The following is a 115343-nucleotide window of genomic DNA, read 5'->3' as shown; positions in this document are numbered from 1 at the left end:
TTTAGATCCGTAACAAAGCCATTTTCGAGTGTAAAGGCCACATTTCGTTCCTCGCCATCCTTGAGGTAGAAACTTCGCATCAGCCCTGTCTGAAGAAAAAAGATATGTTTGCATACCTGACCAGGTTGCAGGAGTAGATCACCTTTCGGTAGTTGATGCTCAATCAGTACGTTCCTAAGGAGGAGCCAGGCGTCTTCCTGTAGCGGCATTACTTGATTCATGGCAATATACTGACTTCGCATAGCAGGAGGTTATTAGTTGAGGGGTAGCTAGACATATAATCCGTTTAAATGTTATATCCTTACTTTGGCGGTCTGAATGGCCAGGTAATCAAGTTATGAAGATATTGCTCGTTGAAGACGAAGTTAGTTTAGCGTCATTTATCAAAAAAGGACTGGAGGCCGAATCCTTTAGTACCGACCTCGCCTATGATGGTTACGTCGGCAAACAACTATTCCAGAAAAATGAGTATGATGCCGTTATTCTAGACGTGAACCTACCTTCCTTAAACGGGTTTGACCTGTGTCGGCTCATTAAACGGGAGAACGAACGAACCCCGGTTCTGATGCTGACGGCGCTGGATACCCTAGATGATAAAGTTAAAGGCTTTGACGCGGGGGCGGATGATTACCTGCCCAAACCCTTTGCCTTTAAGGAACTGCTGCTGCGGATTCGAGCCATTACAAAACGCCATGTGCTTCGTCATTCTACTGTCTTGCGCTTGGCCGATCTAACCCTGAATTTAGATACGAAAGTGGTTACCCGCGCCGAAAAACGCATTGAGTTAACATCCAAAGAGTTTGCCTTGCTGGAATACATGCTGCTGCATAAAGGCAAAATCATTTCCCGCGCCGAACTGGCCGAACGGGTCTGGGATACGGACTTTGATTCTAATACCAATGTCATTGATGTCTACATTAACTACCTCCGCAAGAAGATCGATAAGGAGTTTTCCTCCAAACTCTTACACACTGTAATCGGCATGGGCTACTCGCTACATGAATCCTAACCGAATGTAAACGTCGCCGACGGTCATGTTAATCCGACATAAATTAACGATCCTCTTTACGGCGATCGGTCTGGCCATCCAGATTGCCTTTACCAGCTTTGTCTACACCTTTTACTCGGTTTACCGGGAGCAGGGATTTACAGTACGTTTGCAGGGCAAAGCCCGGCTATTTGGGCGGGTCATGATTTCCCGTCATTCCAGCCAAGGCGTTCTGGATCGCGCCCTGAATGCCACGGATCTGCAAACCCTCACCGAAGAGCATATCAGCATTTTTGATCAGCAAGGCAACTTGGTGTTTACCAACCAGGCGCCCGCTTACGTGCAAAAAGAAGCCCGCTTCATTCCGGCACTGGCCAAACAAACCTCCATTCAATTTACCATCAACCGCAACGAAGGCGTTGGAATCGTGTACCGGGACCGGGACCTGCCCTATTCCATCTTTGTAACGGGTTATGACCGACTGGGCCATTCCAAACAACAGAACCTGCTGGTTATTTTGCTCGTCGCTAATCTGGGGGGCTTTTTGCTGATCATGATTTCGGGCTGGTACTTTGTGGGCCTGTTTTTGCGTCCCCTTGCCAACATGGTCAGCCGGGTTAGGGGCGTACAGGCCGACGCCCATTTGACGTTTCGATTGAATGAAGGCAACCAAACCGATGAAATTGCCCAGCTGGCCATGACCTTCAACCAGTTATTAACCCAGCTTCAAACCACCTTCGAGAACCAGCGGCAGTTCGTTTCCCATGCCTCCCATGAACTGCGTACGCCCTTAACGACCGTGCTGGGTACTCTCGAAACCTCCCACCAGTACGATACCAATCCCGCCGACTGGCGAATCAGTATGGAGGTGGCCATGCGGGAACTGACCAAGCTGGTCAAGTTGACCAATAGCCTCTTGAAGCTAGCCAACACGGGCGACGGTTCGCTGGCCATGAGCCCGATTCGACTGGAGGAATGCGTGATGAGCGCGGTTAGTCAGGTCAAGCAGAAGCGAGCCGACTGTACCGTTTCGTTTCAGTTTGGGCAGATGCCCGCCGACGATTTTTTCGAGGTCATGGGCAATGAAATCCTGCTGACGACGGCCCTGCAAAACGTCATCGACAATGCCTGCAAATACTCCCGGCAGGTCGTTTTGGTCGATCTGTTCACCCAGCCGGCCAGTGCCCAACACGTCATCACCGTTACCGATCAGGGCATCGGTATTCCTCTCGACGATCAACCCCATGTGTTCGAACCCTTGTACCGGGGGCAAAATGCGGGGCAGGCGGAGGGGTTTGGCGTAGGGCTGGCCATCACCCAGCAGATCATTCTGCGTCATCAGGGCAAAATAAGCCTGGTTTCATCCCCAGCGACAGGTACCATCGTGCGCATCGAACTACCCGCTTATGATGCCAAAGCCCTTCGGGCGGCTTAGCTTGACGTTTCGATTAGCCCCTGAATTCCCCATTCTAATGAATTCTAATCTCCGCCTAAGACGGCTCTAATCCCGCACCATCATCTTTGTCCCGGGCTTAAACGTCGATCGGGTTATGAAGCGAACTGCCTCCACTAATTTCTTTGTGCTTATTCTGGGGATCGCGCTCCTGGCATCACTGGGCGTAAACATCTACCAGTTGTATAGCCGGAGTGCCTTCTGGCCACCCGATGGGGAGGTCGTGGACCGGGAAGCTGAATCCACTCAGTTGCTCCAGCAATTAGCCAGCTGTAGTCAGGAAAACACCCGAAAAGATAGCCTCATCGCCGTGCTCAAACAACGGTCGGCGATTACTAGGTACTCTACCTTGTCCAGCCAACAAGGACCCTAATCGACGTGGCTAGCTGATTTCTAAGGTATTCCTGGTTCACCCTGATACGTCTCGTTTATGAACATCTCGTTGCCAAGTCGATGGCTTACTGGCCTGCTGCTGATCAGCGCTGGCATTGTGTCGGCTCAAACTAATCCCGTTGATTCCGTCCTGACGCTTGCCAGAGCACTTGATCTGGCCGTGCAGAATTACCCATCCATTAAAAATAAACTCACCGAAACCCAGGCAACACAAGCGGATCTGGCTGCGCGGAAAGCCAGTTTTTTGCCCGTTGCCTCGTTTCAGGCACAGGCCTTGTACGGGACGTCCAATAATGTACGGGGGGCTACCTTTCCTAATGAAGGGTCGACCAATTCAGTTTCCAGCGGGGTTAAAGCCAATGGACCAACAACCGATGCAGTATGGGGCAGTTTAAGCTCCCTAAACGTTAACTGGAAGGCGATCACCTTTGGTCGTAACAAAGCCGAACTAGCGTTGTCCAAATCGGCGATTCAGCGGGCGAATGCCGATTATTATCAGGAACTGTTCGTTCACCGGGTTCGCGTGGCCGATACCTACCTGATGGCATTGATTATCGACCAGACGGTCAAAGTGCAGGCAGCTAATCTAGCCCGGATCGACGCTTTCCGGACCGTGATGCAGGCCAATACCCGCTCGGGCAGACGGCCCGGTGTTGATAGTGTACTGGCCGATGCCGAAGTAGCTAAAGCCCGGCTGCTACTGATTGAGAGTCGCCGAATAGCCCAGCAGCAACGGGTGCAACTGGGCGAGTTTATGGGCTTGCCTGGTTCGACGTTCCGGCTGGATACCAACACCTTTCAGGTTGCCTTACCCCCCGATTTCCAGTTTTCAGCCGAAAAGCTGGCCAATCATCCGGTATTGTCCTACTTCCGACGGCAGATTGAGTTTAGCCAGGCCCGTGTGGAAGCTATCCGAAAATCCTATTTACCCGCTATTGCTTTGAATGGCTCATTCTGGGCCAGGGGATCGGGGATCAGCGATAACACCACCCCAGAAGGCAATTTCATTTATAACCCATCGCTGGGGGCCGGTTTACCGTTCCGGGTGGCTAACTATTTTGTGGGCGTGAGTACATTTTGGCGCTTCAGTGATCTGTTTCGGACCCGTCAGGAAACCAAGGCGCAAGTCATGCGGACGCAGGGGGATCAATACCAGTATGATCAGGAAGTGCTCCGCATCAAAGCCGAACAGCAAACAGCCGATCTGCAGATTCAGAACGCTTACGAGGCAGCTCAGCAGGCCCCCGTCCAATTGGGGGCGGCACGGGCAGCCTATGAACAGGCGCAGGCCCGGTACACGGCAGGCCTATCGAACGTGTACGAATTTACCCAGGCGTTTACCTTGTTGAACCGGGCTGAGATCGACCAGTTCGTCACGACCAATAATGTCTGGCGGGCGCTCCTACTTAAATCCGCTGCCGAAGGTGACTTGACCAATTTCATTAAACTGACTACGAAATAACCCCGCTTTAGATGAACCAACTCATCGCGTCTGCACTCACCCGACCGGTCACCATTGTGGTGCTGGTACTGGGCATGCTGGTGTTCTCGGTCATGGCCGTGCTGAACATCCCCGTCGATATCTTTCCCAAACTCAACGCCCCCACCATCTACATCGCTCAATCCTACGGCGGCATGATGCCCTCCCAGATGGAAGGTTTTATTGCCACCCGGTATCAAAATCAGATGCTGTACGTCTCCGGCGTGAAAGATGTGGATGTCAAAAACGTGCAGGGCCTGACGCTGGTGAAATGTTCGTTTTACGAAAATACGAACATGGCCCAGGCGGCCGGGGAAGTGGCCAATCAGGTAAGTCGGGTGCTTTCCTACCTGCCCCCCGGCTCGCAACCGCCAGTCGTGGTTCGCTTTGATGCCTCCACACTGCCCGTGGGTCAGCTCGTATTTAATTCCAAGACTCGATCCCTATCGGAAATCCAGGATCTGGCGTCGACGAAGATCAGGCCCCTGCTGGCCAAGATTCCGGGCGCTTCCTCTCCGCCACCGTTCGGGGGTAACGAACGAACCGTGGTGATCAAAGTTGATCCCAGCAAGATGCAGTCCTACGCCCTGACGCCCGATCAGATTGTGCAGTCCGTGGTCAAGGCTAACCAGATTTCCCCGGCGGGGGTGGTGCGCATGAAAGACTATGCCTACATGACGCCTTCGAATTCGGTCATCAATACGGTGAGCGAGTTTGCGCAAATTCCGCTGAAAATGGGGACGGGGCCAACGGTTCTGTTGGGTGATGTGGCCACCGTCAATGACGCGGCTGACCAGACAGTCGGCTACGCCCTGGTGAATGGGAAGCGGGCCGTTTACATCCCGGTAACTAAAACGGGCGATGCCTCCACCATGGCGGTTGTAACGGCCCTAAAAGCCAAACTGGCCGAGATGCAGAGCTTACTGCCTGATGACGTGAAACTCAGCTACGAATTCGATCAGTCGGTGTATGTTTCCAATGCAGTCAGTGGATTGATGAGCGAAGGCATTATCGGGGCCGTCCTGACAGGCCTTACGGTGCTGCTGTTTCTGCGCGACTGGCGCAGCTCGCTGATTGTAGTCCTGACAATTCCCGTGGCCATCTTGGCGGCTGTGATGCTCTTGAATGCGGCTGGCCAGACAATCAACATCATGACCTTATCCGGGCTAGCCTTGGCCATTGGTATCCTGGTCGATGAAGCAACGGTAACCATCGAAAATATTCACCAGCACCTGGAGATGGGGAAACCTAAGGCCCGGGCGATTTACGATGCCTGTCTGGAAATTGCCTTCCCCGAATTTTTGATCCTGATCTGTATTCTGGCCGTTTTTGCTCCTTCCTTTTTGATGAGTGGCGTACCCAAAGCTATGTTTTTACCCCTGTCGCTCTCGATTGGGTTTGCGATGATCGTAGCCTTTTTTCTAGCCTTAACGCTCGTGCCAGTCTTATCCAATTGGTGGATGAAGGCGCATCACAAAGGGGATCATGAAGAGGCCGTGCAGGCCCTAAATTCGCAGGAAGTCGCGCAGGTAGAAAGCCATGCTCACTATGAAAAGACGACCAAAAACGAGCTGAAGGGGTTTGATAAATTCAAAGCGCGGTACATATCGCTGGTTGAAACGCTGTTACGCCATCGTACGCTGGTGATCAGTTGTTACGTCCTGATCACGTTTGGATTAGCTGGTTTACTGTTTATGAACATTGGTCAGGATATGCTGCCCAAAAGCAATGCCAAACAATTCCAGGTGCGGGTCATTGCGCCCCAGGGCATGCGCATCGAACGGACAGAGGAGCGGGTTCAGCAGGTACTGGGCATCATTGAGCAGTTGGTCGGCAAAGAAAACGTGGAAATTTCGTCGGCGTTCGTCGGCATGACCCCGTCCAGTTACGGGACCAGTAATCTCTACGTGTTCAACGCCGGGCCTCATGAAGCAACCGTGCAGGTAGCGCTGAGTGAAGAATATTCCGGCAATATGGATGTCCTGCGGGATAACCTGCGGGCTGCTGTGCGAAAACAATTGCCGGGCGTGGGTATTTCCTACGAGCCCATTGAGTTGACCGATAAAATTATGAGCCAGGGCGCGTCAACGCCGATTGAAGTGCAGGTCGGAGGGAAAAGCCTGGAAGATGGCCAGGCGTACGCCAAACGGTTGCAGGAGGGGCTCAAATCCATTCCCTATCTGCGCGATATTCGCATCAAACAACCCCTGAATTACCCCACCCTGGATATTCAGTTCGATCGAATCAAAGCGGCTCAGTTTGGCCTGACCGCTGATGATATTTCGAAAAGCCTGGTAGCAGCCACCTCGTCAAGCCGGTTCACCGCCAAGAATCTCTGGCTGGATCGAAAAACCGGCTATGCCTATCAAGTGCAGGTGCAATTGCCCGAATACGAAATGAGTTCGGTGGAAGACATGGAAAATATTCCTCTGGTGAAAGGCCAGCTTCGCCCGACGCTAGGCGATGTGGCGACCATTCACCGGACAACCGTCCCGGGTGAATATGACCGCAGTGGGCCACGACGGTTGGTGACCGTATCGGCTAATATTTTCAATAAAGATTTAGGGACGGCCACGCGGGATGTGCAACAGGTGATTGATGGCTTAGGCACCCCACCCAAGGGGACCGTGGTGGATTTGCAGGGGATGGCTCAGCTATTGCGCGATACGCTGGGCAGTTTGCAAACGGGTCTAGGACTGGCCATTGTGGTTATTTTCCTGATGCTGATGGCCAATTTCCAATCGTTTGGTGTGGCCTTCGTGGTGCTGTCAACGATTCCAGCGGTGCTGGCCGGTTCGCTGGGGCTGCTCAGCCTGACGGGTAGTACGCTTAATCTACAATCCTACATGGGCATCATCATGTCGGTAGGGGTATCGGTGGCCAATGCGATCCTGTTGATCACCAATGCCGAGCAATTACGCCTGGTTTATAACGACTCCACCAAGGCGGCTCTAACGGCAGGGAGCATGCGTCTACGACCCATTATGATGACCTCGCTGGCCATGATTGCCGGGATGATTCCCATGGCCTCGGGGCTGGGTGAAGCGGGGGATCAGTCGGCTCCGCTGGGACGGGCGGTGATCGGAGGACTGTTTTTCTCGGCGTTTGCGGCCCTGTTAATTCTACCCGTCATTTTTGCCAGTGTTCAGGGCAGAGCCTCCGTCAAATCAGCCTCATTGAATCCCAATGATGAAGAAAGCGAGTTTTATGATGGTATTGACCCACTGAAAAAACAACTCTTAACCACGCACCCCAACTAATCTGCCCAAGGCCTGATGTTCGGTCCGGTTAGTATGACCGGTCTCTGATAGCCGGAACACCGAACGTTAGGCCGGGCACCACTTATTCGATTCTTATGAAAAACCTGTTGTATTACAGTGTGCTGCTGCTCGGAACGGTTTGTTTCCTACCGGCCTGCACCTCGAACGAAGAGTCAAAAACATCAACTGGAGAAAAAGCAGAAGCGAGCCCCGAGGTTGCCTTCCAGACGGTTCCGGTTTCCATTAAGACCCAGGCTAAACAACTGGCGTTGCCAGGCGAATTGAGTCCCTATTACGATGTAGCTCTCTACGCCAAAGTGAACGGCTTTATTAACCGTATGCCCGTTGATGTAGGCGATAAAGTACATCGGGGTCAGGTATTGGCCATCATGGAAGCGCCCGAACTGGAATCGGAATTAAGCCGGACACTGTCCGAACTAACAGCCGCCAGGGGTCGACTCAACATCAGTAAAAGCAATTACCGGCGTCTGGTGCAGGCCGCTAAAACGGCGGGAGCAGTAGCTCCCCAGGAGCTGGATCAAGCCCAGGCGGTTGTTATGGGGGATAGTGCCAATTTGATTAGCCAGCAGCAACGGGTCGCGGGAGCCCGGCAGATGAAGCAATATTTGTTACTTACGGCTCCCTTCGATGGGGTGGTTACCGAACGCATTCTGAGTCCTGGCGCGCTGGTAGGACCGACTCAGAAAGATGCGCAGCCAATGCTGAGACTTAAAGAAATTGGGCGGTTGCGCCTGCAGGTAACCGTGCCGGAAGTGTATGCGGGCCAGATACGGCAGAATGCGCCCGTGACGTATTCGGTAAATGCCTTTCCGGGCAAAGTATTTAGGGGTAAGATTAACCGAATTTCTTATAACGTCGAACGAAGTGTGCGGGCTGAACTGATTGAGATCGAGGTAAAAAATCCGGGACTGCAACTTATGCCGGGGATGTACGCGACGGTCGGCTTTCCGGTTCAACGGCAAAGTAAAAGTCTGTATGTGCCCAAAACAGCCGTGGTCATTTCGATGGAAGGCAGCTACGTAATTACGGTAATAAATGGAAAAACGCATTGGGTAACCGTTCAAACCGGCAATGAGTCAAACGATCAGATCGAAGTGATTGGCAATCTCAAGTCTACCGATCAGGTGCTCGTCAATGGATCGGATGATATTCGGGATAATATGGCAATTAAAACCGTTTCAGAACCGAAAGTCGCGCGTCACTAAATGAGAAACACCCTGGCAGGAGTTTGGCAAGAAGAAGGGAGACCATTCGATTTCCAGGATTGACAACCGTCTAGCTGATCGCCACCAATAGCATCCTTTCCGCTTTGATTTCCATCAGGAAAGTCAGAGGCTAACCGAATTCATCTAAACCCCAAAATGCTTATTTCTCCACGCATTGGCTTCCTGCCTGGTGTCATTATCTGGACGGCAAAAGCGGAACTGTTTCGCGCCGGACCGTTTGTTATAACCTGGTATGGGCTTTGTTTTGCCCTGAGTTTTATAATTGGCCTTAAGGTTATTACCTATATTTTTAATCAGGAGAACAAACCAACGCGGGAAGTAGATTCACTGCTGCTGTACCTAGTCATTTCAACAATCGGCGGTGCCCGTCTGGGGCATTTCCTAATCTATGAACCGACGATGCTTTGGCAACATCCGCTGGAAGTACTGCTACCCCCGTACCGTAGTTTAGCCAGTCATGGAGCCGCAATTGGTATTTTACTAGGTTTGTTTTTCTATACGCGTACCCGGCAAGAGCCCGGAGAATCCTTTTTGTGGGTAGGCGATCGGATCGCTATCGTAGTGGCATTAAGCGGCTGTTTTATCCGGCTGGGCAATCCGATGAATTCCGAAATTATTGGTCGACCAACACGTGTACCCTGGGGATTTATCTTCGTTAACAACACGGAGTATTCTAACGTGCCGCGCCACCCAGCCCAATTGTATGAAGCCCTGACCTGTCTGCTTTTGTTTGGTGTACTGTTGTGGATCTGGTTCCGCGATAAGGCGTCCCTCCCCCACGGTTTATTGATCGGGGTGTTTCTGACTTGGGTCTTTAGTTTACGTTTTCTGTATGAATTTATTAAAGAAAACCAGGTTCCATTTGAAGATCAGATGCGTCTGAATGTGGGTCAGCTATTAAGTGTTCCTGCCGTGTTGATTGGCGTGTTCTTACTAATCAGGAGCTATAACACCGTACTACATCGCCATTTGCCTGGATAATCTAGGTGCGTTTTGGTGTCAATAGAGATGCAGATTCTTGGAGTATTTACGTAATTGATTACGGTTTATGCGCCAGTTTACATGGTTAGGTTTGGCAACGATGCTAACCCTTTGCAGTTCACTACCTTGTTGTGGCCAATCAACGTTGGATGCCTATTTGGCTGCTCTTGACAGTAATAACCTTTATTTACGGTCGGCTCACGTATGGATTGACTCTTGCCAGGCCGCGCAAAAAGCTCAGCGTGTACCCCAAAAAGTGAGTGGGTTAAGCCAGGGGCTTTTGGTCAACCATCTCGTTAGGCCCTTTGTCAGGAACAAATAAAGTACCAGGCTCTGCGTCAGACGATTCATCGACAAGCCAGACTGAGTTATATTCAATTAATTTATCAACGAAAACAACTGAACGAACTAAACCATCGCCAACAACTTATCCGTGACCTTTTCCAAACTTTTTCCTGGCGTTATCAACTCGCCAGAACGGACTTAGTGAATCAGTTCATTCGCTTGTGGTTAGCCGATATTCAGGCAAAATACGCCCTGAAAGAGACTGATGTTACCCGACTGGAGCAAGCGCTTGTCGCGTTAAATGGTGATCGACCGATTAATTAGTCAGACACGATCTATCCAAAGCTGGTTAGAAAAAGGGGCTTTTTGTGGTGGGGGAAGACCGGTTCCGTTTATAATCAGTGGCGTAATCGATTTGAATTGCTGAAAAGAACCGTTGACCGACAAACTCACGCCTTACTAAAAATACTTTCCCTAAACCGGTTAAGCTGGACATTAAAAACAGGGCAAATGCTTCCTGAAGACTTTGTCACTCAATTTATTTATACGAGTTTTTTAATTGATCAGCGCATGCAAACGGAACGCGACCTACATCTGACAGCAATCTATTTACGGCCGCCTAGATCGGTTCGTTAAGTTCTATATTCGACCAACTATGGCCTGTTCAAACTAAAGTAAACACCTCACCCGTCTTAAAAACGATCCGGTTGGGGTTATCTTTTCATTACACTGACCTTATTTGGCTGCAATCAACCGACGATGCAGGTGCTCGGCACACCCGGTGAACTAACCAGTACGTTAGGGGAAACGTGGGCAAAAACGATCCGGACAAGTTTCCGCTCCAACCCGCTTTATATTATTACCCGAACAGGGCATCACTGGGAGCTACCGGCTGATTCAATTTGGGGATACCGTACCCAAGATAAAAAATCGTTTCGGCTTATAGACGGGGCTAGTAGTGAAGTAAGGCAACAAGGATTTCTGATGGTATACCTTACCCAAGTCTGGGGACTACCATTATTTTAGTCTGACACCCACAAGTACCATTTACAACTTGAACAAGAGAACCTGCCAGCAGGTATTCAGTCAGGATGATTGTATGATGGAGTTGCTGAATTACCTAACCAATGAGCAGCTAATTGCGACCGATTCGCACGGTTCTTATGGTCTGGCTAATTCATACAGATTTTGTCGGCCTGAAAAGAAAAAGAAATAAGGATTACGTATCTGCCTCTAAGGTATTTAGATAGCCAGTGTCGCTAACATTAAGATTTATTAGACTTTGGTTCATTTAAACGTCCGATTAAATTAGGGCAGGAGAGTGTTCGAATTCGCAGTAACGCTGGAATAACTCGATATCCCACAAAAGGAATAGTTCAAACAATTTGCTCTAAAAAGAAAACAACATATGGGTCACCCGCTACCAGCTTACTTTCTCATTAAGGCCAATGGTCTGTCGCTTTGGCAAAAGTAAGTGAGTAGCCGATATAGTCGCTGACACTATAGCTTACTTAATCTGTAATTTTCACTTCCTTAATCCGTCTCGGCAACCATACCTGCATTGGGCTTTTCCCCCGATTTGCCCAGGCGTAATACGGGATCGCAGTAATGGATTTAGGTTTTATTTGTACACTTAGCCCGTCGGTTGCTGATTCAAGGATAGATAGATTGGCTTGTATAGCAACAACAGGCTCTTCAAGCACCTGATGCGATTTCGTTGTGAACGTTGCTTTATTCGGGACAAGAATATTATAGGCCCGTTCCTGATTATCAACACCTTCTACACAGTAGACCAGAGGACCCCGTTGTAAGGCGATTCGATCTTGATCGGCTTTTACGTCAGTTCGGGCAGCTACCTGCCGAACTTCCATGGGCAATTTTACCTCTACAACATCGCCTTTTTGCCAGGTCCGGTCGATAACGGCATAGCCTTTATCCTGACGATACGTTACCGATTTACCATTCAACAGAATTTCGACTCTTTCACTGCTAATATCCGTAAACTGATATAGCTTGCCGGGCGCCGGTACGTTTTCCGACCAGCCTGGTATTCTGACATGTAAGGCATATCCAACCTTTTTCGCTGGATTAACCGTAATTTTTACGTTGCCTTCCCACGGATAATTGGTTTCCAGTTGCAGCGGCACCGTGTTTTTTCCGAATGTAAACGTCGTATTGCTGGCCACGAACAGGTTTACCCAAATTCCCTGCTCAGAGCGACCATAGATGTAATCGCCCAGTGAAGCCACCAGTCGGGCAATATTCGACGGGCAGCAGGCCGTACCGAACCATTCACTACGTCCATAATTACCGGCCGACGAGAGCGGATTACCATAGAAAAAGCGATCCCCGCTCAGGCTTATACCATCCAGCGCGCCATTATATAAACTTCGTTCCAGTACGTCGATATATTTGCTCTCTCCGGTTAACAGATTCATCCGCTGATTCCAGAATACCATGCCCACCGACGCGCAGGTTTCGCAGTAGGCCGATTCGTTGGGCAAATCAAAGTCCTCCGTGAAGCCTTCGTTATGACCCGACGAGCCGATGCCACCGGTCAGATACATATTCCGGTAAACGACGTCCTCCCAAACGGTTGTCATGGCGTTCATGTAGCCCTGGTCGTTGGTGGCGGCTGCTACATCGGCGGCACCGGTGTACTGGTACATGGCCCGAACGGCGTGCCCGGTAATTTCTTTTTGCTGCTTCACCGGTACGTCGTCCTGGCAATATTTGGGGTTCTTCCACTCATCCCAGATTTTACCCTTGCCGTAACCCCGCCCACGCTGATCCAGAAACCAGTCAGCCAGTTTCAGGTACCGGTCCTGGTTGGTCAGATGGTATAGTCGCATCAGGGCCAGTTCAATTTCCTGATGGCCGCTCACCCAGGGACGATTCGTAACTCGGAACGTTGAATCAATATGATCGGCAAAGCGAATCGCTACGTCTAACAGTTTACGCTTGCCCGTGGTATTGTAATACGCAACGGCCGCTTCAATCAGGTGACCCGCGCAATAATCTTCGTGCCGTTCCATGTCGGTCCAGCGTTTATCCAGCCCCGTCAGCGTGTAATACGTATTGAGGTAGCCATCGGGCAGTTGAGCGGCCGCAATCTTATCAATCCACTCATCAGCTTTTTGTTGAACGGCGGCATCCGGATGATTTTTGAGCGAATACGCCATCGCTTCAATAGCTTTGTAGACGTCACTGTCGTCGTAGTAGATGCCTTCGTGCTTTTCACCCTGTTTGCGGGCTACTTTTTCAAAATTGCGAATCCGCCCCGTTTTCTGTTCCGTTTGCACAATGCAGGCCTGGAGCGTGGCCGTAGCCACTTTGTCCATCTTCGGTTTCCAGAAACCATCGGTAATCATCACCTTCGAGAACCCGACAGGTTCGAATCGCTGAACCATCAATTGGGCATAGCTCGATAGGGCATTCATGCCCACGATGGCAATCGTACAGACCGATACGTGTATAGTTTTTCTTGTTGCTTGACGAGACGATGCTTGCATAAGACGTGGGTTTAACGGCATTACTTTCGAACAACCGGGAATTGTGAAATACGTAGGCTGGTACAGCCGTAGGGAATTAATATAACCTCTTCCGCTTCTTGAGCGGTTTCCAGTTGATACGTGACGCTATACGGAATCGGGCCGGTCATTTCATTATACATACCCCAGGAGGGAATGCGTTTAGCTTTTGTTTTAATGAATAAGGGTGCCTGTTCGGGAGTCCACGGGAAAGTAGAAACCGGACCTTTCTTTTCGAATTTGTACTGATCATCAAGTTTGTTGTCCGGCACTTGAATCAATGCATAATTCCAGGGGGTTGTCGGGAATACCTCATTGTAGGTAGCGCCGTAGTTAATCGGGTCTTTCTCGTTTTTAACGGGCTTAACCTCCTCACCGATTTTTAACGCATACGTAATGGGACCCCGCTCAATGGACATGGAGTTCTCGTACCAGTTGTTTTTAAAAATATGCATCGGCAGCTCCAACTCCACTACATCGCCCGATTTCCAGTCGCGCACAATCTTCACCAATTCATTACCGGGCGCTTCCTTCCAGAGTTTGCCGTTGATTTTTACGGTACCTTTCTTACACCATTGTGGTACGCGAAGGTGAAAGGGGAACGTAACGGATTTTACGCCCTGATCGACGTTAACCGTAAATTTGATGGTCTCTTCAAACGGATAACCCGTTTCTTCCTTAATTGAAACGGCCGTACCGTTACCAACCCTTGTTTTTACTTCACTCGGCGAATACACCAGGGCTGCGAGTCCATTATCCGGCCGCCCCGGCGTACCAGTAGCATACCACAGATTCTGCACAAATTTTGGCCAACCCTGGTGCATGTTCGACGTGCAGCATGGATAACCGGACAGCAAACCAAAACAAAGGTCTGTTCCGCCATGATTGTCGCCAAAGTTGCGTGGGTGTCGGGTCGCCATTACCTGGTTGGCCTGCTGAAAATACTGGCGGGTCATGAAATCGTCTGACACCTGAGCGGGTAAGGCATTAAAGGCCACTTTCTCAAGATGGTCGGCATAGGCTACGTCGCCGGTAATTTCCAGTATACTTTCCAGCGAGAACATCATTTCAACTGCCGAACATAATTCTGAACCCTGCGTTGGATTATTGCCGTGCAGGGCTTCGTCGCCCCCGTACAAACCGTGCGCCATGCCGTTGTATTTTCGGATATCGGCAAAGCCCTTCTTTGTCGCATCCAGGTATTTTTTGTCGGAATGATGCTGATAATAAATGATGGGGGCTTTGATACCTTGCGCCAGATTCACGCAATGAATACTGCCGGGTTTGGCCAGGAAGTCCGTATTCAGAAACGCATCCGTATAATCAAATGTCTGCTTATGAACCAGATCACCTAACTCGAGCAAAAACTTATCGCCCGTAATGTTATACAGCCAGTACACCACCATCAGGTTATCGCCACCCCGGTAGCGTGCCCAGTAAGTCCAGTGATCGAGCGGTTTTTCAGGAAGCTCTTTTAACTGATACTTAAAATAATTCGTCATCAGCTTGATCACGCGCTTATCTCCCGTGGCCGAATAATATTGCTTCAGAATCTTCAGCATCACCATTTTGGGCCACCAGTCGCGGCTGTTATCGCGCTGGATACCGGGCTCGGTACTGTAGTCTTTTGATGGTCCAAAGTAGCCATCCGGTTGTTGACTGTTAAGGGCCCACTCCACCCAGGGTTTTGTTTTGGCGATAAGCGCCTGATCGTCCAGAATGTAAGCAAGTGGCAAAAGACCATCGATCCAGTAGGGTCCCCGCTCCCATTGATCGCCATCCCCACCCAGCCAGCCGTTTCGGTTATTCATCACTAGTGGATACAATTCGTCCAGCTTACCGGTTGCCCCATTTTTCTGGCGAATCAGCATTTCCTTTAGCCAACCCAGCGGTTTAATGGCACCAAGTGGCAGTTCGGTATACGGATTGGTGCGTAATGGAGCCCGGTTGCCCACATAGGTTACCGGCTGGGCTTTAGTTGTTTTTACCTGGCCAACTGTTGTCAGGGCAAAACTTACCAAAAGGAGGTGAAACGTAACGTTGATTTTCATGCAGATTACTCAAATGGTGGTGGTAATTCTTTGTAAAGAAGTAGCAGTGGCCTTTTCTATACCATTCACAAAAACGCGAAGACCGATTCCTTTTCCGTATTTCATTCCGGTTTTATCGTACAGAATGGTCAGCGTTTTTCCGTGATACAGTACCCGATCTAGACAAAAATAATCCCAGGTGTTATCGGGTAGAAGCGGGTTGATAACAAGCTGATTTCCGTGTTGCGGACGTATGCCAACGAGGCCGGCTATAATATGGTCGCAAAATGTCGAATGATTATAGTCTTTACCACGTTCCCGACCGCCTTTTTTTTCAGACCAGGAACCGGTTTCCATCGTCGATAATCGGGTACGTGAAATCCAGTCACCCGTGTAGGGATTTAGATTTTCATCGATCCACGGCACCCGATCTCCATCTCGCAAAATGCGTTGCTGCGAACGGCTATAAGCGAGCAGCAGTTTCCAGAAATCGCGCTTGTCCACTACATTCTGCTTGTAATCGTTCAGTAAGTTGGCTAAGGACGTGAGGGTTATGGCAGTAGCGAAAGGCCAGCTCGGGCCATTCCACTGACATTCATGCCCCTCGTACGAGATTTTAAAACCAGGATGCCGCTGCTCCGTTGTAGTTGGTCCGTAGGGTGCCCAGAACCCATCTTCATCGGTTAATTGTGCCCAGGCAACGGCATGTTTTTCGTCGGGAATTGAAAAATACCAGGGAGTAAATCCATGCAATTCCCGAACTTCGGCTCGGGCTAATGTACCGGTTCCCCGCGGAATAACTTTGAAAAATTTGGCTTTTTCGTCCCACAATTTACCCAGAATCTGCTGGCGGATCGTGGCTGCTTTTCGAGTATACTCATCCGCAACGGTTTTATTACCCGCCATACGCGCAATGGTTACCAGAGCTTTGGCATTCCCGAACATGTAGCTATTGATCGTAGCCCGGTAGCCCTGTGATTTGGTGCCTAAAGCTCCAGACACAGAAATTTCCATCCCATCCCGATTGTCCGTTTGCCAGAACATACCCGTCGAATCCAGCCGCATCTTTTCCCACTCGGTAAAATCGGTCAGGAGGTCTGGTAGCAGATCCGTCAGAAATGTCGTGTCGGAATGCACCTTGGCAAATGAACTAATCGCATCAGTCACCCACGAACTATACGAACGTGGACTGGCCCCCGACCGGAACCAAAAACGGGCGTACTCTTTCAAATACGTATCATCCCGTAGCCAGCGGCCTTCGTAAAAATGATGCCCCGCCGGACAATTTATGGAATTATGCTTTCCAGCCCAGGAAACATCCGGTAAAAACTCGGTGATGATGTAGCCCGCGGGCGTCCGTTTAAGGTGCTTTCGGTACGTCCACCAGCGGAAGTAATACGTCTGTTCCAGTTGCTTATCCGGGCATTCGAATAACGGAATATTCTGCGCAAGGAACTCCCAGGCTTTCGCATTGGGAATCAATTGTTTATACAACTCCTCGTCGGTACTATCAAAGGCTGTTACGTACGGTTTAAACGTATCGGGTTTCAGGATAAAATCCTGTGCCCAAGCCAGTCCGCTCAGAAATTGACAGCCCAGTAAAAGGACACAAACAGTCAATCGTTTTTGCATCGTTGCGTTTTCGTTAGTCACTAAATCGACTCTTACCCAAATCTTTGGACGTAGCCAGCGCAATCACTCGCCCTTTTGTACCCACAGCATTGTAGAAGTGATACACCACGCCGTTCCACTTGATCACCCAGGGTTTGTGCGCATAGGTTTTGTCGAACGGCTCGGAAGGAGAAACGAGGTCATCACCCTGCCAGTCGGTCCAATTGACAAGATCATACGAACAGGCAAATCGCTCGAACGCATCGGACTTCCAGAATGCACCAAAGTAAAACATGACGTAGAGATCGCCAATTTTTGTGATCTGCGCATCCCCACAAATACCCGTCTGGCGAGTAATTAAAGGTTGCTGGCCATGCCGTTTCCAGTTCGTCATATTGGTAGAAACGGCCATCGCGATGGTTTCGAAGCCATTGCCCTTGGCATCTGGCTTTACGCCCTTGGCATTGTAATACATCACAAATGGGTAGCCCGTTATCTGAGCTTTATCCCGGACAATCAAGCTTTTATAGATGGTTTTGTTATCGTACCAGCGAGCATCAGCATCTACTGCCGACAGGACCGGCTGCGATAGCCGCTTTGTTTCGATCGGTTTGGCCAGGTCGTTCGTCGTTGCAATGCCAACGCCCAAACGGCCCGCTTCATACCCTTTCTCAGAACCACCCAGATACGACAGCCAATAGTGGCCTTTGTATTTTTCGGCTTCGTACGAGCCGCCCCAATCGGTCTCGACCAGCGCCACGTACCCTGCTTTCTGCGTAGCATCCCAACCGGTTTCCGCAAATGACATCAGCTTGCCCAGCGTCGTCCAGTTCAGAAGATCATCACTTTTTGCCAGCCAGGTTTCGTAGCCTTTGCCATCGAAAATGATGTAAGTCATATACCAGTTATTCTCTTTTCGGAAAATAGTCGGGCTGTCCACCATCCGACCCGAATCGGGTTGTGGCAACACGATGCCGTATTTGAAAGGCGTTTTTACCTCATCAAAAACGCTCTGCATTGTTTCTGAAGAAACAATCGCCGACGAAGGTTTCGGCTGTCCGAACGAACACTGTACACTAATCAAGAAGATGATTGTAAAAGATATCCGGCAATTGACCGTCAGGCAGCTCATACTATTGATAAGCCGGATTTTGAACCAGTTTAGCATTAGAATTAATGGCAATTTGCGGCAGTGGAAATACGGCGCGATAAGTGCCATTGGGTTTATGCGAAAGCCAGCTTTTAGTCGAATAAATGCCAAAGCGAATCATATCCCGACGACGGAAACCCTCCCAGGCAAACTCCCAGCCCAGTTCGTCCAGCATACGACCATATTTAACGGCGGTATTGTTGCCCGGATCAATCACTTTGTAATTTTCTACGTACCCATACTGATAGCTGCTGTTTTTTTCGAGATCCGCAGCCGCAACGGTTGCCTTTGCCGGCGTAGCCGTGAAGGCGCGGGTCCGTACCTGCGTAACCACCGCGGCTGCATCAGTGCCTTTCCCCGTGCGCAATAAGCATTCGGCCTGCATCATCAGCACCTGCGAATAGCGAAAGAACGGAAAATCAGTGCTTAGACTGGCCAGTGCGCCCTGCTTCACCTCAAACTTGTTCATTCGGTAGCCTTCGGCTTCTCCGGTATAAAGCCCGTCGGGGATTTCTTTGGTGAGCACAATGTTTTTGCCAGCCTGATCGTAGGAGCCTTTTAAGGGCGTAACGCCGTCGGCGGCAAACTGTGGGCCAATCATCCAGGTGGCTGCCAGCCGTCCATCGGCCGGATCATACGTATCAATGAATTGCGGAACACCTTTGGCCGAACCAGCCCCCCAAGGTGTATCCAGCATACCAAACTTGGTTTTTAGTGAAGCATGCCAGGAGAACATTTCCACATTAAAACCACCCGCTTGATTTTCATCGAACGGAATGGCAAACACAATCTCCGGCGAATTTTGATTGTTGGTGACAAACGGCGCGCGAAGGGATGTCTCAAGCTGATATTTCCCCGAGGCAATCACGTCGTTGCACTGGGTGAGGCACTCCTGCCATTTTGCTTCGCCCGAATACACTTCGGCATTCAGATAAACGTTGGCCAGCAGGGTTTTAGCGGCCCACTTGTTAAATCGACCATACAGTAACTGATTCCGATCCTCGCTCAAGGCAGGAATAGCCTCAATAAGCTCTTTCACAATAAACTGATAAATGTCTTTCCGCGCCGTTTTTCCCTTCAGTTCGTCGGAACGATCGGCAACCAGCGGCACATCGCCGAAGTTATCGCAGAGCATCCAGTAGAAAAATGCCCGAGTGGCACGTACCTCAGCCACCAAAGCCTCTTTTGTCAGGCCCGTAGGCAGAGTAATTTTTCCGATGCGGACTTGATCAATGATGCGGTTGGAATTTATGACACCGGCATAAAAATGATTCCACATATTGTTCATCTGTGGATTTTCGGAGTTCCAGGTATGCAAATGCATTCGTTTGTAAATGCCGCCATCATCCCATCCCGATGCGTTAGCGGGCATCACAATGCCGTCGGCCGTTGATTCCTGCGCCATGTAATAACTGGTATGGCTTATCAGGCTACGCATATTGGCGTACACAATGCTCATTGCCTTATACGCATCGGTATAGGCGTAAGACTCTTCCGTGACTTCGGAATAGATTTTCTCTTCGAGATCGTTGTTACAGGCACTCAGGGTAAGTCCTAAAAGCGAAACCGTAAAGAGGTATGGTTTAATGAATTTCATACTATCGGATGTTAAGGAATAGGTCTATCTATCGAGTGAACGCTAGTCGAAGTATTAGAAAGTCAGCATGGCCCCAGCGGTGTAGCTGGTTGTAGCGGGATAGCGATTTTTATCATCAACACCAGGAGCCAGCCCACCGATACTTACTTCAGGATCAATGCCTTTGTAGCCAGTTATCGTATATAGATTGGCCGTCGACAGATATACCCGGCCTCGTTTTATGTACTTGTTTTTCAGATTCAGATTATAGCCCAGTGTTACGTTGTCGATTTTCCAGTAATTCCCGTTTTCGAGGTAGTAGCTAACGTAATTGAGCGACTGATCATCGGCTAGCGGGCGTTTACCGTAGATTGGATCGTAGGCGTTGGTACGTAGATTACCGCGGGTCAGCATGACGGGCGCACTCCAGAACATTTCGGTCATGTTGAGAATCTGGAAGCCAAACGCGCCCCGCATTGTTACGTTCAGATCGAGGTTTTTGTACGTAACGGTGTTGTTCCAGTTGAGATAGCGTTTAGGTAAACCATTACCAATAATCTGCTTATCATCAGCCTGTTGCTGGGCAATAGGCTTTGGTTTTCCATCTTTCCCTTCAATAATCCAACGGCCCGCTTCGTCGATGTCGACGGTTTTAAAGCCCCAGAAATTTCCGATCGGCTGCCCAACCTGTACGCGGTGGGTAACCTGCTGAATCGGTTCGCCCGTACTACCTGTATCGAAATAGCCGCTGGCGAGTGCGAACCGATCGTTCGATAAGGACAGGATTTTATTGGCATTGGTCGAGAAATTGACCGACGTGGCCCACCGAAAGGAAGTCATCTGAATGGGCACTAGGTTCAACTGCACCTCAACCCCTTTGTTCTGCATCGAAGCCGCGTTGGCCGTAATGGTGTTATATAGGTATGGCGGTGTAGGCACCGGAAAATCAGCAATCAGATCCCGGGTTGTCCGCTGGTAAAAATCAATCGACCCCGAAACCCGGTCATTCAAAAAGCCGTAGTCTACACCCAGGTTGATTTCCTCTTTACGTTCCCAGCGTAAATCCGGGTTTGCGTTGTTCGATGGATTGATCGCCTGAATCCACTGCCCATTAATAAATGCATATGTATTAAAATTGATTCGGTTCAGCGACAGATACGAACTACCCGGCTCGGTTCCGGTTACGCCAAAACCGGCCCTTAATTTAAGGGTCGATAGTGCCCTGGCATTTTGGAGAAACGTCTCCTTTTGCACATTCCAGCCTACTGAAATAGCCGGGAAGTTGCCCCACTTATGATTAGCCCCAAATCGGGACGAACCTTCGCGCCGGATACTGGCCATCAACAGGTATTTGTTCATGAAGCTGTAGTTTACCCGAAAAAAGTAACTGATCAGCTTATTTTCCGACTGCAACGAACTTTCGGGCGCCTGGCCTCTTTTAAGAGCTAATCCCGCGCCAATGTTGTTATACGAAAAGTTATCGGTCGGGAAATCCCAGTTTTGCATGTAATAATCTTCGGTGTTATACCGACGCCAGGTGTGCCCAGCCAATAGCACGAAGTTGTGCTCTTTAATGGATTTGTTGTAATTGGCCGTCAACTCAAACAAATCATCCTGCGTCCGGGTCGTGCCACGCGAGGCAAAACCGTTTCGGCCGCTCCTTGCCGTTGAATAATGGCGCTTTGTTTCATAGTAACCGCGTGTACTATTGAACATATCCCGCGCGAACAACGCCTTGACTTCCAACCCCTCGATGGGAGCCAGCGAGATGGTACCGTAGGTTCGAAGGTTATTGTTTCGATTCTCCCCCCGCGACTCTTCGATAGCTGCCACCGGATTCATGTAATCGGTTTTATCGGTACGTTCCGTCCAGTTGCCATTGGCATCCTGAATGGCTTCTGTCGGGTTATACGTCAGCGCATTCCGGTATACCAATCCCGAGTAGGTACCTCCATCCACCGCGAAATATTTTTGCTGATAGCCACTCAGGTTAGCATTGAGTTTTAGTATCCCGTTAAACATGGTATGATTGACCTCGATTCGGGGATACAAAAAGGAGTTATCCGATTTTTTCATCACGCCATTCAGTTCACGGTATTCCAGACTCATAATGTAGTTGGTTGACCGGGAGCCGCCCCGTAAGCTAATGTTATGTACCTGAGACAGCGGCTTTTGTGTCACTTCGTTGAGCCAGTTGGTATTATTGCCATAATCCGTAGCGCCCGGCTTTTTCTGGCTCACTAACAGACGGTACTGATCGGCGTTCATGAAGCTAAGCTGGCGCGTTTGGCGCTGCGTTGTGAAATAAGAATTCACCTCGATAGTAGGCGGGGTTTCGCCTTTTACTTTTCGGGTCGTAATCAGAATGACGCCGTTTGTTCCACGCGTTCCGTAAATAGCAGCGGCCGAACCATCTTTCAGCACATCAATGGATTCAATATCTTCCGGTGCCACAGTATTAAGCGCCCCCGGTACGCCGTCGATTAAAATCAGGGGAGTAGAACTGGCATTGATGGTCGCATTTCCACGAAGCGAAATCTGAGCAGTTGAGGTAGGATTGCCATCGGGCGTGATGACGCTTAGTCCGGCTACTTTCCCCCGAATCAGTTGAGCGGCATCCTGAACTGGCCCTTTCACAAAGTCCTCGGCCTTAACACTGGCGATAGCACTGGTAATCTGCTCGCGTTTCTGCGTACCATAACCAACCACAACCACTTCGTTCAGCGTTTTCTGATCGGGAATCAGCCTGACGTCAAGAACGGTTCGGTTACCAATGGCCACTTCCTGATTCTGATACCCGACAAACGAAAAAATGAGTGTTGAAGTACCATCGGGTATATTGAGCCGGTATCGTCCATCGGCGTCGGTTGTTGTCCCTCGTGTCGAACTTTTAACCACTACGCTTACACCCGGTAGCACCTCCCCTGTTTCACTGGTAACAACCCCATTTATTACCTTGTCAAGACTTTGGATCTGGCTGGTTCCCTGCGGTGAACCAACCTGGAGCGAACTCGCCGTTGGCTGGGGTGATACAGGCAACGATTGTATGTCCTTTGAAGGCTCCTGATAGCTCGTTTTCAAGTCGGCACCTGCCATCAGAATTACGTAGGTAACCTTACTGACTTTTTTAAACCGCAGCCCAACCGGCTGTAGCATGTTGGACAAATTACGCTCAAGGGATTTGCCGGCTTGAATCTGACTGGTTGCTACGGAAATTCCTTCCAGCAATTTTTCTTCGAAAAGAATATCGACATTGTACTGTTTTTTAACCTGCATCAGCGCTTCCCGTAGGGTAAGCGTGCCTGACGACGAGGACGTATTGCTACTGGTTTTAACCCGATTTTGGGCCAGCAGCTGAGCTTGTAGGGGCGGAATATCCAATAGATATCCCGTTACTCCCGCCACTAAGACGAGAATTCGTAAGGATCGGATCATGAAAGGAAAGAGTTAGGGAATAAACTAATGAACTGGGGTTAGTACAAACGTTTCTGCCGATTGATCAGGTTGAATCGTTCGGGTAATTCGGGCATTTAGTATATCTGCGATTACGCGTAATACATCGTCGACTGTTTGAGCCTGAAACGTTCCCCCCAACGTTCGCCGGGCCAGTACAGAATCAGAAACCACTACATTGACGCCAAACTGTTCGCTTATCTGGTACGCTATTTCTGACACGGGCGTGTTTTCAAACATAAACCGATGGTGTTTCCAGGCCTGGTGAGTTGATAACGGTTGCTGATGCCGCAGGGTGAGTTGCCCTTTAGTGGACAACGTGGCCACATCGCCAGGCACCATGACAACGGGCTGGGCTTTCAGGTTGGCCAGAGACCGTAGCTGAACTTTACCCTGGTTCAAAACCACCTTGGATCCGCGTTCCCGACTATAAACAATAAATTCGGTACCCAATACCTTTACTTCGAGTTGATCCGGTGTACGGACAACAAATTGCCGGTTGTCTGGTAAATGCTGGATGGCAAACTCAGCCTCTCCCGTTAACTGAACCTCGCGATTGCCGGTCCCAAAACCAAAGCGGGGAATGGTTAATGTCGAGTGGGCATTCAGGCTCACCCGACTATTATCGGGCAACAGAATTGTCCGAACTTCTCCATAACTAGTTTCATACTGTTTATAAAACCAAAAATCACGTAGCAGATATGTTCCCAGCAGGAACAAAGCACAGGCAGCAACCCATTGGTACAAGCGAATTCGATTGCCCAGCGAACGCTCAGGAGTTTCGTGTACAAAACCAGCATCGGTACTGCTGCCAGCGCGAAGCCCGGCCAATTCCAGCGAGCGGATGTAAGCCTGATCCACGTTAGGCTTGAACTGGGTGTTCTCACGCTCCCACTCTTCCAGCCATTGAAAATATAGTTCCTTGTTGACAGGCTCCTGTAACCACTCCTGAACCAGGGTGTTCTGCAACGGCGTAGTTTTCCCTTCGAACAGATGCCGGATTGTTTGTTTCGATAAAAGCGGTTTCATACGTAGAGCGAGCTGGTTCCTAATGAGAGTGAAAAAAGTGTCTTTAACCCTTGCTCAATCATCCAGTAACCGAATGTGATCAGCACCGTAACGCATCCATATTCCCGAAGTGCCTGACGCAAAATGGACAATGCTTTTGTAATATGTCCTTCTACCGTTTTCACGGAAATCTGTAATTCGTCGGCAACTATATTGTTCTTTTTCCCCTCAAACCGACTCATAATGAATACCTTCTGACTTTGAGGAGGGAGTGAACGGATGACTTGTTCAATTTTAAGATACAACTCATTGAATTGTAATTCCTGTTGTGGCGTGCTTGGCGTTGTATCCGAAACCAGATCGGAAAAATCTTCTGTTGGAATCTCCCGGCCGAATTCTTTTCGCAAGTGCGCAAAGGCGGCATGTCGGACGATGGTAAACAGATACGCTCGATAAGAGGTAGTGACTACGTGTTGTAGTTGCTTTTGCCAGAACTGACCAAATACCTCAATGACCAGGTCTTCAGCAATCTCTTTGGTATACACAAAACGGACTGCATGACTGCAAAGTGGTTCATAATAGCGCTTGAATAGCAACTCATAGCCCTTTCGGGGATCGATTTCAAACGTTTGCTTAATGAATAACTCAGAATCAACAAATGTAGGTTGAGATGCATTCGAATCGGTATCCCCAGATCGCAGCCACTGATGTCGACCGGAGTCAGATGTATTCTCAAACGGAGTCAGGTGGTTCATGCAACAGGCAGTGAGCGGGTTTATCTATAAGAGTATTTTTTTTTCCATATACCCTTGCTCCTCCTATCACTTTTTTGAAATGATTTCTACAAATTATGCAAAAGTGGGTTGATTTCTAGTACGTTTATACCTTGTTAACTATATTGAAATCAGAGACGGTCGTAATTTGTAGCTTCTTAGGCAGAAATGTAATTAAGCAAGTACTGGCTGATATCGGTAATTACAGGGACTCGCCTAGTTGACAGTACATTATTAAGAGTAATGCTGATTGATCACTCCTGACCTAAAACTGACAATCCCTACAACCTACTGTTTTTTAGGCTTGGGCAATTTAAGAATCGTCCACGAAAACGTCCAATTCGGATATGAGCTCAGTGCGCAACTTGTAGGATATGGTATCCAAATGTATTGTATATACCAAACCCTAATTGCTACGACATTGGCTTTACCGTCGGCATCAAAATCCCGATGAAGGCAGTCGTTCTGTCGGATAAAGTCCATCATGTTAATGCCGAGAAAATAACATTGCTTGGGCAATGGAGGAGAGATGAATGTTTTTAACGATCTTTTTGACTTTCAATACCTTCAACTAGTTTTATGGAAGTCAACATACTGGTCAAGGGTGAACTAGATTACAAACCCCTCAGCCCACTTACTTAACTTGGTTAATAAGTTAGTTTGTTCTATGATAATAGTATGCTTACTTCTGGCGCTTGTTTCACTTGGCCGAGTTATTGCCCAACCTCAGGTATCGTTCCCCCTACAGCTCAGTGAAAACAGGCGCTACCTGGTCGACAGTCAAAACAAGCCATTCCTGATTAAAGAATTTTCAGCCTGGGGCTTAATTCAGGCCTTATCCGAAAAGGATGAAGCGGCTTTTCTGGACAGTCTCAACCAAAAAGGTTTTAATACGGTACTTTGTTCGGTTTTGAGCAACGCCCCCTCCCAGATGGGCGGCAATCCCCCCTACTGGCAAGGCATTTCGCCTTTAACCCTACAATGGGACTTCTCGACACCCAACGAAGCTTACTTTCAACATGTTGACCGATTTTTTAAACTGGCGGAACGAAAAGGTTTTTTTGTGATGGCCGTACCGGTGTACCTGGGCTATCGAACGGATCCTTCCCAGGGCTGGTGGGACGAAATACAGAGCAAAAACAATGACACAATCAAGATGAGGAAATATGGCCAGTTTATTGGCAAGCGATATAAAGACACCAAAAACATCATGTGGGTAGCCGGTGGGGATAACAATGCCGATGGGCCCTTACAGGCTTACGAAACCAACCTCATTGAAGGCATTCGATCTATGGATCGGCAGCATTTATGGACGGGCCATTTCGATATGCAACAGGGCGTCAGTTGGTCGAGGGATCACCCCGTCTTTGGTCGATTGATGGACATCGACGGCGAATACGTCTGGACCGAATCGATCCTGATGGAGAAAGGACCACAGTATAAAGCAGAATTGATCCAGTATGCCAACGGGAAAATGACCATTCAATTGGACATGAGTTATGAACACGACAATCCCCACTATGCCGACAATGAAAACAATCAGTGGATACGCCGGAAAATGTATGAAGGATTTTTAACCGGCTGTAAAGGAACCTCGTTTAGTTCAGGTGAACTAGGCAATTCCAGCTTTTGGTTCAAAAACTGGAAACCACTGATGAGTACGACTGGCATGAAGCAGGTCGCTCTGTGTTTTCGATTGTACGAGTCCAGAGCCTGGGAAAAGCTAGTGCCCGATCAAACCAGCGAGGTCATTTTGTCGGGCAGGGGTACCTTTGGCGAGCTGGATTACATCTGCGCGGCCAAAGCTTCTGACAATAGTTGTTATATCATGTATATTCCGAGAGGCAACCGGACAATCTATTTGAATATGCAAAAGATGACTGGCCAGCCCATGGTTATGCACTGGTTCAATCCCCGTTCGGGTCAAGCTTTACGCATTGGCGTAGCAGAACCCCGTCAAAAGTTTGGCATCACACCGCCCTCCGAAGACGACTGGGTGATCGTCTTCGATGATCCTAGGTTAAAGCTATCGGCTCCGGGTTTGATCAGCAACTAATCGGCTCACGGTTGAGAGTTTTTATAAGCTCTCCTACCCCGCTCCCGTTCCACTAAACGGCCAATAGCTTTCAGAAAAAGGGACTGATTTATACGGCGAAAACAACTGCAATATGCCAAAATGAACGACTCTTGGCATATTGCAGTTGTAGTGATGAAAAAAGGCACTGCTTGCTATGGCATACCCAACACTTCTTCCACCGACGGCTGTTTACCCCCTTTACACCGTCATTGATAAATCCCGGCAGGGCATGCTTCTTCAGAAGCGGATCAGGTAGCCCAGTTAGCCGGATTGACCGATATTGAACTGGCCCGCATTCTGAACATGTCGGTGCGCAACCTACACCGGCTCAAAGCCGACGATAAACTGGCCCGGGATGCTTCCGAACGCCTGCTATTACTAACCAATCTGTTACAACATGGGCTGGATGTCTTCGATGAGGATGCCCAGACACTGGCCGAATGGCTTCGTTCCCCCATTCGTGAACTCAATACCCAGTCCCCCTTGTCTCTACTCGACACAACGACCGGGTTTGGTCTGGTGGATGATGTGCTGGGGCGCATCGAACACGGTATTGTCGGTTAGTTAGCCTGCCACCTTGATGTTTACCGTTTATCGAACCGTCAAAGCCAACTACATCCATGAACCCTTGGCTACCGAAGGAGCACGGTTATTGGGTGGCCAGTGGAACCCAAAGGGATACCCCCTACTCTATACGACCTCCTCGCCTGCACTGGCCTTGGTCGAATCATTAGTGCACAAACCCCGGGTTAAGTACGACAAGTTGCCTACACTCTATCTGTTTACCCTGGAGGTGGCTGATGACTCGTTAACCACTTGGTCGCCGGACGACTTGCCTGCTTACTGGAATGAAGAAAGCTACGAACGGAGCCAGTGGATTTTACAGGATTGGCTGACTGAACCCACCACGCTAGTGGCGGCCGTACCCTCGGTGGTGGTGCCGATGTCCTACAACTATTTGCTTCATCCGGCTCATTCCGCTTTTGGCCGGATCCGTGTAGTCCATCAGGAACCTTTCCCCATTGAACGTCGACTCTGGCACCAGGACAATGCCAAAGTCGGATACAATCGTTCACGAAAACCTACAATTGATGTAGGACAAAGACATTTTTGGGCGGAGAATGATAACTGGATTTATAGCCCCATGTCAACTGGTTAGCGTAGGCCTAACTCGATCAATCTAAATCCTGCTCATCAGCCGACCGGGCAAGGCCTTCTGCCAACAGCCTTAGCAACTGGCTATGCATAAAATCCACAATGGGCACCGTCGTTTTCTGGCTCCAACTGCTTTCCAGGCTGGAGAGGTATGCCGCTCGGCTACCAACATAGACCTGACTAAGCGGTAACTGGTGGTAGTGCTGAACATAGTTCATTAATAGCCGGGCCATGGGACCGTTGCCCGCTCCAAAGGGGTGCAGGGTCAACAACTGGAAGTGAGTCTCGAAAGATAAATCATAGACCTGCCGAGGGGTGTGGAGCTGATGGATGCGGGTGTTGATGCCCTTGAGCAGCTCATCGATGGCTGCGGGCAGTTTGTGAGCCGCCACGACTATCCGCCTACCGACCATGGCGGAGTCAATTCGTAAGTCTCCCTGACGGGTATCAAAGGAGCTCAATAAGGAATAGATCAAGCCTCCCGACTGAGCCATCAGCGTAGCAGCTACCTCTTGGAGAGCGTTTCGATTGAGGGGTTCGCGTTGGCTGGCCATAGACAGGATCTGCTCCAGGGCCTGGTGATGGTCAATTATTCGCCCTTGGTCGGTCAATGGTTTATCTAAAATCGGTTGGCCGTTTCGAATCAGGTTTCGTGTTTGAGCGAAGGTCAGGCTTGACCCTTCGATGACCGTCGAGTAGTAAGTAAGCCGAACCAACTCGTTCATCCTGTTGGTGTTGCCATCAGTGACTGCCTTTCGATAGCCATCCAGAAGTTGGGGCAGCGTGGAAGGGATCGAGGTGTCTGGCATTGGATTGACAAAGCGCTTGCTTTCAGCCAGTAAGTGTAGTGAAAAAATCAGTAAACTGAACTACCCCGTCCATTCAGGTTAGACATGGCTTTTTCACTAAGCGTATTGTCTGACAAGATCACTACGATACTCCTGCACGTTCCACTGGCTTCGTATTTCATTGAGTAAATTGCTCCAATCAGCCACTTTACCCAAATTAATGACGACTAAGCGAACTCATGTGATGAAGGATAGCCTGCTGACGTTCCTCCTAGTACTGGGTGCATTGGTGACACAGGGGCAGACGAAAGGCTCGCCTGACCAGGTATTGATCACCTCTAAAAAAGGGAAAACCCAGGTATACACCAATGAAAACGGAGACTTGCAGATAAACGTATCCCCAAAAGATGTCCGTAAATATAAAGCCGCCGGCCTGATTCGTTATGGGGACTTCGGCGCCAGAGGTGATGGCAAAACCGATGATATGGACGCGATCGCTGCGACCCATGCCTTTGCCAACCTGCACGGCCTGTTAGTCAAAGCCGACCCGGAAGCCATCTACTATATTGGCGGCAAAGAGCGTACGGCTCTCATTCAGACGGACACTGACTTCAACACGGCATCCTTCTTGATTGACGACACGCAGGTTCAAAATCGCAATGCGTCTGTTTTCAGGGTCAGTTCAGAGCGCAAGCCATTTAAACTGGAACTGATACCAGCCCTGAAGAGAAACCAGCAGAAAATCGACGTGTCTTTGCCGGGCCCCTGCCTAATCATGGTCACCAATGCAAACGTAAAGCACTACATCCGGTTTGGGCTCAACCAAAATAATGGATCTTCGCAGACCGACATTTTTGTCGTCGACAAAAACGGTAACGTCGATAGGAACGCCCCCATCCTCTGGGATTTCGATCAAATTACGGATATCTCCGCGCTGCCTATCGACGAGAAACCGCTGAAGATCACGGGGGGACATTTCAACACTATTGCCAATAAAGCTGAATCAAAGTATACCTATTATGATCGAAACATCGCCATCAGACGGTCCAATGTGCTGGTTGAGGGGCTAGAGCACCGCATCACGGGTGAAGAAGCTCAGGGTGCACCCTATGGCGGTTTCATCAATATTGGTGACTGTGCCTATGTCACGGTAAAAAACACCATCCTGACTGGGCACAAAACCTATAGCACCATTGGTGCCGCCGGTAAGCCTGTCTCCATGGGCACTTACGACCTGTCTGCCAACCGTGCCCTCAATGTATCTTTCGTGAATTGCAGCCAGACCAATGACATCAACGACAATACATACTGGGGCATTCTGGGTTCTAACTTCTGCAAAAATCTTCTGTATGATCACTGTACCCTCTCGCGGTTTGATGCTCACCAGGGCGTTGCCAATGCCACCATCCGCAACTCTACCCTGGGCCATATGGGGATCAATGCCATTGGCAGCGGGGTTTTACTGGTGGAAAATTCGACCATTCGCGGCAGGAGCCTAGTCAACCTGCGCCCCGACTATGGGAGTAGCTGGCAGGGAGAGCTGGTCATTCGCAACTGTGTTTTCGTGCCAGCAGATGGTAAATTCATCAGTGCTGACCTACTAAGCGGCTCCTATTCGGGTCAGCATGATTTCGGCTATACTTGCTATATGCCGGAACGAATCACCATTGACAATCTTTGTATCGACGACTCCGGGCATCCGGAAAATTACCGGGGGCCTGCCATTTTTGCCAATTTCAATCCGCAACTGACGGACAGTTCCTACCGGGAAAAATTCCCCTATATCATCACGAAAGAGGTCATTCTCAGGAACATAACGACTGCCAGCGGAAAAACACTGAGAATCAGCGACAATCCATACATGTTCCGGGACATAAAGATTAACACCGGCCAGTAAAGCTGGCACAACGTCCTGGCCATCTTCAACAAGTCAATGGAGAACAGGCGGAAGGCCCTATTGAAAAGCAGATTGGGTCAAGGGTTGACTAACCTGGCATCATCCACTATCCAAACCCTGGAATCGGAAGGCTAAACCGCAGGCTTACTTATTTTGCCAAGACGTTCAAATCATAAGCAAGTATAAACAAAGGTAACGGTTGAAACTCATCTCAGGGGCTGATTTTATTCATGTTGCCTTCTTCAATTCGTTGAGTCAATTGCCAGGCAACAAACTGGCAATTGACTCAACGAATATTGGCTTATTTGATAAATTAGTTCATTTGTTATCGTTCACAAAAGAGTATTTATCATCATTAACTAAACTTGTCGTAATTAGCGATCAAGACCGTTCAGAAAAACGTCCGATTCTTTCTGGAAAATCAGCTTCAATTTTTAATAGCTATCAACTGTTATCCGTTGTATACGGACAAGAATAGTATCGCTGCTTTTTAACTATTAGGCACGGTATTTACATAGTTCCGTCTATTCGATACGAAACGACGTCCACACACAAATTCCAGATGTAGAACCAAAGTTGTACTCACTACTCAGATGACACTGCTGCATAGCAAGTTACAGCGAAACCACCGATTCACTTATGTATAGATACCTTGTTTAGGGATATCACTGATGTAGCCAACGCCCACATACCCAATGCCATGGGGGTCCTGGCTGACAGCCTCAATGACTTGAGCTGTACCATTCAATTCGCGAATTTTTGGCGAATAGTCACGTTGAATAACTTTATCCCTCAAATAAATATACGTGCCAGAGCTTGTTTGTCGCCCATATAAGGAAATGAGTCCAATTCGTCCTCCAACTGATTGCCAGTTGGACAGGTTACCTGAATAAATTGTTGCCAGCTCTTCCAGACTAATCGTGTTCAGCCCTACGGCTTTATTCACAATAATTGCCACTGCATCCATCGCAAAGACAGTCGTTCTTAGGTCAATACCCCGTTCACGGGCTAGATTGATTTCGTCCTGACTGAGTGGACGGGATGAGTTACACACCTGGGTTTTGCCGTTCAACAGGGCGGCAATGCCCAGCCCAGATCCACCGCCAGTAATGGCCACCGAAATGGCGGGATCTTTTGCCATATACACTTCGGCCAGATCGAGTACCAGATTCACTTCTGTATCTGAACCCTTAATCAGTATTGTTTGTCCTTTTCGACTGCTGCATCCGTTGGCGAAAAGAATAAGCAATACCAACAAAAAGCGGAACAGATGCCCTCTCATTGCTAAAATTGTTGTAAGTGAATTAAAAAAATAGAGATGGTTGACGTTTACAAAATAGACTGGAAGAAAAACGATTAACGAGTATACGGATGGTTAAGCGGATGCATAAACGCCAGTCTCTTTGCCGCAAACTCCCGTACCCGAGCCATAATCTGATAATCGGTTAGGTAGTCTGCCGGTTCAACCTGTTTTATTTTTTCAGCTAAAGTTGATTTATTCCTTAGTACTTTTTCCAGTTCGGTTTTAGCTTCCCCCGGACCAAAAATGTAGATGTCCGATGCATCTTTAACCTGAGCACAGATCGTCTCGTAATAGTTGGCTAACCGATGCCTGGTAAGTTCCTCTACCTGATCCTCCGCTTTTTTATAGGGATGCCCGTCTCGGTGGATTCGCTGACGCTTTTGTGCCTCAACCTGGACGGAATGACTTGTAGCAGAGTCACCTTTAAATGAGACAATAAGGGCTTTTCGATGATCAAGCCAAATTCCTGTATACGTTTCCATCGGTTTATGCAGGTTGTTTTTCCTGAATTGAAGCTTGCGTAAAGATGGAACCGACGAGCCTGGTGTACAGTGAGACGCATCATTACTAAGATTGACTTTCCTCAACCAGTTAATTGATTTAGAACCTCGCGAAATCATTACTTAGATGCATAGCAATCAATATTTTCTTGTTTCAATGAGTACAATTTTGCTTCTGCTTGGGTTTTTGTCGGTGTTTATAGCTATTCCTGCCAAAAACTTCACTCATCAAAGCCTTTACCTTTATCCTACATACAATGATCCTAAAAGCCGTCAGTGAGCAATGCTAGACACGATTATCAGCAAGTATAAAAAAGGGAAGAGCGTTGTTATTTTACGGTTATAGAGGCCAGCGATTTTCTGGGTGAGGGTGTTGCGTTTGAATTTGAAACGAATGCGATCATAACCAAACCTGATTGCCCCCCTCCTACTGGTGATAAATGGCGAAACTAATTCAACAGCCCAGATAATCCATTCTGTGCATAGCACTTTTCGGTCCTTTTAGAACCTGGATATTCAGGTGCTGTGCCTGTTGGTCAACCGGGTTAAGTCCGATCAATTAACGGACGTGTGATCTATGTTAGGCTTACTTTTCCCGGGGAATCTGTCTACAGCGGTCATACCGTGAAATAACAGTTGCATAACCCTACGGTTAAACAGATTAGCGATGATGTTTTTATTGGTGGAAGCCTGCTTTTAATCCCGTCGACAGTTTCGTTTCCGGGGCGATGATGTTGCCAAATCTGATGACGGCGAGTGACGAAACTGTACTTATCCTCACAACGGGCGACCGGGGTGACCTGATTATCGATGTTTTGAGTTGCCGTGATGACGTTTGTAGAAATTAATTTTAGAGTAAATACGTCATTGAATTTGTTAAGTGCTAATCCATAGCAGGATCATAAAGCGTTAATAGAGGAACCCGGAGTGAGGATACCATTCCTCGGGTCAAGCTATTGTTCGTCAATAAATCGAAAAAGCTTTTATGATGCGGAATCATCACCAAAAGATCAACCTGATAACTATCTAAATAAGCACTAAGACCATGTCGGGTATCTGCGTCATAAATTGTGTATATGTCTGTCTTAGTTGTATTTAAAGCCCGCTGAATGTAATTCCGACTGCTTTCGGATGGCTGTAAATTAGGCTTATCAGGATTTACAATATTCAATAGTGTCAATTGTATCGCTTTCTGTGTGGTTAGTTCATTCAAAAAGTCAAGTGATTGAGTCGTATTGATGGACAGATAATCAGTGGCCAACACTATCTGTTTAAGCGGCTGAATAAAGGACATATGAGGAACGATAAGCACATTCGCTTTTGCATGTCGAATCATCTCTGTTGCCTGATTGCCAAAAAAACTATGCCTTCCAGCATCAGTTAACCCAATCACGATCAAATTGAAGTGCTCCTGATTCAGTAAATTCTCAACAGCCCGGTCTGTATTGCCAGTCAGTACGCGCGTATGATAGGTATGTGAAGTTCGAACGGGTTGTTGCATTAACGTAAGTTTAAGTGCTTGCAACGATTTGGCGACTGACTGTGGGGTTTCTGCCTGCTTAAAAATACCTACATTTCGGTCGGTCGACTGGGGCTCAACGGTGTGGACTAAATAAAAATCAGCTACCGTGTTGGCTAAAAGTGCCTGGGCAAAAATAATAGCATGCTCGGAAGCTGCTGAAAAATCGGCTAATGCCACTATCTTATACATACCCGTACTGCTTTTTTCGGTTAGAGTTGCGTCGCATGATCTTCATTGTGCGCTTGGGCAAGTATCCTTAGTTACGTTAGGATAGAGCAGGCTGAATCTGGGCAGTGGTGATTTGTGTCGGTTGTTTCCAGTTAATATTGAGCAGGATAGCTCCAAAAGCCATTGTAACTAACAGAAGGGTGGCCAGCCAGCCAATAAACGGAACCATTGCCAGTGACTGAATTAAAATAAATACACCAAAGGCGGTTAACACTAATCGTCCCCTTCTCCAGGGTTGATGACCTGAACGTATACTCAATACGTTAGCTGCCACAACTGAGGTTATCACCATAGCCAGCATCAGAGCAACTATATAGGCGAACGTAAGGATTACACCCAATAGCACACCAACCAACGTAGCGTAGGCTAGTACCGTAATTACGGGTACGGCAATAAAAAATAAAAAACCAGCTCCTACAGACGGCAATGCTTTTTCGGTTAGTGTTTTACCCGCGGCTTTCATTAGGTTCCCAAAAAAGTACTGGATCAAATAAATCATCAACAGTGCCATACTTAGAAACCACAAGATAGCGAGAATGGCTGGACGCCCCTGTCCAGTTTCTATTGCCAGTGAGTTGTCAAAACGGATTTTATTTTGTGGCGCTGCATGCCCAAACGCTAGTTTGCCTTTCTGTCTCCAATAGCGTACCTCCTGCCCAAAACGGGCATTCGGACCCACGTTAAATTCATTGGCGGATATCACTGCGTTTCCGTTTACACGACCATTAAGCGTAGCGGTTGCACCCTGACAGCGTAATGTTTCCCCTACCCGACCTTCAAGAACCAGAGAGCCAAAGGTTAGCACTACCTCTTTCATTATCTGCCCGCTAATAATCATTTTACCCCCTGCTGACAGCAGGCTCCCATCAATAATACCATCCCGATCAATAGTTACAGTACCTCCTCCCAGGATGGCGTCTCCGCCTGCACCTTTGAGTACCTGCAAACTACCGCCCAGACAACGGATATCGTCACCTACGTACCCATTCAGGATCACCGTACCACCAACCAATAGAATATCATTCGTGACCGAATCATTAACCGTAATGGTTCCACCCACAGCTATCAAATCGCCACGAATTGGTGCATTGATCGTAACTGTACCACCCGCAACGTATAAATCTCCATCTAAAGGTAGGCTAATCGTAACCTGATCACCAAACTCATAGCGAATAGCATAAGTAGTGGTTGCATACAGCACGAACAGAAGAAATAGACTAGCTTTCATGGTCATTTTTGGATTTTAAGATGGACATTTCTATCAGCTATGTTTTTTTTTCGGATGGGTCGAACGATCCAAAAGATGATATAGAGGACAATATTTAATGATACTGCTACTCAACAGCAAAATGGAGCCAGCCAGCAGTAACCAGTTCATGGTTAAGCTTCCATCTGTTTTTGAGAAGAGTACAAGCAGGGTAATGGCCATGCCTGTTCGCAGAATTCGATCGGTTTTGCTAATGTTATGTATCATATAGATTGGCTATGTTGCCTTCCTTTTCGATCAATTTGTATCTAGCTCTTATTCATTAAATGCATTCCTATAGACTAGGGGAAAGAAAACCGAACGTGGTGTTTACCACGTTCGGTTTTCTTTCCCCTAGTCTATAGGAATGAGTTTCGTTTCTGGTTTGGGTATGGCTACTTTTTTCTTCAGGTCGATTTTTAGTACGCCATCGGCATAATTTGCCTGAGCAGTGTCGGTTTCCAGACCCTCCGGCAAGTTAAACGTTCGGCTAAAAGACTTGTAGCTGTACTCTTTGCGACGGTATGAATCTTTTTTCTCTTCGGATTCCGATTTAGTTTCGGCCGATACGGTGAGTGTACCATCGTTCATGGCCAGTTTAAAATCCTCCTTTTTCATGCCTGGAGCGATGACTTCCAATTGAAAATGGTCGGCTTCTTCCCGGACATTCACCGCCGGTATGTCATTGTCCTGGAAAAATGAGGTGCCGAAAAAATTGTTGTCAAAGAGTTGAGGAAAGGCTGACAACAGCGAGTTACGCAAGGCTGGTTTCATGGATTACTACGTTTAGTTTTATATACAATTGAAAATCGTACGCCAGCCAGTTTGGCTAGCAGGTTCGATAGCAAAGTTGAATCCTAAGGAACGGATACACAGTGAGTATCCTCACCTTATTAACTAATTGATATCAGCACGTTAAGATTCTTCGACGGAAGGTTAAACATGGTGTAGTAAGAAATCAATAAACTGTAAATCATGCCTATCACCTTTTCATTCCCATCTTTAGAAACTAGCTTCTTCCAGGAAGGTGATACTAGATAACAATCTGATTATCTGGGCAATCGAATCGTTCCGGATAGTTTGCGTGGAGGAGTTGGTTTTGCCGGTTGACCTAAACCACCTGGCTGCTGCCGCACCCGGCCACTACCCCGTTCCCGTAACTGGTAATCCCGCTGTACCTGCGGAAGAGTTGGATTGTTTTCCCGGCTCGTTGGCCGCCAGCCTTTCCCTTCACGTTGCTGCCAGTTACCTGTCCGGTCACGCTGATAGGTTTTCCCAGACCGGTCACTATAGACATCATTGGGCGTATCCTGTGCTTGGCCGGGGCTTTTAAATGGTAAATTCCTGGATGGTTGCCGCGAGGGAGTATACCCGGAAGGCTGTGCCTTATTAGATAATGGTCGGTAAGTTCGTGAGTTGGATGGCCGTTCTGTTGTGCTCTGATAATCTCTTTCTAAATTCCTGGTTACTACGTCATTTCGGTATCGGTAGACGTTGTTGTTGGAGCTTATACGCGGATTGCGCCCTCCTGGCTGATTGGGATAACGGTTATATCGACGGGGTAATTGTTCAAGGTGCCTGGGCGGTCCCCACCATCGCCAGAAATTGAACCAGGGGCTAAACGTAAACCAGCTGTGCCCAAACCCAAAATGCCAGCCAGCCCATGGATTATACTGCAGGCTAAACCCCCAGGTAAACGGACGGGGCAAGTAGACCTTGCCGTACCAGGGCCTGTAATAAAAGCCCGTCCCAAACAGAATGGTGGGGCCATATACGTAGCAGCCTGAATAACCCGCCGTATAACCCATATATACGTAGTCGGGGTCAATGTCATAGATATAAACGTATTTGACCGGATAGGCAGGACTACTGGGCGGAATCTTGTTGACATCAATAGGGCGCTCAACGGAAACAGCCCATGGGCCAGCCGGGTTATTGGCTATAAACCAGACTCCGTTTTCTACGCAATAAAAGGAAGCATTGGCTCTGAGTACCGTATTGGAGGCATTTACGGCTATAAATAAATTGGTGCCTTCAATAGGCTCAAACTGAGGGGCACCATCATAGGTAACTCTACAAGTTGCTTTCTTACGGTCTACCTTAGCGGTCTGGGGAATTTGAGCATCCTGTATTGCCTCCCTGGCTGCTTCTGTTCCGGGCACATAAGCCAGTACTTCAGCTTTGGTCGAGCCTTCTGGAATCTGGGCAAAATCACCCGGTAATGAGTCGGCAGGAACAAAACTCCAGCGGCCTTGCAACGAGGCAGCCCTATACCAGCGGCCTGAAAGAACTACGTAATACAGCTGGCTTGAAACATCCATGAAAATAGCGCTCTCCGTATTGACCACATACAACAGGTTTGTTCCCTGAATGGGCGCTAGTTGCGCCTGGCCCAGCGATTGGATTAACTCAGCGGGTTTTGTTCTAACTGTAATGATTGGTGGCTCTATTGCCTCATTATCAGAATCGTCTGCTGGTAGTTCCTGATTTTCTTTCTCTAGTTTTTTGATTTTCCGGTTCAGTCTTTTAACCCAGCGGGGCCATTTACTTAAGGGCGTCCAGCCAGTCAGGATCGCGGTTGACTGATACCAGAATGGACTTGTGTAATAATAAAATAGGTTGTCGTTGGGTTGCTGGACAATCAGTGATGCCGAGTTTTGCAGGCGATTCACCCCCAATTGGTCATCTGGTTTTATAAAGGGTTCACCATCGATTAAAACCAGCCTAGTTGGTTGCTGTGTATAAATAATCTCGGGTGGATCATTTTTGAATTGGTCTTTATCGCCGGACCTGGCTCCGTCCATTGTTACTATCAGCTCATCCAGGGGAATATCCAGCTTCCATTTTGGTATTTCCTGTAGCAGCAATGCCCGTAATATGTTCACCTGAGATTGATTTTCCTCAACTGGAAATTTGGCTTCCGTAATTTGTATACTTTCAAGTCTCGCCGTCCGTTCAGCTTTATCAGTATCCAACGATGCGTTGAGCCACATTGCGCCGAAAATTGGTTCATCACCACGCTTCTCCCGGATCGAAAAAGCAGCGCGGGCTGTTAACCGATTGCCGCTAACCGTTTCGGGCTGGAGTTGATACAGGATTATTCTACCACCTGTTTCCAGCGGAATTTCTTTTGGCCAATTGGTCTGGGCAAAGGTGTTCACCTGAATTAAGGAAAACAGGAGCAACCCAACCATCGGTTTTTGGAATGAATTCATGGGATAATATCGGTTGAAATGAAAAAAAAGTCTCTGTTCGACCCACTCAATGCAGCAAAACATCAACTCGTAGGGGAGGACAATTGCGTTTGGGCAATCCTGAAATCGTAAAGGTAGATTTCAGGGAAAGAGCAACCGATGAGAGAAATCAACGCGCTGGCTAATCCTTATCAGCAAACCGCTAATAATCAGAACTTAACCTAAAAGTTTCTTTTACGTGTTGAGGTAGACCTTGCGTCAACAGCTACCATGAAAGTCCTACTATAACTGACTGATTTAAATCAGTCAATAGCCTGTCGCCAATGCTGGTGGTCTGTGCAGGGCAACTATACTTTTGTGCCAAATCTAAACCGGGTGGTGGCCAGGATCTATCATCTGCCCATTCGCGTGAATGACCATATCCGTTGATTATCCTAGAGTACTGAAAAAGAGCGTTTACGGAGGATTTCGGGGCGACAACCGGAGGTCTGATAAAAGCCGATTAGACCGGTAAACTTTACTAAAAATAGTATGACTGTGACAAGATTAGTTTCAACCGATTTTTTTGAAAAAAATTGGTTGAAAAAAGCGTTACTTTTCTGTGGCATTATCGCTTCCGTGCTTTATATCAGTACCGACATTCTTGCCGCTGTACAGTGGGAAGATTATAGTTATGCGGACAAATCGGTGAGCGAGCTGAGGGCAATCGGTGCTCCGACAAGACCTTTCCTGATTCCGTGGCTAACACTATATGCGCTGCTTGAAATTGCCTTCGGGATTGGCATCTGGGGAGCTTCAGGTCGTAAGCTATCACTGCATATAACAGGTGGTCTTTTGATCGGACTCGGGTTGGTTGATTAAGTAGCCATATTCTACCCAATGCAACTGGATGCCAATCTCCGTAAAAATGCTATGCATCTCGTGCTTACGAGTATTACCATACTACTGATCCTACTGATTATTGGATTTGGTGCCACTTCATCTGGAAAGTGGTTCCGTATCTATTCTATCCTGACCATCTCTATACTTCTCCTGTTCGGAATTTGGGCGGGTCTAGACGCTCCCAGAATAGCAGTAGCTATGCCAACGCCGTGGCTGGGGATTAAGGAACGTATCAATATCTATGGTTATATAATTTGGATGATGGTACTGGCCTTTGATTTCTTGCGGGCAGAAAAATTACCTGGTCCATCTAAGCATTTACCTGCTTATAACATAGCTAAACATGCATCGGAGATAAAAACTACCAGTGATTGACTCCTGAGAAAACGAACCCATCTGCTCGACAGCAATAAACAAGTAAAAGCCCAGCCATGAAGATAATAGTTATATCATACTCATTAACGGGTAACAACGATACCTTAGCCGCCAGTATAGCATTAGCATTGTCGGCGGAACACATCAGAATCACAGAACCCAGCTCTCGAACGATGTGGACAATTATCCTTGATCTATTGTTTAACCGGACGCCACAGGTAACTCCAGTACTGAATATGGTGAAAGGGAATGAGCTGGTAATTTTTGTAAGCCCTATTTGGATGGGCCATATTGCATCACCACTCCGTTCATGCTTTCAGCAACTCAAAGCCCGTATAGGCAACTATGTGTTCGTCTCGATAAGTGGAGGGGCCGACGGCGCAAACCCTAAGCTTGACGACGAACTACAAATGAGACTGGGAAAAAGGCCTGTTGCACTTGTCGATCTGTCTATTGCTACTCTACTGCCAGCCGCTCCGAAACCCACCCGAAAAGATACATCGACTTACCACTTAACGGCCAGGGACGTAAGAAGTTTAACTGATACAGTCGTGAAGAGATTACGAGAAACGTTGACTTTGCCGGCAATGTAGTAATGGATATTGTACGAGCCAATTTGTGGTTATTCAGACGATCCCTTGTTTTGAGTATTATTACGTAACCAAGGGCCATATATTCGAAGAATAATTACCTTTGCCCATATTGTCTTGTATATTAATAGGTTTAATAGGCAAATGTTACTACTATCCGGCACCAGAAGTTAATATAACGGTTAAAGGGTATACTACTGATCAGAAAATTATCAGTACGTTTAGTAACGATGGATCGGAATCAGCGACTAGTCAGATAGTATTTGGCCAGTTTCACTTACGGAATTTAAAATCAACCTACCAGAGTTGATGGGTGGCCAACAACCGTATTTGTTAACAGTCGACGTAGGGTAAGCTTGGGTGGACAGTTCGCTCGATCAGTACACGCCATTTTTATGTTGCTTTCACTATACATAATCCTGATTCATCATGCTGGACATTCTTTATATTGAAGATAACCTCAATGAGATAGACATTTTTAAACGAGTACTGAGCCACTTGGTAAATCCGCCAAGCTTCACCGTTTTGTCTAATGGTTCAGATGCCATCGATTATTTACTCCAGCAAGGAATCTACGAGGACAAGACCTACCCCATGCCTAGGCTGGTACTTATTGATCTTAATCTACCAGGCCAGAATGGCTTTGAGGTTATTCAGCAGGTACGGGCCAATACTGGAACCAAATATTTGCCCTTACTCGTGTACAGTATTTCTGACTTAGCCGACGATATACGTCGAGCCTATAACTTGGGTGCTAATGCCTATCTGATTAAGCCCCAGAGTTACCAGGAAGTCAGTGAACTGATGCGACGAGCCATCGACTTTTGGCTGACCCCAAACCAGTACGTACGCTAAAAATTGCAAAGCCGTTAGAGCCGAAAACCAGATTGAATTACCAAAAGAAGCGTTTGACCGCTTCTTTCGTCATTTCACACTGATAATCAATATATTCGAAACTGAGTTCTACTCTGCGCTTCGGTAAACGTCGCCCTTCCTTCTCGAAACACTCGTTACTCTCCCTAGCCATGAACCCAACTAATCCTTTGAAAACCAATAACCTGAAAGATGACTTAGCCACAGCTCAGAAGGGTGTGCTGGTTTTTCAGGCCATTCGAAGCCCGGATGGAGCATTGACCGATCTGTTGCTGACCAAGATTAATAATCGGGCCGAACTTGACCTTGGCCGCCAGACTAAAGACCTGCTGGGACAGTCTCTCCATCAACTACTTCCTCATCTGGTGAAGACCGGCGTGATTAATCACTTTCACCAGGTAATGGAGACGGAACAACCAGCGCACATTGACCAGCTCTTTGCCCTATGTGATCGGATGGAGGACGCCTGGAGGAATGTATCGGCTATAAAACAGGACGACTGCCTGGTCATTTCGTATGATCCAACAGTTCAAATCAGCAAGGATACTAGTCAACTGAGTGATCGACTTCAGGAGGTTATTGATGGGTTCGATCTGAATGTCACCATTTTAGAACCTGTTTATGATCCGCAAGGGGAAATTCATGATTTTCGTTTTGTGATGATCAATGAAGCCGGAATTAGCATGAGTGGTTATTCCCGTCAGCAGCTTCTGGGCCGGACAGTATCAGAAATTTACCCATCTACACGCAGGAATGGTTTCTTTACGCACTATGTAGATACCTATCAAACGGGACAACTCTTTACGGGGGAACAGTTTTATCCCGAATATGATTGTTGGAGAATCGAGAAAATCACACGAATTTCGAGGGGGCTGATGATTACCTACAAGGATAGTTTACTCCCAAATCATACCGAAGAGGAAGGCAGTCAACAGGCACAACTCATACACACTATACTCGAAAACGTTCCGATAGGGATTGCTATTTTACGAGTAGTTCGCGGTGCAAAAAATAGCAAAAACTACTATATCAATTTTCGAATTACACGGGTCAATTCACTATTGAAAGACCTTTTTGGAAAATCGACCCGCGCGCTTGAGGGAGAATTACTAACCGATGCGTTTGCTGATGCGAATGCATCGGGCCTACTGAGTCGCTGTATGAATGGTATCGAGCGAGCTGACGTTCAGGAATTTGAAATGCCTTTTGTTCACAATGGCAAAACGAACTGGTATCGAATTGTCATCACTCCACAAAGTGAACTATTGATGTTGACATTCACTGACATCACCTCGATTAAACAGTCCCTACTGGCTCATCACCAGCAAGCTGAAGAACTTCGAACCGTACTCGACTGTTCACCAAATACCATCGTGGCGTTTGATGCCTTACGATCCAGGGAGGGTCAGATAGTCGATTTTCGGTGTACCTTTCAAAATAGGATTAGACGGCAGGGACATGGTTCTGCAAATAAACCGAAAGCGGGAAGTAATCCATTTAATTTTTCTCCACAACTGAGGGACAAAGTTCTGTTGGCCCGGTACGCCGACGTTGTCAAAACGGGTCGGCCTTTCGAGTCGAAAGTCATGGTTCGGGAGGGTCAGCAGGTAAACTGGCGGGATCAAACGGTGGTTAAAAGCGGGGATGGTGTTGTTGTAACGATCACAAACAAACCAGCACAATCCATGAGCGAACGTAGCGATTCTGATCACCATAAACATTTTCCATCGACAAGCTACGAAGCCATTTTCGCTACGGCCACAATTGGCATTATCATCTGCGATCAGCAAGGTCGAATTGTTTTGACCAATCAATTGGCTGATCGGTTGCTGGGTTACCCGGCGGGTGAGATGGACAATCTCACGATAGAACAACTTGTGCCTTCGAGTGTGAGCCACTACCACGAGAAACTCCGAAAGTCCTTCAACGCTGATCCTCAGGTACGGCCTATGGGTCACAATCGAGACCTGCATGCCCAGCGCAAAGATGGCTCGGTTTTTCCGGTTGAAGTCAGCTTGAGTCATTTCCAACTGGATGATACCTTGTATGTCGTCGCCTATATCATCGACATCAGTGTTAAAAAGGAGGCTGAACGGCAATTGCTGGCTCATCAGTCCCAGATTGAACAGCTCAATAGTGAGCTGGAAGAGAAAGTGGCCGATCGGACGCAGGCACTTCTGGAAACGCTAAACCAGTTAAAGCAATCAAAAGAAGAACTGACCCAGGCCCTGTCCGTCGAGCAGGAGTTGGGTGAATTGAAATCCCGCTTCGTAGCCATGGCTTCTCACGAGTTCCGATCTCCCTTAACCGCCCTACTCAATTCCGCCACCCTCATTGGGAAATATACAACAAGCGATCAACAGGATAAACGAGAGAAACATCTGGCCCGCATTCGGGCCTCCGTCAACCACCTTAATGATATCCTCGAAGAGTTTCTTTCGGTAGGCAAACTTGAGGAAGGCAAGATCGAAGCCCATCCTTCATCGGTGGATATTGCTAAACTGGTGAGTGAAGTACTGACCGATTTAAACGCTACGTTAAAACCCGGCCAAACGATACAGACGCACTTGTCCTGTCTGAGTCCAGTCTGGCTTGATGGTTCGCTGCTACGAAAAATCCTGGTTAATCTGCTCTCCAACGCCCTAAAGTACTCAGAGGCTGGTTCGGTTGTACAGCTTCGGGGGAGTTGCCTGATGGGTCAGTTGACACTGAGTGTTCAGGATCAAGGCATTGGGATTTCAGCCGAGGATCAGGAACACCTGTTCGAGCGGTTTTTCAGGGCGACAAACGTAGGCAACAGAACAGGTACTGGTTTGGGACTGCACATTGTAGGGCGTTATATCGACTTGATGGGCGGGGACATTTCCCTGCAAAGTGAAGTAAACCAGGGCACTACCATCACGATAAGCATTCCCTATGAAGACGCCTATGCTAGTCAATAAAGACATTGAAAAAGACAGCATAGATGTTAATAGATACCCTGATTAGCTGAATGATAGATTTAATACTATCTGGGCAGAGGCATTGAATGATAAGTTAGATGCAGTCATTTGTGTAAAAACAGATTGATTCCTGATACTGATCAGGGAATTTGTTGGTTGACAGGTCTAACTTTCATGAAAAATAACGGTTTTTTTACCACTTCCAGGGGAAGCTACATCGACTAATTTGTAACGAAAGAATAACTGTAATCAAGTCAGAGTAACGCTGACTTGTGGTTCATTTCACTACCTGTTATTCAGGAAACGGATAGCTAATTTATCTGAGTCAACTGCTCTTACGCCATGCAAACAACGTCTTCCAACCGGTCTCACCCTTCTGAGAAAATGTCTATAGAACGGAAGCAGGCGTATAGGGCTAAACGTTTGATATGGATGGAGTTGCGCCTAAAACTCCTACGTAAGCATACGCAGGAACAGCAGGCGTGTTGTGAGCTGGGTAGAACCGAACGATTGGTGTTAAAGGATACTCATTTAGAAGAAAGGAGTCGGTTTTATGAACATCCGAACGATAAACCCTTAAATTGGTTTGCCTTACTTGTTCGTCAATCCATGGAACTGACCGAGCTGTCGCAGACCAATCAACTAAATCGTCGGAAACTTCTCATTAAGCAAACCGAGGAAGAAGAACGTCTGGAAGAATTGATTGCCTTTCAGGAGCAATTGTATGAGTCCTGTCAAAAGGCATTAAGCACTAAACTGACATGCAACAAAACGCAGTAGTACTTGTTTGTGATTTCTAGTTTTCACAAAGCCGCTAATCTGAATTTTAGAACCTCCTCATGGGTGTTGACCCGAATCAATAAGTAGGCTAATGAGGGTCATACGGCAAAAAAGACTTCAAGATTAGATTTGTCTGTGCAAAAACAATAGCAGTTTCTGTACAGACAAGTTATGAGCCAATCGTACGATCAGGAATCGATTCATAATCTTAACCCGAACGGGCTGAGTTTGGTAGAATATGGCGACTACAGTTGCCTACGGTGTCAGGCACTTCAGAAAGTGGTCAATAGAATTTTCCCTCCGTTCGAGGGTAAACTATCGTATCAATTCCGGCATTTTCCGAACCTGAGCCATCCCAGAGCCTTTTTCATGTCACTAATGGCTGAAGCAGCCCGACGACAGGGTAAGTACAGTGTTATGCATCAGGCTCTGTTTGTTCAGGCGAATCCAATTTCAATTAAGTCAGCTCCGGAATTGGCAAAATCGCTTGGCCTCCAGATAGAGTGGTTTCTGGCTGATCTTCAGGATGAAACACTCAAAGACCAGATATGGGCAGACATCGAGCAGGGAAGGCAGGATGGAGTGGTGCAGACGCCAATGCTGTTTCTGGGTATTCACCGTTTACATGGTAAACTGACTCAGGCTCGGTTAGGACCACTGCTTAACCAGTATGTGAAACGACCCTTATTACTCAGAAATGAAGCTTCAGGTGTAACCAGCTTAAATGACGCTACCGGCAGATACCACTAACCAGGTAAGGCAGCAGTCCCCAATTCTAGCCATTTATGGAAACGATTATGGCTGTTCGAGCAACTAGATCGCCTATGAAAAAAGCGATTACAGTCGTTGTTAGCGGTACCTCGGCTGAAGAGTTAATGTCTGTTACTCAATTGATCAACCCCGCAACCGGTATCGACTTAAGTTCATAGAAACCGGCCAGTATACGTCAGCGAATTTAGAAGCGTATGCTCTTTAGTAACCAGCAGTCACTTGCGGGTTATCTGGAATACCTCAAAGCATACCCAACTGAAATAAGTCCGCAATGCAACGATTTACTGACTGATGATTCGAGTTTCTTCGGGGATAGATTAACAATGCCCTATCTGAAGTGCGTTTTATTAACTCAATTTTTCCAGCACAAATTTCCCCGTCACATGCCGCGAATTTGGGGACACGCCTGATCGACAGGTCAGGAAGTTTACTCGCTGGCCATATTCGCTCATGAGATTCTCTCTACATCCGGTAGGACAAAATCGTTCCGAATTTATGCCACTGACCTCAGTTAATTGGCCTTTGATAAAGCCCGGCAAGGAATAAATACCTCTTTCGAACTGGAAGGAGTTTCGTCCCGGCGGCTGAACCAATCCTTTTTCAGGAGAATGGGCACTATCGCATCAGTGAACCGGTACGTCGATACTTTCAGTTTTCTCTGCCCAATTTCTTTCTGAACGCTCCCTTTTCGTATCTGAACATGGTTTAGCTGTTGCCATTTGCTGAAGGAGGTAACTGAAGATTATCAGCTTAGCTTCGTTCAATTTCATCAATCTCATAGACCAAGGGATTTTTGCTGGTCGGTCAAATGAAAAGCATTCCTGGGCTGACTATCTTATTTAGTGCTATCGAAAAAGAGCATACGGTTTATTGCCGTTACAGGAAATTCCCTAGGCAGGGACACAATTTGAATTGACTGGCTGAACTTGACTTACCTGGTGATATCCCGTTTTGTTGCGTATTCGAATCCTGTACACGATGGTTGCTGGTAACTCAAAATGAGCCAAATCGAGTGTAGGTTGAAAAAGCATAGGGCTTATTCGCGCCGGTCCTAATAGCTGCTCGACATAACGTCGCTCCTCGCCCTGTAGTTCTTCATAAATACCCTGGATCACCACACTACGCCAGTCGAAGGGATTGGTTAACTCGGACACCTCAAAACAAACGTTTGGATTTGTTTGTAAAAGCGAAGTCAGTTCATCTTCCTGAATTTGACCATAAATCGCTTGTCCATCGAAGAGGTAGGTAACAGGCCAGATCATTAGTTGCCCATTGGCATTGGTGCCAAGATGACCAAACAGCTGGGAACTCAGGACATGGTCCGTTACGCGGGGGGATAACGTAAAGCGCATAGCCAATATCAAGTTTAGAATCGGGCTCAAGGTAATGCTACCCTCTTCGGCTCCCTAGAATTGACGACAGATAACAGGCTGATTGAAATCAGCCTGTTTGGGTATTGGCCTCATATTGTTGGAGATGTTAAATACTAATCTTTACGATCCACCTGAACTCCTGCTTTATGAAAACTATTCTGTCCCCTACATATTTGAGTCTCGAAACCGACCTTCCTATGTACGTAGCCGTCAGCCTGGCGCATAGCTACCAAACGGAAGTCATTTTGTTACATCTATTGAATTCACCAACGATTCGTAATGACAGTAGCGGACAGCTCTGTGCCATTAGCGGTCAGGCTGTAGAGTTACTGGTGATCGTCTCTCCAGCAGTTACCTTATTAGATATATTTTTAACCAATATATCTGTGGACGTTTTTGTTCCCTATGCGCACTGCTCGGTATTGTTCACTAAAACCCTTCCCATTTATTCTCCACCCAAAAACGTGCTTTTGGCGGTGGATGTGGATGATCGACGGAAGTCTAACCAGGCTTTCCCATTTACCCTTAACAAACAGGGTGTCAGGCAGTTCCTGTACGTTATGCCCCCTACCGATTACCGTGACGCCGAAGAAGTTGTTGAGGTTTGTAGCTGGGTAAACGACTTCGCCTGTGCGAAAGGGATCAGCGACTTTTCGTTTGCGATCCATCCAGCTCAATATGTGGCAAAAAACATCCTTCTCCGTGCTGAAGCACTACAGGCAGATCTGATCGTGCTGTTTGACTATGGTTCGGGGCAGATAGCCCATCGGCGGTGGGGTAGCGTGATTAAAGATGTGTTGGCACAGGCGCAGATCCCCGTATTGATTATGCAGGGGTAGACCTGCATCGTACTGAAAAACGGCTATATATGCCTTATTACTTGCCCTTAAACTGCTTACTAGTATGCAGGGAACTTTGAATGATGAGCAAATCAATTACCTACTTCAGAGTCAGGCAATTGGCCGACTTGTGTGCCATGCGGCTGCAAAAGGTTACGCAGTACCCATTACGTATGTCTATGATGGACAATACATCTATGGCCAAACAAAAGATGGTCTAAAGGTTCAGACACTCAGGCAAAATCCTTCCGTTTGCTTCGAAGTGGATACCATTCTGAATATGGATAACTGGCAATCGGTTATTATCCAGGGCGTTTATGAAGAACTGATAGGAGAAGAAAGCCAACATGCACAACACTTAATCGTTGACCGAATAACGCCCCCTCTGGTTAGCGAAACGGTTGTTCCTTCTCCTGGTTTGGACATGCATCAAATTAGCTACCCAGCCAGCTTAGTCACCTTCCGTATACGTATACAGGAAAAGTTTGGTCTGTATGAAACTGATAATATACAGGCTGGTAATTGGTCTGTGTTGCCCAAAGATCGGCATGTATTTACGGTGCGCCTACTAACAGGAATCGGACTAGTCATTACCATCACCAGTCTAGTATTCGTGGGCGATTATGGCTTTCTAGTCCTCTTAATGTTGATCAACGGACTAGGCTTATGGGAGTTTTATCGATTATTTACGACACCGTCCATTTCTCCTCTGAAGCTTCCGGGCTTCGTATCATCAACGGTGCTACTAATCAGTGTTTTTCTGGCCCTGAAAAATCACTCGTTCGGACTATTGCCACTGATTACAATTCCCCTGACTTTCGGTGTATTTCTTATCCAGTTATATAAGCCATCCTCCCATCCGTTCCAGAATATTGCCTTCACACTACTTGCTATTCTTTGTATTACGTTCCCCCTTGCCTTATTTAACGGAGTTGCGTTTTTTTCAACAAATCAGGGCCTATACGATCCAACTTTAGTGTTCGCTTATTTCTGCTTATTATGGGCTAATGATACTGGTGCTTTTATCACTGGAAAACTACTAGGAAAGTATCCACTATTCAAACGTATATCTCCCAAAAAAACATGGGAAGGTAGTCTCGGTGGTATAGTTTGCACTTTAGCGGCTGCATATCTGACCTTACCTCTTGTGCCTAAGATGGATGCAAATTACTGGCTTTTCATTGCGCTAATCATTGTCGTGAGTGGTACGTATGGCGATTTGGTCAAATCCATGATGAAACGAAGCCTTAGCGTGAAAGATGCTGGCACTCTTCTACCCGGTCACGGCGGTATCCTCGACCGATTTGACTCACTGCTAGGTTCAACTCCTTTTGTCTATACGTATTTACAGCTCATTCATTCCCTTTAATAATATATTTATCTCGCCTATCGGCTGGTTGCTTCTCCGTTTCTATTCTTATTAGACCTAACGGAGAACCTAGACGGGTTTAAATGGGTGTTTCCTAGCAGCTTTCTATCTGATGCCCTGGATGGTTACTTTGCCCGAAAATACAAAGTGATCAGATATTGGGGGAACGGCTGGACTCCCTTGCCGATCAGTTGACAATTTTAGCCGCTATCACGGGCCTTTTTAAGTTTAAGCGCGAATTCGTTCGGCAAGAAGCAATTACACTTTTATTAGTATTTGAGCTTTACCAGTTACAGAACGTAATCACCTATCTCGCAAAGGCTGATGCGGTTTTACAGGCGCTTTTTTTGTATTACCGTTTTTTATGACGCAGCCTGCGTATGAGCATCTGGAAAAGCTTCACTACCAAAAGGATGTGGATTGGCTGTAATATAAAATTGTTGTACCTACCAAAACGCCAGAACGGAATAACAGGATTGACAGGGAGATCATATCCAAATTCAACCTGCAACTATTTCAGTCGAAAGCACCAAGTGATTTTCTGCCTTATGTAAATGATATATCTGCGTTGAATAATAAAGCCTACGCCTTTTTGTAGGATGTTGTTACGTTATCTCAGCATCAAATAAAAGCCCATGTCCATCAGTTTTTTTGTTTATAATTCCAGATTCCATTTCCTTAGAACTTTATAAAAAGCCCGTAATAGCTTTTACGATTACCATGCCCTCGTTGTCATGAGCCTTGCAAAAAGCCAGGAGTAGCCTATTTCCTTTGGGATTTTTTTTGAAAAATACCATATACAAAAACAGTAGTGCATACTTATACTTAATTGCTGTATACCCTATATTTCAGAAAATTGGTGTCCATACGCTGCTAATTCAGGACCGGGTTAGTAAATACAATAAAAATCTAAAGTTAAAGTAATTACACATCCAATCCTTGAACAAAATTTAAGGATGTTATGAGTATGGTAAGATAATGATAAAAATTCTTTAAGCGAAGATTTTGTTAAAATGAATTCATCTAATAGTTGTGAGTTATTTTATTGGTAATATGCCTAAACTTCTAGCTCATACTTTTTTTATTATTTTCCTTTTAACGAACTGGTTAAATAATTATTAGGCCTTTATGATTTATATAATTTTCCATAAAATACTTAACGAACATAATAGAATCAATCACATTGTTTTGCCGGTTCACACTATAGCCTAAATACTTATATCGCTGCATATCAATTGTTTATATACATAATTATTAAGGATTAAAAAAACAGCTAAAATCCTGATATTTTTAGTTTATCAGCTGACAATTGCATCTAGCTGCTATTGATCAACATTATCTCTTTGATTGATCGTTGTCAGTTAATGTGTATTGGCAAATGGTGAATTTTATTTGAAAATCTAGCAGAACTTCGCTAGAATAAAACAGACAATAAACAATTAAATACAAAATGCCATGAATCGACAAAATTTTTTTGTAAGCTTTTGTGTACTTATTCTTGGGCTATCCATTCAATCGTTCGCCCAAGTGTTATTACCCGAAATCAAGGTACTTGCCGTCAATTATAAATACCTTGGCGCAGTCAATAACAAAGCAGTGGCGGTACCCGTTAAACAACTTGAACGGAAAGCGGCAGTATTCGATCTAAAAGATACTGATTTTTATGAGGATGAGTATGATAATTATTTTGTTACTTTTTTTATTCCCGAAGGAAAAATACTTGCAGCTTACGATAAAAATGGAAAACTGTTACATACTGCAGAGAAATTCAAGAACATAGCATTACCACTTCTCGTAAGTCAGTCCGTAGCCAAAAAATACCCGAACTGGCATATTGCCAAAGATGTGTATTTAGTTAACTACCATGAGTCGAATGGAGTAACTAAAAAGTATAAGATTTTATTGGAAAACGGCACAAAGCGTATGCGTATTAAAACGAATGAAAAAGGTGAGTTTATCTAAAATGTGACAAAAAATAATCGGGAATAAATATGCAATTTTCTTCCCGATTATTTTTTGTCATTAGAATTTTATTGCTTCAGCTAATTGCTTACTTTTTTAGATATTTTTCTATACCCCATTAAAAATCCGATAAATAGTACTTCATCATTAAGCTTTGACTAAATTCTGTAGTATAAGCAAAAGTTTTTCGCTCTACTTTCAGGCGACTATCAAAATGCAGCCCAATTACAACTTGCCCTGTAATACAAATCCTGCTGGGCCTCTCTATATTGCTATCCTGGCCATTCCAGATAGAAATTACAGGCTGCTGAATAGACCTACTAAATAACTGAAAATGGTTTGAGGCCTTCTTGGGAGTTACCTATTCGACAAAAACGCAATTCCTGGTATGGTAGCTGGAACTGTTCTAAGTAAACATGATACTGGCGCATCATCCACTGTTCTATGCTAGTTTGTTTCCGTCAATGCTTTCCGTCCAGCCCCATATTTATTTCAATAAAATTCCTTCCAACTTAATCCGATACCTGTATAACTGTGAGAATAGAACGTTTACTGTCGTTACAGTTATGATGTAGAATTCTTACTGTATATAAGCGTCTTCCATCAGGACTTCAGGTTTGACAATGGGTACCAGTCTGTCCTTCTGGTCTATGGTTACATAGCGAGCCAGTGCATGCATGGTTGCTTCGATGCAGGCGCGGGTTGGAAGGCCTTTACCAATGCTTACCGCTGCCCGCTACTTGGCGAAGCGAATGCCCAACTGTTTGTATTCGGCCAAACACAAGCGAAGTCCATCTGAAGCTTCTGTTATTTTTTCAGCCGGAATGCCTGCCAGATTCTGAATACACATATAGTCTTTAGTCTCAGGAATAATGATTACCTGACTGAGGTAATCAACAAATGAAATTCACGTTAGCGTTTGCTGTCGACTGCCCCTAAGCGGTGAATGGCGTGGGCAACATTGATCCCCCGGTATCATACTCTGATTGCAAACAGCGTAGTTTCTATTCTGGTATCAGCCGATCAAGTGTCATACTATCATGCACAGTCGGATTAAGGGTGAGGGTAAGAATCATAATGCTCGGGTTTCTAAATTGTACCTAGTAACATTCTCCGAATAAATAGCGTACCGATTTGCCTTACAGTTTTACAAATTCCACTCGCCTGTTCAACGCTTTGTTAGAAGGAGAATCATTCGGTGCCACAGGTTGTGATTCTCCCTGGCCGTCCGTTTCAATCCTGACTGAATCGATACTAAATATCCTGACTATTTCGGTCTTAACGGCAGCCGCCCTACGTTTGGAAAGATCAAGATTGGCTGCGTCGGCTCCATCGCCATCCGTATGCCCCACGATCTTGATTTTAAAGGTTGGATTTTCGTTTAGCACGGATGCAATCTCCTTTAACGTACCATATGACTCCGGTTTTACTACGTCTTTATTCACATCGAAATAGATGCCATAGCTCACCAATTTACCTTCCGTTATCAATTTGTTTCGCATATCTGGAGTGCCTACGGCGATACGGATATTACTAACCATAGCGGCTCCGTTTTCAAACCGAATCCTATCAAATCGAACGTCAGTCAGCGGGAACGCTTTAGGCAGATCAAACAGTTTATTTGCATCCTGGTAAAGCCTGAGCCTGGCTTTTTGCACCCATATGGAAATGTGGTATTTATAATTTTCTACTTGATAAAATTGCTGTCCGTCTTTGTAGCCACTCAAGCCTAAATCCGCTCCTTCTGCATCATTAATGTACGTCCTGTATCCCGTACGTCCATAGTACTCGCAACTGAACAGGAAGCCAGCCTTTCCAGGTACCGATCCATGGTCATACGATTTGGCATTGATACTTTGTAGGAGCCGAAAATTATAGCCAGCCATTCGGCCTTCTTCACTTTTGATAGGAATTACATCGAATTCAAGGGTGTAGTTATCAGGCAATTTTAATAAACCATCTGTCCAGATTGCATTACGGGAAGCGAACTTCATCCACCGGCCGGGGAACAGGTTAGTCGTTACAATTTCAGCCGAACCATTTGTATTCCATAAGGCGGGGAAGTCCCCGATATTGTCCTGAGTAAAATCATCAAAGAAAATTACTTTCTCGCCCGGAATAAAGTCGAACCTAGAATAGGTTTGTAGTGAGGGTAATGCAGCTTGCGACGGATTCACTTTTTCAGCTTCTTTAGGAAGCTCTTTATCTTTGCTGGTCTCCTCTTTTTTGCTCTTATTATTAAGGGTTTCATCGACCTTTTTTTCGATGGCCTGGTTTGCTTTTTTTTCAAATAACCGTTTGGGGTTAATAATCTGCGCGTTGACAGTTGCAGAAAGAGAAAATGTGATCAGGCATATAAATATCGTTTTCATAAGCTATTGATTTAGCGTAAGTTAATTTATGGCGACATGATAGGTTGAATAGCAGTCTACTTTCCCGCCTTTAAAGACGAATTCTCCTGACATTAACCAACGTTGATCAACAGCCTGTGCAATCAGTTCGCCACCGGCTGATAAAAAGCCTAAACGTAATGACTATAGTGTCGTGACCAGGCAATCCATCAGGGGGAGTCTGCCTGTTTGCTTAAGCGCCGTAAAGCCGCCAGTTACATTCATTAGATTGGTAAATCCATGTGCCTTTAACAATGACATGGCAATCATGGACCGGTAGCCACCTGCACAATACACATAATACGTAGTGTTTTTATCTATCCTCTCCAAGTTGTCGAGGATAGACTCTAATGGCAAATTTTCAGCACCCACTACGTGTTCAATGTCATATTCATTTTTTCGACGGACATCTAGCATTGACAGTGAAGGGGTTTTCTGAAACAAGTCAGCGAATGCGTCGGCAGAGATCGAAGCAATCGTATCGATGTCACGATGCGTGGCCTGCCACGTAGCAAATCCACCTTTTAAATAACCAATACAGTTGTCATACCCCACACGAGCCAGCCGCAGCACCGCTTCTTCTGTCTGCTCCTCCGGCGCAACGAGCAGAATGGGTTGCCGTAGTTCTGAAATGAGGGTTCCTGCCCAACCGGCAAACTGTCCTTCCAAGCCAATGTTTATCGAGTTGGGGATAAAGCCCCTGCCAAATTCCTGTGCTGATCGCACATCAATAATTACTGCTTTTTCTTCGGTAGCATCTACATCAAAAGCCCGGGCAGAGAGCGGCTGCAGCCCCTTACAGATTACTTCATCGACGGATTTACAGCCCATTTTGTTGAGAACAGCGTCTTTCGGAAAATACGGGGGTGGAGGTGTTAACCCGCTGGTCACTTCGTTGATAAATTCCTGTTTGGTTTGCACCCGTAGGGCATAATTAACCTGCTTCTGATGACCAAGCGTATCAGTTGTTTCCTGACTCATATGCTTGCCACACGCCGAGCCGGCACCATGACCCGGATAAATTAATATGTTATCAGGCAGTGGCATTATTTTCATATGCAGACTGTCGTACAGATAACCGGCCAAATCCTCCTGCGTAAGGTCTGTCTTAACGGCCAAATCAGGGCGACCAACATCGCCAATTAATAACGTATCACCGGTGAACAGGGCAGTTTCTTTGCCCATTTCGTCCAGTAATAAAAACGAAGTCGATTCCATCGTGTGGCCGGGCGTATGCAACACGCGTATCGTAACCTGTCCAAGTGGAAACGCTTCGCCGTCGGTAGCGATATACGCATTATAATTGGGTTGTGCCGTGGGCCCATAGACAATAGTTGCTCCGGTTTTAGCCGCCAGATCGACATGACCCGATACAAAATCGGCGTGAAAATGCGTCTCAAACACATATTTGATGGTGGCCCCGTTCACGCTGGCCCGATCCATATAGGGCTTCGTTTCACGGAGTGGATCGATAATCGCGACTTCTCCTTCCGATTCAATGTAATAGGCGGCTTCGGCCAAGCAATTTGTATAGATTTGTTCTACTTTCATGACTTTTTCGTACTTGAGGTACTAGCTCAAAATTGTCGTATAGCCGGACGATTTATTGTGATTTCCATTAACCAGGCATTATGATTTTTATCAGGTTTTCTCTGGCAAAAGTGGAGAACGGCGCTTGCAGTAAATCGATAGAGCCGACAGGACGAAAGCAAATCCCTAATCTGATAGATTACAATCAGGCTTATAGATTAATTTTTCAATTGGATAGGCCAATGGAATTTGCCAAAAATAAAGCCTAACGTAATTGCTATATTTTGCAAATCAACTTATTCTACCAGCGGCTGCTCATCGAATTTGCAAAAACCTGTAGCCAATGTCGGGCCTGAATTTTATCCATTTCGTAATAGACAACTCGCCAGACGGTGTAGCCCGCTCCACCGGTCTTTTTTATACACGGCAGTTACGACTCAACCCACTTGTTGGGGCTTCAAATCGCTCGTTCGCGAACCAATTAGGCCGTTAATGGTCTTTACATCAGCTCTTTATCTGAAGAAAATCATTGTCTACAGGTCGGCAGATCACTAGTTTTGATCCAAGCGAATCCTGATCAGATGACTATGAAAACCCTTGAGATCTACCCAGCGATGACGCTGGTGCATCTCCAGCAACAGTTCAGCAAATTATTCCCATCACTGCGAATCGAGCCACTGATCGAGCACGAAGTACCCAACGAACTACAAACGTTGAGTGATCTGGCTGGTCACTCAGTGACGAACTGCTTTGTACTTAATGGGAGTATGACGATAAATGAACTGGACGCTCTATTTCGGGAATGCTATGGCTTACCGGTTCGCATACTTCGCTGGATGGGTTATGCCTGGCATGATACCGACGACACCAGCCAATGGACGCTGGACCAGCAAAATCAGAAAGGCACTGATGCATAATGAATGAGCTTCGATTAGGGACTATAAAAGGCGCTATGATCATCAACGAATTGATGATCATAGCGCCCAAATGAGTTTAACAAACTCCTTTTTAATGTTTTTTTTCTATCAAATAATAGACGATCCGCTTTTTACAACTCTTGTAGTTAGGTAGTTATCTCGTATATTTTTAGCAAAAACAGAAGCCTCGTGCAGATCCTTTTCATTGGGCCTTCCTTTGTTTAGTCCTCCAAAAAAATACTTAATAATACCTTCGTCGATAAAGCCTTTACAACTGAATTCTCCCAGAAGTATGAAGCCTTTATGCGTTAGCTTATCCCGCAAAGGCTGGAGAGCCGGTGCCCAGGGGAACGTTGCCGTTGAGAATATAAACGCCTTTTTCTGCTTCTGCACCTCAATCGTATCGACCAAATGGAGTAAAACCGAATGGGGCTTTCGATTGTAAATCCCAGAGCCAAATCCAATAAGTGAATAAGCGTTGATTTCTTCCGGAGTCACCTGTAGAGGATCTTCAATCACGGCATCCAAAACCTCGGCCATTCTCTGGGCAACTTTCAGTGTATTGCCGTGATGGACCGATTTACAGATCAGTAATACATCCTTTCCTTTCATGTTAAAACTTGTTTACAGGTCATTTGCCTCCGTACGGCTGCTGTTGGCGCAGCCGTACGCAATTCCTACTTTTTCGAAGCATTTGCAGAGCAGGGGCAACCGTTTATTGTTTTATAATTTTAACAGTCTGCGTCTGCGTGTTGGTATAGGCCTGCAAAAACAATACACCCGGTTCTGACTGATTGATCTGAAATTGTTGCAGTTCATCTTCACTTACCTGATTGATGTGCCGACTTTCCAATACTTTCCCTTGTTGGTTGGTTAGCCGAAGCTGTACCGATTGACCCTCAACGCCCTGGATAAGTACCCTAACTTGATCCGGAACCGGATTGCTCAAAAGCGTCAAGGTTAAAGGGCTGGAGGTTTCGGCCACCCCCAGTCGCGACCGCCCACAGGCTGCTTTCAAATTCCAGACGTAGCTGACGGTTTGCCCGTTCTGGCGTGCATACAACATAAAAGGCTGCACATCGCTGGCTGTACGGCTCTCTTTATCAACAAAGCGGTCGGGATTGGACGTCCAGTCAGTAATGCCAGCCGACATATACTCAATGGGCGATCCGTCTCCACCCTGCGTATTAAAATGAATAGCGCCATTCTGACAATCGTAGGTAGGCTGGACCAGGACGAACCCACCGGCCGATACCGTTAACTTATAGGTAGTGATGACAGGCTTATCCGGGAAAGATGCGGTGTTGGCCTGTACCTGTACTGTATACACACCAATTTGAGAAGGCGTACCCAGAACAACGCTGACAGGATTAGGCCCGGACAGCATACTTTTGGTGAAGACATATAAACCGTCGGGCAACCCCGTAACCTTAAAAGACCAGTCATATCTGTAGTTGGGCGAATAAGGCGTAGGGTCGACAAAATACAATCCCACGGGAAAGCCACTACCAGGAATGGGTTGCCCCACTGTCAGGAACTGGTCAGGAATGGGTTGCACCAGAACTGGCGGCAGTGGGGTCAGTGCGTTGGTACAGGCCTCTTTGAGGTCAAACTCATAACTTATCGTATAGGCACTCTGAGTGGCCTGAATTAAAATAGGCTTCGGATCCCGGCGTAGCTCTGCTTCTACAATGCCTGAATTTGAGCTAAGGGAGGATCGGGTAATGCCGGGTGCCGTATAGACAACGGGAGAACCATCTCCTCCGCTCACATTCAACGTAATTGATCCTGTCGGGCAGTCATAACTCGGTCGACCTATCACCAGTCGTCCCAGTGACTGTTTGGTAACCTGTAGGCCTGCTTCGCCAATGAGCCCCTCGTCCAACAAAGGTGGTGTGCTTATTATAAAAAAGCTTCCATCTGTTCCGTAAGGGAGAAGTAGCGGGAAACCAGCAATTTTGTCTCGTTGCCACTCCCTACCTAAAGACGCATTGTATTTAATGATTGACGATTGGTAAACCCCGAAACTATTCAAAAAACATAAGAGTGTGCCACCGTCCTTGGTTGGTCCAAAAAAGTAAGATTGATAGACGGCCGAAGGTGCTCTAACTAGAACGTCTGTTGCTACTTCGTTAAATTGAGCGTCGTATTTATACAGGTAAAGATTTGCCCTTATCGCCTGGGTTTCGAAAATAGACACAAATCCTCCATCCGTAGTTGGCGTTAAATTAGTCCCACGAATGACAACGTTATCCTTCTTGAACAAGACGTTCCCATCATTATCCATGTAGTTGATTGCTCCCCCGTAACCCACCAAATACTTATTATCACTTGCTTTGAACAGCATCGACAGTGAATTAAGTCCGTAACCGTATTTCCACTTCATCTCGCCCTGCTGATTAAACTTGATGAGTTCTGCGGTTACGGGATTGGTTTGCCCGGCTGGGAACGAACGGGCTGCTACGATTAACCCTCCATCGGAAGTCGTAATCAAACCAGAGGGGGTAAGCATCGGACTTAGCAGGCTATACTGTTTTCCCGCTTCGTAGAGCACAAAATACGATCTGGTAATACCATCCCTGCCTATCTGGGAGGTGAATAAGGTACTTATTTCCGAATCGATTCGCTTGCTCCCAAGCACTAAAAGATTACCGTCATTTGTCTCTGATACACTAAAAATGTCGTTCTCACCCGTAAATTCCTTTGTCCAGGCGGTTTTGCCGCCCTGCTCTAACTTGGTGAGAATCGGCCAGGAAGCCTTCAGAATGGCAATAATTCCCCCATCATTCAATTGTTGAAACCGGATAAGGTTGTTTTGGGTGGGGAACTCCTTTGCCCATATCGTTTCGCCTGTATTGTTTAGTTTCATCAGGATCGGCCCGGCTGCCTGTAACGTAACCAACAGATCATCCTGTGCTTTGGCGACACCACCAATTCTGGTTCCTGGTTGAAACTCTTTGGTCCAGCTTGTTCTACCCGCATAATCGAGTTTGATCAGGATTGGTTTAGCCGCCTGTATCATCATCAGAAGTCCACCATCCGCCGTTGGCAATGTACCAACCAGGCTAGCTGGCTGATCGTAGGACGGAAAATCAATGTTAGCTTTTAGCGTCCGATCCCAGAAAATAGGGGGTGGGGATGATGGTTGCGCGAGAGCACACGGTGCAATCATTGTCAACCGTAAAATCCAAAACGGACATACTAGTTTCGCAAGTAGATTAGTTTTCATCGGTGTACATAGTATATTGAAACGCTTATGGACATAAATATTATAGCTTGCCTAAATGCCTGTAGTGTTCCCAACATTAGGAACTGACATCTGGAGGGGCTTACCCAAGTCAATCTTCTATCCTTTGGATGAACTGCTGTTGATTCATTTAAAACAGGCACTTAAACGGGATAAACCACCGAATGCAGAAGTCGTATCGTAGATCGATCGGTACGTTCTGGCAAGTTCAACGGCCACCAATAACGCCATGTCCGTTTCACAACCCAGATCGGTTGGGACAACAATCGTATTTCATACATAGGTCGGATAATATGACGGGGACAAAGGAATCCATCATCCGTCTTCCCCTCCCTGACGATATCTACTTATCTCCCTGATTTATGTCACACTCTACCCTGACATAGCTCCGGGTATATAGTTCATCCCCCCTGTAGTTTTGAGTAAACAATTAAGCACCCTATCAGTCATGGAAACACTGGGCCTGCTTTTGACCATCGACGACAAAATCGTTAACGTATGTTCGGTCACGCAATTGATTGACAGCTACCGATTGCCGGTCATCACGAGCGTCCTTTTCTTTCTGTTTTTCGGAATGGCCGCGTTTGTCAACACCCGGAACGCACTCGAAACGCCTGTCGCCTATCAGAGCTACGCTAATTATGCCTTACTCTTTTACCATCGATTTATTCTCGGTCTGTTCGATCGGTTTACCATGCCGATTGTGCTCAGTATCGGCTTGGCCCAAGCACTGATTGCGGTATCCATGTTTTTGAAAGGCGATTGGTTTCGAATCGGTCGTCTGGGTGGAATGGTTTTCCGCATCGCCATCTTTCCCGTTGGATTTGGCTCTGTGCTCCCCTCCTTATTGATGGTTGCACTGGCTTTTATCGACTCCAAAATTCGAAATCGATTCGGAAGATACGCAAGTCGGGATGAGCGCTATTACCCGTTGTTTGACGGGCACGCACCTCATGAATTACGTTAGGAGTATAAATCATTTTCAATGATCAACTAAGAATCGCTGTCATGTACAAGATCCTGTTACTCACTGATTTTTCGCTTGCTTCACGCCATGCCATTGCTTACGCCCAGGCTCTCTTTTCTGATACATCCGTAGACTTCTGCCTGCTACATACGTTTCCGCTTGTTCCCGTAGAGGGTTACAGTGGTAGCCTGTTGCTAGGCGAACAGATAGAGTCTGCGGAGAAGTCGATAAAGTCCCTTAAACACGCCATCAAGCAGCAGGAGCCTACCTATCACACCTATCGATCTCAGGTGGCACTGGGCACACCGGCCCATGCCGTTGAGGTAATTCTAACCCAGCAATACTTCGATCTGGTTGTTCTGGGAGCCACTGGCTTGGGCAAAAATGAACTGTTCGGTAGTGTAGCGACGGGGATGATTCGTCAAGCCAAAACGAACGTACTGACAGTGCCGGTCTCCGCCCCAATCCAACCTGTTAAACGAATTGTACTGGCAATCGACTACACATCCATCAATGATGCGGAGTCTCTGCATCTATTGAGCGACATCGCTAACCGTAAAGCCGCTCTGGTAACGCTCCTTTCTATCGAAAATCCCAACATACGCAAAATGCAGGGCACCGAAACCAGCCGTCAATACGTCCTTGGTGCACTGGCGAACGTGTCAACGGAAATCGATTGCGTTCATGAAGAGGATGTGCGGTACGGAATCAAAAATTACCTGAAAGAGCATTCCGTTGACTTGTTGGTCATGCTGCCCCATCATAAGGGTTTCCTGGATGTGGTGACTCAAAAAAGTGTGAGTCGTTCCGTCGCCTTTCAGCCCAAAGTTCCACTGCTGACGCTCTATGATGAAAAGATCAAGGGTGCTTCATCAGAGAATAAACCAGACATCGATGAGATTCCTTTTAATACCTATCTATAAAGTAACCCGTTTATGAAAGCCGAAAAATACCGTCAGCTTAGCTACGTGCATCTGCTGAACCAGATCTGGCGCAGTGACCTGGAAATCGCTCTGCTCGAGGTGAATTTTTGGGAAAATCTGCTTAATACCTTGGATACGGACCTTGATCCTGCCCACTCGAACCATGACAGTACATGGAAGACAGAAATAAGCCAGTTGCATCATTTTCGCCGATTAATCAAACGGTTGCTCGACGAGATACAGGAGCTTGAGAAACAGCTTGCGACTGGTGTACAGACCGATCATGTACTGGATGCCGATACCCGGTTGAATCATCAGTATCTGCGGCTGGAACTGGATAGTTTCCACGCTGATTTTCGGGCGTTCAAAACCGAAATTCGGCAGTACATAACCGCTCAGCCGACGTTCTGATCTGCGTTTTTACACACAAAAAACTAGTGGTTTTTTAGCAAACTACCAGGTTTTTGTGTTGTCAGGATTCGGTGCCTAAGCCTTGGGCGGAAACGTCGTTCTGATGGGCTATTATTCGGTACGCAGTTTATTCCAATTACCTGTCAGTCAACTGATCAACATCATAAAGGTGGCTTGCAAGGATCAGTCTTCCGCCCGGTTGGCATCATGGGCTACCGCCCTATCATTCCGTTGTTTTGTCGACTGTCTATCTAATCCAAACAGGCTTCCTATGAAAACTAGTTGTACGGACTATTCAAAAAAAAGCTGGCTAACACTTCAATTGATGGATTTCAGCCTCGTGCAATACGCCAAAGCAACCTGGACATTAAGCGTGGCGGTCGCCGTCGAGAAGCAAACTGCCCATTTATATGAAGCAACGCTTTCGAAGCCAATCGATCAGGTTGTCCAGGAGCAAATGACGACCGTCAATGCGAACTTCAACAGTTCGCCAAACGTCAATGGCATCTATACGTTCAGGATTGACTCGATTTACGAGTTCGAAAGCCCGGCCAGTACTAAATTATTCAGACATCCCCCAAACTACACCTTCGATGTTATCAACGATGGCTTTTCGACCACCTCCCAGGGGGGCGGCTGGTTGGTTAGCTACAAAGTTATTTGCCATAAATGGTTAGCGAGCAAAATTTTCGAAAGTGGCCCTTTTGGACCTGGAGCTACGGATGGATTAACCCTTGAGTTTGGTCATGCCCGGGGGGCGTTGACATCTACGGAATGCGGATCGAAGGAGCAAATAACCCAGTCAACGGACAAACATTTGAGCCTGTCAATTGCATAATGAATTACCCATACGGTAATATCGCTTGGGACGGATACACAACCAATCTATTGCATTCAACGGCAGACGGCTCAATCGTTGGAGAGCAATCGATCACCAGGCCTTTTCCGAATTCGATCGTGCCCATGGCCCTTGATTTGCAGAGTGAGCCGTTGGAAGGAGACTTGATTGAAGTGCATCCAGTAATCGGGTTTTCGTACGCAGTGAATCCTACGCCTATTATACGGTATACGACCGCACCGTCTGGGGGCTACGTTTTTGGAACAAATCCATTCCAGCCTTCAACCAGCGGCTATCCCTGGAATATGGGCTATTCGAATTTTTTAGAAAAAGCTAATTACAATTCAGTAGTGGCCTATATATGGCTCCTTTTGTATGAGGTACAGCATGCGCATTTTCGCAATGGAGCCAATTTCGTTTATAGCGCTGTTGTTCAATTTTCCGCAAAAACACCTGTCATCCAAATCACTAGGCTCAATACCAGCGATTTTAAAGCGAATGACCAGATTGCCGTTTCCTTTATGGTGGAGGGCACCTTTAAACAGGGCAATACCTTTTCGTTTCAGCTAATTGACGAACAAAACAATACCCTTACATTACAAACCATCGCCCGTACAGAAGGTGCAATGTTGACAGGGCTGATGCACATGTTCTTGACTATCCAACGGGCTAGAGCGTACATCGTAAGCAGTGTTTCCAGGGCGCAAAGCAGCAAGTATGGTATCATTATTCGACCTACTCCGCTGGGGATTAACGTTCCAACGTTTAATTGTCTGACTGGAACGATCACCTTCAACATTACTGGGGGCGACGGTTCGCCCGTCACCTTCACCGCTTCGGGAATCACCTCTCCGGCTCCCACCAGCATCGTCGGTATCGTTGAGGCTGAGCTAAGAGCCGAATCTAAACCTATTCTGATCCAGGCTATCCAGCACGGCCAGACTGCTAGCTATCTCTTCGACTTGCCGGCGTTTTGTACTACCACGAACCAGCCAACAAACTCATTGAGTTTGCTGAACCCCGCCTATGACTGCACGACAGGAACCATCCGCTTCAACACCATCGGGGGCGATAATTCACCTATTCAGTTAATGGCGGCTGGCATAACCGGCTGGACAACTAATCCGAATCGGTTTGTCTACAAAGAAAGTCCCATGGCGAGCGATGTCCAGCCTTTTATGCTACTGGCTCGCCAGAACGGGGAAACCCTCAACTGGGTCTAGGACTTGAAAGCCGCCTTCGGTTGTGGGCGGGTTGGCGTAGCAAACTACCCAAACTCACTTACCCTGAATGTACCAGGCAATCCAGTCCAGACGAAGCCTTGGGTACTTATTGAAGGAGTAAGTGGCCAGGTCGCTAATCTGCGACTGGTGACCATGCAGGGCAACTTGCTGGAGAGACGACGTATCGAATCGGTACAGGATCAGCACGCGTTCAACCTGGTATAAATCGGCGGGGGCAATTACATAATCCAGGCTGTAATCAGTTCGCAAACTCAGTCTGTGAAGATTATCAAGTACTGATTATATCAGTAATCATACGAGTTTGAATGATTCTTTCTTCTTAAAAATTTACCACTATGAAAAATTCATTTACCGCTTCACAAAACCTGATTTCGGGCAGGTCTCTTCCCCAGGTTCTACGATTATCGATGGCACTCCTTTGTTTTTTAGTTGTATTAGCTTCGTTTGTGACTTCCATTCATCCCCTAGACGTGCTTGAAACGGAACCAGCAAAAGCTCCTTTTACCGATAAACATGAGGTGATACCTACTAGACTCTATTCAGTAGGAGCCGCCACGAATTTGCCAACGCTGCCCGTAAAGGCTGGTTCATTTATCCAATCAGCCAATTCACCCGTAACTTCGCTAACGGTAGCCTGGAATAAGTTTTTTCAGGGGTCAGAAGCTCGGGCTATTACGGCTGTAGTAGACGGGGGCTATGTTGCTGTCGGTTATACGTACTCGACGTTATACAACAAGGAAAGTTATAACTTCCTCATCGTCCGAGTCGATGAGGATGGAAACGTGCTCTGGCAAAAGACACTCGGGGGTAGTTCTACTGAATACGTAAGTGCTGTTGTTCAGTCGGCTGATGGTGGCTTTGTAGTGGCTGGACACACTGATTCGAATGATGGCGATGTTTCTGGTAATCACGGTTTAGCCGATGGATGGGTGGTGAAGTTGGACAAGAATGGTAATGTTCAATGGACAAAAGCGATCGGTGGTTCGAGCGCCGATTTTGTGACGGGACTCACTCCCCTCTCCGACGGGAGTGTGATGGGGGCTGGTTGGGGGTATTCAACGGATGGAAATCGATCCGGAGGGCATGGGTCCAGTGATTTTTGGGTCTTCCGTATGGATGCAGATGGCAATGTCCTCTGGAGCAAATCATTTGGTGGGTATGACGAGGATCATGCCGACGCCATCACTTCTTTGAAATACGGTCAGTTTGCCGTATTTGGATACACCTACTCGAATGATGGGGACGTGTCGGGCAATCATGGATCAGCCGATTACTGGGTCATTAAAATAGACTTTGATGGTCATTTAATTTGGCAGAAAACGCTCGGAGGAAGTGCTACCGATTGGGGCTGGGGGGGTATAACGGCATCAGCGGACAATGAACTGGTGATGGCTGGTCTGACGTATTCAAACGATGGTGATGTATCCGGTAGTCATTCTCCAACATCGACTGATCTAGGTGGGACAATGGATTACTGGGTCGTTAAAGTGGACAATGATGGTAATTTAGTTTGGCAACGGGCGTTGGGCGGTTCCGCTGATGACCGTGCTGAAGGAATTTTGGCGGTTAGTGATGGAGGCTTTATCGTGGCCGGTCAAAGCAACTCCAATGATGGTGATGTATCAGGCAATCACGGCAATGGCGATGCCTGGCTAATTAAGCTCGATCCAAACGGTAACCTACACTGGCAAAAACCTTTAGGTGGCAGTGGTTATGATTTCGCCTGGGCGATCGCTGGTCTTTCCACGAGCTCATTTGCAATTGCCGGAAGTTCAGGTTCAACAGATGGTGATATCAATCAAACGCATAGCTCCGGTTTTTGGCTAGCTAAACTTGAACTGCCGGCCCCTTCTCAGCCACTCACTTTACTTGCTCCAACGTATAACTGTCAGAGTGGAGCGTTTCATTTCAACACCAGTGGTGGCGATGGCTCCCCCATTGAATTCCGGGCGGCACCCGGCATCACCGGCTGGACGACCAATCCCGACCAGTTCGTCGATAAAGAGAGCCGTACGGCTAACGACGTCAAACCCTTTACGCTGGAAGCCCGCCAAAACGGCATCACAGTGACTTATAACTGGGATCTACGGGCGCATTGCAGCTCCGGAACACCCCCAAACATGGTCTGGCAACGGGTTTATGGCGGTACAAACTCGGAAGAAGGATTGGCTATAGCTGCCACATCGGATGGTAATTTTATTTCGGCTGGTAGAACGATGTCCAATGACGGAGATATAACAGGCTATCACGGAGGGCCTTTTTTTGGTGACTTCTGGGTTGTCAAAGTCACTCCTACCGGAAAACTGCTTTGGCGGAAAGCCTTGGGTGGCAATTCCGATGACTATGCCAATGCTATCACGGCAACGTCCGATGGTGGTTGCATTGTTGCCGGCTATACAGATAGTAATGAGGGGGATGCCAGTGGCAACCATGGTGCCAGCGATTTCTGGGTCGTTCGATTAAATAGCGCTGGAGCTATTGTGTGGCAGAAATCATTTGGCGGTACCCGAAATGATCGGGCTTTCTCGATGGCGGCAACCGCTGATGGTGGCGTTGTTGTTGCGGGATTTACGAACTCTTCCGACGAAGAGGTTACAAATAATCACGGTTATCGGGATTTTTGGGCGGTGAAGATAAGTGGCTCCGGTGACTTGATCTGGCAGCGAACCATCGGGGGGCCGGCTGGGAATATGCCTTCGCTATTACCGAGACAACCGATGGGGGATACGTAGTTGCCGGCAAAACTGCTGTCGACGATGGTGAGGAAGAAAACTTCTTCGTGGCTAAGTTAACGAGTTGGGGTGATTTACTCTGGCAAAAAATAATAAGCGGGCCGGGATACTTCGAACAGGCCAATGCCTTAGCGGCTACCCCTGACGGTGGTTGCATTGTTGCGGGTAGCAGCAACTCATTTAGAAAAGGAGATGCATGGGTAATAAGACTTACCAGCACGGGCGATTTGGTTTGGCAAAAAAATCTGGGCGGCAGCGAAGAGGACAATGTGTATGCTATAACGACGACCGATGATGGCGGTTATGTGTTTGCCGGTTCAACAGGCTCAACGGATGGGGATATTGCCGGGAAAACGGGAGGTGGTGGCTGGTTATTCAAACTGAGTGGCACGGGTGATCTACTCTGGCAGAAACCATATGGCTACCTAGGCGCTGGAACAATTCGGGGGATTGTAAAAACCAATGACGGAAGCTTTATGGTTACCGGCTCAACAGAATCCATGGCTGGTGAACTAAGCAACAACCACGGTAACGGTGATCTGTGGATAGCCCGTTTGGGAGCCGCTCTGCCAAATCAACCTATTTCGCTGCTGGCCCCGACATACAACTGTGAAACGGGGGCGTTTCATTTCAACACCAGTGGTGGCGATGGCTCCCCCATTGAATTCCGGGCGGCACCCGGCATCACCGGCTGGACGACCAATCCCGACCAGTTCGTTGATAAAGAGAGCCGTACGGCTAACGACGTCAAACCCTTTACGCTGGAAGCCCGCCAAAACGGCATCACAGTGACTTATAACTGGGATCTGCGCGCGCATTGTTTAACGCAACTGCCCTTAAAATTACTGGCCCCGACATACAACTGTCAGAGTGGAGCGTTTCATTTCAACACCAGTGGTGGCGATGGCTCCCCCATTGAATTCCGGGCGGCACCCGGCATCACCGGCTGGACGACCAATCCCGACCAGTTCGTCGATAAAGAGAGCCGTACGGCTAACGACGTCAAACCCTTTACGCTGGAAGCCCGCCAAAACGGCATCACAGTGACTTATAACTGGGATCTAAAAGCTGCCTGCGGTCGGGTACGATTAGGTGTACCGGAGTCTAAGACCGAGTTAATACTAACCGTGCTGGGCAATCCGGTTCAGGAGCATCTAAACGTATTGATTCAAGGAGCAGATGATCAGACTGTGCAACTCAGATTGAGCGATTTACAGGGCCGCTTGATTGAAAACCGACGTATTGAGCGGGCCGGAAAAGATGAGATACAACGCTTTCAGGTGAACCAGAGCCAATCGGGGATATTGCTATTACAGGTGACAACGCCTACCCAGCGTAAATCGCTTAAAATTATTCAAAAGTAATTACACTATAAGCACCAAAGAGTTCAAACTCAAACACCTTTGATGCTTAGACTATGTTGTCGGGCAAGAGCCTGCTTGATCTTAATCAAGCAGGCTCCTGATTCTAAGCATGTACTCCCCACATGTAGTCACCTACTTTTGCCCAACGGAATTTTTATGTAGCGGATACACCATTATTAGTCCTGCTTTTCCACACCATGATAACAAGGATGATGAAAGTAGTGGTTACCCGGCTTACGGGTAACCACTACAGATGGAAGACATATCTGTTCCATCGCAGCCCGGGTCGGATTTTAGTGAAAGTGGCAGCCTGTGGCGTTTGTCATACCGATTTGCCTGGAATCAACGGCGACTGGCCCATTTAGGTCACCTTGCCAGTATTTCCGGGCCATGCGATCGTGGGCACTGTTGTAGCGATGGGCGATGGCGTCACCCAGGTTTAAGTGGGTGACCAGGTAAGCGTTCCATAGCCTTATACTGCCTGTGCTCATTGCGAACACTGTTTAAGAGGCAGGAAAACGCGCTGCGAAAACCAGCAGAATACAAGCAATTCAGTTCAGGGAAGTCATACAGACTACGTACTGGCTGATCCTAAATACGCAGGTAGGTCGCTTACCCGATTCGCTGTCGTTCGAGGAAGCTTCACCTATTTTGTGCGCAGGCGTTACGGTCTATAAAGGCTTGAATGAAACCGAAGTCAAGCCCGGCCAGTGCGTTGTTATATCAGACATCTTTGACTGCCTGGGCAATATGACCATTCAATACGTTAAAGTTATGGGTCAGCGGATTGCCGCCGTCAAAACGACAAATTAGAACTGGCGAAAAGAGTTGGGGCGGAATTGGTGATAAATGTGACCAACAAAGTCCCGATTGCTGTGATCCAGCAACGAATAAAATGGGCCACACGGTTTGCTGGTAATGGCAGTTTCCCGGTCCGATTTTGCTTAGGGCGTCGTGATGTTGTGTCCACTGTACAATACCATTGGCCGGGCAGACACTTGGTGATTTCGACCTGAATACATCTGCAGGTATGGAGGCCAACATAAACATAGATGTGATTTGATGGTGACAAATTGATCCATAATTATACTTACCACTAGCAGCCTCGTTTGGATTGTCAATGATCAGAATTTGGATCAGCCGCTAAGCTGATTATTCTGAAGGTGGCGTCTATCCAGAATTAGGAAAATGGCTGATCAGTATCAGTTGAGCGAAATTTCTCTTCCCTCACTTTTACGTCTGGTTAACAGCTACAAGCATATTAAACCCCTTCATTAATTCCAGCTGTATGTATTAATTATCATTTACTTGAATTATCCTCATTAGCCATATGCCTAAAAAAGTTTTGTGACTTCCTTGTGAGAATAGGTTTTTTATAGCAACTGATCTACTTGTTATAGCGTTTAATTCATCCCAATAAATGGAAACATGTCTTCGCTTTTATATTTCGCTGTTTTGGGTAATTTTATTCCCCTTTTGCGTCTGTGCTCAGCTTACCATGCCTACTACTCGTTCAATATTTCAGCGAGATAATGTCAATAAGGCAATCATTAGTATCGCTGGAAATTGCCCCTCGAATACAACGCTACTAGAGGCTCGATTACGAGTCAGGCAAGGAGGCCAAGCTCAGGATTGGACCACGATCAACGCTATTGTAACAGGAAGTTCTTTTGTGGGTTCGCTTTCAGGCTCTGGTGGCTGGTATGATCTGGACGTTCGTGCGCTGGCAAATGGAGTTCAAGTCGGATATTGGACAGTTGATCGGGTTGGAGTTGGGGAAGTTTTCATTACCGCTGGCCAGTCGAATAATTATGGAAATGAAAATGATGCTCTGCCCGCGCAGGACGACCGGGTCAATGTAGTAAACTACTGGATTGGTGGTTTGGGACAGTTTTCGGAATCGGATTTACCCAAAACGTTTACACAAGCTGGATTTGGGACACATTCCGGTCCAGCAGCACCTTTATTTATATGGGGAGGGCTAGGTGATCGGCTGGTAGCCCAATTGAATGTTCCTGTCCTGTTTCTGGGAGCGTCGTATCCAGGTTCATCCAGTAAAAACTGGGCAGAAGCTGCCAATGGTGCTGAATATGTCGATGGTCGACCCTGGAATCAAAATATACCATATCGAGCTGTAGGGGCTTCAATTTTGCACTATGTTAAGCGATATGGTATTAGGGCAGTATTGTGGCACCAGGGCGAATCAGATAATTACTACCGTGGCCAAACCGAGGAGTATCAAAACTACCTGACAATCATTAACAAATCACGATCTCAATCAGGAATGAATATTGCCTGGATAGTTAGCCGGGTTTCCTATATATCGGCTCAATTTGGTGTTGAGTACACTAATCATGAAACTGATCCGGCTATTATTGCTGCACAGAATCAGATCATTTCCAGTGTCAGTAATGTGTTTCCTGGTCCAGAAACTGATTCTTTTAAAGCAGATTATCGACGTGATGGAATGCATTTTTCAATCGGTAGTTATCCTTGGTTAGCTGATTATTGGATGAACTATTTAAATACTTCCTTCTTCGTCTCATCAACCCCCTCACAGCCAAGAACTTCTGCTTTGATTTCAACAGGCTACATTTTTCCTTTTACAGTGAAAGGTGGTCAGTCTGTAACAGTTCCCTTCATGACTACGGCACCTACCAACCTAGGGAGTCAATTTATCGTCGATGCATTGACGGAAAATGGTCAGTTCGTTGAACGACTGGCCACTTCAACAAATAATTCCTCGATTGGCGTACAGATACCCAATCATTATAATGGACGCTATCGGTTAAGAGTGTCACAAACCTCACCGGCAATAATGGGTGAACCATCAGACGTTATTACGGTGACTAGCTTAGAGCCTATTGAAATCGGGGGCACACTGACCCTGGTTGCCCCTGTTTACAACTGTGCCAGTGGAGCCATTACCTTCCAAACCAGCGGAGGCAACGGCTCACCGATCGAGTACATGGCGCCTGGCATCACGGGTTGGACCACCAATCCCAATCAGTACCTGGATTCGGAAGCACGAACGGCCGGTGATACCCCCCCCTTCACACTTTATGCTCGTCAGAGTGGTACTGCCGTTACGTATATATGGTCCCGGCAGCAGACCTGTAGCGTCAATCCTCCTCCCCCCAGTGCCCCCCTGGTCACTGGAAGTCTGCCTGGCCTGAGTGGCAGCCGGGCCACCAGTCTTGCCTATTCGGCCAATGTCTTTCAGGACCCGGCTGGGCTAGCTCTGAGCTATAGTTATACTGGCCTGCCCAATGGTCTGAATGGAGCGCCCAACAGCCTGGCCATCACCGGTACTCCGCTTGCTGCGGGTACGGGTTCTCTGACTGTCACAGCCACGAACTCAGCGAACCTGTCAGCCTCCACAGTCGGTAACTGGATCATCAGTGAACCTGGCTCCACGGGCACACTAACCCTGGTTGCCCCTGTTTACAACTGTGCCAGTGGAGCCATTACCTTCCAAACCAGCGGAGGCAACGGCTCACCGATCGAGTACATGGCGCCTGGCATCACGGGTTGGACCACCAATCCCAATCAATACCTGGATTCGGAAGCACGAACGGCCGGTGATACCCCCCCCTTCACACTTTATGCTCGTCAGAGTGGTACTGCCGTTACGTATATATGGTCCCGGCAGCAGACCTGTAGCGTCAATCCTCCTCCCCCCAGTGCCCCCCTGGTCACTGGAAGTCTGCCTGGCCTGAGTGGCAGCCGGGCCACCAGTCTTGCCTATTCGGCCAATGTCTTTCAGGACCCGGCTGGGCTAGCTCTGAGCTATAGTTATACTGGCCTGCCCAATGGTCTGAATGGAGCGCCCAACAGCCTGGCCATCACCGGTACTCCGCTTGCTGCGGGTACGGGTTCTCTGACTGTCACAGCCACGAACTCAGCGAACCTGTCAGCCTCCACAGTCGGTAACTGGATCATCAGTGAACCTGGCTCCACGGGCACACTAACCCTGATTGCTCCTGTTTACAACTGTGCCAGTGGAGCCATTACCTTCCAAACCAGCGGAGGCAACGGCTCACCGATCGAGTACATGGCGCCTGGCATCACGGGTTGGACCACCAATCCGGCCCAGTTTGTCGATAAAGAAAGCCGAACAGCCAGTGATACCCCCCCCTTCACACTTTATGCTCGTCAGAATGGGGTTACTGTTCAGTATGTGTGGGATTTGAAAGCCAGCTGTGGTCGGTCCCGAATGAGAGCCGAGGAATGGGTGACTCCCTTAATCGTAACGGTACTGGGTAATCCGGTCGAGGAGCAGCTACGCGTATTAATTCAGGGGGCGGAAGCGCAACTATTGCAACTGGTTTTATCCAATGTAACGGGTGAGGTGATTGAAAGCCGACGGATTGAGCAGGCCCAAAGCGAAGTGATCCAGACTTTCACTGTAAATTCAACTCCTTCAAATGTATTAATTCTGCAGGCAATTACCGAAACCCAACAGCAATCGATGAGAATCATCAAGAAATAACTGGCACCTTGTCTAAAAAAGGTTTATTTGAGCCCTTAATTTGTTCGAATCCTGACATTTGGAGATTTTTAATTCGAATTTAGAACGTGTTGGGGAATTAAGAAAGGTTGAAAGTCGTGCCAACTTTGTATCGACCAAAATGCAAAGACATGACCAAACAGTTTTCGAAACTGACCGACTCTCAATGGGCCGCAATTTCGCCTTTTTTCAATCTTAAACGCAAACGAAACCATGATGTTCGGCAGATCATCAACATCATTTTATGGCTCCTGCGAACAGGCTGCCAATGGCGTAATCTGCCTGAAGAATGGCCTAACTGGCAGGCCGTTTACTACTATTTTCAGCAATGGAAGCAAGATGGGACCTTCGAACGAATCAACTTAGCCTTGAATCAACTGGATCGTAAGCGGGTCAAAAAAGAAGTCTATCCCTCCGTTGTATGTATGGATTCACAGAGCGTTAAGTTGAGTCCTATGATTGGTGAATACCGGGGCACAGACGCTCACAAACGAGTCAACGGCCGCAAACGACAACTTGTCGTTGATACTCAAGGGCGACTTTGGATGGCTGATGTGCATCCGGCCAAGCAAGCGGATGGCCCTGGTGCTGTTTCCTTGATTGGCGACATCCGTTGGCGAGCGGGCCAACGCTTAGAGAAAGTGTATGGCGATCAGTCTTACAATGGCGTTTTTGCCCAAGAATTAGCAAATTGGAGCATTGACTTTGAGAAAGCTTCGCGGCCCGAATCGGCTCGAGGTTTTGTGCCCGTTGCCAAGCGTTGGGTCGTTGAACGTAGTATTGCCTGGACTAATTTTTTTCGTCGTGTCGTCAAAGATTACGAATATAGCTTATCTTCTTCGGTTGGCTGGCTGTATTTAATGAACATTCAGATCATGCACAACGAATTTGACCCGTTCGCAAAATTTTATTCCCCAACACGTTCTAACTACCGCGTAAAGAACCATTCCCCAATAGACAATCCCTCGCCGTTGGTTGAAAGTGGTATAAATAGCGGTCAATAAAAATAGCTGTCCTACTAAAAAAACAAGATTCAGGCTAATCAGAAAAACCATTCGGGTTGCTGCTAGGTGAACTTGTTCATAAGCCAGTCCAATCAATACACAACTAATGCTATTCAGTAGGGCATACAGAAAGAAATAGCGATTCGATTTTTGCCATGAATTAAACCAGAATAGGGCGAAGTGAATGATGAAGAAGATGAAATATAGGCCAGCCCGTAGAAAATCAAAATAGACGCTGACATTGCCTTCTAATTGTAGACCAAGATGGTTAGTTTGTATCAGCCGCAAGGACAAAGCGGTATTTGGCCGGTCGGCAAAAACGATGTAGGGAATGCCCTTTTGAATAGCAAATCGGATGGCTAAAACTTGTTGGCCGGAATGCCAAACCGGCATGCCAATAAAGGCTGAATTAACTGGCGTAACCGCTTGAACTTGCTCGTTTGTGGTCCCCAAATCACCAAACTTTCCAATTAATTGACCGTTCAGGAAAATCTGGGATGCCCCTGTTTGCTGAATAAGCAGGGAAAGGGATTGCTTAGCAAGTGAATCATCAATTGAGAATCGAAGTCTAAACCAACCTTGTCCAGCTTTCCAAAGAATGGAATCGGCTTTAATATCTTGCGTCGGATTCATTACCATCCACTGCGAATCATTGAACGTGGGATTGGCCCAGGCTGGATTGTCTCCTGTGTGGAAGTGCCAGCCATTATTGAGTAAAATACCATCAGAAGGAAGGGAATGAATCTGAAAAACCGGCTGAGACAATCCCGTCGAGACGAGAGAAACAAATACTAAAAACAAACTGGCGTACCGGATCATGAAGCTGGAGCTAGTGTCGGAAAGCATCAAATGGATCCAGCTTGTTCGAATTAATCCTAAAAGCCAAAAAGTCAAATGGTTGCATCAAGTTGGCATTTTCTGCTTACATAACCAAAAATCGTCCAGGAATCTACATTAAGGCAACGAAAGTTGGTCAATCAACCAATGGAGGCCCACTTTGCTGTGGAATTGACAAGTTCATAAGCTCAGTAACCGCACCATTTCAGCAGCAGATGCATAATTATTCCGTCCTCTTACTTGGGAGCGTTTAGCGAAACGTAGTTAGAAAGGGGTTGAAAAGTAGGAACCTTGCTGGCTGTCGTACGCAAGCCCACTACTACGCTATTTGTTGTTGGGGCCACTCAACCACAACAGGGGCTGATGGATAAGGACGATACGTTACTGAACAAAAGCCACTTTCAACCCTTACACCCCTGTTTCGTTGGGATGCCTGCTTACTTTCGAGAATTATGTTCTGTCAGCGGAAAACTCTCTTGTGAGGAGCGAATCAACCATGCACTTAGAAATTTACAGCCTGCCTAACTCTAATCCGTTGGTTGTCAGCCGAAACCTGCCTTGTTCAGCTATAACTTATACTATTATGAGTAGCTTCGTTGTAACTAGTTTAATTTTTTTTGGCAGTTACACTTGCCTTCTCGTCAAATTTCAAATAAGTGTCAAAAAAAGGAAGCACTTCGTTATATATCCTACCATCCCGCCCGCCTAATCTGTTGCTATGACCACCTTGATATTCCTCAGCAAAATGATTTATTCCATATGCCTCCAACTTTTTACTAAATTGAAGACAAGTAACTGGAATCCAAGTCAAGTTATCGTTTCTGCCCCAATCCAATTTTAGCGCAGTTAAGGTTTTTAATGCATCTATATGAGTATCGATCATATAAAAAGGAAGATTATCCTCCCATTTTTTTAGAACATTTGTGTTTACTGTCATACTGTCACCGACGTAATGAACAGGTAAATCTGCATTTAAAGGTGGCTTTTTTTCATTGGGTGAATACATTCTTGCCAAATTAGCAAATAGAATAGCATAAAAGATTTGATTTCTGGAATAATTAGCCTTGGTAGTTTTGAGGTCATTAAATCGTTTTATTATATCCTCTACGTTTTTTTCCATTTCAATTTCTTTAAAAGCGGGGTTTGTTAAAGAAAAATAAGTTTCCCAATTTATTCCTCCCGGGCTTAAAGCATAAACAGTACTAAAAATAGTACTATAAAGCATTCCTAGTTTAAGGGCCCCATTTCCACCCATCGATAGGCCCGTTAAACCCCTACTAGTTCTGTCAGGTATTGTTCGGAACTTCTTATCAATATATTGTACAACATCTTTAGCAATAAAATCAGCCCAATTGCCAGTCAACGCTGAATTCGTATAAAAACTACCTTCAAAATGAGTATGGCTATTTGGTAGTACTATTATGGCAGGGCGCATTTTTCCACTAAAAATGGCTTCATCAAACAATTTTTTAAGAGCAAAGTCAGCCATAAAACTGCTATCATCATCTGGAAAACCATGTAAAAAAAAGATAGTGGGATATCGTTGATTAGTTTCTTGATAGCCAGCAGGCAAATACACAGTTATGCGTCGCATAGGATCTTCTCCTGCATGATTTCCTTGAATAGAAGGAGCTAAGAAGTTTTCAATTATAACTTTCCCTTTAGTATTGTCTTGTGCATACAAGTTATAAAGGGAAAGAAATAAGCACATAAACAGGAGATATTTCATGATTTTTTCAAGAAAGTGCTAAAAGGAATAGACTAAAAAATAAGCCTTCTCTCGGTGTCAAAAAGAACGAATCCAACTCTGTTTTATCAGCCTTTCCAACGCATGAGTGGCTTACTGTCAACCACAAGTGGCCTGACTCATTTTGACCTGCCTATCAAGCTGTGTGGTCTGTCGCTCGAAAGCTATAGATTAAAGCACTTTTTAGACTGGTACCCAATACCCCAAAGTACTGATGGTCACACAAGTTACTCAAACTAACAGACGTAGGCTCATCCTTTATACTCTTTGTCAATCGGGCTGCAAATCCTCGTGTCGACTGAAACTGGCAAACCATCCCAAAACTGTCCGAATGAGTTGTGCGGTCTGTCACACGGAGCTAGCTATGAAAGTCTCCGCTGTTTCGTTCCACCCAACCTAGTATTGGACGCGATTTTGTAGAACTATTGTTGAATAAATGACTGATAGTTAGTTAATACTAGTTCTGTGTATTTTTATGTCTGATAAAATAAATCGGACTCTTAATAGCAAAGAAATCTCTTTGGAGCTGCTAAATTTGACTGGACATTAAGTTAAGCACGATCTAATCTTAGTGGACCATCAAAACCAGGAGTGGGGTGGTCCTATTTGGCCGGACACTTCACTTATGAGAGTTTGATAAAACAGTTTGGTAAAATTGGTTTTCAAAAGCAATCGGGGAACGATAGCCTAACGCCGAGTGCAATCGACGCACATTATAATACCCGCGCCACGGTGGCCTTCAATATAGTTAAACAACTCCTCGCGAGCATCTTGTAGGTTCATAAAACAGCCATCTTCTAACAACTCTGCTTTTAATCGACCGCCTGTGCGGTCCCACCCAAAATGACTCAGCATGCGCATTTTGGTAAGGGTTATCCGCTTCGGCCATACTTTGCTTACACTGCCATTTATCAAGTCGTTTTCGGAAATGATGACCGAAATATTGACCACCCCGATCTGAATGAACAATCAAGCCCGCTTTAGGTTGACGCAACTCAATAGGTTGGTCAAATGCTTTGATACTCATACTTTCTCTCATATGTGTATCGACCCAGCCAGCCGACAATACGCCGAGAAAATAACCGCGATGGCCTTTAGGTTTGTGGCATGGTAAGAATCTGAGAATTAGCTAGCTTTCTAAAAACATCAGAGCGGGCTTCCCTATCGCGGTGGCTAGGTATAACCTATGGTCCGATTCAGGTCCTGCTCTGTCTTCTTGCCCCCGACTCGAATAGAAATGTGGGACACCAGGCGGCATCGGCCGTCCGACCCTTAGTAAGGTATTGAGAATAGGGACAAGTCCATTGCTTCACCCTTAAATAACAGAGCTTATGCAATTTCACTATTTCATTGGTATTGACGTATCAAAGAACACGCTTGATTGGGCTATTTACACACCTACCGGCTTAGTCGGTCAATTTCAATCTGACAATTCACCGAAGGCAGTTTCCAAGGCCGTCAAACAGTTAGTGGCTTTACCTCAGTTTGCTTTAGCCACCAGTATTTGCTGTCTGGAACATACGGGTATTTACAATGCCCATGTGTTAGAAGTATTTTATCAGGAAGGCTTTCGTTTGTGGTTGGAAGCATCCATTCAGATTAAACAAGCTGGTGGTTTACAACGGGGTAAGTCAGATGCCATTGATGCAGTTCGCATTGCTGAGTACGCGTATCGGTTCCGAGATCGTTTACGCATCTGGCAACCGACTCGTTCTGTTTTAAAGCAATTAACTGAGTTGAGCCAACTTCGTCATCGTTTGCAATCAGTTATTAATCAACTAGCGGTTCCCTTGACGGAGCAAAAACGTTTCGGTGATCGGGCGCTTCCGCACCAATTAAAAGGGCACTGTGGTGACTCGCTCAAGGCACTAAAAAAGGATCTTGAGCAAGTGGAAGCTAGCCTTAAAAGTCTGATACAGAATGACGCTGAGTTGAAAACTCTTTTTAGCCTTCTTACATCCGTGCCTGGAGTGGGCACTATCGTTGCTACTGAGATAATCATTGCCACTGACGAATTCAAGACAATTACTGAACCGAAGAAGCTAGCTTGCCATGCCGGTGTAGCTCCTTTTGAACATCGTTCGGGAAGTAGTGTTCGGGGACGTACTCGAGTCAATCACCACGCTCGTAAATCATTGAAAACTTTATTACATCTGGCCTCTATGGCGGCGGTTAAAAGTAAGGGTGAATTGCAACTTTATTATCAGCGGAAAGTAGCCCAAGGCAAAAATCGAATGCTAATTTTAAACGCTGTCCGCAATAAGCTCATTCATCGGGTCTATGCTGTAGTCCGCCGAAATGAAAAATATGATAAAAATTATAAGCCAACCCTTGCTTGAACCATAGAAATCGGACCACTCCATCCAACTGGCCAGATAAGCCCAGGCCCCATCTGAAAGAGGCAGATAAGTGATGTCGCCCACCCAAGCTTGGTTAGGCGCAGTCGGCTTACCCAACTTAATCAACCGATTTGCACAAGCCATTAAGCCAGGCCGGGAGTCAGTCGTTTTCGGTACGAAGCTACGCGGTTGAATTGCTTGCCAGTCCTGTTCTTGCCTCAACCGACGTACCCGATGACGACCGGGCTTGACGCCCTGTTCTTTCAGCTCTTCTAACACCCGACGACTGCCATAGCGCCGTGAGTTTTCCCGCATGGGCGGCCCCGCAGAAGATCTTATCGATGGCTGTAGTCCTAGATAGTGTGCTATCCGATGGAGTAAACGTTGTTCCATTGCGATACGTGTAATAGGCAGTCTTACTAACATTCAGCATCTTACAGAGTAGTCGTACAGGGAAATTGTCTTCTTCCAGCTTAATGAATCGGTAAACATGAGTCAGGTTTGTCGCGGTTCCTCGCCGGGACTGCAAATGGCTAAGGCTTTTTTTAGAATCTCGCGCTCCATCTCCGATTGCCGTAGTTGTTTACGAAGCGTCTCGACTTCCTGCTGAAGATTTTGGTCGGTTTTCTTTTCCCCCGCTTCGGCGGACCGATTGTCATTGCTCTTCCGCCAAGCGTGAATTAGGCTATCACTGATGCCCATCTTACGGGCTACGGCCATGATGGGTTTGGACTTGCTACATTTGACTGGAGACTTTTTTTAGGCAGATTTGGGAGACTAACTCCAATTTGACTATGGTTAAACGACATGTTTATGACGAAGCGTTCAAGGGAATGGCACCGCGCCGGCGGACCGGTCGAGTTATCTTATGCGAAAGGATCCATACAAGATGCAGTCCGTGAATTGGGGATTGATCCTGGCCGAATCCGTAAATGGAGACGGTCGGCCGCTGCCGCAACGATATCAGAAAAACGATCAGACCCAGCCTGCTAATGCTACACTTTCTGATGAGCAGCAACAAATTAGAAGATTGCAACGGGAGCTTAGAGAAGCGCAGATGGATCGGATGGCCGAAGCCACGCGATATATTAAAGAAGGCAGTCAGCATGCGATGCCCGGCATCTTCTCCAGGACCGACGGAAAGTATTCCGATTTATAAAGGAAAATGCTCATCTATTTCCCGTCGAGAAGATGTGTAAAGTATTGAAGGTGAGCAGTAGCGGCTACTATTACTGGCGTAAGCATCCCGTCGGCACTCGCCAACGAAACCAGGAACAGTTGGTGAGCCATATCCGGCAAGTGCATGCTCAGAGCCAAGGTCGTTATGGTAGTCCCGCGCCACGGGGGCTCGGATTGCCGACGCACTTCGTGAGCAGGGCGTGAAGGTATCGCGTAACCGTATTGCCAGACTCATGAGGAAACCAGGGATTCGGAGCATTGTCTACAAAAAGTATCGGGTGCAAACGACCGACTCGACTCATGATTATCCAGTGCCTAAAAATCTGTTAAACAGGGCGTTTACGGCCGATAAGCCCGGTCAAAATCGGAGCGCCGAAGCGATGGGTTTCTGATATCACCGCCCGGCGGCCCGGTTACATTGCCACAAAAGAGGGATGGCTATATCTGACTGTGATTTTGGATCTGGCAGATCGAAAAGTAATTGGCTGGGCTATGAGTGAAGGCTTGAAAGCGGTAGAGACCAGTGTAGCAGCTTGGCGGATGGCCTTCAAAAACAGAGCGATAGATGGCAAGCTGGTCTTCCATCGCACCGGCGACCCGGTCGGACCGAGGTATTCAGTATGCTTGCTGCTCATTTGGAGATGAGTTGAAGGGCTTACCGGTTGCACAGAGCATGACGGGGCCGCCCGGCGGCCGCAGGGGCAATTGTTGGGATAACGCTGTGGCGGAGAGTTTTTTTAAGACGCTCAAAAGTGAACGGTCCGCCGTTGCGGTTGGTGAATCACGCTCATTTTGCGACACGAGCTGCAGCTCGGTTAGCTATATTCGAGTACATTGAGGGCTGGCCGCCGCCGCTGCGGTATAATCATCGACGAAAACATTCGACATTGGGTTACCGCACACCCTGTCAACAGGAATCTTATTTTTACACATCCTCAATGGCCGCTTAACAAAAAATCTCCAGTGTACTGTTGCAAGTCCACATGCGCTCAAGGGATTCATTGTAAATCGTTATACTGATCAAACGTTTCAAGATTGTTTATGGTCTGCTCAATCACGACAGCTATGGTCTCAATGATTCGTTGTCTAAGCTCAACGGCGGAGCATCTAGTGATCAGCTGATGCTTGTGTTCGTGGTGCAGACCATGTTGATGCGATAGGTGACCATGAGTCAGCAGTTCACAAAGATTAGACTACACTGACCTATCATACTACTCTTTAAACAAGCTTAAAAATTAAATCCGACATTAAGGCCTGGTTCTGGAAAGACGAATCTAGACCATTTATCATCCAACTGTTTAAATCCATCCGGTAATTCTGTATGATAAGCACGATGTGTCATGCATAGCGATGGTTGAAAGAAAAATTTATCTCTAAACAGTTTGATATGGTAACCAACACGGTATGAATTGAAAAGCTGAAAGCCATTGTCAATTTTCCCACCATTGTCATTCACAAAAATTTGCCAGGTAGGCATTACATCAAGCTGGGTATACAAACCTTTCCATACAAATCGTGTGTAAGACGCTGTTATGCCAACCTCACGAACATACCCCGGAAATTTTTCCTCTGGCTTTTTGTAGGCTTTGTTTAAGAATGGATGAATTCCATTTGGCCAGGCATATCTCCAGGTTTTGGGAGCGAATGCAATTACATCTTTTCCTGTAATCCGATAGCCTATATTGAATTGAGCGAAGTTGGGCGGATTTTCAGTATCCAAATTACCGAGTAGTACAAATAAAGAGGTTCCAACGAACCACCGCTTGTAGGTGCTGTCTGATTTAGCGTATTGGGCTTTGAGTGGTAGCGTGCCTGTCAGCATGAAGACAAGCCCAACGAAGAAAATCCGCTTTTGCATCTCTTTTTACTTTACGTGAAACGATGTTGCAAAGGTGGATTAGCGATGTGGTCTAACTCGTTCACTTAGGTTAAGAAATACATGACCACGAACCGGACGGCTAATAGTTGTTTAGCATAAGTTTAAAAATTAAACCCAAAATCAAGCCCAGGTTGAATAAAGTAGTTAGGCCATTTTTGTTCTATCGACTTGAAAGATGCTGGCACCTTGGTCCTTACAGGCCAATAGCTACATCCAATAGCCGGTTCAAAAAAGAACCGATTTTTAAAAAACTTAAACTGGTAGCCTACATAGAAGTCCAGATACAATGTGTATCCGTTTCCAATCTTTTTCTTGTTCTCATCCATATATTTTTCAAAAGCATTCAATGCATAAACGGATGTGTATGCTCCTTTCCACCAAAACCGCTGATAGCCTACTGTAGGTGCCAGGATGCGTGCGTGTCCGGGATAGTTTAGGTCAGGTGCATCAAATGACGGTCCAAAAGGGATACCTATTGGCCAGGAATAAATGGATCTTTTAAATCTAAAGGAAACGACATCTTTCGGGGTTATCCTGTATCCAACATTTAATTGTACGTACTCAGGTCGATTTGGATCATCGGGAATAAAATTTCCTAACATATAGAATGAACTCCCAACGAACCACCTTCTAGACGTACTGTCTGTTTTAGCGTATTGGGCTTTGAGTTGGAACGTACCTGTCAGTAGTAAGACCAAACCGATGAAGAAAATCTTCTTTTGCATTTCTTTTCCTGTTACGTGAAACGATACGGCAAAAGTGGGTCGGCGAAATGCCGTAACTCGTTCACTTTAGTTAAGAAATGAACCTTACCCTTTATCTTTCTCTGTAAGTCTGGCTCTTAGTCTACTTAATGACTGGGGTTTGATACCTAAATAGCTCGCTAACTGATGCTGAGGCACACGCTGAAGTAGGTCCGGTCTTTTTTGGATTAAGTTCAGGTAGCGTTGCTCAGGGGAAGAATTCTTAAACTCGTCAAAGTCTATTCGCTGTTTAGCTAACAATTCTTCTGCCAGTAGTTTACACATTATGTCAAACTTTGGAAATTTACTGTTTACTTCTACTTCCATATCAGTAGTCGACACGGTAAGAATACTATCCTCAACACAACTCACGTAATAGTCAGAAGGAGTTTTGCTTGTCACGCAAGGAGGTGTTAAGGCGTCCATTTCTGTGTAAAATGCGGTTGTTTTTTCTTCACCCTCCAACACATAATAGGTGCGAATACAGCCTTTTAAAATAAAGTAGCTGTTTTTTGATTTCTGCCCTTCTGCGAGTAAAATCGTCCCTTTCTTTACCGAGTAGAATATGTCCAAAGAAACGATTGCGTTCTTCTCATCTTCTGTCAGAGAAATGTATTTTGATATAAAGTCAAATAGTATGTCTTGCATAGTTTAGTTATTGTTGCCTGTTATACTTGCCATCATCGTACAAGACAGAACCTGGCTTGGAGTAGCAAAATACGAAAGAGAAGCGATGGTTCAACTAGAAAACCGGCATAGCTCATATCTCTTGCTGTGAGTTGGCTGTTCCGTTAAGGGTGTATTTAAAAAATTGGACTTGCAACTAGTGTATAGTGTATAACTTTTGTCTTATAAGTCGCCCTGCCCGACTTTAAGGAAAGTCGGGCAGGGCGACTGCATGAATTGATGGGTTAGGGAATCACCACTTTCAGGTGTTGCTGCTGCTGCCCACTTTGTACCCCTAACACCAATACACCCCGACTTTGACCGACCGGCAGATTAACCCGGTCTACCTCACGGGCCTGTTGAAGATGCTGGTGTGATATTAGTTTACCTTGTTGATCCACCAACTGCAGGTAAACCGATTGCTCGGATACCCCTCGAATCTCAACTTCCAGGGTTTTGCCTTCTACGGGATTACCCAGAATCGTTACCTGCAAGCTTGAGCCGGCTTCACCAACTCCCAATCGAGCTGGCGTATTACAACCCGCCAGCCAGTTGTAGACATAGCTCGCTTCACCGGCACTCCCACTCTGGGTCGCTTTCAGGGTGATGCTTGGATTGTCGGTATACAGATTCAGACTGTAGGGACCCGCGTTGGTCGTCGCCGGCAACTCATTGACCACCGAGAAACTGATCGGCTGACCGCTCACCCCTGCATATATCGGCGTAAAGCTCAATCGACGCTGACCCACACTCAGCACCTCACAACTCACCGTGTTCACACCTGTGATGCTGAATCCGGATGGCGGGTTACTCGGTTCGCTTACCGTTACACTCACCGTGCCTGCCACCGTCTGCGACACCGGCGATGTGGCGTCACTCACCACCACCCTAAAGGTCTGTACACCTGCACTCAATCCCGACACCGTCGCGGAATTCCCGCCAGGATTGATACTACCCGGACCCGTAAACACATAACTGTATGGACCCGTCCCACCCGATACACTCGCGGTCAACGTCGTTGATCCACTCGTCACTAGCTGGCTTGGAGTCGCTGTCAGATTCACCGTCAGCGGACCCACCACCGCCGGTAAGACGGTCAGGTCAAAACTCGTACTCGCGCTCAGGCTGCCCGGATCGGTCGCCGTCAGCACCACCGTCGAGACTCCACTCCCGTTCGGCGTACCCGATAGCTGGGTACCCACCAGACTCAGCCCTGCCGGCAGGCCACTGGCCACCAGTGTGATCTGATTCGGCGTTTCCTGATCGGCAAAGGTATTAGCCAGATTCAGACTATACCCCTGACCCACGACTGCCGTCTGATTACCCACCGGACTGTTCAGGCGAGGGGGCGTGTTGTCCTGGCCTGCACTGGCACAGGCCGCTAACCAGTTGTAGCTGAAACTAGCCACCTCCACACTGCCTGTTTGCGTCGCTTTTAAGCTCAGCACCGGATTGTCCCGGTATAAGGTCAGCGAGTAGGGAGCCGGATCGGTCGTGGGAGCCAGTTCATTGACCACCTCAAAGGCAATCGACTGACCGGTCAATCCGGCATACCGAGGGGCAAAGTTGATGTTGATCCGGTCCGCTACCGGTGTACAACTGATCGTAGTTACCCCCGTAATAGCGAAAGGCTGAGTCGGCGGTGGAGTCGTCGTGGCCGGCAGCACCGTAAGTAACAACGGCGTGCTCACCGAGAGTCCACCCGGATCGGTCGCCGTAATACTCACCGTGAAGGGAGAGCCTACGGTCGTGGAGGGTATTCCACTCAGGGTGGCTCCCACAAAACCCAGGCCTGCTGGCAACCCACTGGCCGACAGACGCAGACTTAGGGGGGTCTCGGTGTCGGTGAAGGTGCCTTCAGGAATCACATAGGTGAAATAGGTGCCCGCCGTGGCCGTCTGGCTGCTGAGGCTACTTACCACCCGGGGGGGGTATTAGGCGACTCCGAGGTGCGACAGGCCGCCAGCCAGTTGTAGACATAGCTGGCTTCGGGTGGCGTACCGCCCTGAATGGCCTTCAGCGTGAGCGTTGGATTATCGGTATAGAGCTGGAGGGTATAGGGTCCCGACTCGGTGGTGGGCAGCAATTCGTTGGCCACCGAGAAAGACACGGGCTGACCGTTGAGACCGCTGTAGCGGGGCGTAAAGCTGACACTGAAGCGGTTGGGCAGAATCGGTGTGCAACTCAGAGTCGTCACGGCCGTGATGGCGAAGGGGGCCGTCTGCACGGGATTGACGGTGAGGGCAAAGGCCGTCGAGGTCAGGCTGTTACAGGCTCCACTGACGACCACGATATAGCTACCCGCATCGGCGATCTGGACATTGGTCAGCATCAGCGTAGCCGAGGTTTGCCCCCCAACGGGGCTGCTCAGGTTGTCTTTGAACCATTGGAAGCCGGTAGGATTGCCACTGACGGCAATGGCAGTGGTGACATTAGCACCCACCGTAACCGTGGAGGCTGAAGCGGGCTGCTGGGTGAAGACGATGGTTTGGTCAGGTTGTTGACTCACCTCCACACTGGTTACGGCCGTACAGCCGCTGCCCGAGGTCAAGGTCACCGAATACGTCCCCGCTGAACTCACCGTCAGGATGGGACTCGTCGAGCCCGTGTTCCACAACACACTGCCCACGCCCACTGCTGTCAGACTCACACTTGGACTGGCACAGGTTAGGGTCGCACTGCTGGGGTTGATGCTCACCGAAGGGGCGCTCTGATCGGCACTCACCTCCACACTGGCCACAGCCGTACAGCCACTGCCCGAGGTCAAGGTCACCGAATACGTTCCCGCCGTACTCACCGTCAGGATGGGACTCGTCGAGCCCGTGTTCCACCGCACACTGCCCACACCCACTGCCGTCAGACTCACACTTGGGCTGGCACAACTTAGCGTAGCTGAGGAAGGATTAATGCTCACCGAAGGCGCACTCTGATCGGCGCTCACCTCCACACTGGTCACGGCCGTACAGCCACTACCCGAGGTCAAGGTCACCGAGTAGGTCCCCGCTGAACTCACCGTCAGGATGGGACTCGTCGAGCCCGTGTTCCACAACACACTGCCCACGCCCACTGCCGTCAGACTCACCGAAGGACTGGCGCAGCTCAGGGTCGCACTGCTGGGGTTGATGCTTACCGAAGGGGCACTCTGATCGGCGCTCACCTCCACACTGGTCACGGCCGTACAGCCACTACCCGAGGTCAAGGTCACCGAATAGGTCCCCGCTGAACTCACCGTCAGGATGGGACTCGTCGAGCCCGTGTTCCACCGCACACTGCCCACGCCCACCGCCGTCAGACTCACACTCGGAGTGGCACAGGTTAGGGTCGCACTGCTGGGGTTGATGCTCACCGAAGGGGCACTCTGATCGGCACTCACCTCCACACTGGCCACAGCCGTACAGCCGCTACCCGAGGTCAAGGTCACCGAATAGGTCCCCGCCGTACTCACCGTCAGGATGGGACTCGTCGAGCCCGTGTTCCACCGCACACTGCCCACGCCCACCGCCGTCAGGCTCACACTTGGACTGGCACAGCTCAGGGTCGCACTGCCGGGGTTGATACTCACTGAAGGCGCACTCTGATCGGCGCTCACCTCCACACTGGTCACGGCCGTACAGCCACTGCCCGAGGTCAAGGTCACCGAATACGTCCCCGCCGTACTCACCGTCAGGATGGGACTCGTCGAGCCTGTGTTCCACCGCACACTGCCCACACCCACCGCCGTCAGACTCACACTCGGAGTAGCACAGGTTAGCGTAGCTGAGGAAGGATTAATGCTCACCGAAGGCGCACTCTGATCGGCGCTCACCTCCACACTGGTCACGGCCGTACAGCCACTGCCCGAGGTCAAGGTCACCGAATAGGTCCCCGCTGAACTCACCGTCAGGATGGGACTCGTCGAGCCCGTGTTCCACAACACACTGCCCACGCCCACCGCCGTCAGACTCACACTTGGACTGGCACAGCTCAGGGTCGCACTGCCGGGGTTGATACTCACTGAAGGCGCACTCTGATCGGCGCTCACCTCCACACTGGTCACGGCCGTACAGCCACTGCCCGAGGTCAAGGTCACCGAATAGGTCCCCGCTGAACTCACCGTCAGGATGGGACTCGTCGAGCCCGTGTTCCACAACACACTGCCCACGCCCACCGCCGTCAGACTCACACTTGGACTGGCACAGCTCAGGGTCGCACTGCCGGGGTTGATACTCACTGAAGGCGCACTCTGATCGGCGCTCACCTCCACACTGGTCACGGCCGTACAGCCACTACCCGAGGTCAAGGTCACCGAATACGTCCCCGCTGAACTCACCGTCAGGATGGGACTCGTCGAGCCCGTGTTCCACAACACACTGCCCACGCCCACCGCCGTCAGACTCACACTTGGACTGGCACAGCTCAGGGTCGCACTGCCGGGGTTGATACTCACTGAAGGCGCACTCTGATCGGCGCTCACCTCCACACTGGTCACGGCCGTACAGCCACTGCCCGAGGTCAAGGTCACCGAATACGTCCCCGCCGTACTCACCGTCAGGATGGGACTCGTCGAGCCCGTGTTCCACCGCACACTGCCCACACCCACTGCCGTCAGACTCACACTTGGGCTGGCACAGGTTAGGGTCGCACTGCCGGGGTTGATGCTCACTGAGGCCGCTGTTACGTCCTGATCCACCGTCGTGCTGGCGGCACTTACGCAGCCGCTGGTATTTCCAACCACCACTGAATAAACGCCCGGTGTACTCACCACCACCGTGCTGCTGCTACCCGGTGTTCCCACCACCAGGCCACTGCCCGTGCTGAAAGTAAACGAATTACCGCCACTAGCCGTCAGCGTGACGCTGGTCTGGCTACAGGTCAACGGCCCGTTGTTGGTCAGGCTGGCTACGGGTGAGATGTTCACAGTCAGGCTCGTAGTGGCCGTAACCCGTTGTCCTCCGCTGTTCACGGTTAGTGTAAATGTTTGTACACCCGACCCGGAGGCTGTTTGTACGACACTAAAAGCTGTGGCTGTGGTAGGTCCTGGACTGCCAATTGAAGACCCTCCATTCTCAAGTGACCAGCTATAGTTGCCAGCTATATTTCCTATCGTAGCCGTAAACGTGATGGGGCTACCCACACAAACCCGGTTGGGTGTCACCGCAAAGCCCGTTATGGTGGGCGTAGCATCATTTACCGCCAGACTGTAAGCCGTGCTTGCAATACCTCCGCAACCATTAGCGTCGCTGGCCTGCACCAGCACCGAGTAGCTGCCCGCTGTGGTGGGCGTACCCGAGAGCACGCCCGCACTCGACACACTCAGGCTGGCTGGTAGGTTACTGCTGAGCACACTAAAGGTATAGGGGCCAGTGCCGCCCTGGGCCGTGAAGCTCTGGCTGAACTGCTGATTGACCGTTGCCGTGCTGACTCCAGGGTTGGCAACCGTTAAGACGGTGGGCATGCCCTGGTACTCATACGCCCCCCGGTCGATGACTCCACCGTTAAACTGACGGGCTGCACCTGCCAGATCGGTAGCGGGGCCGTTCGCCGATGAGTAAGCGGCATTGCTACCCGTGTTGATGGCTGGTGAGCAGTCCCGCAGTTGGGTGCTGGTGGTGGAGACAAAGGGCGTGAGGGTGGTGGTGAGGTTATTGCCCTCATCAGTGTAGGCGGTCACGCCGGGCTCGAAGAGGCTGTAGCTGGCTGATAGGCTGGGACCGTCAGTCACGAAGGTGTTAGCCCCACCGTTGCCGAAGAACACTGAGTTGACCAGTTGGCTGCCTCCCTCTTCCGAATACACTGCGCCCCCCTGGGGAGCCTGATTCCCCTGGAACGACGTATTGGTGAGTTGAGGTGAAGTAGAAGCATCAAAGATCGCTCCACCCTGCTCAGTAGCCACATTGTTGACAAACGAGCAGTTGATTACCTGATGATTTGTTCCATAGAAAAATAAGGCTCCTCCCCGGTTAGCGGTGTTGCTGGCAAAGGATGTATTGATCAAGGTGGCTGGACCCGAGTTTACAAAGACTGCTCCGCCCCCGTCTCCTCCTCCTCGGTTATTCTCAAAGACACAGTTGGTTAGCTTCAGCGCTTGTTCGCCACCTGAAAAAGAGATCCCCCCCCCTTCAGCTACAGCCGAGTTGCCCGTAAAGCGGCAATCAGTGGCCTCCAAGCCAGCATCTTGTATGTAAATTGCTCCACCATCTCTCATTAAACCCCGGTTGTTGATAAACTGGCAATGGATTAGCTTCACTGATCCGTTACTTTGATGAAAGATAGCCCCTCCACCCCGCTTAGCCGTATTGTTTTCCAGCAGGCAGTCCATTAGCTCCAACTCCGTGTTACTACCATTGTAGAAAACCCCACTTAAAGAGCCCGAGTTTTGACGAAACGTGCTGGTACTGACGATTAACTTACTGTTATCACTGCTATAAATAACCCCACTCCCATCGTCTGTATGCTTTTCAAATAAGCACCCGGTGATCGTTATTGTTCCAGTTCCTCGATTGCTAATGGCACTACCATAGGCCATTCCTGCTGAATTGGCCTCAAAGCGACAGTTGGTAATCGTGGGACTACTGTTTTCAGTGTAGATCGCTCCTCCATTGCTGCTTCCGTAGTTATCGATGAAGAAGCAGTTGCGGATGCTGGGACTCGCACGAATAGTATAAAGGCCGCCCCCCACAACAGAATTAAGTGCATTTGGCGTGGGGGCAGCATTCCGGCCATTGCCTTTGATAATGACAAAGCCATCCAGCACCGCACTGGCCGTCAGGCCCGGCTCGCTACGGACCACATGACCACTGTTGTCACTGTCAGGCCCTGAATCGCCCGGGGTGCCAATATCACCCGAGAGGCTGCTGCTGGAAGGTTGCCCCGTGACGGGGTTGACCCCTGGGCGCTGGATAAGCTGGGTTTCATTGCCTGTAAAGCCCCCATAGATGGCTACCCCCTCTTTCAGCACAAAGCTGATGGTGGGGTCAGTGCCTGTGGTGGGTTTGTAGAGCCCCTGAGCTACCCAGACCTGGGCTCCGCAGGTAGCCGCCGTATTGATAGCCGTTTGCAGGGAAGTACCCGCGAAGGCATTGGTCCAACTACTACCGTTCTGCAAACCCGCCCCACTCTGGGTCACATACACCACTGTGCCGCAGGGTAGAGTCGCATTGCCTACGCTCAGCGAGTAAGCCGTGCTGGACTCCCCCACACAGCCGTTGGCATCAGTAGCCCGCACCAGCGCCGAGTAGCTGCCCGCTGCCGTGGGCGTACCCGAGAGCCCGCCCGCACTCGACAGGCTCAGGCTAGCTGGCAGGTTGCTGCTAACCACACTGTAGCTGTAGGTGCCATTGCCGCCACTGGCCGTGAAACTCTGGCTGAACGGTTGCCCCACCGTAGCGGTGCTGACGGTGGGGTTGCTCACCGTCACCGCATTGACCGTCACACTGGTGAGGGCAATGGTTAGTGGTCCTCCGTTACTGACCGTCAGCGTAAAGCTCTGGCTACCATTTCCCGAAGCCACCAGATTCTGACCGAAGCTTGTGCTGGACGTAGTGCCTATAGTGGTGCTAGTGCCGTTGGTCAGCGTGTAGGTATAGCTGCCTGTTACGTTGCCTATAGTAGCGGTAAAGGTGACGAGGCTCCCGGCACAAACCGGGTTTGGACTGGCGGTAAAGCCCGCGATGGTTGGACCAACAACAAGGGTTTGCTGTTCGTACCGGCTAATGGTCCCATCTGTACGGCCGATTAGCAGATCCAGGTTATTATCACCGTCAATATCAGTAACGATGGGCTGAGCGTTTCCGCCCATCGTCAAGCTGTTGAAGCTAGTAGTTATCTGGTTGAACCCTAATGAACCAGCAGTACTCTGTTTGTAGTGGTAAATGTTCCCCTGACTGTTCCCTATTAACATATCAAGCAACCCATCGCCATCCAGATCGACAACAACCGGAGCCGAATTGGCCCCTACGCTTATGCTGTTAAAGCCTGACGTCACCCGTCTGAAGCTGTTACTGTTTACAGCCTCCTGCCTGAAATGGCTGATTGTCCCATCTGCCTTTCCGACCAGGATGTCGAGTAGGCCATCCCGGTCTAGGTCCGTCATTGTCGGAGCGGAATTTGACGTTGTATTAATACTAGCAAAGTTGTTGGTTACGAGCGTAAACGAGGAACCTCCAACCGTACTCTGTTCATATTGATAGACCAATCCGTTGCCCCTACCCAACAGCAAATCGAATAAGCCATCTCCATCGAGGTCTGATACGACCGGCACGGCATTTGTCCCCATATTGATGACATTAGCGCCATCCATCAGACTACCTACCCGTGTAAAGGCGTTTCCATTGATAGTATTTTGCTCATAATGATCGACCGTGCCGTCGGCTTTACCGATGAGTAGATCGAGCAGCCCATCGGCATCCAGGTCCGTTACGGTCGGTGCTGAATTCGCCGTCGTGTTGATGTTCCCAAAAGTAAGGCTAATCAGGCTATAGGTAAGGTTGGTGTTTGGACGCGTTACAGTGAATACGTCTAATACCGTCTGTACATTAGAAACCATGAACAGAATGGGCTGTGTGGAAGCTACCTTAGGAACAGTAACCGTAATATTTGACGTAGAATTAACCGTGAAGGGTGCAGATAACTCGCCAAATCGCACACCCGTTACCTGGCTTTCGCCCGGCTCTCCCGTCAGGTTGTTTCCCGTAATTGTCAATGTACTCCCGACCGGCCCACTTGTTGGTGTGAAACCAGTAATAGTAGAAGCAACAGAACGATTGAGTCGCACACTTGCATTCGATCCAGAAGAGTTAGCTACTACGAAGTCCAGATCGCCATCCCCATCCAAATCGCCAAGGGCTACTGAATTAGCGCCATTACCTACGGCTGCAGTGGGGTTGGAAGCGGGTGGGGTGAAGTTACCAGTGCCGTCGTTCAGCCGAACATTAGCATTGCCACTACTGGCGGTCACGAAGTCCAGATCGCCATCTCCATCCAAATCGCCAAGAGCGATATCTTCGCTACCACTTATGGCAGGTTCAGGGTTAGTAGTGGGTGGGGTAAAGTTACCCGTGCCGTCGTTCAGCCGAACACTTACAGTGTGATCACTACCAGCGTTAGTCGTTACGAAGTCCAAATTGCCATCCCCATTCACATCTCCAAGGGCAACTGAAGCAGGTCTATCACCTACAGCAGGTTCGGGGTTGGTAGCGGGGGGGGTAAAGTTACCTGTGCCGTCGTTCAGCCGAACACTTACAAATCCACTTCTATAAGCCAGATTTCCCCTATTACGGTTGGCCGTTACAAAGTCCAGATCGCCGTCTCCATCCAAATCCCCGAGCGCAACTGAAGTGGGATACACACCCACAGCTGGATTGGGGTTAGTAGCCGGTGGGATAAAGTTACCAGTGCCGTCGTTGAACCGAACACTCACTGTGTTATCATCAGCATTAGTCGCTACGAAGTCCAGATCGCCATCCGCATCTATATCCCCGAGCGCTACGCTGTAAGGGGCAACCCCCACAGCTGGATTGGGGTTGGTAGCCGGTGGCGTAAAGTTACCCGTGCCGTCATTAAGCCGAACACTCACTGTGTTACCACCAAGGTTGGTCGTTACGAAGTCCAGATCGCCATCCCCATCCAAATCGCCAAGGGCTACTGAATTAGCGGCAGTACCCGCGGCAGGATTGGGGTTGGTAGCGGGGGGGGTAAAGTTGCCCGTGCCGTCGTTGAGCCGAACACTTACATTGTCATTTCCCAGGTGAGCCATTACAAAGTCCAGGTCCCCATCCCCATCCAAATCACCAAGAGCGACCGAATAAGCGCTGCCATTCACAGCTGGATTTGGATTAGTAGCGGGGGGGGAGAAATAACCCCGCCCCGTTCCGCCTGTGGCCGTAGTGAACCGATGTACATGCCCCCTGGCCAGATTACCACCCTCGTCACTTTTAACGGCTGTCGTCGACGTAACGAAGATGGTTTCCCCAGGTTTAAAGTTGGTGGTGGGATTAAACCGAAGTGTGTTTCCAGTAGCAATGTTAGTGACCCCACCAAGTCCATCCCGCATAGCACCACCCCGTTGCTGGCTGAACACACGCAGGGCACCTTTGCTGTTTGCGCTGTTGCTGATGGGCTGGCTAAAGGTCACCGCTACATTCGTGTTAACCGGAGCATTGCGCAGATTACGGGCTGGTGAGAGCGAGGAAACCGTTAATGGTTGGGCCTGACCAAGCAGACTGACCAGGTGCAGACTAAGCAAAAGGCCAACCCAGTTTCCATGTTTGTAATAGTTTTTCATGCAATTGATAGTTATGTGTTTATCCAGACTATAAGAAGCAACCAGGTGCTGGCAAGCCTCAGGCGGTTAGCCCTGATTTACCCAGGCAAGAGGCAAACGGGTCCCCCTGTCCGCAGTTCTTCAGAGTCTCCCGCCCAATTCCGTGTTGCCCGATCAAACCAGGAGAGGGGGGCGGCCCATCCCGGCGCTGGATAGGAAAGACCCCAAAGAGCCCTGCTGATTAGTCGTTTTTCAAAGTAGAGAAGCAATGGTTGACACGGAGTCATCGAGCGGTGTTACCCTCTTCTCGGGATAGTTCCGTTTGCCCGGCAAGTAGCGTACGGGCCCGTTGAGCCGCTAACTCATTTGTTGCATCCAATAGCTTATTTGTTGCATGCACAAAAAAAACCCGTTATAAACGGGTTCTGAGGCAGTGTGTCGATAGCAAACGTTTTTTACAGTTGTGATCAATCGGGCTCAGACTGCCGTGAAACTCCAGTGTAAATCAAGTTGAAACCACCGGGGCCCGATCAAGAAAGACAGGCGGAATGGCTAAATCTGGCCCGACTTATCGGTCTTTGCTGCCAGTCGGGGTTTCCCTGGCCAAACCATACTGTGAGGGCAACACGCCATACCGCTCCTGAAACACTTTGGCGAAATACGACAGGTTTTCAAAGCCCACGGCATAAGCAATCTGCGTAACACTCTCCTCGCCCTGGGTCAGGAGGTCGGCCGCTTTAGCGAGTCGAAGCTCCCGGATGAAGTCAATGGCGGTCGTATTGGTCAGGGCTTTCAGCTTCCGGTAAAGCTGCGCCCGGCTCAGGCCAATTGCATCGGCCAGTGTCTCAACGCCAAAGTTCGGATTACTCAGGTTTTGATTCACCACGACCGTCAGCCGGTCCAGAAACTTCTGCTCGGCGGCCAGTATTACCGGTTCGACGGGGCCAACCGGTTCGGCAAGTGGGGCTAATTGAGCTACATCGGTCGTTAGGTTAGCGGCAAATCGCTGGTAAAGGCGTTGCCGCTGCTGCACCAGATTCTTCACCCTGGCCCTGATTTCTCCCCGGTTAAAGGGCTTGGTCAGGTAGTCGTCGGCTCCCAGTTCAAAGCCCTCAATACGGTCATCCACCGTCGCCTTGGCCGTCAGCATCATCACCGGAATGTGGCTGGTGGCTTCGTGGCTTTTTAGCGCTTTGCAAAATCCGAAACCATCGAGCCGAGGCATCATGAGGTCGCAGATCACGATATCGGGCAGACTGGCGGTGGCTTTTTCTAATCCATCCTGCCCGTTCTCTGCTTCGAGGATCTGGTAGTCGGCGGCAAAGATGCTACGGATGTAGGCCCGGATGTCGGCGTTGTCGTCGATGATAAGCAGGATGTTCTCCGTAGTAACGAGTGGTGCTTTGGTCTCCACCGGCCATTCGACCGGGTAGCTCCCGTCGGCCACTACCAACGGGTTCTGTGCCGAGCCCGAACCAGATCTGGCCCTCAACGGGACGGTGTCGATGCCACTGGCGACCAGTGGTAACTTGACCGTAAAGGTAGTCCCCACGCCTTCAGTGCTCGCTACGCTAATGCTGCCGCCGAGAACCTTCACCAACTCATGCACTAAGGCCAGTCCAATACCGGTCCCCTCGTAGGGTCGGACATTTTTACCATCGCCCCCCGTATGGACAGACCCCGTGTGGATGGACCCCTGATAGAATCGCTCGAAAATATGCGGTAGCTTATCAGCCTCAATACCGATACCGGTATCGGAAACAGAAATAATCAATGGATTAGGCTTCTGTTCCGGATACTGCACCCTTATGCTGACGGCATTACCGGCGGGGGTGAATTTAAAGGCATTGGCCAGCAGGTTGGTCACGATTTTCTCTACTTTGTCTCGATCGAAACTGACCCAGCGTTCGGGTTCATTCTGCGTAACGGTGAACTTGATCCGGCGGCTTTCGGCCAGCGAACTGAACGAACAGGTCAGCAGGCGAAAAAAAGCGGCCATATCGCCCGGTTCAGGCTCCGCCCGAAGCTGCCCGGCTTCGAGTTTACTCAGGTCGAGGAGCTGGTTAATCAGACTCAGCAGCCGGTTGGCATTCCGCTGCAACAACGGGAAGCGACCGTCATGGGCGTACTCCTGCGCCATCTGTTCAACGGGCCCCAGAATCAGCGTTAGTGGGGTGCGGAACTCATGGGAGATGTTGGCAAAAAACTGGGTTTTCAGCGCGTCTAATTCGGCCAGTCGACTAGCTTCTTGCTTCTCGAGGCTAACCTGCTGCTGCAATAGCCAACGCTGTTTCTGGAATCGGTAAAGTAACCAGCCCAATACAGCCAGCATCAGGATATAGAACAAATAAGCCCACCAGGTCCGGTAGAACGGCGGATGGACCTGAATGGCCAGTTCAACGGGTTTACTCCAGACCTCCCCATCGGCGGAGCCCATCATCTGGAGCGTGTAGTGACCGTTGGGCAATTGGGCGTAGTTGGCAAAGCGGTTGGTGCCCGCTTCCACCCAGTCAGGATCGATACCAACCATCCGATAGCGATACCGGTTGCGGGCCGGATTGGTGAAATTCATCACCGCAAACTCCAGTGTAATCAGGTTCTGATCGTAGGCCAGGTCAAGGCCGGACGTGTTTTCGATGCTTGCGGGCAAAATGCCATCCCCTCCTCCCACGACTACCGGCTCGTTATTGATTTTCAGGCCTACGATGTGGACGTTCGGGATTACGCTTTTACCGGCTACATCCCCCGCCCGAAAAGCCGTTATGCCATTGACCCCGCCGAAGAGTAACTCGCCCGATGCCGTTTTGACATAAGATCCCGTGTTAAACTCATCATCCTGGAGGCCATCTACCTTGGCGTAGGTACGAAACGTGTATGTCCGGGGATTAAACTGGGCCAGTCCCCGGTTGGTACTCATCCAGAGGTTCTTGAACTCATCGACCAGCAACCCATATACGACCTTATTGGGCAGACCCTGCGTTTCGGTGAAATGTTGAAATAAGCCCGTTCTTTTATCGAGCCGCTCCAGTCCGCCCCCTTTTGTGCTGACCCATAAATACCGGGCGGGTTGGTTAGGATCATCCACCATGCACGACACCACATCGTTGCTTAGGCTCTGTTGGTTGGTCGCACTATTCTTGTAGAGAACGAACGCTGGTTTCGTCTGTGGGTGTTCGCACCGAACCAAGCCGCTGGGCGTACCAATCCACAGGGTACCGGCCCGGTCGAAATACAGGGCATACACTTCTATTTCAGCTCCGCTCTGGGGCAGCAGATGCCGGTAGTCAAACACGGTAAAGTCTTCCGTTTTGGGATCGAAGCGTAGAAGCTTACCGTTCGTAGCGCCTATCCATAACTGCCCAGCCTTATCTTCAAAGGTCTGATTTTGATTAACACCGAATGCCGTTTGCGCAGGTAGCGGAAAACGCTTTAGTAATTCACCCGTACTCGAATACTTCAGTAACTGATGGAGTTTTCCTGTAACGCCAAAATCGATGGTTGATGCCCAGAAATAACTGGCTTTGCTCTGCAGCAGGAAGTCCTCATGATGATCATTGGATTGCTTAAATCCCTTCAGGAAAGGCAAGAGTTTATTAGTAGCTCGATCGACTCGGCCATAGGTTGACAAGTAGCGCGCATACAAGTGCCCCTGTTGGTCTTGAGTAAGATAGGTCAGGGAGGTACTGGGCAAGTACGTCTTAAACTGTTTAACTTTAGGATTAAACACCCGTAGCCCATATCCCGCTGTACCGATCCAAATTAATCCGGTTTTATCCCGATTAAGTGTTCGCAACCCAAACATGTCCGGTGGCATGGCCGTAAACGCATTTTGTGGAGTTAAGCTCTCTTGAGCCAGTAACTGATCCGGTGACAGTAGCCATAAGTACTCTGAAGTAGCTACAGCGACCGTGTTTGAATCAATCATCTTCACCAGCACACTGGTAGTTTGGCTGGGTAAGCGAATGGTCTTATGAGTGGCTCCCAGCCAACCGTGGATAGTGGTATTCATGGCTGAAAACCAGTACCCTCCCTCACCTGTGTCATCAACCAGCGACCAATCTTTTTGCGGTATGTTAAGTGGTCGATAGATCGACCGCATACCCGTCATCTGCTGCCAATTGAAGAGGCACATACCATAGGTAGTTCCCACGGTTGCTGTGCCATTAGCTCGAAACTGAATATGATGGGCAGAAGCGTTGGTGGCCATACCAATCAGGGTAATTTGCTGAAACTTCGCCTGGTTTGTAAAATTGATGACCCTAGGAAAACTAGTTTTCAGTTCGTTCGGTAACGTAATTTTAAAGAGCTTGTCCTGATCGGTATTCACCCAGATATTACCCTCTAGATCTTCAGCTAACAATCTCACTTCGTAGTTGCCCGAGTTAGCTGCATGCTGGTCACTAATATCGATGTGGTAAAACCGCTGTGTTTGCGCATCGTACAGGTTTAGTCCCCGGTTGAGCGTACCCACCCAAAGCCGCCCCCGGCTATCGACCAACAAGGCCGAGCAGGTGTTGTCAGAGAGGCTAAATTCATTGTAGGGATCATGGCTAAAGACTGTGAAATTATGACCATCATATCGGTTGAGGCCGTCTTTGGTGGCCACCCAGATAAATCCCTGCCTGTCTTGTTTCAGGTCGTAGATCATCCCCTGCGACAGACCTTCGGAAATAGTCAGTTCCTTCCAGCCTTGAGCCTTAGGCTGGCCCAATAGCGTCATCGAAGACAAAATACTTAAAAAGATAAAGAAAAAGGTGCGCATTGACCGGCGAATTGACCCTTAAAATACGCAAATTTGATTATATCCGATTTGACTATTCCGGCTTAGTTATTAAATCGAAGGTTAACAGATAAGAAATGTGAATTGTGTCCTGATGGGGATATGCAGGGATTGTCAGCATCAGAGAAGGGTCAACTTATTGTAGGACGATAAAACTCTGGGGTAATGTCTCCTGAAACGCCCGTCCCCATTTATAGAGCAGATATATGGGGTATTCCTCGTCTCAGGCAGGAGCGTTTCGAGAGAACTTATAAACCAGACGTATCAGACTAGCTAACTGCCTCTCAGCGAAGAGAAGCACTGTAACTAGGTAAACAGTCGTGGCTATGAGCGACAGGGTAGTTGCAAAACCCTAGGGCCGACCAGTGGCCCGAACCCGTTTTTCCACAAATTTATTTTGACCCCACTCCTGAGTCACATCCTTCCCCGTTTGTCGATCGCCTTTTGGAAACCTATAAAAATACAGCGTGTCGCTTGGCAGCTTCCATTGCTGCCAGGCAGAGGAACCGACATAGACCGAATTCGAATAAAACAGAAAGGTTTCTTTATACTGATCCCCTTCGGTTGAATAGGTACCAGCCCCAGCAGTATAAAAGCTACCATCAGTCTTGTACATCAAATAGCTAAAAAAACTGTAATGAAAGATTTTGAATTGCTGGGGGTGTCGTTGGGGAGTGATGAGTTGGCCATTCACCCAGTTTTCCACTAATTCCCAGCTTCCCTCCAAGGGCGACACCTACCCCGTTTCGTTCAGGGTGGTCGATGCCAACGGCGTCACGGATGTAGAGACGAAAACGGTAGTAGTCGGGTTCTGTCGAACGAGTGGAGCAAGAGTGGGCGTTGATGAACGTGTCCTCAATGATGAACTAGCCGTAAGAACCTATCCGAACCCGCACAACGGCCGGGTATTCCTGCAGATTAACTCACGGGTGGACGGTACGGCGGACATTGACTGGTTCACGACCAGGGGTAGCAAAGTAGATGGCCTGAAGGTAAATGTTCACAAGGGCGTAAACGAGCTGGTTGGATACGATGTGCGGGGGAATGATACCCACTAATCTACCGTGTCAATGTAGGCGGCAGTTCGACGTCGGGTACTATCATCAGAGGTAAATAACTAATTATGCCAAGTGTAAGCTTGGATAATGTGACCGGGGGCCGGAAAGGAATGTTCCTTTCCGGCCCCCGGTCATTTTTAGCTGACTAATTCATAAATCGGTAAGGGAAACTTATCTGATAGCAAAATGACGGCGGACCGATGGTAGAAATTTTTAAAAGCTCAGGCGTGTAACTTCTGTTATACGTAATCTCATCAAATGCTCCCGCCTGAGACGAAGAAGCGTTCTTATGTCTGCTTCAAAAAATGGGCGTGGCTGTTGCACAACGCAACTTGCTAGCCTTGAGCTAGTTGCCTATCTTTAACTATGGTAGGCAAACGGCAACTCTCCTCAGCATTAGGTACACTTCCCCGGCTAGGCAAGGTGGTACCAACCACTAATTTTTACCACAGATTAAAGCAAGACCTTGATCTGTCTTTTCTGTATGAGCTGGTTACTCCCTATTACGGCAAGTGCGGCCATCAGTCGATTGACCCGGTACTGTTCTTTAAACTGATGCTAGTCGAGCATCTGGAAAATCTGTCCTCTGATCGGGCCCTTATCCGCCACTGCCAGTTGCGGTTAGACATCCTGTTTTTTCTGGATCAAGCGCTGGATCAGCCCCTGCCTTGGCACAGTACTCTCTCACGAACCCGCCACCGCTTACCCGACAAGGTCTTTGAGGAATGCTTTCAATATAGTCTTCGCCAATGTGCTCAGGCAAATTTAGTTGATGGACAAATCCAAGCCATTGATACGGCCTATGTTGAGGCTAATGCCTCTCTGGATAACCTGGAGGCCAAAAAAATAGCAAACTGGACGCTGGATGTTAATCAAGATGCCACTCAAGCCGCCCCCGAGAAGGTATCGTTTGTGAAGGCGAATCAATATGTGAACCCTAAACGGGTGGCCCGTAATAACCGAACCCATCAAAGCCTAACTGATCCCCAGGCTCGGCTAGCTACCAAACCGGGTAAGCCCTTTCGCTTATTCTATTCGGCCAGTATGGTGGTCGATACCGCTCAACATGTCATTACTCATATCCAGGCTGATGCGGCTGATGAAAAAGACGCGCGCCATTTACTGACTTTAGTAGACCAAGCCACTGTTCGCTTACGAGCCTTGGGTTTACCCCTTCGGTGTGTGCTGGCGGATGCAGGCTTTGGCTCGGGCAATAACTATGCTGGGTTGGAAAGTCGGAATATTGAGGGCTTTGTGGCCCTTTTTGGGCAATACACGCCGATTCGGGAGCCCTTCACGTACGACCCAAAAGAGGATGTATACCGTTGTTCATATGGGGCGGTTCTAAAGAATTATGGGCTTCGGATGATGGGCGGTTATGGCAATTACTATTACTTCTCTAAAGTGAGTGAGTGCAAAGACTGCCCTATCAAAGTGAAATGCTGTGGTAAGAAGCAGCGTAAACGGTTGGTGTTTACGATGTATCGCAACCACTACGAGCGCATGCAGAAGCGGGTGAGTAGTGCTAAAGGTAGCCGAATGAAGAAGTTACGAAGTTCGACGGTTGAGCCCGTGTTCGGGAGTTTGTTGAACTACTTTGGGATGCGTCGCTCCAATGCCCGTGGTCAATCGGCGGCCCACAAACGGATGTTGCTGGCGGCCACGGCCTACAATCTAAAAAAATGGTTGGTGAAAAAAGATTGGCCCAAAGCCGTTACCCAAGTACTGGTTCTCTATCCAGACAACCTTTTTGTGTCTTTTAATCTGGGGCTATGGAAGCGATCTGGGTTGTGCAACAGCCACGGGCGTTTATTGATACATGCGCAAATTATTCATCGCAATATTACAATGAATGTTATTTCTGTTACCTTTTGGGCATGGGACTGACCAAAACCGAAATATTCACCGAAGAGCAAAACCGCATCGCGGATCTGGCGAAAGCATTTGCGCACCCTGCACGGGTGGCCATCCTGCAATTGCTGATTTCCAAGAAAGCCTGTGTTTGTGGTGATCTGGTGGACGAGCTGGATTTGGCCTAGGCGACCGTTTCCCAGCATTTGAAAGAACTGAAACGCATCGGCATCATTCAGGGCGAAATCAACCCGCCACGCGTGTGCTACTGCATCAATCCCTCCATATGGGAGGAAGCTCAACGAGCGTTCGGAGCATTATTTGACACGTTCGTGCCTGCTACATCCTGCTAGTCATCGGCAGGTATTTTTTTGCCTGAATCAATCGTAATATTACATTACACCAATAGGAAAGCATATGGAAACCGCCGAACAAATCAAAGAAGTCGTGCGCCAGAAATACGGCGCGATTGCCGAACAGCCGCCCGGCGGCCCGGCAGAAGCAAATAGTTGCTGCGGCCCCACCTCTTGCTGCGGGCCTGAAACGGTCGCCAATGTGCCCATTGATATGACCGTGGGCTATGACGAGCTGAAAGGCTACGTCGCCGAAGCCGATTTGGGATTGGGTTGCGGCCTACCCACGCAATTCGCGCAGATCAAACCTGGTAATACGGTGGTGGATCTCGGATCGGGCGCAGGCAATGACTGCTTTGTGGCGCGTGCCGAAACCGGCGAAATGGGCCGCGTGATCGGCCTAGATATGACCCCGGCCATGATTGACCACGCTCGCAAAAATACCAAGACGCTCGGATTTACTAACGTCGAATTCGTTTATGGCGACATCGAGGACATGCCCTTGCCAAGCAATCTGGCCGATGTGGTGGTGAGCAATTGCGTGATGAACTTGGTGCCCGACAAACAAAAAGCCGTGGCCGAAACCTTCCGCATTTTGAAACCGGGCGGGCATTTCAGCATCTCGGATATCGTACTGAAAGGTGAGCTGCCCGCAGGCTTGCAACAGGACGCCAAACTCTATGTGGGTTACGTCTCGGGTGCTATCCAGAAGAGCGAGTATTTGCAGCTCATCCAGGAGAACGGTTTTACCCATATCACTGTGCAGAAAGAGCGGGAAATTGCCTTGCCGGATAAAGTGCTGAAAAACTATCTGTCGGCGGAAGAAATCGCACATTATCGCCAGCAGGTCAAAGGCCATCCAGCCCGGGGCATTCACCGGGCAGATTTTATCAAACTGGCCGAGGAAATCCGCCGTTTGCGCGAAATTATGGGCATTCACTATCCCAGCGACAACGAAGACGCGCGCCAAGTCACGCACAGAATGCTAACCTGCTATTTTAAAAAATCCCACATTCATGCGCGATCTTGAAGCCGCCAAAGCTGAATGGAAGAAATAGCGGTCTCGATCCTACATAAACGAGCCTTTATAGTTTAACACCAATGAGCATTGTTTACTGGTTTTGTTCACAGGCATACGGTCGTTTGCTTGTGAACAAAATAGGTTAAATATACGCTCCTCCACCCGATTGGAGCTCTTTTATTTCCAAACTCCACTAGCCACTTTCTACTCGTTTCCGAGTAAAAACGGCTATGTTCAATTAAGTCGCATAAATAGATGTTACATATGCATTTTAGATGGTATATATGCGGGTAAATCAAATCATAATTACCACATGAAATCTATTTACCTGCTCCTACTGGTAGGCTTGCTGTTTGCTGGCTGCAAAAAGAGCGATACGACAATGCCTACGCCATATACCAGTGATTACTTCGTTGAATATACTCTGGACGGCCAGAAATTCACGTTGACCAGGTCTGCACTTATTGGTCCCGGCACCGGTGTGAACGAAACAAAAGTTTCAGGCGATAACGGTACAGGTAGCACTTATCGACAGATTCGGCTTAATATAACCGGGGTGATGAATGGCAAACCAGAAACCAAGAAGATTCGTGGTGGAGATATTATTGAACAGAACTCTATTATATATGAGGCTGATCTGGGTGCGGCAGAGGTGGGCTCCATTACATTTACCGAAGTTACTGCTGAGTATGCAGTCGGTACGTTCATGATGAACCTGAAAGGAAATGGGAGGAGTGTAAAGATAACCGATGGGAAATTTAAGGTAATGTTCTAGAAAATTTATTTCAGTACTTTTTAAGGTTAAGCGGGCTGCATGCCACTAGTTGGCAACGGCCAAAATGCTGCACCGTTTTAAACTCGACAGTTCTCTCTGCATACCAAAGATCATAGTTGCGTTGCACGTTCAACCAAAACTCGGAACTAGTGCAAAAGGCTTCTGACAGACGTACGCACATCTTAGAGCTGCCGCCCCGGTGTTCATTCAGGATACGCTTTACAACCGAATGACCAACGTCGTACGTTTGTAAAATTGTCGTGGATCACTACAAACGCTCGTATGTTTGTGAACAAAGTACTTAGATAATGTGGAGATTTCAGAAGCATAGCCCAGTGGATTTTGTAGCATTTTGACCACTGATGGTTCTTATTTAATTTACTACTAACTCTATGCCGGGGTGGTGCGCCACTGCGAACGGTACGCCGTCGCGGGCCGGTGCAATGGAAAGGGACTTAAGCGGGGTCGCCCGGCGGTGGTCAGTTTGATGCGAAACAGCTAGTCAGCCGACTTCGGAATCAGAAGGCCACCGTGGCGTGGTCAGTTTCATTGAAATCTCCAGGGATGACTCATAAGGCAAAAAAATTAAGTTAGAAAAATGGATCGCTCACGGGAAGTTGGAAAAGCTGGACGATTTCGTGATAATGTCTATAGCAGAGCGGTTAGTAAGCTGCTTGAAGCCGTTCCATCAGGTAGCGGGCCGATTCACCAAGTGTCGTAAACCTACTGTAATCCTCCGGGGGGATGGATACCTTAAGTTCCCGCTCGGTCAAACGGGCTAGTTCAACAATATCGGACAACCGATACGCTAAATCCTTTCGCAGATCAGCCGTGGGTTGCAGGGCTGAGGGACGGACAATGCCCTGGGCTAAAACCAGGTGAGTAAGTCGTTGATAGGTGTTTTCCATAGCGAAATTGGAGAGCTTCCCGTTGTTCAGAAGAGTGCCACTAACGTGCATATTGGTTAAGAAGATCGGTTTGCGGTACCATACGGTGTATCAGGCCAGGGGCCCAGGAAAATCCGGGTGTACAGTCGAATGGTCGAAAGCCCGTTCAGCATAAAGCTGAGTGCAACCAAGAAAGCCAGTACTGCCTGGTGGGGATGAATATGGCTAAACAGTAAATCTTCCCCAATAAAGGTTGGGGTAATGGGAAAACCGGTCACGCCTAGGCAACACAGTAAAAAGCCGAACGCTAGTCTAGGGTAAGGATACGCATAACCGGCATATGGATCAGGTTGTAAATCGCCTTCTCGTGAATTGAGCCCCTGCAGACAGGCATATCCCCCCAGCCCCGCCACCACAATCCCACTCAGATACAGATGCACCTGACCAACCGCAACCGCTTCGTTATAGGCAATAGCCAGGGCAATCCAGAAAGGATTCATTACCATCAATAACCAACTCAGCCATAGATGTTTACGCTTAGTGAAGGAACACACGACGAACAGAAGCCCAATCAGCGCAAACATGATCGATAGATAGTGCCTCAATTGGGGCGATAAACTCTCCTGATGGTAAGCCCCCAGTAGACCAATGCCATAGACCGGAATGCCCAGGCCCAGAGCCCAGTTTGGCGATACGAACGAAAGTCGCTGCCCCAACCCTTGAACGAGTCGTTGCGGTAGTCGATACATCAGTGTATCCAGATTCCATTCCGTCAGGTTCAGGACATACCAGGTATCCCGCAGGCGCGTTGGCCACAGGCTGGTGGAAACTGACTGAACAGGGGTAAACGTGTAAAATTGTTCCCGGATCAAATAACTGACGATGGAAGGCGATAGCAGCAGTTGATAGGTTCTCAAAAACGCATGCCCAGCAAAATGAACCAGGGCAAGCGTAGGAAAGCCCAGCGCTATTTCCAGGAACATAATCCCAATCTGCGCAATGGAGGCATACGCAATCTGACTCTTAACCGAAGCCTGGACGCGGGCAATTCCACTGGCGATCAGGCTGGTCAATAAACCAATTCCCCCCATTAGAATTCGAATAGATACTTGCTGCTCCCACAACGGCGCCGTTCGCAGCAGCAGGAAAACGCCGATATGCACCGACAGCGATCCGTAAAAGATAGCGCTCGATGGGGTTGGACCTTCCATGGCTCTGGGCAACCAGGCCGAAAAAGGTAACTGAGCCGACTTGGTGAGGGCCGAAAACAGGATCATCAGTGAGATGAACACCCCCATCCAGCTATGGGTCTGAAGCGGGGCATGCACCCCTGCGTACTGGTTCAGCCCCGCAAAGGTGATGTTTTCGTGCCATAGATGGTGGCTCATCCACATGGCCAGCAATAGGCCCATATCGGCAATACGGTAAATAGAAAATACTTTTAGCGCATTGTTGACGGGTAAGTAACGACCCCGGTAAAAGGCAATCAGCAGAAACGATGAAAGACCAATCACTTCCCAACCCGTAAACATCGTTTCCAGATTTCCGGCCACTACAATCAGGACATAGCCCCCATAAAAGAAAAGCGTGGTAAAAAAGAAACGCTTGTACCCACGCTCGCGATGGAGATAATACCGGCTATATAGCACCACCAGCAGAACTAGGGATGCCCCAACCAGCAGGTAGACCGCCGTAAGCCTATCGAAATAAAAATCCAGCACGAAGCGGTAGTCGTTCGTTGCAACCAGTTCGAGGCTGGCTAGGGTGAGCGGTGGGTAGCCTCGAAACACCCAATACCCCACAAACGCTACGACAACGAGTAGATGAAGACCAATGGTAGTGATGGCCGTCCACGCAATAGCAGACTCATTCGAAGGGGATAGCCAGACTCCTACCAAGAGGCCGACCAGCGGAATGAGCACGAAAAGGGGCAGTAGTTGTTCCATCGATTCAGGAGTTTTCAGCGAGCCGATAGACCGGGAAATTGGTCTGGTCGGAGGCAATCAACGAGGGTAAATCGGATATCGTCTCCACCTGTTTCTGACGGGGTTTATAGGCCTCGAACCGGCCCGATGTAAACCGACTAAGTGCCCGTGTGCGCGGATGAACAACAACCAGATGGATCCAGTCATTGAGGAACCATTCGTAGGTTAGTGGCGATTGTTGGATCGCCTTCAGGACCACATCGGGTAGTTGTTCAATAACCATCAGCAGCCGAACCGGGTCGTGTACTTCCGTCATTTGGGTGGGCAAACCGGGCCGTAAGTCGCCATCAAAGCCATTGGCTACGCCAATTAGGCCCATCACGTTATGAGGGAGCTTACTACCGGCTCCCAGTTTCTGGGTATCGACCCGGGAAAAGAAATACTCCAGATTAATGCCTCCGCAAACTGGCACGGCTGCCTGCACAATACGGGCTAAGGCCTGCCCCTTTGGATCAACCCGATAATCGTAGGAATTCAGAAAGGATCGGCGGTCTAAAAACAAATGTCTCGACAAACTGCGCTGACCAATCAAACAAACGGCATTTGTGGCATGATTGAGTTCGGGCCGAGGCTCAAACAGGGATACCGATCGCCGACGAATGTTAGCATGAATCGCGGCTGCGCTCAACCGACTGTCTATGGATTCAAAACGTCGGGATCGCTCTTTCGCATTTTGATCCAGTGCCTGCCTGAATAAGGTTATATGCTGCTGATGGAGCCGTTGATTGACGGGCGATAGCAACGCTTCGTCATAAAAGCAAATATCATCGCGGGTGGTGTCGTGAAGCCCACTTGAAAACTGTGTTTCATCGGGAATCGTTATGCCTTTGTCCCGTAATCGGTCGCGTACACGCCGGTCATTGGCCATCAGGCAGACAACCCGGGCATTGACCGATCCGGGACGTCCCGAACAGGCCCCACAATCATAAGCGGCATAATACGGATTGTTCACACTGCTGGCGCCGTGTCCAATCACGTACACAATCGGGGCAAACTCCTTTACCAGGCCAATGCTGGTTAATAACCCTTCGACCCGCTCGGCCATTTCGTCGATGTTAAATCCTACCTGTAAGCCATTTTCCTTTTGCAGGCTTGTTTGCTCCACCGTCAGGTGGGATGCTTGCTGCATATGCTGGTAGGAGGAGGCCATCTCTGGACGCATCGTCGGTCGAAATACCGTCAGCAAAAGCCGTAGTGCTGACCAGAATCCCAGGGTCTGACTAATGACAACTCCCCGTAGTAAGGTTTGGGAGGACTTGGAAAAGTGAATGCTTTTTCGCCAGTTCCTGGCCCCGTTTCGTTCTTTAATCAGGTAACGGGGGGAAAAGGGAGGGGGGCAAAGTTTCGTGTAGGCGGTTGCACCCTGGGGTTGAAAGAAAAACTCAACGTTGAAGAATCCCGGCGTCCCGAAGGTTTGACAGTTGGTATCCAGGGTTTCCAGGTAGCGTCGGAGGGAACACTCCCGGTCATCCAGGCAGAAAATCCCCTGGAAACTTCTGGGCGGAACTACGGGTTCGACCGGCCCCAATTGTATCCCAGCCAATACCTGATCGTAATAACTCCACTCGTAGGCCTGTTGCCAAAGGCAAAGGACCTCCCACTGCTCGGTAGAGACTGAAGAGGCGAACAAGTCGAGGGGTTGGTCAGGGTAATGATGGCTTAACGGTTTCCAGTGCTGGCCGAATTGCGTATCCAGTGCATCGATTTCCAACAGCAGTTCCAGCATAATAACTGCCTGTAGGGAAATGCGCCGATGATCGAGTACTGATTGGGGCTGATCTTCAATGACCGACACCATGCCTGACCAGCCCGGGTGGGCAAACTGTTGATCAAACAGGTATTGCTTATAGAGAGACTCCTGGCCAACCAGTATGGCCATTAAATCAGGGATGGTGCAGGTAGTCGACCGAACCAGACGCCGAACGCGTTTTGACCGGAACAGGCTGACCAGACTACTTTGCTCCATGGCCCGGATAGCCGAAAGAAAATCCAGATGCCGATACGGGAAGGCTGACACCGCAATTCCCTGATCGAGAAAACTGCACAGGAGTCGAAACAGGATTGGATGCACCAGTGCATCCAGATCAAGTTGGTAGTACGCCTTCCAGCCTTCCCGTAACCGCCCAATTCGAGGGGTAGGAAGGGCTGGATACGTTTTTCGGAGCAGGTTAATGGTCCAGATAGCCTGTTGGTGAACCCCTTTTCGTTCCAGTATGACGGCTTCCAGCAGGGGCTCCGAAATCCGGCCATTGGCATACAAGGCTCGAAATTCCTTCAGAGAAAATAAGACGCGATAGCCTGCTAATTCAGCCGCCTGCTGGATGGCCTGCTCAAAGGGCCGATGCTGAAAGCCATGTAAGGGATTATGGTGGACAAAATCCTTCAGCGGTGCCTGCGTCGGCAGGTAGTGCTTTAACTCGTGTAGAACGGTTTGTTCAGAAAACAACGAATGAGATGTTCTACCCGGAATTGGCGGTTGATTTTTGGAGAAAATAGCGTGTCCATTCATAGGCTCAATACCCTGGAAAAACCGGGTAAATCGTACGACTGTGCATCAGGAACTAGCCTGGTTCAACTCAGTCAAAATGTCTTCGGAGCGCTTTAACTGACGCCCATAGATCTGGCGAGCCAGATCCAGGAACTGATAGATATCCTGATCCTGTACCTGATAGAACACGGTGGTTCCTTCCCGGCGAGTAGTGACGAAATGCATGGTTCGGAGCCGGGACAACTGCTGGGAAAGCATGGATTGATCCGCACTGGTGGCCGTTTGTAACTCGGTAACCGACAGAGGGCCGGCCCGCAGAGCATCCAGGATAGCCAATCGGAGGGGGTGCCCCAAGGTTTTAAAAAACGCTGCTTTATAGCGGTGAAGTGGACTATCCATGTGCTAAATTAATATATTATAATATTCAAATGTACGAAGAAAATTAACTCCGCAATAAGGGGCTACTCTTATCGGTAGCTAATTCCTGCCGATCACCCAATGTCTTAACTAATTATATTCTGATCGCCAACGGCTTATGATAGCGCCGGGTTGGGTTGATAATAGGTTTAGCTCACGAGAAAAAAATAAACAGAAAAAGGATGAACAGCACCACCAGAATATAATACCAGCCATCCGAGAAAATATACGGTTTGTAATCGGTGTAAAACTTTTGAAGTCTTTTCATATGTGTTTGTATTTAAACTAATTGAATAGTCTATAAAATAAAAAGAAGGAAATAAGCGATCAGGTAGACATAAAAATCCGGAACCAGATCCGGCAGGCCAGCCTAAAAAAATAGGGCGTCAAAACTGCATTGCTTCCAATGAGTGGCCACAGGAACGATAGTACATCGATACCCAGGAAAAGGGCAAATAGCCCAAAGTTGGTCAGTGTCCAGGCTACGAAGAGGGCATAACTAACATAGAGCGAACCCGTATAGAATCCGGTCTCGGATTCAAAGTTTAGTCCACAAACGGCACAGGGGGCGTGCATTTGATCGAATTTGGGTAGGTTAAAAGCGGAGACTACGACAAAGAATCGTTCCTGATGGCAATGGGGCCAACGGTTAGCCAGAATACTGGGAAAACCTAATTTATCGATCATATGCGTATCAATTGACGACCAGCCCTCTCTTACTTACCCCCTAAACATATATCATCAGCTGCTAACGAAGCCACTGATTGGAAGCTTTTTAATCGCCGTTGATGATGTATTAATATTATTATATTCAAATATATAAACTTTTAACGTATTTGCCAAAGTTATATCCCTTTGTGTGTAGTCGGGTTGTTGCCAATATTCCGAAAAAAAATGCTTTACCAGTGGTGATTTCGGACTAATTGACCACCTGATTCCGCTAGCGGTAGATCAGGTGATTTCGGCATAGACTGACCACTTTATTTTTCTTTTCATCAGCCAGTTACCTTCATTTCCCCGATGATAAATAGGTGGCCACCGTGCGGTTCCCCGCCGGGACGCGGTCAATTGGCTACGGAATCAGATGGTCTGTGGCAGCCAAATCTCCACCTGGTTCTCTATCAAACAAAAGTGGGAAACGAGAAGCCCATACCGACTATGGACGATCCAGCTTTCCCGGCTGATGAAGCGAGTCCCCGACGTCTGATTCTCATTTATTGGAAAGTCGAGTTAGTCATGATTGCTACCGATCAAATCGCCTACTTTTATACAGCACATTCGCTGACCTACATCTACTGTCAGGATGCCAGGGTGTACACCAGTCCCGTAAGCCTGGATGAGTTACAGAAGGGATTGGATGCGGACCATTTTTTTCGGTCGAATCGCCAGTTCCTGATCGCCATCCGGGCTATTGACAGGATCTTTTAGTATGGTTAGAATCAGTTAAAAATTACCATTGTCCCCCAATCGCTGGAGGATATTCTAGTCAGCAAGAACAAAGTCGCCGTGTTCAAGCAATAGCTCAATGGCCAGCTGATGGCTGTTAACGGTTATTATCCGGAAGCCGTCAAGTCGATTATTTATTCTTATTTGGCATGTTGTGCATATATAGGCTCCCTATTTCAGTTGACACTTGATTGAGTTTAAAAGTAAGTTACGACTGTAGTTTTTATATTCTCAAGAAACGCTCCAAACTGAGACGAAGAAAATTCACCTAACTAATCTAAGTTGTATGTCATAAACTTGTTTCGAGGGCATAGGCCAAGAGAAACAAGACGATCTTAATCAGAAAACCCGATTCAGTAACGGCATGAATCGTTTGAGGAAACCGCAGTTTGACTTGGCCAATGGCCTGCTCGATAGGCTGACGAAGCGTTTTCTTGTAAGCCGCCACCCAACTTGGATCAGCCCGACGACTATTACTCGTTCGTTGAATCTGCAAATAGATCTGTTCGCAACGAGCGTCAAGCTCTTCCTGTTCGTAATCCGTATAAGCCGAATCGCCAAAGACCTGGCTACCCAGTGGCAAGTGCAAATGCATCAGTTGAAGTGCTGTTACGTCGGCATACGAGCCGGGCAGACTAAAAAACTGCACCGGTTGCTTCTCACTGGTAGCCACGACCTGTAGGCGAAACCCAAAGAAAAAACGCCGTTTAAACGCAATTTTGCCCCGGTACTCTTCGCCTTTAACCAGCCGCGAACAGCTGATACGAATGTTGGCACAGATCGACACCGGAAACGAATCGATCAGGTATTGACTGGTCAGATTAAGTGTTTTGAAGAAATCAGCCAGCTAATAAAACAAGGCACTCAGGGTAGCGGCCAGTCGGTGCAATCGTCAATTAAAGGTCGATTTTTCGAGCATGATATCCCCTTGCTTGTCAGCCCTGTAGAGCATGGCCGAGGCTTGATTGCCGCCAAAGAAGCGGGCCGATATGATAGCGGTCGTCAAGATGATGGCGTCACTCACTTTGGGTTTAGCTTGTGGTTTAATCGAGCCAGGATGGCGAGTTTCTACAAAAAAATCATCTAGGAAGCAGTAAATTGCAATCACTTTTTCGGGCATAGCCAGAGGGGGTTATCCATGTTTTCGCACCTCAAAGGTAGGCCTGCTCTTGGTTATGTCTTTTGTGTGTTCGTATTAACCAGCTTTCATGCAACTTAGATTAATTAATCGAATTATAAACGATTACCCGCTGACTGCCGGTAAGTTCTAAGATGCCTTTATAGTAATTGCTTAAAGTGGTCTGTAATTTAGAACACACCCGCCATCGGCCTGCGACCAATGCGTTTGTGAACATCTGCGCAAGCCTGATCGCCTACTCCTTCTACGAGCGTAAACCAGTGGCTATAATCGATTTGAGTGATCGCCTACTAATGGCTGGTGAATCACAGTGGGCATTAGCAGCTTAGAAAACAATCTCATAGTTCACGTTAAATTTAATCAGTAAGCCGTCAATCCCGGAAAGATTTGCGTGCCATCAGTAAGTAAGATTTATAAGCCAATTTCTTTTGGTAAAGAAATTGGCAGAAAATTTTCAGTTGCCTTTGAAAGCCCCTATTGGTTTGCTCTAAAAATAACGTCCCGTGCAATCATTATCTGATAACGAACTATGGGCATCTTTTCGGAAAGGAGATAGGACGGTATTTACCTCTATCTATAACCGAACTATAAAAGATCTGCTACGATATGGTTACCGGGTTTCCAGCAACCAGCAACTCGTTAAAGACAGTATTCACGATGTGTTCCTTCATTTATGGCTCCACCGCGAAACTCTTTCCGACACGGATAACATTCGCTTCTATCTCTACCGATCGTTACGTAACCGAATTGTTCACAACAGCAGGGAAGCCTCTCCGGTTGCCGGGCCTGATGTTGAACAAATTCTGGACAAGGTTTTTAGCGACTTACCACTAGAGCACACTATTATTGAGCAGGAAGGTTTTGAGGGGCAGATCAATGCACTCCGAAAAGCCATCAATCGGCTTTCAAAACGCCAGCAGGAAGTAATTCAATTGCGCTATTTCCACGATTTCTCCCTCGACGAAATAGCCTCGGTTATGCAGATCAGTAACCAGTCGGTACGAAATCTCATTTACAGATCGATTTCCCAGTTAAAGGAATTTGTTGAATTCGCTGGCTGGCTCTTGCTCTTGATATTTAACCATATCAACAAAATTTAAAAATATTTTTAGGCCATTTTGAGTACAAACGTCCAAATGCACCATTTAGATGTTTGGTTCCCATGCTATATGTTTGAGAAATACGCTACATACGATCTAGACGACTTCGTTCAGGACGGAGAATTTATTCGGTGGGTAAAATACCCTGACTCCGCAAATGATTTCTTTTGGTCTTCTCTTCTGGAAACGTACCCTTTTCAGCAGAAAACGGTTAACCAGGCCAGGCAAATCGTACTGAAACTAAGCACATCTACGTATACTGATGTTACCGAACAGGATGTGGACGAGATCTGGCAAAATCTTCAGCTTTCCATAAACCAGCCCGTTATCGTTATTCCGCTCTGGCAGCGGGCGTGGGTCAGAATCGCAGCGGCCATAGTCTTAGTAGTTGGGGGCGTAACCCTGTGGCAAATACGGCATGAACAAACAAATCAGGGATCAATCAGCCGTGAAGCTTATGGTGTGCTATCGGGTGATTTAACCCAGGTTTCGAATGAGGCAATTGACTCAATGATCATAAAACTGCCCGATAATAGCCGCATAACCCTATCACGGGGGGGTAAGATTCAGTATAAAACCAAGTTCATTAATTCATCAACTCGTGAGGTTTACCTCACCGGAGAAGCGTTCTTTGAGGTTACCCGTAATCCAAAGAAACCGTTCGTTGTCTATACGAATGAATTAATTACCAAAGTATTAGGGACAACCTTCTGGATAAAAACCAACACAGCAGGAAAACAGGTGTCTGTGATGGTAAAAACAGGTAAGGTGTTTGTATATGAGAAGATAAAAGAGGCTTCAGCAGGCCCATTGGCAGGAATGATTTTGTTGCCTAACCAACAGGCCAGCTATCAAACTGATTCGGATAGGCTAAGCCGGACGCTCGTCGACGATCCCTTACCTGTACTGCCGGAAAGTGAACTTCAGCCGTCGACATTTAATAATAAACCCGTTGCTGAATTATTCGATATCCTTGAAAAGTCATATGGCATAGAGATCCAGTTCGACAGAAACCTGCTCATAGACTGCCGGCTGACAACCTCGTTCATGAATGAGTCTCTGTTTCAACGACTGGACGTATTGTGCGAAGCGATTGGCGCCACGTATAAAATAGAAGGCACCCGAATCGTAGTAGACGCTAAACGATGTATGTAAAAAAACACGAGCGCTTATGATATAAACTATCCTGCTAACTAAAAGCCCGACGGTCGTAGCACCAAGACTTTTCCCTCCCCAGCTTATAGACGTATATCCATATCCGTTAGACGGATACAGGGAAGTTATTGCCTTTGCTAAAATCAAGAATGATTAAATTAATGAGAAAAGCTTGTGATTTCCTAAACTTCCGAATCCTGCTGAGACGCCTACTGATACCGATGGTTACAGTACTCGTTTTTACAAATTTTACCCTGGCCCGTAAACCAGGTACACAGGACTTACTGAGTAAGAAGATTACTCTTAAAATGGAGAATCGGAGTATGGCAGAAGTTCTATCCCAGATTGGGAAACAGCTTGACATCACGTTTACGTACCGGACCAAATTGCTGCCCGAACAGCCTGTCGTTTCGGTAAATTATCGGAACGACAAATTAGCGGATGTGCTTAAGCGGCTGCTTACACCGATCAGCATAAAATACCGGATCATTGACAAGCAGATTGTGCTATCGTCCAATGAAGTCGAACCAAACTCGTCGGCAACGGAACTTAACTTGGGCGCGGGCGCTACGGCTGACATTCCGATTACGGGAACGGTTACCGACGAGAAAGGCGAAAAACTGCCTGGCGTAAGCGTTCTGATCAAAGGAACTCAACGAGGTACGACCACCGATACCCAGGGAAAGTTTTCGCTTAGCATACCAGCCAAAGAAACGATTCTTATTTTTTCCTACGTAGGTTTTTTACCCCAGGAAATTACCATAGGAAGCCGGACAAGAATTGATGTGGTACTGAAAGGTGACGATAAGACCCTCGATGAAGTGGTAGTAGTAGGTTTTGGTACGCAAAAAAAGCAGAGCGTGGTGGGCTCTATTGTACAGACGTCGACTGAGGAGCTAAAAAGAGTGGGCAACGTAACTGACCTCAAACAGACGTTGACCGGAAACCTGCCGGGTCTGACAACGATTACAGCCAGCGGAGAGCCGGGCGGAACCGCCAGTGGAGAAAGCGCTACGTCGATTTTCATCCGTGGCCGCAATACCTGGAACGGGGGCCAGCCACTCATCATGGTAGATGGAGTTGAGCGAAACATGGAGAACATCGACGTGAATGAGGTCGCCACGATTTCAGTTCTAAAGGATGCCTCAGCCACAGCGGTTTTTGGAGTAAAGGGGGCCAATGGTGTCATTCTGATTACCACCAAGCGGGGGTCGGATTCTAAACCCCAGCTTGCCGTCTCGTATAATACAACGGCCTTATCGGTTTCGCGGCTGCCCGAAAAACTGGACTCCTACGAA

Annotated in this window: 88 protein-coding genes and 4 pseudogenes (2 of these 92 running past the window's edge); 48 read left to right on the top strand and 44 right to left on the bottom strand. The window is 48.1% G+C overall.

Annotated elements, in window-relative coordinates:
* On the bottom strand, positions 1-242 hold the start of the coding sequence (locus G8759_RS14635) for a Crp/Fnr family transcriptional regulator (RefSeq protein WP_167209143.1). Its footprint begins 322 nt before the window's first position; only the first 242 of its 564 coding nucleotides appear in the window; it begins with the start codon at positions 240-242; its stop codon lies off the left edge, out of view.
* A 95-nt stretch (positions 243-337) separates the two neighbouring features.
* Between G8759_RS14635 and G8759_RS14630 the strand changes: the two genes are divergently transcribed.
* The 8 genes from G8759_RS14630 to G8759_RS36175 all read left to right on the top strand — a co-directional run bounded on the left by G8759_RS14630 (position 338) and on the right by G8759_RS36175 (position 10411).
* Positions 338-1009, top strand: a complete 672-nt coding sequence (locus tag G8759_RS14630) for a response regulator transcription factor (protein WP_167209141.1) — start codon at positions 338-340, stop codon at positions 1007-1009.
* A gap of 25 nt (positions 1010-1034) precedes the next feature.
* A complete protein-coding gene (locus G8759_RS14625; RefSeq protein ID WP_167209139.1) occupies positions 1035-2423 on the top strand; it encodes a sensor histidine kinase in 1389 nt (462 codons plus the stop codon).
* Between the two features lie 115 nt (positions 2424-2538).
* Positions 2539-2814, top strand: coding sequence for a hypothetical protein (locus G8759_RS14620; protein ID WP_167209137.1), 276 nt, complete (start codon positions 2539-2541; stop codon positions 2812-2814).
* Between the two features lie 57 nt (positions 2815-2871).
* On the top strand, positions 2872-4296 hold the full coding sequence (locus tag G8759_RS14615) for a TolC family protein (protein ID WP_167209135.1): 1425 nt from the start codon (positions 2872-2874) through the stop codon (positions 4294-4296).
* Positions 4297-4307: 11 nt separating this feature from the next.
* On the top strand, positions 4308-7574 hold the full coding sequence (locus tag G8759_RS14610; RefSeq protein ID WP_167209133.1) for an efflux RND transporter permease subunit: 3267 nt from the start codon (positions 4308-4310) through the stop codon (positions 7572-7574).
* Positions 7575-7669: 95 nt separating this feature from the next.
* The gene (locus G8759_RS14605) at positions 7670-8800 is read left to right on the top strand and encodes an efflux RND transporter periplasmic adaptor subunit (protein ID WP_167209131.1); all 1131 of its coding nucleotides are present in this window, start codon (positions 7670-7672) and stop codon (positions 8798-8800) included.
* 156 nt (positions 8801-8956) lie between these two features.
* On the top strand, positions 8957-9802 hold the full coding sequence (lgt, locus tag G8759_RS14600) for a prolipoprotein diacylglyceryl transferase (protein ID WP_167209129.1): 846 nt from the start codon (positions 8957-8959) through the stop codon (positions 9800-9802).
* 486 nt (positions 9803-10288) lie between these two features.
* Positions 10289-10411, top strand: a complete 123-nt coding sequence (locus G8759_RS36175) for a hypothetical protein (protein WP_262890665.1) — start codon at positions 10289-10291, stop codon at positions 10409-10411.
* A gap of 1187 nt (positions 10412-11598) precedes the next feature.
* Here the strand turns inward: G8759_RS36175 and G8759_RS14595 are convergent.
* The 8 genes from G8759_RS14595 to G8759_RS14560 all read right to left on the bottom strand — a co-directional run bounded on the left by G8759_RS14595 (position 11599) and on the right by G8759_RS14560 (position 25200).
* Entirely contained in the window at positions 11599-13527 is a 1929-nt protein-coding gene (locus G8759_RS14595; RefSeq protein ID WP_167218978.1) for a glycoside hydrolase family 127 protein, read from the bottom strand.
* A gap of 92 nt (positions 13528-13619) precedes the next feature.
* Entirely contained in the window at positions 13620-15668 is a 2049-nt protein-coding gene (locus G8759_RS14590; RefSeq protein ID WP_167209127.1) for a beta-L-arabinofuranosidase domain-containing protein, read from the bottom strand.
* Between the two features lie 9 nt (positions 15669-15677).
* Complete coding sequence (locus G8759_RS14585; protein WP_167209125.1) at positions 15678-17279, bottom strand: MGH1-like glycoside hydrolase domain-containing protein; 1602 nt, start codon at positions 17277-17279, stop codon at positions 15678-15680.
* A gap of 13 nt (positions 17280-17292) precedes the next feature.
* Complete coding sequence (locus G8759_RS14580; protein WP_232074257.1) at positions 17293-18276, bottom strand: glycoside hydrolase family protein; 984 nt, start codon at positions 18274-18276, stop codon at positions 17293-17295.
* 115 nt (positions 18277-18391) lie between these two features.
* Complete coding sequence (locus tag G8759_RS14575; protein ID WP_167209123.1) at positions 18392-20005, bottom strand: RagB/SusD family nutrient uptake outer membrane protein; 1614 nt, start codon at positions 20003-20005, stop codon at positions 18392-18394.
* Between the two features lie 54 nt (positions 20006-20059).
* Positions 20060-23419: a SusC/RagA family TonB-linked outer membrane protein gene (locus tag G8759_RS14570; protein ID WP_167209121.1), complete on the bottom strand. Its 3360-nt coding sequence runs from the start codon at positions 23417-23419 to the stop codon at positions 20060-20062.
* 24 nt (positions 23420-23443) lie between these two features.
* Positions 23444-24466, bottom strand: coding sequence for a FecR family protein (locus tag G8759_RS14565; RefSeq protein ID WP_167209119.1), 1023 nt, complete (start codon positions 24464-24466; stop codon positions 23444-23446).
* Complete coding sequence (locus G8759_RS14560; RefSeq protein WP_167209117.1) at positions 24463-25200, bottom strand: RNA polymerase sigma-70 factor; 738 nt, start codon at positions 25198-25200, stop codon at positions 24463-24465. Before G8759_RS14560 ends, G8759_RS14565 begins: the two co-directional genes overlap by 4 nt.
* Before the next feature lie 685 nt (positions 25201-25885).
* Here G8759_RS14560 and G8759_RS14555 point away from each other — a divergent pair.
* The 3 genes and pseudogenes from G8759_RS14555 to G8759_RS14545 all read left to right on the top strand — a co-directional run bounded on the left by G8759_RS14555 (position 25886) and on the right by G8759_RS14545 (position 28454).
* On the top strand, positions 25886-27274 hold the full coding sequence (locus G8759_RS14555) for an apiosidase-like domain-containing protein (protein WP_167209115.1): 1389 nt from the start codon (positions 25886-25888) through the stop codon (positions 27272-27274).
* A 175-nt stretch (positions 27275-27449) separates the two neighbouring features.
* A pseudogene (gene parS, locus G8759_RS14550) lies at positions 27450-27859 on the top strand (type II RES/Xre toxin-antitoxin system antitoxin).
* A 16-nt stretch (positions 27860-27875) separates the two neighbouring features.
* Positions 27876-28454 carry an RES family NAD+ phosphorylase gene (locus tag G8759_RS14545; RefSeq protein ID WP_167209113.1) on the top strand — a complete coding sequence of 193 codons (579 nt, stop codon included), beginning with the start codon at positions 27876-27878 and terminating at the stop codon, positions 28452-28454.
* A gap of 16 nt (positions 28455-28470) precedes the next feature.
* Here the strand turns inward: G8759_RS14545 and G8759_RS14540 are convergent, their stop codons facing one another.
* Complete coding sequence (locus G8759_RS14540) at positions 28471-29259, bottom strand: Fic family protein (protein ID WP_167209111.1); 789 nt, start codon at positions 29257-29259, stop codon at positions 28471-28473.
* A gap of 199 nt (positions 29260-29458) precedes the next feature.
* Here G8759_RS14540 and G8759_RS14535 point away from each other — a divergent pair, with 199 nt between their 5' ends.
* Both G8759_RS14535 and G8759_RS14530 read left to right on the top strand, forming a co-directional pair.
* Positions 29459-31135, top strand: coding sequence for a hypothetical protein (locus tag G8759_RS14535; protein ID WP_394353313.1), 1677 nt, complete (start codon positions 29459-29461; stop codon positions 31133-31135).
* A 199-nt stretch (positions 31136-31334) separates the two neighbouring features.
* Entirely contained in the window at positions 31335-31613 is a 279-nt protein-coding gene (locus G8759_RS14530; RefSeq protein WP_167209109.1) for a hypothetical protein, read from the top strand.
* A gap of 159 nt (positions 31614-31772) precedes the next feature.
* Here G8759_RS14530 and G8759_RS14525 read toward each other — a convergent pair whose 3' ends face one another.
* The 7 genes from G8759_RS14525 to G8759_RS14495 form a co-directional block, all read right to left on the bottom strand.
* Entirely contained in the window at positions 31773-32417 is a 645-nt protein-coding gene (locus G8759_RS14525) for a substrate-binding domain-containing protein (protein ID WP_167209107.1), read from the bottom strand.
* A gap of 74 nt (positions 32418-32491) precedes the next feature.
* Entirely contained in the window at positions 32492-32920 is a 429-nt protein-coding gene (locus G8759_RS14520) for a hypothetical protein (RefSeq protein ID WP_167209105.1), read from the bottom strand.
* Between the two features lie 901 nt (positions 32921-33821).
* Positions 33822-34649 carry a universal stress protein gene (locus G8759_RS14515; protein ID WP_167209103.1) on the bottom strand — a complete coding sequence of 276 codons (828 nt, stop codon included), beginning with the start codon at positions 34647-34649 and terminating at the stop codon, positions 33822-33824.
* 76 nt (positions 34650-34725) lie between these two features.
* Positions 34726-35916 (bottom strand): carbohydrate-binding domain-containing protein, encoded by a 1191-nt coding sequence (locus G8759_RS14510; protein WP_167209101.1) that lies wholly within the window; start codon positions 35914-35916, stop codon positions 34726-34728.
* A 33-nt stretch (positions 35917-35949) separates the two neighbouring features.
* Positions 35950-36162, bottom strand: a complete 213-nt coding sequence (locus G8759_RS14505) for a YgaP family membrane protein (protein WP_167209099.1) — start codon at positions 36160-36162, stop codon at positions 35950-35952.
* A 126-nt stretch (positions 36163-36288) separates the two neighbouring features.
* Complete coding sequence (locus tag G8759_RS14500; protein WP_167209097.1) at positions 36289-36708, bottom strand: Hsp20/alpha crystallin family protein; 420 nt, start codon at positions 36706-36708, stop codon at positions 36289-36291.
* 275 nt (positions 36709-36983) lie between these two features.
* On the bottom strand, positions 36984-39149 hold the full coding sequence (locus tag G8759_RS14495) for a hypothetical protein (protein ID WP_167209095.1): 2166 nt from the start codon (positions 39147-39149) through the stop codon (positions 36984-36986).
* 510 nt (positions 39150-39659) lie between these two features.
* Between G8759_RS14495 and G8759_RS14490 the strand changes: the two genes are divergently transcribed.
* The 7 genes from G8759_RS14490 to G8759_RS14460 all read left to right on the top strand — a co-directional run bounded on the left by G8759_RS14490 (position 39660) and on the right by G8759_RS14460 (position 46320).
* On the top strand, positions 39660-39989 hold the full coding sequence (locus tag G8759_RS14490) for a DUF998 domain-containing protein (protein ID WP_167209093.1): 330 nt from the start codon (positions 39660-39662) through the stop codon (positions 39987-39989).
* Between the two features lie 18 nt (positions 39990-40007).
* Positions 40008-40385 carry a hypothetical protein gene (locus G8759_RS14485; RefSeq protein ID WP_167209091.1) on the top strand — a complete coding sequence of 126 codons (378 nt, stop codon included), beginning with the start codon at positions 40008-40010 and terminating at the stop codon, positions 40383-40385.
* Positions 40386-40558: 173 nt separating this feature from the next.
* Entirely contained in the window at positions 40559-40978 is a 420-nt protein-coding gene (locus G8759_RS14480; RefSeq protein ID WP_197933135.1) for a hypothetical protein, read from the top strand.
* Positions 40979-41404: 426 nt separating this feature from the next.
* Positions 41405-41830 carry a response regulator gene (locus tag G8759_RS14475; RefSeq protein WP_167209087.1) on the top strand — a complete coding sequence of 142 codons (426 nt, stop codon included), beginning with the start codon at positions 41405-41407 and terminating at the stop codon, positions 41828-41830.
* A gap of 170 nt (positions 41831-42000) precedes the next feature.
* On the top strand, positions 42001-44790 hold the full coding sequence (locus G8759_RS14470) for a PAS domain S-box protein (RefSeq protein WP_167209085.1): 2790 nt from the start codon (positions 42001-42003) through the stop codon (positions 44788-44790).
* 342 nt (positions 44791-45132) lie between these two features.
* A complete protein-coding gene (locus G8759_RS14465) occupies positions 45133-45570 on the top strand; it encodes a hypothetical protein (protein ID WP_167209083.1) in 438 nt (145 codons plus the stop codon).
* 171 nt (positions 45571-45741) lie between these two features.
* Positions 45742-46320, top strand: a complete 579-nt coding sequence (locus tag G8759_RS14460) for a DsbA family protein (protein ID WP_167209081.1) — start codon at positions 45742-45744, stop codon at positions 46318-46320.
* Positions 46321-47231: 911 nt separating this feature from the next.
* Here G8759_RS14460 and G8759_RS14450 read toward each other — a convergent pair.
* Positions 47232-47693, bottom strand: coding sequence for a pyridoxamine 5'-phosphate oxidase family protein (locus G8759_RS14450; RefSeq protein ID WP_167209079.1), 462 nt, complete (start codon positions 47691-47693; stop codon positions 47232-47234).
* Between the two features lie 167 nt (positions 47694-47860).
* On the opposite strand from G8759_RS14450, the gene G8759_RS14445 reads away from it, so the two are divergent.
* The 4 genes from G8759_RS14445 to G8759_RS14435 all read left to right on the top strand — a co-directional run bounded on the left by G8759_RS14445 (position 47861) and on the right by G8759_RS14435 (position 51884).
* Entirely contained in the window at positions 47861-48553 is a 693-nt protein-coding gene (locus tag G8759_RS14445; protein ID WP_167209078.1) for a universal stress protein, read from the top strand.
* A gap of 64 nt (positions 48554-48617) precedes the next feature.
* Positions 48618-49922 (top strand): phosphatidate cytidylyltransferase, encoded by a 1305-nt coding sequence (locus G8759_RS14440; RefSeq protein ID WP_167209076.1) that lies wholly within the window; start codon positions 48618-48620, stop codon positions 49920-49922.
* A 6-nt stretch (positions 49923-49928) separates the two neighbouring features.
* On the top strand, positions 49929-50117 hold the full coding sequence (locus G8759_RS36400; protein ID WP_394353326.1) for a CDP-alcohol phosphatidyltransferase family protein: 189 nt from the start codon (positions 49929-49931) through the stop codon (positions 50115-50117).
* A 1260-nt stretch (positions 50118-51377) separates the two neighbouring features.
* The gene (locus tag G8759_RS14435; RefSeq protein ID WP_167209074.1) at positions 51378-51884 is read left to right on the top strand and encodes a nicotinate-nucleotide adenylyltransferase; all 507 of its coding nucleotides are present in this window, start codon (positions 51378-51380) and stop codon (positions 51882-51884) included.
* Between the two features lie 580 nt (positions 51885-52464).
* On the opposite strand, the gene G8759_RS36395 is transcribed toward G8759_RS14435, so the two are convergent.
* The 3 genes from G8759_RS36395 to G8759_RS14415 all read right to left on the bottom strand — a co-directional run bounded on the left by G8759_RS36395 (position 52465) and on the right by G8759_RS14415 (position 55825).
* Positions 52465-52563 carry a class I fructose-bisphosphate aldolase gene (locus G8759_RS36395; protein ID WP_394353312.1) on the bottom strand — a complete coding sequence of 33 codons (99 nt, stop codon included), beginning with the start codon at positions 52561-52563 and terminating at the stop codon, positions 52465-52467.
* Positions 52564-53023: 460 nt separating this feature from the next.
* Positions 53024-54256 (bottom strand): OmpA family protein, encoded by a 1233-nt coding sequence (locus G8759_RS14420; protein WP_167209072.1) that lies wholly within the window; start codon positions 54254-54256, stop codon positions 53024-53026.
* A 162-nt stretch (positions 54257-54418) separates the two neighbouring features.
* On the bottom strand, positions 54419-55825 hold the full coding sequence (locus tag G8759_RS14415) for an MBL fold metallo-hydrolase (protein ID WP_167209070.1): 1407 nt from the start codon (positions 55823-55825) through the stop codon (positions 54419-54421).
* Between the two features lie 566 nt (positions 55826-56391).
* Here G8759_RS14415 and G8759_RS14410 point away from each other — a divergent pair.
* Positions 56392-56721 carry a hypothetical protein gene (locus G8759_RS14410; RefSeq protein ID WP_167209068.1) on the top strand — a complete coding sequence of 110 codons (330 nt, stop codon included), beginning with the start codon at positions 56392-56394 and terminating at the stop codon, positions 56719-56721.
* A 108-nt stretch (positions 56722-56829) separates the two neighbouring features.
* Here G8759_RS14410 and G8759_RS14405 read toward each other — a convergent pair whose 3' ends face one another.
* Positions 56830-57333 (bottom strand): flavodoxin family protein, encoded by a 504-nt coding sequence (locus G8759_RS14405; RefSeq protein ID WP_167209066.1) that lies wholly within the window; start codon positions 57331-57333, stop codon positions 56830-56832.
* Between the two features lie 103 nt (positions 57334-57436).
* The gene (locus G8759_RS14400) at positions 57437-59893 is read right to left on the bottom strand and encodes a T9SS type A sorting domain-containing protein (protein ID WP_167209064.1); all 2457 of its coding nucleotides are present in this window, start codon (positions 59891-59893) and stop codon (positions 57437-57439) included.
* A 523-nt stretch (positions 59894-60416) separates the two neighbouring features.
* Between G8759_RS14400 and G8759_RS14395 the strand changes: the two genes are divergently transcribed.
* From G8759_RS14395 to G8759_RS14375, 5 genes are all read left to right on the top strand, one after another.
* Positions 60417-60935 (top strand): hypothetical protein, encoded by a 519-nt coding sequence (locus G8759_RS14395; RefSeq protein WP_167209062.1) that lies wholly within the window; start codon positions 60417-60419, stop codon positions 60933-60935.
* A 41-nt stretch (positions 60936-60976) separates the two neighbouring features.
* Positions 60977-61858, top strand: coding sequence for a universal stress protein (locus G8759_RS14390; RefSeq protein ID WP_167209060.1), 882 nt, complete (start codon positions 60977-60979; stop codon positions 61856-61858).
* A gap of 12 nt (positions 61859-61870) precedes the next feature.
* Positions 61871-62269, top strand: a complete 399-nt coding sequence (locus tag G8759_RS14385) for a hypothetical protein (protein WP_167209058.1) — start codon at positions 61871-61873, stop codon at positions 62267-62269.
* A 271-nt stretch (positions 62270-62540) separates the two neighbouring features.
* Entirely contained in the window at positions 62541-63107 is a 567-nt protein-coding gene (locus tag G8759_RS14380) for a hypothetical protein (protein ID WP_167209056.1), read from the top strand.
* Positions 63107-64330 carry a hypothetical protein gene (locus G8759_RS14375; RefSeq protein ID WP_167209055.1) on the top strand — a complete coding sequence of 408 codons (1224 nt, stop codon included), beginning with the start codon at positions 63107-63109 and terminating at the stop codon, positions 64328-64330. Before G8759_RS14380 ends, G8759_RS14375 begins: the two co-directional genes overlap by 1 nt.
* 54 nt (positions 64331-64384) lie before the next feature.
* Here the strand turns inward: G8759_RS14375 and G8759_RS14370 are convergent, their stop codons facing one another.
* Complete coding sequence (locus G8759_RS14370) at positions 64385-64600, bottom strand: hypothetical protein (RefSeq protein WP_167209054.1); 216 nt, start codon at positions 64598-64600, stop codon at positions 64385-64387.
* An 86-nt stretch (positions 64601-64686) separates the two neighbouring features.
* On the opposite strand from G8759_RS14370, the gene G8759_RS35890 reads away from it, so the two are divergent.
* Complete coding sequence (locus G8759_RS35890; RefSeq protein WP_232074256.1) at positions 64687-67083, top strand: hypothetical protein; 2397 nt, start codon at positions 64687-64689, stop codon at positions 67081-67083.
* Positions 67084-67130: 47 nt separating this feature from the next.
* Complete coding sequence (locus tag G8759_RS14360) at positions 67131-68447, top strand: T9SS type A sorting domain-containing protein (protein WP_232074255.1); 1317 nt, start codon at positions 67131-67133, stop codon at positions 68445-68447.
* A gap of 293 nt (positions 68448-68740) precedes the next feature.
* Here G8759_RS14360 and G8759_RS14355 read toward each other — a convergent pair whose 3' ends face one another.
* Positions 68741-68938: a hypothetical protein gene (locus G8759_RS14355; protein WP_167209053.1), complete on the bottom strand. Its 198-nt coding sequence runs from the start codon at positions 68936-68938 to the stop codon at positions 68741-68743.
* A gap of 1007 nt (positions 68939-69945) precedes the next feature.
* Here G8759_RS14355 and G8759_RS14345 point away from each other — a divergent pair.
* On the top strand, positions 69946-72939 hold the full coding sequence (locus G8759_RS14345; protein ID WP_167209052.1) for a putative Ig domain-containing protein: 2994 nt from the start codon (positions 69946-69948) through the stop codon (positions 72937-72939).
* A 149-nt stretch (positions 72940-73088) separates the two neighbouring features.
* Entirely contained in the window at positions 73089-73961 is an 873-nt protein-coding gene (locus tag G8759_RS14340; RefSeq protein ID WP_232074254.1) for an IS5 family transposase, read from the top strand.
* Between the two features lie 480 nt (positions 73962-74441).
* Here the strand turns inward: G8759_RS14340 and G8759_RS36390 are convergent.
* A pseudogene (locus G8759_RS36390) lies at positions 74442-74594 on the bottom strand (hypothetical protein); the annotation flags it as partial.
* 811 nt (positions 74595-75405) lie between these two features.
* Positions 75406-76527: an alpha/beta hydrolase gene (locus G8759_RS14330; RefSeq protein ID WP_167209050.1), complete on the bottom strand. Its 1122-nt coding sequence runs from the start codon at positions 76525-76527 to the stop codon at positions 75406-75408.
* Between the two features lie 1349 nt (positions 76528-77876).
* On the opposite strand from G8759_RS14330, the gene G8759_RS14320 reads away from it, so the two are divergent.
* A complete protein-coding gene (locus tag G8759_RS14320; RefSeq protein WP_167209047.1) occupies positions 77877-78884 on the top strand; it encodes an IS110 family RNA-guided transposase in 1008 nt (335 codons plus the stop codon).
* On the opposite strand, the gene G8759_RS36385 is transcribed toward G8759_RS14320, so the two are convergent.
* Both G8759_RS36385 and G8759_RS14310 read right to left on the bottom strand, forming a co-directional pair.
* Positions 78789-79199, bottom strand: coding sequence for an IS3 family transposase (locus G8759_RS36385; protein ID WP_394353325.1), 411 nt, complete (start codon positions 79197-79199; stop codon positions 78789-78791). The two genes, G8759_RS14320 and G8759_RS36385, sit on opposite strands and share 96 nt — an antisense overlap.
* A gap of 180 nt (positions 79200-79379) precedes the next feature.
* Positions 79380-79604 (bottom strand): hypothetical protein, encoded by a 225-nt coding sequence (locus G8759_RS14310; RefSeq protein ID WP_167209043.1) that lies wholly within the window; start codon positions 79602-79604, stop codon positions 79380-79382.
* Positions 79605-79752: 148 nt separating this feature from the next.
* Here G8759_RS14310 and G8759_RS14305 point away from each other — a divergent pair, with 148 nt between their 5' ends.
* The gene (locus G8759_RS14305) at positions 79753-80043 is read left to right on the top strand and encodes a hypothetical protein (RefSeq protein ID WP_167209041.1); all 291 of its coding nucleotides are present in this window, start codon (positions 79753-79755) and stop codon (positions 80041-80043) included.
* Here the strand turns inward: G8759_RS14305 and G8759_RS14300 are convergent.
* Positions 80038-80298, bottom strand: coding sequence for a hypothetical protein (locus G8759_RS14300; protein WP_167204107.1), 261 nt, complete (start codon positions 80296-80298; stop codon positions 80038-80040). The two genes, G8759_RS14305 and G8759_RS14300, sit on opposite strands and share 6 nt — an antisense overlap.
* On the opposite strand from G8759_RS14300, the gene G8759_RS14295 reads away from it, so the two are divergent.
* From G8759_RS14295 to G8759_RS14285, 3 genes are all read left to right on the top strand, one after another.
* Positions 80264-80455 carry a hypothetical protein gene (locus tag G8759_RS14295; protein WP_167209038.1) on the top strand — a complete coding sequence of 64 codons (192 nt, stop codon included), beginning with the start codon at positions 80264-80266 and terminating at the stop codon, positions 80453-80455. The two genes, G8759_RS14300 and G8759_RS14295, sit on opposite strands and share 35 nt — an antisense overlap.
* Complete coding sequence (locus tag G8759_RS36380) at positions 80412-80708, top strand: DDE-type integrase/transposase/recombinase (protein WP_167218964.1); 297 nt, start codon at positions 80412-80414, stop codon at positions 80706-80708. The genes G8759_RS14295 and G8759_RS36380 overlap by 44 nt, the downstream gene beginning before the upstream one ends.
* A 107-nt stretch (positions 80709-80815) precedes the next feature.
* Positions 80816-81013: an IS3 family transposase gene (locus G8759_RS14285; RefSeq protein WP_167209036.1), complete on the top strand. Its 198-nt coding sequence runs from the start codon at positions 80816-80818 to the stop codon at positions 81011-81013.
* Positions 81014-81291: 278 nt separating this feature from the next.
* Here the strand turns inward: G8759_RS14285 and G8759_RS14280 are convergent, their stop codons facing one another.
* The 7 genes from G8759_RS14280 to G8759_RS14250 form a co-directional block, all read right to left on the bottom strand.
* Positions 81292-81921, bottom strand: a complete 630-nt coding sequence (locus tag G8759_RS14280) for a hypothetical protein (RefSeq protein ID WP_167209034.1) — start codon at positions 81919-81921, stop codon at positions 81292-81294.
* Positions 81922-82043: 122 nt separating this feature from the next.
* The gene (locus tag G8759_RS14275) at positions 82044-82667 is read right to left on the bottom strand and encodes a hypothetical protein (RefSeq protein WP_167209032.1); all 624 of its coding nucleotides are present in this window, start codon (positions 82665-82667) and stop codon (positions 82044-82046) included.
* Between the two features lie 84 nt (positions 82668-82751).
* Positions 82752-83333, bottom strand: a complete 582-nt coding sequence (locus tag G8759_RS14270; protein ID WP_167209030.1) for a Crp/Fnr family transcriptional regulator — start codon at positions 83331-83333, stop codon at positions 82752-82754.
* A 263-nt stretch (positions 83334-83596) separates the two neighbouring features.
* Positions 83597-85273 carry a putative Ig domain-containing protein gene (locus tag G8759_RS14265; protein WP_167209028.1) on the bottom strand — a complete coding sequence of 559 codons (1677 nt, stop codon included), beginning with the start codon at positions 85271-85273 and terminating at the stop codon, positions 83597-83599.
* Positions 85267-93612: an FG-GAP-like repeat-containing protein gene (locus tag G8759_RS14260; RefSeq protein ID WP_167209026.1), complete on the bottom strand. Its 8346-nt coding sequence runs from the start codon at positions 93610-93612 to the stop codon at positions 85267-85269. Before G8759_RS14260 ends, G8759_RS14265 begins: the two co-directional genes overlap by 7 nt.
* Positions 93613-94159: 547 nt before the next feature.
* Positions 94160-98353 (bottom strand): hybrid sensor histidine kinase/response regulator transcription factor, encoded by a 4194-nt coding sequence (locus G8759_RS14255; RefSeq protein ID WP_167209024.1) that lies wholly within the window; start codon positions 98351-98353, stop codon positions 94160-94162.
* A gap of 370 nt (positions 98354-98723) precedes the next feature.
* Positions 98724-98987: a hypothetical protein gene (locus G8759_RS14250; protein ID WP_167209022.1), complete on the bottom strand. Its 264-nt coding sequence runs from the start codon at positions 98985-98987 to the stop codon at positions 98724-98726.
* Positions 98988-99048: 61 nt separating this feature from the next.
* On the opposite strand from G8759_RS14250, the gene G8759_RS14245 reads away from it, so the two are divergent.
* The 5 genes and pseudogenes from G8759_RS14245 (at position 99049) to G8759_RS14225 (ending at position 103429) form a co-directional block, all read left to right on the top strand.
* Positions 99049-99429 carry a hypothetical protein gene (locus G8759_RS14245; RefSeq protein ID WP_167209020.1) on the top strand — a complete coding sequence of 127 codons (381 nt, stop codon included), beginning with the start codon at positions 99049-99051 and terminating at the stop codon, positions 99427-99429.
* A gap of 366 nt (positions 99430-99795) precedes the next feature.
* Complete coding sequence (locus G8759_RS14240; protein ID WP_167209017.1) at positions 99796-101316, top strand: IS1182 family transposase; 1521 nt, start codon at positions 99796-99798, stop codon at positions 101314-101316.
* Positions 101307-101633: pseudogene (locus G8759_RS14235) on the top strand (ArsR/SmtB family transcription factor). The gene G8759_RS14240 and the pseudogene G8759_RS14235 overlap by 10 nt, the downstream one beginning before the upstream one ends.
* A 64-nt stretch (positions 101634-101697) precedes the next feature.
* On the top strand, positions 101698-102663 hold the full coding sequence (locus tag G8759_RS14230) for an arsenite methyltransferase (RefSeq protein ID WP_167209015.1): 966 nt from the start codon (positions 101698-101700) through the stop codon (positions 102661-102663).
* Positions 102664-102967: 304 nt separating this feature from the next.
* Positions 102968-103429, top strand: a complete 462-nt coding sequence (locus tag G8759_RS14225; RefSeq protein WP_167209013.1) for a hypothetical protein — start codon at positions 102968-102970, stop codon at positions 103427-103429.
* A gap of 10 nt (positions 103430-103439) precedes the next feature.
* Here the strand turns inward: G8759_RS14225 and G8759_RS14220 are convergent, their stop codons facing one another.
* From G8759_RS14220 to G8759_RS14195, 6 genes are all read right to left on the bottom strand, one after another.
* Entirely contained in the window at positions 103440-103640 is a 201-nt protein-coding gene (locus tag G8759_RS14220; RefSeq protein ID WP_232074307.1) for a helix-turn-helix domain-containing protein, read from the bottom strand.
* A gap of 451 nt (positions 103641-104091) precedes the next feature.
* A complete protein-coding gene (locus G8759_RS14215) occupies positions 104092-104337 on the bottom strand; it encodes an acyl carrier protein (protein WP_167209011.1) in 246 nt (81 codons plus the stop codon).
* 56 nt (positions 104338-104393) lie between these two features.
* Entirely contained in the window at positions 104394-106262 is a 1869-nt protein-coding gene (locus tag G8759_RS14210; RefSeq protein WP_167209009.1) for a proton-conducting transporter transmembrane domain-containing protein, read from the bottom strand.
* A 4-nt stretch (positions 106263-106266) separates the two neighbouring features.
* A complete protein-coding gene (locus G8759_RS14205; RefSeq protein ID WP_167209007.1) occupies positions 106267-108810 on the bottom strand; it encodes a YbcC family protein in 2544 nt (847 codons plus the stop codon).
* Between the two features lie 45 nt (positions 108811-108855).
* Complete coding sequence (locus G8759_RS14200; protein ID WP_167209005.1) at positions 108856-109188, bottom strand: ArsR/SmtB family transcription factor; 333 nt, start codon at positions 109186-109188, stop codon at positions 108856-108858.
* 345 nt (positions 109189-109533) lie between these two features.
* Positions 109534-109893, bottom strand: coding sequence for a DUF983 domain-containing protein (locus G8759_RS14195; protein ID WP_167209003.1), 360 nt, complete (start codon positions 109891-109893; stop codon positions 109534-109536).
* A 471-nt stretch (positions 109894-110364) separates the two neighbouring features.
* Here G8759_RS14195 and G8759_RS14190 point away from each other — a divergent pair, with 471 nt between their 5' ends.
* Positions 110365-110634, top strand: a complete 270-nt coding sequence (locus tag G8759_RS14190; protein ID WP_167209000.1) for a LytTR family DNA-binding domain-containing protein — start codon at positions 110365-110367, stop codon at positions 110632-110634.
* Positions 110635-110941: 307 nt separating this feature from the next.
* Here the strand turns inward: G8759_RS14190 and G8759_RS36545 are convergent.
* Positions 110942-111772 (bottom strand): annotated as a pseudogene (locus G8759_RS36545) (IS982 family transposase).
* Positions 111773-112293: 521 nt separating this feature from the next.
* Between G8759_RS36545 and G8759_RS14175 the strand changes: the two are divergent.
* From G8759_RS14175 to G8759_RS14165, 3 genes are all read left to right on the top strand, one after another.
* A complete protein-coding gene (locus G8759_RS14175) occupies positions 112294-112890 on the top strand; it encodes an RNA polymerase sigma factor (RefSeq protein WP_167208994.1) in 597 nt (198 codons plus the stop codon).
* A gap of 69 nt (positions 112891-112959) precedes the next feature.
* Positions 112960-114045 (top strand): FecR family protein, encoded by a 1086-nt coding sequence (locus G8759_RS14170; RefSeq protein WP_167208992.1) that lies wholly within the window; start codon positions 112960-112962, stop codon positions 114043-114045.
* A 221-nt stretch (positions 114046-114266) separates the two neighbouring features.
* Positions 114267-115343, top strand: partial view of a TonB-dependent receptor gene (locus G8759_RS14165; RefSeq protein ID WP_167208990.1) — the start only. 2385 nt of this gene lie beyond the right edge of the window; only the first 1077 of its 3462 coding nucleotides appear in the window; the start codon lies at positions 114267-114269; its stop codon lies beyond the right edge, outside the window.

It is taken from the genome of Spirosoma aureum, from assembly GCF_011604685.1.
GTDB lineage: Bacteria > Bacteroidota > Bacteroidia > Cytophagales > Spirosomataceae > Spirosoma > Spirosoma aureum.
Note: the sequence above shows the minus strand (reverse complement) of the source record. Positions and strands in the feature narration are given on the sequence as shown.

Excerpts from the sequence above, each read along its gene's own strand:
- G8759_RS14630 (WP_167209141.1), top strand. The coding sequence starts at position 338 with ATGAAGATATTGCTCGTTGAAGACGAAGTTAGTTTAGCGTCATTTATC.
- G8759_RS14625 (WP_167209139.1), top strand. The coding sequence starts at position 1,035 with ATGTTAATCCGACATAAATTAACGATCCTCTTTACGGCGATCGGTCTG.
- G8759_RS14620 (WP_167209137.1), top strand. The coding sequence starts at position 2,539 with ATGAAGCGAACTGCCTCCACTAATTTCTTTGTGCTTATTCTGGGGATC.
- G8759_RS14615 (WP_167209135.1), top strand. The coding sequence starts at position 2,872 with ATGAACATCTCGTTGCCAAGTCGATGGCTTACTGGCCTGCTGCTGATC.
- G8759_RS14610 (WP_167209133.1), top strand. The coding sequence starts at position 4,308 with ATGAACCAACTCATCGCGTCTGCACTCACCCGACCGGTCACCATTGTG.
- G8759_RS14605 (WP_167209131.1), top strand. The coding sequence starts at position 7,670 with ATGAAAAACCTGTTGTATTACAGTGTGCTGCTGCTCGGAACGGTTTGT.
- lgt (WP_167209129.1), top strand. The coding sequence starts at position 8,957 with ATGCTTATTTCTCCACGCATTGGCTTCCTGCCTGGTGTCATTATCTGG.
- G8759_RS14595 (WP_167218978.1), bottom strand. The coding sequence starts at position 13,527 with ATGAATGCCCTATCGAGCTATGCCCAATTGATGGTTCAGCGATTCGAA.
- G8759_RS14590 (WP_167209127.1), bottom strand. The coding sequence starts at position 15,668 with ATGAAAATCAACGTTACGTTTCACCTCCTTTTGGTAAGTTTTGCCCTG.
- G8759_RS14585 (WP_167209125.1), bottom strand. The coding sequence starts at position 17,279 with ATGCAAAAACGATTGACTGTTTGTGTCCTTTTACTGGGCTGTCAATTT.
- G8759_RS14580 (WP_232074257.1), bottom strand. The coding sequence starts at position 18,276 with ATGCAGAGCGTTTTTGATGAGGTAAAAACGCCTTTCAAATACGGCATC.
- G8759_RS14575 (WP_167209123.1), bottom strand. The coding sequence starts at position 20,005 with ATGAAATTCATTAAACCATACCTCTTTACGGTTTCGCTTTTAGGACTT.
- G8759_RS14570 (WP_167209121.1), bottom strand. The coding sequence starts at position 23,419 with ATGATCCGATCCTTACGAATTCTCGTCTTAGTGGCGGGAGTAACGGGA.
- G8759_RS14565 (WP_167209119.1), bottom strand. The coding sequence starts at position 24,466 with ATGAAACCGCTTTTATCGAAACAAACAATCCGGCATCTGTTCGAAGGG.
- G8759_RS14560 (WP_167209117.1), bottom strand. The coding sequence starts at position 25,200 with ATGAACCACCTGACTCCGTTTGAGAATACATCTGACTCCGGTCGACAT.
- G8759_RS14555 (WP_167209115.1), top strand. The coding sequence starts at position 25,886 with ATGATAATAGTATGCTTACTTCTGGCGCTTGTTTCACTTGGCCGAGTT.
- G8759_RS14545 (WP_167209113.1), top strand. The coding sequence starts at position 27,876 with ATGTTTACCGTTTATCGAACCGTCAAAGCCAACTACATCCATGAACCC.
- G8759_RS14540 (WP_167209111.1), bottom strand. The coding sequence starts at position 29,259 with ATGCCAGACACCTCGATCCCTTCCACGCTGCCCCAACTTCTGGATGGC.
- G8759_RS14535 (WP_394353313.1), top strand. The coding sequence starts at position 29,459 with ATGACGACTAAGCGAACTCATGTGATGAAGGATAGCCTGCTGACGTTC.
- G8759_RS14525 (WP_167209107.1), bottom strand. The coding sequence starts at position 32,417 with ATGAGAGGGCATCTGTTCCGCTTTTTGTTGGTATTGCTTATTCTTTTC.
- G8759_RS14520 (WP_167209105.1), bottom strand. The coding sequence starts at position 32,920 with ATGGAAACGTATACAGGAATTTGGCTTGATCATCGAAAAGCCCTTATT.
- G8759_RS14515 (WP_167209103.1), bottom strand. The coding sequence starts at position 34,649 with ATGTATAAGATAGTGGCATTAGCCGATTTTTCAGCAGCTTCCGAGCAT.
- G8759_RS14510 (WP_167209101.1), bottom strand. The coding sequence starts at position 35,916 with ATGAAAGCTAGTCTATTTCTTCTGTTCGTGCTGTATGCAACCACTACT.
- G8759_RS14505 (WP_167209099.1), bottom strand. The coding sequence starts at position 36,162 with ATGATACATAACATTAGCAAAACCGATCGAATTCTGCGAACAGGCATG.
- G8759_RS14500 (WP_167209097.1), bottom strand. The coding sequence starts at position 36,708 with ATGAAACCAGCCTTGCGTAACTCGCTGTTGTCAGCCTTTCCTCAACTC.
- G8759_RS14495 (WP_167209095.1), bottom strand. The coding sequence starts at position 39,149 with ATGAATTCATTCCAAAAACCGATGGTTGGGTTGCTCCTGTTTTCCTTA.
- G8759_RS14490 (WP_167209093.1), top strand. The coding sequence starts at position 39,660 with ATGACTGTGACAAGATTAGTTTCAACCGATTTTTTTGAAAAAAATTGG.
- G8759_RS14485 (WP_167209091.1), top strand. The coding sequence starts at position 40,008 with ATGCAACTGGATGCCAATCTCCGTAAAAATGCTATGCATCTCGTGCTT.
- G8759_RS14480 (WP_197933135.1), top strand. The coding sequence starts at position 40,559 with ATGTGGACAATTATCCTTGATCTATTGTTTAACCGGACGCCACAGGTA.
- G8759_RS14475 (WP_167209087.1), top strand. The coding sequence starts at position 41,405 with ATGCTGGACATTCTTTATATTGAAGATAACCTCAATGAGATAGACATT.
- G8759_RS14470 (WP_167209085.1), top strand. The coding sequence starts at position 42,001 with ATGAACCCAACTAATCCTTTGAAAACCAATAACCTGAAAGATGACTTA.
- G8759_RS14465 (WP_167209083.1), top strand. The coding sequence starts at position 45,133 with ATGCAAACAACGTCTTCCAACCGGTCTCACCCTTCTGAGAAAATGTCT.
- G8759_RS14460 (WP_167209081.1), top strand. The coding sequence starts at position 45,742 with ATGAGCCAATCGTACGATCAGGAATCGATTCATAATCTTAACCCGAAC.
- G8759_RS14450 (WP_167209079.1), bottom strand. The coding sequence starts at position 47,693 with ATGCGCTTTACGTTATCCCCCCGCGTAACGGACCATGTCCTGAGTTCC.
- G8759_RS14445 (WP_167209078.1), top strand. The coding sequence starts at position 47,861 with ATGAAAACTATTCTGTCCCCTACATATTTGAGTCTCGAAACCGACCTT.
- G8759_RS14440 (WP_167209076.1), top strand. The coding sequence starts at position 48,618 with ATGCAGGGAACTTTGAATGATGAGCAAATCAATTACCTACTTCAGAGT.
- G8759_RS14435 (WP_167209074.1), top strand. The coding sequence starts at position 51,378 with ATGAATCGACAAAATTTTTTTGTAAGCTTTTGTGTACTTATTCTTGGG.
- G8759_RS36395 (WP_394353312.1), bottom strand. The coding sequence starts at position 52,563 with ATGCATGCACTGGCTCGCTATGTAACCATAGACCAGAAGGACAGACTG.
- G8759_RS14420 (WP_167209072.1), bottom strand. The coding sequence starts at position 54,256 with ATGAAAACGATATTTATATGCCTGATCACATTTTCTCTTTCTGCAACT.
- G8759_RS14415 (WP_167209070.1), bottom strand. The coding sequence starts at position 55,825 with ATGAAAGTAGAACAAATCTATACAAATTGCTTGGCCGAAGCCGCCTAT.
- G8759_RS14410 (WP_167209068.1), top strand. The coding sequence starts at position 56,392 with ATGAAAACCCTTGAGATCTACCCAGCGATGACGCTGGTGCATCTCCAG.
- G8759_RS14405 (WP_167209066.1), bottom strand. The coding sequence starts at position 57,333 with ATGAAAGGAAAGGATGTATTACTGATCTGTAAATCGGTCCATCACGGC.
- G8759_RS14400 (WP_167209064.1), bottom strand. The coding sequence starts at position 59,893 with ATGATTGCACCGTGTGCTCTCGCGCAACCATCATCCCCACCCCCTATT.
- G8759_RS14395 (WP_167209062.1), top strand. The coding sequence starts at position 60,417 with ATGGAAACACTGGGCCTGCTTTTGACCATCGACGACAAAATCGTTAAC.
- G8759_RS14390 (WP_167209060.1), top strand. The coding sequence starts at position 60,977 with ATGTACAAGATCCTGTTACTCACTGATTTTTCGCTTGCTTCACGCCAT.
- G8759_RS14385 (WP_167209058.1), top strand. The coding sequence starts at position 61,871 with ATGAAAGCCGAAAAATACCGTCAGCTTAGCTACGTGCATCTGCTGAAC.
- G8759_RS14380 (WP_167209056.1), top strand. The coding sequence starts at position 62,541 with ATGAAAACTAGTTGTACGGACTATTCAAAAAAAAGCTGGCTAACACTT.
- G8759_RS14375 (WP_167209055.1), top strand. The coding sequence starts at position 63,107 with ATGAATTACCCATACGGTAATATCGCTTGGGACGGATACACAACCAAT.
- G8759_RS35890 (WP_232074256.1), top strand. The coding sequence starts at position 64,687 with ATGAAAAATTCATTTACCGCTTCACAAAACCTGATTTCGGGCAGGTCT.
- G8759_RS14355 (WP_167209053.1), bottom strand. The coding sequence starts at position 68,938 with ATGAGCACAGGCAGTATAAGGCTATGGAACGCTTACCTGGTCACCCAC.
- G8759_RS14345 (WP_167209052.1), top strand. The coding sequence starts at position 69,946 with ATGCCTACTACTCGTTCAATATTTCAGCGAGATAATGTCAATAAGGCA.
- G8759_RS14340 (WP_232074254.1), top strand. The coding sequence starts at position 73,089 with ATGACCAAACAGTTTTCGAAACTGACCGACTCTCAATGGGCCGCAATT.
- G8759_RS14330 (WP_167209050.1), bottom strand. The coding sequence starts at position 76,527 with ATGAAATATCTCCTGTTTATGTGCTTATTTCTTTCCCTTTATAACTTG.
- G8759_RS14320 (WP_167209047.1), top strand. The coding sequence starts at position 77,877 with ATGCAATTTCACTATTTCATTGGTATTGACGTATCAAAGAACACGCTT.
- G8759_RS36385 (WP_394353325.1), bottom strand. The coding sequence starts at position 79,199 with ATGCGGGAAAACTCACGGCGCTATGGCAGTCGTCGGGTGTTAGAAGAG.
- G8759_RS14310 (WP_167209043.1), bottom strand. The coding sequence starts at position 79,604 with ATGGCCGTAGCCCGTAAGATGGGCATCAGTGATAGCCTAATTCACGCT.
- G8759_RS14305 (WP_167209041.1), top strand. The coding sequence starts at position 79,753 with ATGCGAAAGGATCCATACAAGATGCAGTCCGTGAATTGGGGATTGATC.
- G8759_RS14300 (WP_167204107.1), bottom strand. The coding sequence starts at position 80,298 with ATGAGTCTGGCAATACGGTTACGCGATACCTTCACGCCCTGCTCACGA.
- G8759_RS14280 (WP_167209034.1), bottom strand. The coding sequence starts at position 81,921 with ATGCAAAAGCGGATTTTCTTCGTTGGGCTTGTCTTCATGCTGACAGGC.
- G8759_RS14275 (WP_167209032.1), bottom strand. The coding sequence starts at position 82,667 with ATGCAAAAGAAGATTTTCTTCATCGGTTTGGTCTTACTACTGACAGGT.
- G8759_RS14270 (WP_167209030.1), bottom strand. The coding sequence starts at position 83,333 with ATGCAAGACATACTATTTGACTTTATATCAAAATACATTTCTCTGACA.
- G8759_RS14260 (WP_167209026.1), bottom strand. The coding sequence starts at position 93,612 with ATGAAAAACTATTACAAACATGGAAACTGGGTTGGCCTTTTGCTTAGT.
- G8759_RS14255 (WP_167209024.1), bottom strand. The coding sequence starts at position 98,353 with ATGCGCACCTTTTTCTTTATCTTTTTAAGTATTTTGTCTTCGATGACG.
- G8759_RS14250 (WP_167209022.1), bottom strand. The coding sequence starts at position 98,987 with ATGTACAAGACTGATGGTAGCTTTTATACTGCTGGGGCTGGTACCTAT.
- G8759_RS14245 (WP_167209020.1), top strand. The coding sequence starts at position 99,049 with ATGAGTTGGCCATTCACCCAGTTTTCCACTAATTCCCAGCTTCCCTCC.
- G8759_RS14240 (WP_167209017.1), top strand. The coding sequence starts at position 99,796 with ATGGTAGGCAAACGGCAACTCTCCTCAGCATTAGGTACACTTCCCCGG.
- G8759_RS14230 (WP_167209015.1), top strand. The coding sequence starts at position 101,698 with ATGGAAACCGCCGAACAAATCAAAGAAGTCGTGCGCCAGAAATACGGC.
- G8759_RS14225 (WP_167209013.1), top strand. The coding sequence starts at position 102,968 with ATGAAATCTATTTACCTGCTCCTACTGGTAGGCTTGCTGTTTGCTGGC.
- G8759_RS14215 (WP_167209011.1), bottom strand. The coding sequence starts at position 104,337 with ATGGAAAACACCTATCAACGACTTACTCACCTGGTTTTAGCCCAGGGC.
- G8759_RS14210 (WP_167209009.1), bottom strand. The coding sequence starts at position 106,262 with ATGGAACAACTACTGCCCCTTTTCGTGCTCATTCCGCTGGTCGGCCTC.
- G8759_RS14205 (WP_167209007.1), bottom strand. The coding sequence starts at position 108,810 with ATGAATGGACACGCTATTTTCTCCAAAAATCAACCGCCAATTCCGGGT.
- G8759_RS14200 (WP_167209005.1), bottom strand. The coding sequence starts at position 109,188 with ATGGATAGTCCACTTCACCGCTATAAAGCAGCGTTTTTTAAAACCTTG.
- G8759_RS14195 (WP_167209003.1), bottom strand. The coding sequence starts at position 109,893 with ATGATCGATAAATTAGGTTTTCCCAGTATTCTGGCTAACCGTTGGCCC.
- G8759_RS14190 (WP_167209000.1), top strand. The coding sequence starts at position 110,365 with ATGGACGATCCAGCTTTCCCGGCTGATGAAGCGAGTCCCCGACGTCTG.
- G8759_RS14170 (WP_167208992.1), top strand. The coding sequence starts at position 112,960 with ATGTTTGAGAAATACGCTACATACGATCTAGACGACTTCGTTCAGGAC.